Consider the following 86,359-nt stretch of genomic DNA (forward strand, 5'->3'; position numbering starts at 1 on the left):
CTAGTTTTTTGTACGACGTCTAGCGTCAAAAACACCCACGACTTAACAAGACACCTCTACTTTAACATAAAGAAAAAGCAGTGAGTACTCTCTCCCGTCGGAGATTTCACCACTACTAATTTTAGTACGTTTGATGATTTTTTAGCAAAATTCACACCACTTTTCACACCATTATTTATTTTAGGGTTCGGTAGGCGATTTTTCCAACGGCCATTGGAACGATGGTAGAGGTGTTGATGTAGTTTTTAGTTATGCAGTTGTATTTATGAAGTTTTACCATAGTGCTTCCTATTTTACCCATTATTTTTACGCTAATGTTTGTCATCATCAGTCATATAAGTAGTAAATTGTAGTCTGATGATTACTTTAAAAGTAGATAAATCATTTCTTTCTTTGCTGAATTCTAAATTATATGAAAGTCAGAGCACTGTTTAAATGTTGCTGTTACAAACCAAGGAAAAAGAGATACAAAAATAGCCTTTACAAACATATTGATTGTATGGGCTATTCTGTCAAAAATTACCAGCTAGGAAAAATGACTATATTCTAAAGACTAGATTTTTCGGGCTCTTTTTTTTAGTCTGTATGATCATCTTCGTCTAGTGAGATGTATTGGTCAAGAGAAGAATGAACAAGGGTTAAAAATTTTTCTTTGAAGATTTGTGGCGGAATTGGCTTTTCTTGGGTGAGCCACACTTCAATGTTGGCAATCACATAATGTACTAATAGAGAGATGATAAAGTCATCTGGCAAATCAACAAGGGATTGATTCGGTTTGATATTTTCAAGTGCCCATTTTGTGTAAATCTTTTTTAAATAATTGATCCAATAAGGGTCCGTTGAGCTAGAATACAGCATTTTTAGCCATTTTCGATTTTCATAAAGAATAGGGAAAATATTATCTGCAATGAAAAGAAAGGGGTCTTTATTTGTTAGTGTATTGTATTCTAAAAAAGCCTCATAAATAGGTTTATCAATGTTCTCATGAATTGATTCAATAATATCGTCAACATTATGGAAATGATGTTTATAAATTGCTTGGCGTGAAATGCCAGCTTTCTTGGCGAGGTCACTCATTGAGAGATTGACTTCATCAGGATTTTGCATTGCCAAGTCATAGAAAGCATCCAAAATCTTTTGTTGATTACCTTTTACCATATAAAACAACTCCTCTCTCTTTTTAGTATAATGAAAATGAAGAAAGAATTCAATTTAAAGCATAAAAATGGCTGTCAGAAAATTTGAGGTGCTTTCTATGTAATTAAACCAGTTCAATTTTTAATAGGGACTTGCTAATTTTTATGAAAAAATAAAATATCGGGCATCTGATGTCTTCTATTTATAAAAACAAACTTCCTCGAACATTAACTCCGAGGAAGTTTTGAGTTAGAAAAGAGAATTTTTATTCTTCTTTTTTCTTTAAGTGGAGCAAATAACCGCTGACAAGAATGAACATGCTAGCAATAACCAAGCTACTTTGATTTTCTTTGCTTCCTGTTTGTGGAAGTTGAGCTTTTCGAGTAGCGTTCATGATTTGAGGTTGAGGAGTGTAGCGTAGGGTTGTAGCTTGACCAGCCTGAGGTTTTTGATTGATGATTTCAACAACTTCAGTAGAAGGTTTTTGTTCTTTCTCAAGATCTTTCAGTTGAGCTAATTGACTGCCAAAGATAGCATTGGATACCCAACGGTAGAAATGAATCGTGTGAAGACGGTTTGTTGGGTTGCCAGCATAAATAAAGAGTGGTTGTTCTTTGTAGCTACCAGAAATAGCTACAATCTTATTGGCTAACTGTTCATTACCTGGCCACCAACCAGCGATATAATAATCACTGCCAGCAATCGAAGCTAATGTCTTGAAATTTGCAGGTACCTTAGCAATCCAGTTTCCAGAATTAGAATAGAAAAGATCATTCTTATTGTAACCACTAGTCAACGGATCTTTGTCATCAATGATAGCTTTCATCAGGCCTTCATAATCACCACCATTTTTGAGTTGTTCTGCGTCAAAGCCGTCAACCACACTGAGTTCTTCAAGGCGTTGCATAGCAGTTCCGCCTACTACAATAGTTGGCTTCAGACCAAGGAGGGACTTGTCAAAGTTGTCACTTTCTAAAACAATCACATCAGCTTCTTCAGGGGTATTGACAATGTCAAATCCTAAATTCTTCAAAGCAAGAGCGGTATGAGCAGGAGTATCCACACCAGCCCAATAGTATTGATGAGGCGGTGCATAAACTTTTAGAGCTTTTAAGGTTTGCCCTTGAGGAGTTTTATAAAGGGCATCTCCATAGATTGCATAGTTTTTCAGCAGGTTGGCAAAAGTAGGTGTATCCACGATGTAGCCATCGTCTGTCAAATAAACTTTCTTGCCGTCTCGGATTGCACGATTGACAGCGCGAACGGCACTTTCTGAAGTATTGGCAATGACATAATATGGTGCTTTGTGGTCAATTTCGCTAGTCCGAGTAGCGCGAAGAGTAGTTACTTCACCGAGTTTACCGTCAAAGAGTTTTTCTTTAAAGACTGCTACTGCTTTGAATCCCCTCATATCCGGGAAATTAACCAGCAATTCTGCATACATAGCAGCCCAAGCAGATTCGTTGGAGCCCTTGTAGAGGATATGGTTGGCATAGCCACGTTTAGCTTGTGCCATGTCAACAACCAAATCACCCTTCTTATAACCGCCAGTGTCTTCCTTCAATTCTTGAATGACAACGCCGTTTCTCTTGAAGTATTCAATCATATTGAAGGCTTGTTGAGAGTCGTTTGATTTGTCAAGTCCCATTGGAATCACATAATAATCTGGGAAGAATTTCTTTTGTCCATGTTTGATACGACCGACCACTTTACCATCTGGTCCAACTAATTCATTTTCAGCTTTTGGATCTTCTATTTTGTTCACACCGCGAAGGTAGAAGTTGAGGCGCATTTCCATGAGTTTATCAGGATTTTGGGACAGGTAAGAGATACCTCCAAGGACAGCGTAATAACCAGCTTTATAGGATTCTTGATTGCCCTCAGGGATTTCAACGGTATGTCCTAATATTCCGTGGTACATAGCATAGACACCAGTGTAGCCAGAGAAAGAGTCATCCCAGCCATCGCCCCAGTCTAACTTCGGAATGATGTAGTGATCATACTTGGAATTGGCAACACCAGCCCGGCCCATGTGGTGGGCGTTTTCCAACATATTTTTTGCCAAAAGGTCATATTCAAAGTTGGGATCATGCGGTGGAGTAGCTGGCTCAATCAGGAAGTCCTTGACAAAACCGTGGATGTCGTAAAGTGCAATTGGATTCCATTTGTTGATGAGTCCAGCAACAGTCCGGGTTTCTGGGTTGGCCTGATAGCTAGTATCGCGGTTTGGATCGATTCCGTTAGCTAGGGCACGGGTATTGGCAACATCTCCGTCAGGATTTTCAGTAAAGTCAAAGAGGAAAATGAATTTCTTGAGGAGTTCTTTGACGCTGAGTGTGACAGTCTTAGCATTTCCATTGGCATCGGTGGTTTGGAAAGAAATTTGATCTTTGGTCGCAAAAGTATTGAAGAGTCCAGTGATAATGTCGATAGCAGGTTGTTCATCGGCGTGGGTATTGTTGATAAGGACTGGCAGTTTATAGTCCAGTGTGCCATTTTTCAGAGCTGCTAACATTTCAGCTGGTTTGGTTAGCGCCATTTTATTGGTTGAGTTTAGGTAATCATCAATGCTTTTTTGATCAGAACTGATAATGCCTAACTTAATTTTCCGTCCTTGAGCGCTGGTACCAATGTCTTCAATTTGAACAAGCCGATCATTTTTAGCTTCTTGTCGACTTTTTTCGATAGCAGCTAACATTTCTTCGTGAGTATGGAAGTTTTCATATGGTCGGAAAACAAGTGTTTTTCGAATCGTCAGACCGGATTCTTCATCTGTTCCAACGAGCTCATGATTTCCGATGAATTGCCGATAGGTTCTTCGGATATTGTTTGGTGTCCGAAGACTTAAATCCTTTCCAAATAATTCATTGAATTTGAGAGAAAGTTTGAGGTCAGAGCCATTGGTTGTTTCCTCAATGGTGACAAAGGAATCTCCTGAAAAGTCTCCTTTTTCCATATTCCAAGTTTTCCATTCAGCGATTGGCTTATTATCTAATTTCCAAGTCACCTTGCCAGCAGCGGCTCCTTGTTCCTGTACAGTCTCAGTAATGGTAGCTTTTTCAGACATATGGACTGTACTATCAGCTAATTGAACCTTCTTTTCTTCTGTTCCAGCTGCTCGTGTTTCTGGTTTTGCAGGTGTTGCAGGAGTCACTGTTTCGGATTCGTTTGTAGTAGAAGTCGAACTGTCTATTGAAGGAGCACTTTCTGATTTCTGTGCTTCTTCTTGATTGGTTGTTGTGAGAAGCTGAGCTTCAGCTGATGAAGAATCTGGCGTTGCCGTTGCTTCTGTTGCGTTTGTTTCTGTACTTGACTTTTCGGCAGGGACTACCGTTTCTGTCTTGTTAGCAATAGGCTGTGTCTCTGTGCTATCTTGCGTATCGGCAGCAGCAGTTCCTTGCGTTAAAACTGCAACAAGAACGGCAGCCGACAAGCTGAGAACATTTGTGTACAACCGTTTCTTATATGAATTTTTCATAAGAAACCTCCTTTATGAAATTGAAGGCACCAAAAATAACGAAAATAGCTCTTAGTTATTCTCTGTTATTTTTCTCCCCTTATTATTTGAAGTATACAAAGATAGTATACCAGAAAGTGTAAACGGTTTCAATCAAAAGTGTAGACAAAAAATAGAAATGTATCAAAATAAATAGATATGTAATGAATTTTGGCAGGAATTGAATAGCAGAAAATCCCAAAGCACACACTAAAGACTATCAAAGAATAAACTTCACCTCGAAAGTCTGACAATGTTCTAATGAAGAAGGTTAGAGGTAAGACTTTTGCAACTGAAATATTCTTTGCCCTTGATAGCAAGGAAATCTTTCAAGATAAGTAGTTAAAGATTATACATTTTAAAAAGAATGAAGAAAAAGTAGATTGTCTTTGTATCGATTTCTGGGAGCGAGTAGGAAATTTGACGATGGGGAAATTGTCTTAAAAGTGGTATGATACCATATATATTAAAGATTTTAGGAAGGTGGGATATTATGAGAAATTCACTATGTGAAAAAATAATATGGTATGCTTTATTGCCTAGCATATTCAAATTTATAGAACAATCTTGGACGGATATTGATATAAAGAATAGTAAAAACCTTTCTAAAAGCAATTATAGAGATATGGTAAAACGCACGCCGAATATAGGCAGTTTTAGAAAAAATCCCTTTAGAATACCCCTTGCAGGTGGAATGCTGTGGTTGTCCATATATGGGGCAATGGCAGGAAAAATGAATCAAGAGCAGTTTGGGGAAATGGTGAATGCTGCAATAGAAGCTCCAATATTGAAGAAAACTTTTCAAAGACAAAAGGTATTTGATAGAAAAGCTCAAAAAAAGAAAATCGAAAAAACAAGATTGCGAATGCAGCCTGATAGTGAATTTAATTGGAACACGGAACTAATTTTAGGGAGAGATGAAAATGAATATACGGTGATATATCATCGGTGTGGTCTTTGCGCTTTAGGAAGACAGGAACATCATGAGGAATTGATATGATTTAAGATGATAAGTTTAGAATTGATGTCTCAAGAAAATAGTATTGATATATACTCTTTTGAAAAAGAAAATCAAAAGTATTTTGAGCAGAATTTACTTCCTAGACCAATTAACTATTTTGATTTAGAAAGTTTTAAAGAAATTGAACTTTTTATGCAAATTCTTCCTACTTATGCTACAATAAGACAAAGTACTGTGATTGGAGTAAAAAATGAAAGCAATTATTACGGTTGTTGGTAAGGATAGAACAGGGATTGTGGCAGGAGTTTCGAGCAAAATTGCAGAGCTTGGTTTGAATATTGATGATATATCACAGACTGTTTTAGATGAATTTTTCACTATGATGGCGGTTGTTTCTAGTGAAGAGAAGAAAGATTTTACAGAATTGCGCAATGAATTTGAAGCCTTTGGCAATACACTCAATGTCAAAATTAACATTCAAAGTGCAGCGATTTTTGACGCTATGTACAATATCTAATAGAGGTGAAAAATGGATATAAAGCAAGTTACTGAAACCATTTCCATGATTGAGGAGCAGAATTTTGATATTCGGACGATTACCATGGGGATTTCACTTCTCGACTGTATTGATACGTATATTGAGCGAGCAGCGGAAAAAATCTATCAAAAAATCACCACGAAAGCTCAAGATTTGGTGGCAGTTGGTGATGAAATAGCTGCGGAGCTGGGCATTCCCATTGTCAACAAACGTGTATCGGTGACCCCGATTTCCTTGATTGGCGCTGCGACAGATAGTGATGACTATGTGCTTCTAGCAAAAGCGCTGGATCGAGCAGCAAAAGAAATCGGTGTCGATTTTATCGGTGGTTTTTCTGCTCTGGTGCAAAAGGGTTATCAAAAAGGAGATGAAATCCTTATCCGTTCCATTCCGCGAGCTTTAGCGGAGACTGATAAGGTTTGCTCATCTATTAATATTGGGTCCACCAAGTCTGGGATTAACATGACGGCGGTTGCAGATATGGGACGTGTTATCAAAGAAACTGCAGAACTTTCTGACATGGGGGCAGCGAAACTGGTTGTCTTTGCTAATGCGGTCGAGGATAATCCTTTTATGGCTGGGGCCTTTCATGGCGTTGGCGAAGCTGATGTCGTCATCAATGTAGGTGTGTCAGGACCTGGTGTCGTCAAACGTGCCCTTGAAAAAGTTCGCGGCGAAAGTTTTGATGTAGTAGCGGAAACAGTCAAGAAAACAGCTTTTAAAATCACTCGGATCGGTCAGCTTGTCGGACAGATGGCTAGTGAGCGGCTGGGTGTTAAATTCGGGATTGTTGATTTGAGCTTGGCGCCAACACCTGCTGTTGGTGACTCTGTTGCCCGCGTTCTGGAAGAAATGGGCTTGGAAACAGTCGGTACGCATGGCACAACCGCCGCTCTGGCTTTGCTCAATGATCAAGTCAAAAAAGGTGGCGTCATGGCTTGCAATCAGGTTGGCGGTCTATCAGGTGCCTTTATTCCTGTATCAGAGGACGAAGGTATGATAGCAGCGGTTCAAAACGGTTCCCTCAATTTAGAAAAATTAGAGGCCATGACCGCAATTTGCTCGGTTGGATTGGATATGATTGCCATTCCAGCAGACACGCCTTCTGAAACCATTGCTGCCATGATTGCCGACGAAGCCGCTATCGGTGTTATCAATCAAAAGACAACAGCGGTACGAATTATTCCAAAAGGAAAAGAAGGCGACATGATTGAGTTTGGCGGTCTTTTAGGGACGGCACCAGTGATGAGAGTCAATAAAGCTTCATCAGCTGATTTTATCGCGCGTGGTGGACAAATTCCAGCACCGATTCATAGTTTTAAAAATTAAAATAAGGTCTGCATGACAGGCCTTTTCTTTTGAAAAGGAGATTGAAATGGCAAAAACGAAATTATACATTATTCGTCATGGAAAAACGATGTTTAATACAATTGGTCGGGCGCAAGGTTGGAGTGATACGCCGCTTACGGCTGAAGGGGAACGTGGCATCCATGAATTAGGAATTGGTTTGCGAGAATCAGGACTTACATTTACAAGAGCTTTTTCCAGCGATTCTGGGCGGACAATTCAGACCATGGGGATTGTCCTTGAAGAGCTCGGTTTAACAGGCAAAATTCCTTATACCTTTGACAAGCGAATCCGCGAATGGTGTTTTGGCAGTTTCGACGGTGCTTATGGTGGCGATCTGTTTCATGGCGTGATTCCACGAGTGCTGGATGTTGAAGACTATAAGAAACTAACCTTGCAGGAATTAGCAGACGGTCTAGTCGAAGTGGATACAGCTGGCTGGGCAGAACCTTGGGAAAAGCTGAGTGGACGTATTCTAGATGGTTTCACAGCTATTGCGCAAGAGGTAGAAGCTGCTGGTGGGGGCAATGCTCTTGTCGTCAGTCACAGCATGACAATCGGTGCCTTTACTTGTTTGATTGATCCGTCTATTATTTTAAATCCTGGCGTACAAAATGGCAGTGTAACGGTCGTGGAGTATGAAAATGGGAAATTCACCATTCAAGCGTTAGGAGACATGTCTTATCGCCAAGTAGGTGCTAAGATATTGGAAGGGCAGAAATAATCGCAAAAACGGGAATGTGAGAAAAGTTGATTTTCACGAATTGTGGCTTTCATCTTACTCCTGATTTTTCTTTTATCTCTCAAACGACTTTCTGCAAAAAAATGATACAATATAGTAAGAAAAACGGAGGTAAAATATGGCAAAAACAAGATTATACATTGTTCGCCATGGGAAGACCATGTTTAATACAATCGGTCGGGCACAAGGCTGGTCTGATACGCCTTTGACCGCTGCAGGAGAACGTGGCATTCGTGAGCTAGGAATTGGGCTTCGCGAGTCAGGACTTCCATTCAAAAAAGCTTTTTCTAGCGATAGCGGGCGTACAATTCAAACCATGGGGATTATTTTAGAAGAACTTGACTTGACAGGGCGCATTCCTTATCGCACAGATAAGCGAATTCGTGAATGGTGTTTTGGTAGTTTCGATGGAGCTTACGATGGTGAATTGTTTATGGGAGTGATGCCCCGTGTTTTCAATGTAGAGCATGTTCATCAATTGAGTTACCCTGAGCTGGCTGAAGGCCTGGTAGAAGTTGATACAGCTGGTTGGGCTGAGAGTTGGGAAAAATTGAGCAGCCGTATTTGGGAAGGATTTTCAGATATTGCCAAGGAAATCGAAGCTGCTGATGGAGGCAATGCACTGATTGTTAGCCACGGTATGACCATTGGAACATTTGTGTACCTCATTGACCAAACAAGACCACATGGTTTAGACAATGGTAGTGTGACCGTCATTGAATACGAGAATGGTCAATTTACAGTTGACTGCATTGGAGATATGTCTTATCGTGAGGTTGGCAAGAAAATACTGGATGAGATTGAGTAAGAGTAGTTTTTAGTAGTGCAATTCGTGTGAATTTGCTACGGTTTTATTTAACATTGAGGAAAGTTTAAGATTTATAACATCTTCTATAAGATATTTTGTAGGTCCTCAGACTGATTTTTAGCACTCTTTTTAAAAGAGTGCTAATTTTTTGAGTTTTTGTCTTGACTTTAAAAATGAACCGTGTATAATAGAATCATAAGTTAGCACTCAGGTGTTTAGAGTGCTAAAAAGAAAATCTCATATTCCAGCTGAAAGCTGAAAGGGGTGATGTTATGGTAACGGAACGTCAGAATGAGATTTTAAACTTGATTATTGACATCTTTACAAAGACCCATGAGCCAGTCGGATCCAAAGCCCTACAAGAATCAATCCAGTCTAGCAGCGCGACGATTCGTAATGATATGGCTGTTCTTGAAAAGCAGGGGCTTTTGGAAAAAGCGCACACATCAAGCGGACGCAAGCCAAGTGTTGCGGGTTTTCAATACTTTGTCAAACATTCCCTTTCCTTTGATCGTCTTGCTGAAAATGAACTCTATGAAGTAATCAAGGCATTTGACCGTGAATTCTTCAAACTAGAGGATGTTCTTCAACAGGCAGCAGACGTTCTTTCAATGCTAAGTGGATGTACGGTGGTAGCACTTGATGTAGAACCGAGTCAACAACGCTTGACAGCTTTTGACATTGTGATTCTCAGCCAGCATACAGCTTTAGCAGTCTTTACTTTGGATGAATCCAATACGATTACCAGCCAGTTCATGATTCCCCGTAATTTCTTGCGAGGTGATTTGATTCAGCTGAAAGAATTGATACAAGAGCGTTTCTTAGGACAGACAGTTCTGGATATTCACTATAAGATTCGGACAGAGATTCCACAAATTATTCAGCGTTATTTTACAACGACCGATAATGTTATGGATCTTTTCGAGCATATCTTTAGTGATATTTTCAAAGAAAATGTCATTGTATCTGGTAAGGTGAAGCTGCTAAATTTTTCAGATCTAAAGAGTTATCAATTCTTTGACCAACCGCAAAAAGTGGCTTTTGAAATTCGAGATAGTTTAGCTGAAGATCAAATGCAGACGGTGCGCGTGGCAGATAGCAGAGAAAGTAGTCTGGCGAATTTGACGCTCATCTCTAGCAAATTTCTCATTCCTTACCGGGGATTTGGCATGCTAGCGGTCATTGGACCAGTCAATTTAGATTATCAGCGAGTTGTCAGTCAACTCAATGTTGTCAATCGCGTTTTAACGATGAAGCTCACAGATTTTTATAGATATCTGAGTAGCAATCATTATGAAGTGCATTAAGGCGACAAAGCTGATAGCTATGATAGAAAAATAATCAAAAGATCATAAGGAGGTGCCTAGTGGCAGAAGAAAAACAGCAAGAAGAAGTAAAAAAAGAGGACGTTTCAGTAGAAGAAACGTCTGAAGAAACAACAGAGGTAGCTCCTGAGAAGTCTGAATTGGACTTGGCGAATGAGCGCGCAGACGAATTTGAAAACAAATATCTTCGTGCAGCTGCTGAAATGCAAAATATTCAGCGCCGAGCAAATGAAGAACGTCAACAATTGCAGAAATATCGTAGCCAAGACTTAGGGAAAGCAATCCTTCCTTCGCTGGACAACTTAGAACGTGCCTTGGCAGTCGAAGGATTGACTGATGATGTCCGAAAAGGGCTAGAAATGGTACAGGAAAGTTTGATTGCCGCTCTTAAAGATGAAGGAATTGAAGAGGTTCCGATAGACGGTGAGTTTGATCACAACTTCCATATGGCTATTCAGACGGTGCCGGCAGATGATGATCACCCAGCTGGAAGCATCGCACAAGTCTTCCAAAAGGGCTACAAACTCCATGAACGTCTCCTAAGACCAGCTATGGTAGTAGTAGCAGAATAAAAGATCTCGTCCGAAACGACGGTAAACTATGAAGAAAGAAAATATATTTTCGCTCTGCTAAACCGTGAGCGAAGCGAACAATTAGCGACACTCTTCACCGTGGTGCTCTCTGCGCAAACTTTAATAAAGAGATTGACTTAATCAAGCTCTGATGGCGCCGCCACTTAAGAAGAGTATCAAAAAAGAAATTCTAAAATAAAGAGGAAAAAATAATGAGTAAAATTATTGGTATTGACTTAGGTACAACAAATTCAGCAGTTGCAGTTCTTGAAGGAACTGAAAGCAAAATTATCGCAAATCCAGAAGGTAACCGTACAACACCTTCAGTGGTGTCTTTCAAAAATGGTGAAATCATCGTTGGTGACGCAGCAAAACGTCAAGCGGTGACAAACCCTGATACGATTATCTCCATTAAATCAAAAATGGGAACTTCTGAAAAAGTTTCAGCAAATGGGAAAGAGTATACTCCACAAGAAATCTCAGCTATGATTCTTCAATATTTGAAAGGCTATGCTGAAGATTACCTTGGTGAAAAAGTAACCAAAGCAGTTATCACAGTTCCTGCTTACTTCAACGATGCCCAACGTCAAGCAACTAAAGATGCTGGTAAAATTGCTGGTCTTGAAGTAGAACGGATTGTCAACGAACCAACAGCAGCAGCCCTTGCTTATGGTTTGGACAAGACAGATAAAGAAGAAAAAATCCTTGTATTTGACCTTGGTGGTGGTACATTTGACGTGTCAATCCTTGAATTAGGCGACGGTGTCTTTGATGTGCTAGCAACTGCAGGGGACAATAAACTCGGTGGTGATGACTTTGACCAAAAGATTATCGACTATATGGTAGCAGAGTTCAAGAAAGAAAACGGTATTGATTTGTCAACTGATAAGATGGCTCTTCAACGTTTGAAGGATGCAGCTGAAAAAGCTAAGAAAGACCTTTCAGGTGTGACTTCTACGCAAATCAGCTTGCCGTTTATCACAGCTGGTGACGCTGGACCTCTCCACTTGGAAATGACTCTGACTCGTGCAAAATTTGACGATTTAACGCATGACCTTGTGGATCGCACAAAAGAACCTGTTCGTCGTGCATTGTCTGACGCTGGTCTTAGCTTGTCAGAAATTGATGAAGTTATTCTTGTTGGTGGTTCAACCCGTATCCCTGCCGTTGTGGAAGCAGTAAAAGCTGAAACTGGTAAAGAGCCAAACAAATCTGTAAACCCTGACGAAGTGGTTGCTATGGGTGCTGCTATCCAAGGAGGTGTCATTACTGGTGATGTTAAAGACGTCGTTCTTCTTGACGTAACACCGTTGTCACTTGGTATTGAAACAATGGGTGGTGTCTTCACTAAACTGATTGACCGCAACACAACGATTCCAACATCTAAATCACAAGTCTTCTCAACTGCAGCAGACAACCAACCAGCTGTTGATATCCACGTTCTTCAAGGGGAACGCCCAATGGCAGCAGATAACAAGACTCTTGGACGTTTCCAATTGACAGATATCCCAGCTGCTCCTCGCGGAATCCCTCAAATCGAAGTAACATTTGACATTGATAAGAACGGTATCGTGTCTGTTAAGGCTAAAGACCTTGGTACGCAAAAAGAACAACACATCGTTATTCAATCGAACTCCGGTTTGACAGACGAAGAAATTGACCGCATGATGAAAGATGCAGAAGCAAACGCTGAAGCAGATAAAAAACGTAAAGAAGAAGTAGATCTTCGTAACGAAGTGGATCAAGCAATCTTTGCAACTGAAAAGACAATCAAAGAAACAGAAGGAAAAGGCTTCGACGCAGAGCGCGACGCTGCCCAAGCTGCCCTTGATGACCTTAAGAAAGCTCAAGAAGATAACAACTTGGATGACATGAAAGCAAAACTTGAAGCACTCAATGAAAAAGCGCAAGCCCTCGCTGTGAAACTTTACGAACAAGCGGCTGCAGCCCAACAAGCTCAAGCAGGAGCAGAAGGTGCAAGCCAAACAAGTACAGGCGACAACAAAGGTGATGATGTCGTAGACGGTGAGTTTACGGAGAAATAAGACGCCAAAGCAGCTCATCTGCTAACGCTTGCCGCTATAAGGCGGTCAAGCTAGGCGGCTTACTAGATCGAAAACAAAGAAAAAATCGTCTTTGCTTTCTCCCATCGTAACGATGAGACAGGAGTGCTTCAGGAAAATCCTGAAACCTCCTTTGTCACATCTTGGCAAGAACGATTGCGGATTATAATTTAGTGCTTGCTCAATCTTACTTGTAGCCGATTTGTAACAGATAAATTCAGGGGTTGATAAACCAACCTCTGTTTTTGGATAAAGAGGAACTGAACCCAACCTAAATATTGGTTTGTTTCGTAACAATAACAGAAAGGAACAAAGAGTGTTCATGGAATTGAACACGAGCGGAAAGCTCGGAAATTAGATAAACCTCTTAAGAAATCAGGATTTCTTGTCGGTTTCCTAAATTTCAGTCGCTTTCTGTTCGCTCTTAGTATCTTATATGAACAATACAGAATTTTATGACCGTTTAGGCGTTTCAAAAAACGCATCTCAGGATGAGATTAAGAAAGCCTATCGGAAATTATCAAAGAAATATCACCCAGACATCAATAAAGAACCGGGTGCTGAAGAGAAATACAAGGAAGTCCAAGAGGCCTATGAAACCTTGAGTGATGAGCAAAAACGGGCAGCCTATGACCAATATGGTGCTGCGGGAGCTAACGGAGGCTTCGGCGGTGGAGCTGGCGGTTTTGGTGGCTTTGACGGTTCTAGCTTTGGAGGTTTTGAAGATATTTTTTCTAGCTTCTTTGGTGGGGGTGGTGCAAGTCGCAATCCCAATGCACCTCGTCAAGGAGATGATCTTCAATATCGGGTCAACCTTAAGTTTGAAGAAGCGATTTTTGGTACGGACAAAGAAATTAAATACAATCGTGAGGCTACCTGCCATACTTGTCACGGTTCGGGCGCGAAACCAGGAACTAGCCCAATAACTTGTAGCCGTTGTCACGGATCTGGTGTCATCAATGTGGATACGCAAACCCCACTTGGAATGATGCGTCGTCAAGTCACTTGTGATGTCTGCCATGGGCGTGGACAAGAAATCAAAGACCCTTGCCAAACTTGTCACGGAACAGGGCATGAAAAGCAAGCTCATAGTGTTCATGTTAAAATTCCAGCAGGTGTTGAAACTGGTCAACAAGTTCGCTTATCTGGGCAAGGTGAAGCTGGTTTCAATGGTGGACCTTATGGTGATTTGTATGTCGTCGTTCAGGTGGAATCAAGTGACAAGTTTGAACGGGATGGCTCAACCATTTATTATAAGCTCAATCTCAATTTCGTTCAAGCAGCTTTAGGTGATAGCGTGGAAATACCAACCGTTCACGGTGATGTGGAATTAACCATTCCAGAAGGAACACAAACCGGCAAACGCTTCCGCCTGCGTGGAAAGGGAGCACCGAGCCTTCGTGGCGGCAGCATGGGAGACCAGTATGTCACAGTCAATGTTGTAACACCGACAGGACTTAATGACAAACAAAAAGCAGCGTTGAAAGAGTTCGCAGAAGCTGGTGATATGAAAGTCAATCCAAAGAAAAAGGGTTTCTTTGATAAAATGAAAGATGCCTTTGAGCAATAAGAAAAGAGCAGTTTGACGCTGCTCTTTTATATTATAAGGATAAAATTGTGTGTTTTTCATCTTTGGTGATGACGCGCTTGATACCAGTTGGTTGTGTGGAAACAAGTTTTGCTAGAAAATTTGGGTAGGCTTGATACTCATCCATTCGATCTAGTGGAATCCATTCAACTGTTTCACGAGGAGATAAGCTTGGGAACTGCTGGCCTTTTGACTTCATCAAGTAATAAAAGGAAATTTCATGGCAATTCAGACCAGCTAACTTGCCAGAATTTTGTTGGAAAAAATTTTCGTGAATGAACAGCAATCGATCGATTTCGTAGTCCTGTCCAGTTTCTTCCTTAATTTCTCGAAGAATCGCTTCTTCTGAAGTTTCTCCTAGCTGAACAGCTCCACCTAAAGGATAAAAATAATCCTCGTTTGGATTGGTCATAAAAGCAAGCGCGCCTTCTTCAATAATGACGGCAGCAGTTTTGTAACGAAATCGAGATTTCTTTTTGCAAAAAGTAATATCAGTCATTTATCTTTCCTCCGTATTCTAGTGTAGCATATTTTCAATGAAAACCTGTCCCCGGACAGTTGTGTTTTTAGTTTCTTGTTTTCCAATTTATTTCTTGTTACAATAAACACATGACACGATATAAAGCGATTATTTCTTACGACGGTCATGGCTTTGCTGGTTTTCAGCGGCAACCTCATGCTCGTAGCGTTCAAGAAGAGATTGAAAAGACTTTAACTAAAATCAATAGAGGAAAGCCTGTCATCGTTCATGGAGCTGGACGCACAGACAGTGGCGTTCATGCGCTAGGACAAGTTATTCATTTTGATTTGCCGCAAAAAAGAGATGAAGAAAAGCTGCGCTTTGCGCTAGATACGCAAACACCGGAAGATATTGATTTTATCAGTGTAGAAGAGGTGAATGATAATTTTCATTCTAGGTATTGCAAACACAGCAAGACCTATGAATTTATAGTGGATATCGGGCGTCCTAAAAATCCTATGATGCGCTATTATGCAACCCATTACCCTTATCCGCTTGATTTGAGTTTGATTGAAGAAGCTATTGAAAAGTTAGAAGGAACTCATGATTTTACGGGTTTTACAGCTTCAGGAACTAGTGTGGAAAATAAAGTTCGGACGATTACAAAAGCACGCTTAGACTTTGATGAGAAACGCAACTTTCTGATTTTTACTTTCTCTGGCAATGGCTTCTTGTATAAGCAAATTCGCAATATGGTCGGTACTTTATTGAAAATTGGAAATAAACGAATGCCAGTCGAGCAGATTGATAGAATTTTAACAGAAAAAGATCGTCATTTAGCAGGACCAACAGCAGCCTCGAACGGACTTTATCTAAAGGAGATACGATATGAAGAATAACTTTATTTTAGCTATATCAGGGAATGATATTTTTAGTGGCGGCGGACTGCATGCTGATTTAGCGACTTACACGGTCAACCGACTACATGGTTTTGTGTCAGTGACTTGCTTGACCGCCATGACGGAGCAAGGTTTTGAGATTATTCCTGTAGATACGACAGTCTTTTCTCAGCAGCTCAACTCTCTTAAGAATGTGCCTTTTTCAGCTATTAAATTGGGGCTTTTGCCCAATGTAGAAGTGGCAGATTTGGCTTTGGATTTTGTGAAAGCTCATGCAGAGACTCCTGTTGTGTTAGACCCTGTCTTAGTTTGCAAGGAAAGCCATGATGTGGAGGTTTCGGCACTTCGAGATGAGCTCATCAAGTTTTTCCCTTATACAAACATTATCACGCCTAATTTACCAGAAGCTGAACTCTTGGCTCAAAAAGAATTACGAACAATAGAGGATGTCAAAGAAGCGGCTAGACTTCTCCATTCTTTGGGTGCTAAATCCGTTGTTATCAAAGGAGGAAACCGCTTAGATTCTCAAAAAGCAATAGATGTTTATTATGACGGAGAGCAATTTAAAATTTTGGAATCGCCTGTTTTAGACAAAAATAATATCGGAGCGGGTTGCACCTTTGCTTCCAGCATTGCCGGTCAGCTATTATTAGGGAAGTCAACTTTTGAAGCGGTTCAAAATTCAAAAGAATTTGTTTACCGAGCTATCCAACATTCAGATCAATATGGAGTTGTTCAATATGAAAAAGAATCAGACGCATAAACTTGTCCTTTTATCTATGATTGCTGCTTTGACAGTTGTTTTGGGATATTATTTAAAAATTCCAACGCCAACGGGAATTTTAACTTTTCTTGATACAGGAATTTTCTTTGCCGCCTTTTATTTTGGCAGAAAAGAAGGAGCAATTGTTGGTGGTTTAGCCGGATTTCTTATTGATTTGATTTCGGGTTATCCGCAGTGGATGTTTTTTAGCATGATTTTTCATGGTCTACAAGGTTATTTTGCGGGTTTTAAAGGGAAAAGTCGTTATCTTGGTTTAGTATTGGCGACGCTTGTTATGGTAGGGGGGTATGCTGTTGCTTCCACGATCATGCATGGTTGGGGAGCAGCTTTTCCAGAAATATTTTCTAACTTCTGTCAAAATACTTTAGGAATGATTGTTGGGGTAATCTTGAATAAACTGTTGGTGGATGTTTTGAAAAAATAAAGTAAATAAGGGGTGTTGTGCCCTTTTTACTTTTAAGAATTTCAGTTTGTAAAAGCAATAAAAATCATTTATAATACAATTAAAACGAGGTGAAATCATGAATTTACAAAAACTTAGAGAACAAACACAAACAATTTTAGCAGATGTTTTAGAAAAATCAGTTCTTTCTGCTGGTGATATTTTTGTGATTGGACTTTCTTCCAGTGAGGTGATTGGAGGGCATATTGGAAAAAATTCCAGCCAAGAAGTGGGAGAAGTCATTGTCAAAACCATATTGGATATGTTATCCGAGCGTGGTCTTTACTTAGCTGTTCAAGGCTGCGAACATGTTAATCGAGCCTTGGTTGTGGAGCGAGAGTTGGCTCAAAAACGAAATCTAGAAATTGTCAATGTCTTGCCCACTCTGCATGCCGGTGGAAGCGGGCAGTTAGCTGCTTTTAAATATATGAACGATCCAGTTGAGGTGGAATTTATCACGGCTCAAGCGGGGCTAGATATCGGAGATACGGCGATTGGTATGCATGTTAAACACGTTCAAATCCCAGTTCGACCAATTTTGAGAGAACTCGGAGAAGCGCATGTGACTGCGCTCGCTAGCCGCCCTAAGCTAATCGGTGGAGCACGAGCTGCTTACCAAAAGGATAAAATTCGGAAAGCATAAAGAGCAAAATCAGCAAATGGACGGAAAAATCGTTAAATTTTTCATTAGAAAATTTGTGAAATAACGTGTATTTATGGTATAATTGATTGTATTCAATAAATTTTAAGGAGAAATGACAGAATGTCTGTATCATTTGAAAACAAAGAAACAAATCGCGGAGTTTTGACATTTACAATCAGTCAAGAACAAATCAAGCCAGAATTGGATCGCGTGTTTAACTCAGTTAAGAAAACTCTGAATGTACCAGGTTTCCGTAAAGGTCATCTTCCTCGCCCGGTGTTTAACCAAAAATTTGGGGAAGAAGCTCTTTACCAAGACACACTGAACGCCCTTCTCCCAGCTGCTTATGAAGCTGCAGTTAAAGAAGCAGAAATTGAAGTTGTTGCCCAACCACAATTTGACGTGGCTTCTATGGAAAAAGGTCAAGATTGGACCATTACCGCTGAAGTGGTTACAAAACCTGAAGTAAAATTAGGTGAATATAAAAATCTAGAAGTATCTGTTGATGTCTCTAAAGAAGTATCTGACGCAGATGTAGACGCAAGAATTGAACGTGAGCGCAACAATTTAGCAGAGCTTGTATTGAAAGAAGACAAGGCTGCTAATGGCGACACAGTTGTGATTGATTTTGTTGGAACAGTTGACGGCGTTGAATTTGACGGCGGTAAAGGAGATAACTTCTCACTTGAACTCGGAAGCGGTCAATTCATTCCAGGTTTTGAGGATCAATTGGTTGGACATGCTGCTGGCGAAACAGTAGAAGTAAACGTAACATTCCCAGAAGACTATCAAGCAACAGACCTTGCAGGTAAAGATGCTAAGTTTGTTACAACCATTCATGAAGTCAAAGAAAAAGAAGTTCCAGAACTAGATGATGAACTAGCGAAAGACATTGACGAAGATGTTGAAACACTTGACGAATTAAAAGAAAAATACCGCAAAGAATTAGCTGAATCAAAAGAAATTGCTTTTGATGACGCAGTTGAATCTGCAGCACTTGATCTTGCAGTAGAAAATGCAGAAATCGTTGAGTTGCCAGAAGAAATGGTTCACGAAGAAGTTCATCGCTCTGTGAATGAATTCCTTGGAAACATGCAACGTCAAGGTATTTCACCAGATATGTATTTCCAAATCACTGGTACAACGCAAGAAGACCTTCACAAGCAACATGAAGCTGATGCTGAAAAACGTACTAAAACCAACCTTGTGATTGAAGCTGTTGCGAAAGCAGAAGGATTTGAAGCAAGTGATGAAGACATTGAAGCAGAAATTGCTTCACTTGCCGCTGATTACAGCATGGAAGTAGAGCGCGTTCGTCAACTTCTTTCAGCAGATATGTTGAAACATGATATTGTGATTAAAAAAGCCGTTGAATTGATTACAAGTACTGCAAAAGTAAAATAATCGAACGATAACATAAGGCAAGTTCAGTCGGAAATTCGGCTGAATTGCCTTTTTGCTTCTTTTTTTATAAAAGCGGAAGTCATTTTGGTAAAAATGGTGATTTTCTTGAATAGAGGATAAAATTCTTTTGACGAAAGAAGATTTTTATCGTACAATAAAAAGTAGCGAAAAATTCAATAAATTAAATATTTGAGAGCCAACAGGGCAGAAGCCCTCAGACTTAAAAGGAGATTGACTTTGGAATTAGAAGTATTTGCTGGACAAGAAAAAAGTGAACTTTCTATGATTGAAGTAGCGCGTGCTATCTTAGAAACACGTGGTCGCAATCATGAAATGTATTTTAATGATCTTGTCAATGAAATTCAAAATTACCTTGAAAAATCAAATAGTGATATTCGTGAAGCCTTGCCGCTTTTTTATACAGAGCTAAATGTAGACGGCAGTTTCATTCCTCTTGGAGATAACAAATGGGGCTTGCGTTCATGGTATGCGATTGACGAGGTGGATGAAGAAATTATCACACTTGAAGAAGACGATGAAGAAACTCCGAAGAAACGGAAGAAGAAACGTGTGAACGCCTTTATGGACGGTGATGAAAATGCTATTGATTACAGTGATGATGATCCAGAGGATGAAGACTCATACGAAGCTGATCCTGCTCTAAGTTACGACGAGGACAATCCGGACGACGAGAAGAGTGAAGTTGAAGCGTATGATGCTGAAATCAATGAAATCGCACCTGATGATTTAGGTGAAGAAGTCGAACTCAATGAAGAGGACGAAGATTATTCTGACGATGAAGTAGATGGAGAAGATGAAGAATAGTCAAATTTAATGATGTATTCTTATTTTCTCATTTGACAAAAGTTTTATTCTGCGATATTATAATATCGGGCACTTCTTTTAAGAAGTCGAAGCTCCCTAGCTCTAGGGAGCTATTTTTGTTTTGCTATTCATGAACACGTCTTAAAAAGCAATGGACGTTGTATTTTAGATAAGGAGTATTTATGGCAACAAAATATATTTTTGTTACAGGTGGTGTAGTTAGTTCGATCGGTAAAGGGATTGTGGCAGCAAGTCTTGGTCGTCTCTTGAAAAACCGTGGCCTTAAGGTGACTATTCAAAAGTTTGACCCATATATCAATATTGACCCAGGAACGATGAGTCCTTACCAACACGGGGAAGTGTTTGTGACGGACGACGGTGCAGAGACAGACTTGGATCTGGGGCACTATGAACGCTTTATTGATATTAACCTAAATAAATATTCAAATGTCACAACAGGTAAGATTTATAGTGAAGTTCTTCGAAAAGAGCGTAAAGGTGAGTACCTTGGAGCAACAGTTCAAGTCATTCCACACATTACAGATGCTTTAAAAGAAAAAATTAAGCGTGCTGCAACGACAACAGATTCTGATGTGATTATCACAGAAGTGGGAGGAACTGTTGGAGATATTGAAAGCTTGCCATTCTTAGAAGCGCTTCGTCAAATGAAGGCAGATGTCGGTGCAGATAATGTAATGTATATTCACACGACCTTGCTTCCATATCTTAAGGCAGCTGGGGAAATGAAAACCAAGCCAACTCAACACTCTGTAAAAGAATTGCGTGGTCTGGGTATTCAACCGAATATGCTGGTCATTCGCACCGAAAAGCCAGCCGGTCAAAATATTAAGAATAAATTGGCACAGTTTTGTGATGTAGCACCAGAAGCAGTGATTGAGTCGCTAGATGTGGAACATTTGTATCAAATTCCGCTGAACTTGCAAGCACAAAACATGGATCAAATCGTTTGTGATCACTTGAAGTTGGACGTGCCAGAAGCAGATATGACAGAGTGGTCTGCTATGGTTGATAAAGTCATGAACTTGAAGAAACAAGTAAAAATTGCACTAGTTGGAAAATATGTGGAACTACCAGATGCGTACATCTCTGTTGTAGAAGCTCTCAAGCACTCTGGTTATGCCAACGATGCGGAAATCAAGCTGAATTGGGTCAATGCGAATGATGTCACAACTGAAAATGTCGCCGAATTACTGAAAGATGCAGACGGTATCATTGTGCCGGGTGGCTTTGGTCATCGTGGGACCGAAGGAAAGATTGCGACGATTCAATATGCTCGTGAAAATGATGTGCCAATGCTTGGAATTTGTCTTGGTATGCAGTTGACTTGTGTTGAATTTGCTCGCCATGTGCTGGGATTTGATGATGCTAATTCTTCAGAACTAAATCCAGATACGAAACATCCTGTTATAGATTTGATGCGGGATCAGATTGATGTAGAAGATATGGGAGGGACGCTTCGTTTAGGACTTTATCCGTCTAAGTTGAAACGCGGTTCCAAAGCGGCTGCAGCTTATGACAATCAAGAAGTTGTTCAGCGTCGTCACCGTCACCGTTACGAATTTAACAATGAATTCCGTCAACAATTTGAAGATGCTGGTTTTGTATTCTCAGGAGTTTCACCTGATAATCGTCTGGTGGAAATTGTTGAAATGCCAGAAAATAAATTCTTTGTGGCTTGTCAATACCACCCAGAATTATCTAGCCGTCCTAATCGTCCAGAAGGACTTTATACCGCTTTTGTCACAGCAGCAGTTGAAAATAGTGAGAAATAAGATTGGAAGCAATTCCAGTCTTTTTAGCATTTCTCATAGGAGAAAAATTTGTCAATATGGATGAAAGACAGCATTTTAAAACTAAAGTAAGAAATTTTCTCCTAAAAATGATACAATTTGAATAGTTGATGAGCTCAATAAATAATAAAACGGAGGTGGATCATGATGAAGTTTATACTGAATGAAAGTCTCGCAATGCTTGGGATTAAAAATGTGGTTATTGGCATCGCTAAAAATGTAGATCCACGTGCACCTTTACCTGCTTCATTTTTGAAAAAGCAAAAAGAGATGGAAAAGTGGGCATTGAATTGCGATATCGATGAGGTGTCTGATACTCCAGTCATTCAAGGCTACAAGGATTTATTGCAAAGTGTCGGACGTAGTGTCAAGAAGAATCCTCCTACCGTTTTGGCGCTTATTCGGAATATTCGACATCGTGGATCCATCCCGAATATTAATAGTATTATTGATATTTATAATGTTGAATCTTTACATTCTTTATTAGCCATTGGTGGGCATGATTTGGATAAAATAGCGGGGCAAATTGAATTTACGGTTAGTCAAAAAGAAGATGTTTTTCTACCGATTTTATCTACGGAAAAACACGTTTCACAGACTGATTATGTTTATCGTGATCAAAAAGGAATTTTAGCATGGCTAGATGTTCGTGACGGAGAAAACTATAAATTTGATGACGAGACAAAGAATGCTATTTTTATCATTCAAGGAAATGCTTATACATCTGTGGAAATGCGTTTAGAAGCACTGGAGCGCATTGAGAACGATTTGGCAGAATGTATGCCGAATCTGGATTTTGAAACGTATGTCATTCACCCAGAGGGGAAATAACCTAAAAAGCAATGTATCCATCAATAGGATACGAGAAGTGAGTCCGTTGTTTGAAAGCATTTGGAATACAATCACATTTTTTAGTAAAAGATTTGTTTGAAAATTCTTTACTTTTTATGAAGATATAGTATAATTAGAATATATCATACTTTTCGGAGGTAACTATGAAAAAAAGTAAAATCATCGCAGTTGCGGGGCTAGCTCTTTTAACGTCTGGTCTTTTAGCTGCTTGCTCGGGTTCGAAATCGAGCTCAGCTGAAACAAAATTTGGTTATGTGTATTCTAGTGATCCAGAAACTTTGGATTATGTAACATCAGGAAAAGCAACCACTAGCGATCTTGTGACAAATGGAGTTGACGGATTGTTAGAAAATGACAAATATGGAAATCTTGTACCATCAATGGCTAAGTCATGGACTGTATCAAAAGATGGTTTAACCTATACTTATAAACTTCGTAAGGGTGCCAAATGGTACACATCAGAAGGGGAAGAATACGCAGAAGTTAAAGCGCAAGACTTTGTAACTGGTTTGAAACATGCTGCCGATAAAAAATCTGAGGCGCTTTATTTGGTTCAAAACTCAATTAAAGGTTTAGATGCTTACGTGAATGGTCAAACAAAAGACTTTTCAACGGTAGGTGTGAAAGCAGTTGATGATTATACTGTTCAGTATACATTGAACAAGCCAGAACCATATTGGAATTCTAAGACAACCTCTGCCATTATGTGGCCAATCAATGCCGAATTTTTGAAATCTAAAGGAAATAAATTTGGCCAATCAACAGACCCTAACTCAATCCTTTATAATGGACCATTCTTGATGAAAGCTATCACAGCAAAATCTGCGGTAGAATATGTTAAAAACAAACATTATTGGGATAAAGATAAAGTAAAAGTTGATAGCATTAAACTTGCTTACTATGATGGTCAAGACCAAGACTCATTGGCTCGTAATTTCAAAGATGGGGCATACTCATACGCACGCCTCTTCCCAACAAGTTCAAACTTTGCAACTTTTGAAAAACAATTCAAGGACAATATCTATACAGCAGAAGCAGGCTCTGGAACGGCTGCTTTAGCCCTTAATATTGACCGTCAATCTTACAACCATACGGCTAAGAAAACAGATGAAGAAAAAAATTCAACGAAAAAGGCATTGTTGAACAAAGACTTCCGTCAAGCGCTGAACTTTGCGCTTGACCGCGACTCTTACGCTGCACAAGTCAATGGTAAAGAGGGCGCTGCTAAAGCAATCCGCAATATGTTTGTACCGTCTGACTTTGTCCAAGTTGGAGAAAAATCATTTAGCGATGTTGTAGAAGAAAAATTAGCTAGCTATGGTGATGACTGGAAGGGTGTCAAATTAGCAGATTCACAAAACGGTTTGTACAATCCAGACAAAGCAAAAGCGAAATTTGCAAAAGCAAAAGAAGCTTTGCAAGCTCAAGGTGTGAAATTCCCAATCCATTTAGATGTTCCTACTGTAGAAACTTCTAAGAACTATGTTGCTCGTATGCAATCTTTGAAACAGTCTGTTGAAAAAGTACTTGGTAAAGAAAATGTTGTCATGGACTTGAACATGATGTCAGAAGATGACTTTAACAACGTCACTTACTATGCTCCAAATGCAGCTGGAGAAGACTGGGATATCTCAGGCGCTGTTGGTTGGAATCCCGACTATCAAGATCCATCTACTTATCTTGACATTTTGAAATCAACAGCTTCTGATAATACGAAAACTTGGTTTGGATTTGACTCTGGTAGTGAAAATGCTGGTGCTAAAGCAGTTGGCTTGGATGAATATAATAAATTAGTCGATGAAGCAGGTGCAGAAACAACAGACATTGCAAAACGTTATGAAAAATATGCAGCAGCACAAGCTTGGTTAACAGACAGTTCACTTGTCTTACCAACAATGGCTTCAACAGGTGCCGGAACTTTTGTGTCACGCATTCAACCGTTCTCAGGTGCATTTGCGCAAACAGGTAGTAAAGGTAGCTCAACCTACTTCAAATACATTAAAGTCGGTAACGATACTGTCACTAAGAAAGACTATGAAGCAGCTAAGAAGAAATGGCAAAAAGAAAAAGCCGAGTCTAATAAAAAAGCTCAAGATGAATTAGCTGATCATGTAAAATAATACATTTATAAAAGCAGGTAAAACTCACTTAAAAGTGGGTTTCATCTGCTTTTTTCTATCTATAAAATTGTAAGATTAATATAATCCCTTTGATACTAGGTCTGAAAAATATGTCATAAAATTTAGAAAATTCTATTTACTTTTTACTTTTTGTGTGCTAGAATGTATAAAAATAATGATTTTGGGAGGAATATTCATGAAAAAAAGTAAAGTCATTACCCTTGCAGCGCTAGCCTTGCTTGCAACAGGAACTCTAGCAGCTTGTTCTAGCTCTAAAACAAGCTCTGGGAATAAAACATTCTCATATGTTTATGAGCAGGATCCAGATAATTTGAACTATTTGACAACTGGGAAAGCAGCTACTGCAAATCTTACCAGCAATGTTATTGACGGACTTTTGGAAAATGACCGTTATGGAAATCTAGTTCCTTCTATGGCGAAGGATTGGACCGTCTCTAAAGATGGCTTGACTTATACTTATACACTTCGTAAGGGTGTGAAATGGTACACATCAGAAGGCGAAGAGTATGCAGAGGTTAAGGCACAAGACTTTGTAACGGGCTTAAAATATGCTGCAGACAATAAATCTGATGCTATTTACTTGGTGCAAGATTCTGTTAAAGGCTTGGATGCTTACATGAAAGGTGAAAATAAAGATTTCTCTTCTGTCGGTATCAAAGCAGTCGATGATTACACGGTTCAATACACTCTTAATCGACCAGAAAGTTTTTGGAACTCAAAAACAACAATGGGTGTTCTAGCACCAGTTAATGCAGAATTTTTGAAATCAAAAGGCAATAAATTTGCACAAGCAACAGATCCATCTAGTCTTCTTTATAATGGACCATACTTGCTAAAATCTATCACAGCAAAATCATCTGTCGAATTTGCGAAAAATCCAAACTATTGGGATAAGAAAAATGTGCACATTGATAACATCAAGTTGTCTTACTATGATGGTCAAGACCAGGACAAACTTGCTAAAGGATTTAGCGATGGTTCATTTACTAATGCCAAAGTATTTCCAACAAGTCCAAGTTATGCTTCTGTCAGCAAGAAATACAAAGATAACATCGTTTATACTCCGCAAGATGCAACGACTTACCTAGTAGCTACAAACATTGACCGTCAATCTTACAAACATACTTCAAAGACAACAGATGCTCAAAAGACTTCTACTAAGAAAGCTTTGCTAAATAAAGACTTCCGTCAAGCCATTACATTTGCATTTGACCGCACAGCTTATGCATCACAAGTAAATGGTAAAGATGGTGCAACGAAGATGCTTCGTAACCTCTTTGTACCACCAACGTTTGTTCAAACAGATGACAAGAGCTTTGGAGAATTAGTCAAAGAAAAATTAGTCGGCTACGATGAAAGTTGGAAAGATGTCAACTTAAATGATGCGCAAGACGGACTTTACAATCCAACCAAAGCCAAGGAAAAATTAGCCAAAGCTAAAGCGGCGCTTCAAGCAGACGGCGTTCAATTCCCAATCCACATTGATATGCCAGTTGACCAAACAGCGACTAATAAAGTTCAACGCGTACAATCATTGAAGCAATCAATTGAAAAGAATCTTGGTAAAGAAAATGTTGTGATTGATATTCAACAAATGTCTAAAGACGACGTGAATAATATCACTTACTTTGCCGAATCTGCAGCGGCAGAAGATTGGGATCTTTCTGATAATGTTGGTTGGAGTCCAGACTTCCAAGACCCATCTACCTATCTTGATGTTATCAAACCTTCAAGCGGTGAAAGCACTAAGACTTATCTAGGATTTGATGCAGGCACGAATAACGCTGCTGCAGCACAAGTTGGTATGAACGAATATGAAAAATTACTGAATGAGGCTGAAAAAGAAACCACTAATACGAATGCACGTTATGAAAAATATGCTGCAGCACAAGCTTGGTTGACAGATAATGCTTTGGTTATTCCGACAACAACCTTGACTGGTCGTCCAATTCTTTCTCGCACAGTGCCATTTACTAATCCATTTGCTTGGTCAGGAAACAAAGGGAATAGTGAAATCATTCTATATAAATATCTTGAACTCCAAGATGAGCCTGTTACACAAGATCAGTACAAGAAAGCTATGACTAAATGGAATAAAGAGCGATCAAAATCTAATAAAAAAGCTCAAGAAGAACTTGCAGATCATGTTAAATAATTGAAAAAAATTAGAAAAAATTTAACAGAAAAACAAAAAAGGTTCATTTATGATAAAAATATTCTGACAATTGATTTTACAATTGACAAGAATTATGATATAATTTTAAACAATCAGTTTAAAAATTGAAGGTATTCTAAAATTGAAAATAGGTATTTGTCGTAGGTATGGCATTTCTCTAACTCTTCCTTCGGTCTTGGCTGACAGGTTATGTTTAATAACTTAACCATAGTTATTAAAGTGGAATATCTGATGTGACTCATGCTGAATCATTAAAATAAAAAAGAATTAGCAGATCATGTAAAATAAACTTCTCATCAGAACTTTCTCTAACAGGAGGGAAAGTTCTTTTGGGATTTTAAAGGAAACGGTAAATGAAGAAATATATTTTTATGCGTATCTTACGCTCTTTAGTATCTATTTTCATGGTAACAACGCTGACTTACACCATTATCTATACTATGGTGCCTAGGAAGTTGATTTTCAAACAGGACCCGAACTATAACAAAATAGCGACAACTCCTGATAAAAAAGCCAATTACGAAAATACGATTTTTGAGCGTATGGGTTACATTGACTACTATGATACGAAGGAATTGCAAGAAAAAGCTAGTAAAGAGAATTCCTCTGTAACAGTAGAACCTACTAATGAAAATAAAAAAATCTATGAAGCTTACATCAAAAAGCTGGGACGCGGTTGGAAATTGCAGCAATTTAAAGAAAGCAAGCAATTTTATGCAACTCGTGAAGTTCCAGTCTATGAACGCGTTCTTGGTTTCTATGGTAATTTGATTCAAATTGATCATACCGGTGCTGTGAAAGATGCTTCTAATCCGAACTTGAAGCGATATATTCGCATTGAAAACGATCCTGCTATTGGTTGGTCTGTTGTTGGTTCTGGAACGAAACATAAATATTTATTGTACTTCAATAGTCAGTTTCCATATATCCACCAAAATTTTGTGAGATTAAATCTGGGAATCTCCTATCCAACCTATGCCAATCTTCCTGTTTTACAGGTTATTTCACAAGGGCAAGGTCAAACAAAAACATCAGAAGTTCAATTCCCAACAGGAAAGAAAACTTCATCTGTTAATATTTATACGCGTACATATAAGTCTCCAAAACAAGCTGATGCACGCGATGTTGCTAATTACGGAAAAGATGACCCTTATACGGCAACAGAGAGCAATTATCAATATCCATCGATGATTGTGAGCTCTTCTATTGTTGGTTTGATTGGATTGGCTTTGTCTTACTTAATTGCCGTTCCACTTGGATCTTATATGGCTCGCTTTAAAAATACGTTATTTGATAGTATTTCAACCGGTGCATTGACTTTCTTGATGTCACTGCCAACTATTGCTTTAGTTTATATCATTCGGCTGATTGGTTCAGCGATTGGCTTGCCTGATTCATTCCCTATTTTGGGAGCAGGTGATTGGCGCTCTTATGTGCTGCCGGCAGTCATTCTTGGACTCTTGAGTGCGCCTTGGACAGCCGTTTGGATTCGTCGTTATATGATTGACTTGCAATCACAAGATTTTGTTCGTTTTGCACGTGCAAAAGGTCTTTCTGAAAAAGAAATTTCAAATAAACATATTTTCAAAAATGCCATGGTGCCACTTGTATCCAGCATTCCAAACTCAGTTATTGGGGTTATTACAGGTGCAACTTTGACTGAAACAGTCTTCGCTTTCCCTGGTATGGGTAAGATGTTGATTGACTCTGTTAAAGCTTCAAATAACTCTATGGTCGTTGGTCTTGTCTTTATCTTTACATGTCTTTCTATCTTCGCTCTTCTATTGGGTGATATTCTGATGACAGTACTTGACCCACGTATTAAATTAACATCAAAAGGAGGTAAATAATGGCTACAATTGATAAGACTAAGTTCCAATTTGTCAAACGCGATGATTTTGCCTCTGAAACGATTGATGCTCCAGCCTATTCTTACTGGAAATCAGTTATGCGTCAGTTCCTAAAAAAGAAATCAACAGTTATCATGTTGGGAATTTTGGTCGCTATTATTTTGATGAGTTTCATTTATCCGATTTTCTCAGATTTTGACTTTAACGATGTCAGCAAGGTGAATGATTTCGGTGCGCGTTATATTAAACCAAATGGTCAATATTGGTTTGGTACAGATAGCAACGGGAAATCCCTTTTTGACGGAGTATGGTTTGGAGCTCGTAACTCTATCCTCATTTCTGTCATTGCAACTGTGATTAACTTAGTTATTGGTATTGTGATTGGTGGTATCTGGGGAATTTCCAAAACCGTTGACCGTATCATGATGGAAGTGTACAATATCATTTCTAACATCCCATCTCTCTTGATTGTCATTGTCTTGACTTATTCAATTGGTGCTGGTTTCTGGAACTTGATTTTTGCTATGACCATCACAGGTTGGGTTGGGATTGCTTATACGATTCGTATCCAAATCATGCGTTATCGCGACTTGGAATATAACCTTGCCAGCCGAACTTTGGGTACGCCAACACTGAAAATCATTGTAAAAAATATCATGCCACAATTGGTTTCTGTTATTGTGACCACGGCTTCACAACTGCTGCCAAGTTTCATTTCTTATGAAGCATTTCTATCGTTCTTTGGTTTGGGGCTTCCTGTCACAGTACCAAGTTTGGGACGGTTAATTTCAGATTATTCACAAAACGTGACAACAAATGCGTATCTTTTCTGGATTCCATTGACAACCTTGATTTTGGTTTCCCTCTCATTATTCGTTGTCGGTCAAAACTTAGCGGATGCTAGTGATCCACGTACACATAGATAGGAGTAAATATGACACAAGAAAAAAATGTAATATTGACTGCTCGCGATATTGTCGTGGAATTTGACGTTCGTGATAAAGTCTTAACAGCCATTCGTGGTGTTTCGCTTGAACTCATCGAAGGTGAAGTTCTTGCTCTCGTTGGAGAGTCAGGGTCTGGTAAGTCTGTTTTGACAAAGACATTTACAGGAATGTTAGAGGAAAATGGTCGAGTTGCTCAAGGAACGATTGATTACCGCGGACAAGATTTGACAAAATTGAAGTCTAATAAAGATTGGGAACCTATACGCGGTGTTAAAATTGCGACAATCTTCCAAGATCCGATGACGAGTTTGGACCCTATTAACACAATTGGTAGCCAAATTACAGAAGTGATTATCAAGCATCAAAAGAAAACGCCAAAAGAAGCAAAAGAAATGGCTGTTGACTATATGAATAAGGTCGGCATTCCTGATGCTGAAAAGCGTTTTAATGAATACCCATTCCAATATTCAGGAGGAATGCGTCAACGGATTGTTATCGCTATTGCGCTTGCTTGTCGACCTGATATCCTTATCTGTGATGAACCAACGACAGCGCTTGACGTTACGATTCAGGCACAAATCATTGATTTGTTGAAATCTTTGCAACACGAGTATGAATTCACAACTATTTTTATCACCCACGACCTGGGAGTGGTAGCAAGTATTGCAGATAAGGTTGCGGTTATGTATGCTGGTGAAATCGTTGAATACGGAACAGTAGAAGAAGTCTTTTACGATCCACGTCATCCTTACACTTGGAGTTTGTTATCTAGTCTGCCTCAGTTGGCAGATGATAAGGGTGAGTTGTATTCAATTCCTGGAACGCCGCCATCTCTTTATTCACATTTACAAGGAGATGCATTTGCCTTGCGTTCAGATTATGCGATGGAAATTGATTTTGAGGAAAAACCGCCTCAAATCTATGTGTCAGATACGCATTGGGCAAAAACATGGTTGCTTCATGAAAATGCTCCAAAAGTGAATAAACCTGCTGTTATTGATGATTTGCACGAAAAAATTAGCTTAAAAATGGGCTTTGCCCATTTAGACGCCTAGGAGGAAGGAAATGCCTGAAAAATTAGTAGAAGTTAAAGATTTGGAAATTTCCTTCGGTGAGGGAAGCAAGAAATTTGTTGCTGTTAAAAATGCTAATTTCTTTATCAATAAAGGAGAAACGTTTTCACTTGTAGGAGAATCTGGTTCTGGTAAAACGACAATTGGTCGTGCGATTATTGGTTTAAATGATACGAGTCATGGAGAGATTTTCTTTGAAGGGAAAAAAATCAATGGCAAAAAATCAAAAGAAGAAGAGTCAGAAATCATTCGTAAAATTCAAATGATTTTCCAAGACCCTGCTGCTAGTTTGAATGAACGTGCGACAGTTGATTATATCATTTCGGAAGGCTTGTATAATTTCCACTTATTTAAAGATGAAGAAGAACGCAAGAAAAAAGTGAAAGATATTATTCATGAAGTTGGATTGTTATCAGAGCATTTAACGCGTTACCCGCATGAATTTTCTGGTGGTCAACGTCAGCGGATTGGGATTGCTCGTGCGCTTGTTATGGAACCAGATTTTGTCATTGCCGATGAGCCGATTTCAGCTTTGGACGTATCTGTGCGGGCGCAAGTTTTAAACCTACTGAAAAAATTCCAAAAAGAATTAGGTTTGACTTATCTCTTTATTGCTCACGATTTATCGGTTGTACGCTTCATTTCAGATCGTATTGCGGTTATTTATAAGGGTGTGATTGTCGAAGTAGCTGAAACAGAAGAACTCTTTAACAATCCAATTCATCCTTATACTCAGTCTTTATTATCAGCTGTGCCAATTCCAGACCCAATCTTGGAACGGAAGAAAGTGTTGAAAGTCTATGATGCTAATCAACATGATTATTCAACGGATAAGCCAGAAATGGTCGAAATTCGTCCTGGACACTTTGTGTGGGCTAATAAAGCAGAAGTTGAAAAATATAAAAAAGAATTATAACATCATTCTTTGACTTTGATAGAATCTTAAAAATCACTTTAGAAGTTATCTAGAGTGATTTTTAAATTCATGTTATCTTTTTCTGGATGTTTCCATTTTAAACTGTGCTATACTAGATATGATAGAAAAGAGGAGTAATAGGATGTATCAATTGATTGTATTTGATATGGATGGAACACTTTTGACTAGTAAAAAAACAATTGCAAAAAGCAGCGTTGAAGCAATTGAGAGAGCTCAAGATGCTGGTAAACAAGTTGTACTTTCAACAGGATGTTCTTTGTCAGAAGTGATTCCTTATTGAGATGATTTGCACGGGATTCGCTATGCTATTCTTGCAAGTAGTGCATTGATTTATGATTTGGAGGCCAAATGCGTTTTAGCCAAGCAAACCTTGCCTGCTTTAGCAGTGGATAAGGTGAAGGCGATAGCAGAAGCTCAAGATTTGATACTGGTTTGTATGATTGACGGACAAGGCTATCTTCAAAAATCACATTTTGAGAATATTGCTAACTACTATATGGAAATCTATACTGAACTTTATGATAAAACAGCTATCTTGGTGGATAATATTTACGATTTGTTAGTGAAGGAAAGAGAACATTTTGACAAAATCAATATTTATCACTTTACGGCAAGGGATCGAGATCAATCTTATGAAACTTTATTGTCTGAAAAAATAACAATGATAAAAGCATGATTCGCGAAGCAGGTTTTGGTGTTGCTATGGGAAATGCCAATGAGAATATCAAAAATTTAGCAGATATTGTTGTGGCAGACAACGACCACGGTGGCTGTGCGCAGGCTATTGATGATGTGCTTCTGGCAGAAAAATATAAAGACAACGAATAGACACTAAAACCCACTTAAGTATTGAGAAATCTTAAGTGGGTTTTCACTATCTTACAGAATTAAATACTCTTTCCTGAAGAGAGGTGCACGGGAAGAAAGTAGCCGGTTGTCACAACTTCTTCACCAGCAATTTTTCGGAGCAACAAATCTACCAGCAAACAAGCTATATCTTTCAATGGTTGCTGTATGGTGGCTAGTTGGGGATAGTAGTTTTCTACAAAATAAGTTCCGTCGTAGCCAATGACTTTTAGCTCCTCTGGAATTTTGATTTCCAATTCTTGAGCGACTTTCATGATTAAAATGGCTGTCAGATCATCTGAAGCAAAAATGGCATCAGGTTTTCTATGTTTTAAAATATTTTTGATTTCCATTTCTTTGCGAATAGGAGAGAAGTCACTTGATACATTGATAATTGGTGCATCAGGTAGAATGGAAGCAAAACCTGCATGGCGGAGACCTGTCGGGGAGTTTGAATTATCATTTCCGGTAATCATAATGATATTTTGGGCACCGGATTTGACCAAGGTTTCTGCAGCCAAGACACCACCAGCATAGTTGTCCGAAGATACAACAGGAATGGAAGGGGATAAGTTGCGGTCAAAAGAGATAATGGGAGCTGTTACACGGTCATAATCAGAGATGCCTAAGTTGTGGCTACCTGAGATAATGCCATCCACTTGATTGGCTTCTAGCATCTCCAGATACTCTTTTTCCTTACTTGAATTGTGCTCGCTATTGCAGATGATTGTCTTGTAGCCTCTTTTGAATAACTCATGCTCTAATTTGTCAATGAGTTCGGCATAAAAAATGTGACTGATATTTGGGAAAATCAATCCAATCAGTTTAGCGGATTTTCCTTGTAAGCTACGAGCGAGATTATTGGGCTTGTATCCCAATTCGCGCATGGCCTCATTGACTTTTGTAATCGTTTTTTCTGAGAGGTAGCCTTTTTTGTTAATTACACGAGATACAGTGGTTGGGCTGACTCCAGCAATTTTTGCAACATCAGTTAACTTCGCGACCATAATCTAATTCATAGTAAGTTCCAGTTGGATTTCCCTCGCTGATAAAAATACCGTTTTGGTTTTCATGAGGGAAAACGCGACCTGAAAATACTTTTTCTCCTTTGTTAATAAAAATTTCAAAAACTGACTTATCAATGAAGATAGTAGCAGTTGTAGCTTGGTTTTCAATCGTACAACTACGAACAGTACCAAATTCAAGAGCGTATTGCTCACCGGCTTGACTACGGTCAACTGTTACTTGACCATTTTTGATGTCAAAGCAAATGCGTAGCCCCTTATGCTCTTGATCTGCAAAAAGGACAATCTCAGCTTGTGAATCGGTTGTAAATTCTAGTTCTAATTCATAGCAGTTCTTTGTTTGCGCTTGGTTAGCAAACGTTTGGATATTATCTGTGCGTAAGGATGTGATAGCTGGGACAGGGTATTGATAGAGTTTACCGTCTTTTAGGGTTAATTCTTTGACCAAAGAGAATGTTCCTTGGTGGTCGAAACGGTCAGATGGATAAGCGATATCTGGCAAACCCAGCCAGCTGACAGCTAAGGCACGGCCATCTGGAGCATTGAAAGCTTGAGTGGCGTAGCATTCAAATCCATAATCTAAATTTTGCAGAGGACTAGGTTCAACAATTGCTACTTTCTTTGTGTCAAACGATTGACCTATTTTATACATATTTGGATAAATATTGTCATAAGGGACAATTTCTTTTGATAAACCTTGAGGACAGTAGAGCAAAACAGGCTTCTCATCAATAAAGACAAGATTTGGGCACTCCATCATGTAGGCGGTGTTATCATTTTCAAAGTGTAAATTACCGACTTCTTCCCAGTTTGTATAGTCATTGTCAACCGCTTTATAAAGCTTGATATAGCCTTTTTTGTCAAGGTTTTGTCCCCCAACAATGGCATAAAATTGTCCGTGGTAGTTAAAAATCTGAGGATCACGAAAATGATCTGTAGTATCCTTAGGTTGTTCAATCAATACTTTGTTTAGTTTTTGAATATGTCCGTCTTTGTCCAGCAAAGCACCGATTTGGTAAGGGTGACGAACCCAATTCTCATCACGGACATTCCCAGTATAGAATAGGAAAAGTTTGTCGTCAAACTGCATAGCAGAGCCAGAGTAAGCGCCGTGACTGTCTAATGGGGTGTCTGGCAGAACACGAACACCGGTTTCTGTGAAGTGTACGAGGTCATTACTTTCCAGTTGTACCCAGGACTTGAGCCCATGAGTTGCACCAAATGGAAAATTTTGATAGAAGGCAATCCATTTTCCGTCAAAATAGGAAAAACCATTTGGGTCATTCAGCAGTCCCGTATCAGGCTCTACGTGGTAGGTAGCACGCCAAGGTGATGTAGCGATTTTATTTTTTATCTGTTGGATTTCGTTTTCAGTCCATTGTTCATAGCGTTTGTAACGTTGTTCAGTAGTCCAAGCCAATCTTTTGTCCTCCGAGATAATTTTCTTACTTATATAGTAAACGTTTTCTCTTGAAAAATCAACTTTTTAATAGAAAAAAATTAAATTTCTGCAAAACGCTTGACATATTTTGAAATCATGTTAAAATAATAGTCGTAGGAGCGATTAAATCGCTTTCATAAATTTTAATTATTTTCAATAAGGAGATGCAAATGGAAAATAAGGACATTGCAAAAGCAGTCATTGAGGCCATTGGCGGACGTGACAATGTAAGTAGTGTTGCTCACTGTGCGACCCGTCTGCGTGTCATGGTCAAAGATGAAGCTAAGATTGATAAAGACAGAGTTGAGAATCTTGAAAAGGTTCAGGGAGCTTTCTTTAACTCAGGTCAATATCAAATTATCTTTGGTACTGGTACAGTGAATAAAATCTATGATGAAGTGGTAGCGCTTGGTTTGCCTACATCTTCAACTGGTGAGCAAAAAGCAGAAGCAGCTAAAAAGGGAAATTGGTTCCAACGTGCCGTTCGTACATTTGGTGACGTATTTGTGCCAATCCTGCCAGCAATCGTAGCAACAGGTCTCTTCATGGGGATTCGTGGTGCGATTAATAATGATACGATTCTTGGGTTATTTGGAACAACTTCAAAAGCCTTTGCTGCGTCAGACTTCTATACTTACACAGTTGTGTTGACAGATACAGCATTTGCCTTCTTCCCAGCTTTGATTTCTTGGTCAGCTTTCCGTGTATTCGGTGGGAATCCAGTGATCGGTATTGTACTTGGTTTGATGTTGGTAAATACCGCTCTTCCAAATGCTTGGGATGTAGCTTCTGGTGCTGCAAAGCCAATCATGTTCTTTGGTTTCATTCCAGTAGTTGGTTATCAAAACTCAGTATTGCCAGCCTTCTTCATTGGACTACTTGGTGCGAAACTTGAAAAATGGTTGCATAAGAAAATTCCAGATGTGCTTGATTTGCTTGTTGTACCATTCTTGACCTTCCTTGTGATGTCAGTTCTTGGGCTCTTTGTCATTGGTCCGATCTTCCACTCACTTGAAAATGTCATTCTTGCTGCAACAAAAGCTATTCTTGCTTTGCCGTTTGGTTTAGCTGGCCTCATCCTTGGTGGTGTACATCAGCTTATCGTGGTAACCGGTGTTCACCATATCTTCAACTTACTAGAAGCGCAATTGATTGCAAATGAAGGAAAAGATGCCTTTAATGCGATCATCACGGCTGCTATGACTGCCCAAGCGGGTGCAACTCTTGCAGTTGGTGTAAAAACAAAATCTAAAAAACTAAAAGCTCTTGCATTCCCAGCTGCTCTCTCTGCAGGTCTTGGAATTACTGAACCAGCTATTTTCGGGGTAAACTTACGTTATGGTAAACCATTTGTACTTGGTCTTGTTGCCGGTGCTGCTGGTGGTTGGTTAGCTTCTATTCTTGGACTTGCTGGTACTGGATTTGGTATTACTATTATCCCAGGTACACTTCTCTATCTGAATGGGCAAGTTCTTCAATATATCTTCATGGTACTTGTAACTACTGGTCTTGGATTTGGTTTGACTTACGCATTTGGTTACAAAGATGCTGAAGAAGAAGTGACTGAAGCAAAAGAAGTAGTAGAAGCTAATGAAGCAGCCGCACCAGTCCTTTCTGATGAAACAATTGTTTCTCCAATCGTTGGTCAAATGGTTGACTTGAAAGATGTCAATGACCCAGTATTCTCTAGCGGTGCTATGGGACAAGGAGTTGCGGTAAAACCTAGTGAAGGTGTTGTGTATGCTCCTGCGGATGCAGAAGTGACAATTGCATTTGCAACTGGTCACGCTTACGGCTTGAAAACGGCAAATGGTGCTGAAATCTTGATTCACGTAGGTATTGACACAGTTTCTATGAACGGTGACGGATTTGATCAAAAAGTTGCTCAAGGTGATAAGGTGAAAGCTGGCGATGTTCTTGGAACCTTTGACACTGCTAAAATCGCAGCTACTGGTCTGGATGACACAACTATGGTGATTGTTACCAACACAGCTGATTATGCTTCTGTTATTCCTGTTGCAGAAGGTGTAGTAGCGAAAGGCGATGCTGTGATTGAGCTGAAAGCCTAACCTTGTAATGTAATAAGAGGCTGAACAAAAAGTTCAGCTTCTTCACTTTTAGTTAACAAAACACATTAACACAGCGGTTGATTGTTTTCTTTGCTCGCTTCACGTCTCAAAGTTGTCAATCAACTGTGCGGGGTGGGAAACGAACTTTTTCCGGTTCTTTCCCACTCCCTTTTCTTTGAAAAAGAGAAGAAAAAGTAAGGTTTTTACTCAGAAGTCATATGAGGATATGCTATAATGAATAGAGAAGAAAACAAAATTAAAAGAGGTTTTGAAATGACAAAATTGTATGGAAGCCTAGAAGCTGGTGGTACAAAATTTGTGTGTGCAGTTGGGGATGAAAAATTTGAAGTAGTTGAGAAAACACAATTTCCAACGACCACACCGATTGAAACGTTGGATAAGACGATTGCATTTTTCTCTCGTTTTGAGAATTTAGCCGGTCTTGCAGTTGGTTCTTTTGGACCGATTGATATTGACCCTAATTCAAAAACGTATGGTTTTATCACGACGACACCTAAACCACATTGGGCAAATGTTGATATTGTAGGAGCTTTGCGGCGTGCTTTAAATGTGCCGATTTACTTTACGACAGATGTCAATAGCTCTGCTTATGGTGAAGTGGTGGCGCGAAATAATGCAGGCGGACGAATTGAAAATTTGGTCTATTATACTATTGGAACGGGAATCGGTGCTGGTGCCATTCAGCGTGGAGAATTCATCGGTGGAACGGGTCATCCAGAAATGGGGCATTACTATGTTGCAAAACATCCAATGGATGTAGAAAAAGAATTTAATGGAGTTTGTCCTTTCCATAACGGCTGTTTAGAAGGGCTGGCTGCTGGACCTAGTTTAGAGGCTCGGACAGGCATTCGAGGTGAAAATATTGAACTAAACAGCTCTGTTTGGGATATTCAAGCCTACTACATTGCGCAAGCAGCAATTCAAGCAACGGTGACATTCCGCCCTGATGTGATTGTCTTTGGTGGAGGTGTTATGGCGCAACAGCACATGTTGGACCGTGTTCGTGAAAAGTTCACAGTTTTGTTGAATGGTTATCTGCCTGTTCCAGATGTGCGTGATTACATTGTGACGCCAGCTGTTGCAGGAAATGGGTCAGCAACACTTGGAAACTTTGTCTTAGCTAAAAAAGTCAGCGAAAAAGCCAAAGGATAATTGAGTAATTGAGAGCAAGTGAGCGAATATGGAATGAGCTTGCTCTTTTTTTGATGAGGAAGAAATGATTAAACCAATTGTAAAAGATATGTTGTTTTTGCAGCAAAAAGCACAACTAGCAAGCAAAGAAGATGTCGGAATTGGACAAGATTTGTTTGATACCTTAAAAGCAAATCAAGATAAGTGTGTCGGAATGGCAGCCAATATGATTGGAGTTCAAAAACGCATCATTATATTGATGTACGATGTGATTCCTATTGTTATGTTCAATCCTATTTTGAAAAGAAAGTTATCTCCTTACCGAGCGGAAGAATCCTGTTTGTCACTTGCGGGTAGTCGTTTGACGACTCGTTATAAGGAAATTACAGTTGACTATTTGGATCAGCATTGGCAAAAGCAAACACTGACTTTGAAAGATTTTCCCGCACAAATCTGTCAGCATGAACTGGATCATTTGGAAGGGATTTTGATTTAATAATCTGACGACTCAGCTTTTATAGAGTTGAGTTTTAATTTTTTTAAAAATTAGTTCTCATAGAAACTTTTTCCTTGACATTCACTTAGAATATAGTAAAATAGTTCTCATGGAAACCAATTGGTTCTCTAGAGAACTATTTGAAAGGAAGTCAAAATGGAAAAACCATTATTGGAATTCAAGCGATTTGGGCGAAAAACGCATCTAATGATTCAAAAAATTGCCAAAGAGCGAGGAATTGAATTTATGGCGGGTCCGCAGGGGCAGGTATTGCATTTTGTGAACTACCGCGAAGACTGTGGCAAGATGACCTTTATTAAAGATATTGAGCAGGAGTTGGGCATTACTAAGTCCGTTGCCAGTAATTTAATGAAGCGGATGGTGAAAAATGGCTTGATTTATCTGGAAGTGAGTGAGACGGATAAACGCGCTAAGATTATTCGTTTGACGCCGGAATCACAAGAGCGCATGAATAAAATTCGTGATTTTTTTGATGAAATGGATCGTTGTCTGTTGGCAGGTATTTCAGAAGAAGATTTGGTTACCTTTTTTCAAGTAATGGGGAAATTTTACCAGAATATTGAAAAATTAGAAAAAGGAGAAGCGAATGTTTAAATTGTTTAAACGTTTAACTGCTAAAGAAGTAGGGATGATTGTCATCAGTATCTTGTTTACTTGTTTAACAGTTTATTTAGAATTAGAGGTTCCAACTTATATTTCAAAAATTACGGAACTCCTCCAAACGAAAGGAACAGTAGTTTCTGACTTGTGGAATCCAGGTTTGAAAATGATTGGATTGTCATTTGCTAGCTTTCTCAGTGCGGTGGTAGTTGGCTTTATAGCGGCTAGATTAGCAGCTAGCTTTACGACGAGTTTGCGGTCGGATATTTTCAATCGTGTACTGGATTATTCAGATGCCGAGATTAAGCGATTTTCTATTCCGAGTCTTTTGACGCGGACAACCAACGATCTTACGCAAATTCAACTTATGATTACCATGGGCTTGCAAGTTGTGACGCGTGGGCCAATCATGGCGATTTGGGCAATTACGAAAATCATTGGGAAATCAGAATACTGGCTCTGGGCGGTTATTGTGGCGGTTATTGTGAATATTATCATGACAACAGTTCTGATGACGCTTGCCTTTCCAAAGCAATCCGTTATTCAACGGTTGACTGATAAGTTAAATAGTATTACGCGTGAAAGTCTAACAGGTATTCGTGTTGTTCGGGCTTACAATGCTGAAGACTATCAAGATGACAAGTTTGCAGGAGCTAATGATGAAGTGACTCGTTTGAATCTCTTTGTTAGTCGTCTCATGGCGATTTTAAATCCAATTATGATGGGGATTTCGAGCGGCTTGACTTTGGCGATTTATTGGATTGGGGCTTACTTGATTCAAGACGCAGCTTTACCAGAGCGCTTGCCTATCTTTAGTGATATGGTCGTCTTTATGTCTTATGCCATGCAAGTGGTGATGGGATTCATGCTCATGGCGGCTCTTTTTATCATTCTACCTCGTACCTTGGTATCTGCTGGGCGGATCAATGAAGTACTTGAATTATATTCAACGATTGAGTCTCCAGAACACCCTAAAGAAGCTAAAGATATTAAAGGAGAAGTGGTATTTGACAATGTGTCTTTCCGCTATGCTAAAAACTCTGAGGCTGTCATTGAGCATGTCAGCTTTACAGCAAAAGCAGGTGAAACCGTAGCTTTCATTGGTTCAACCGGTTCTGGGAAATCTACTCTAATTAGCTTAATTCCTCGTTTTTATGATGTGACAGAAGGAAGAATTTTAGTAGACGGCGTAAACGTCAAAGATTATCAGCTAGAAGATTTGCATAATAAAGTTGGCTACATTCCACAAAAAGCTGTCCTCTTCTCTGGTGATATAAAGAGTAATTTGGACTTTGGACAAAGCAATGAAAGTCCATTGGATGATGAAAAAATGTGGTCTGCACTTGATTTGGCACAGGCTAAATCATTTGTTGAAGAAAAAGAAGACGGTTTGCAATCTGAAGTTGCACAAAGCGGTACGAATTTCTCTGGTGGGCAAAAGCAACGTTTGGCAATTGCGCGTGCGCTTGCTCGCAAGCCTGAAATTTTGATTTTTGATGATTCATTTTCAGCGCTGGACTATAAGACAGACCGCATTTTGCGGGAAGAATTAGCGAAAAAAGTGAAGAACACAACCAGATTGATTGTGGCTCAGCGGATTTCAACGATTATGGATGCTGATCAAATTTTGGTACTGGATAAAGGAAAAGTTGTTGGACAAGGCACTCACAAAGAGTTGCTAGCAACAAACGATGTTTACCAAGAAATTGCTTACTCACAATTATCAAAGGAGGAATTGGAAAATGGAAAATAAAAAATCATCTTTATTTAGCCAAGTGAAACCTTATCTCAAAGGTTTTCAGCTTCCATTGCTCATTGCATTTGTGGGAGCGGCAGTGTCTAGTATTATTACAGTTTATGGACCGGACAAATTAAAAGAAATTACCAACCTTATCACGGAGGGAATGCGAAGTCAGATTGATTTGAAAGCAATCTCCAACATTGCTCTTTTCCTAGCGATTTTGTATGCAGCAGGTGCTTTGTTAAATTACGTTCAATCTTTTATCATTTCATCTGTTATTCAGCATTTCTCCAAGCGTTTGCGGACTGCTATTGCTGAAAAAATCAATAAATTGCCTCTGCGCTATTTTGACAGCCATTCTCAAGGGGATACTCTTTCACGGGTCACCAATGACGTGGATACGGTCGGACAGTCTTTGAACCAAAGTTTAGGAGCAGTCATATCCTCAAGTTTACTTCTTATTGCTGTTCTCTTTATGATGTTTTACAACAATGTCGTTCTCTCCTTTGTAACGATTGGCTCAGTCTTGATTGGCTTTGTCTTTGTTGCTTTGATTATGGGAAAATCTCAACGATTTTTCCGAGCACAACAAGAAAATCTTGCCAGCGTTAATGGCTATGTGGAAGAAATGTACTCTGGGCATAATGTCATTGTCAGCTACAATGCCGCAGAGGAATCTAAAGCAGCCTTTCAAACGCTCAATACGAATCTTTACAACAGCATGTGGAAATCCCAATTTATTTCAGGGATTATGATGCCGCTTATGATGTTTGTAGGGAACTTCGGTTACGTTATGGTTGTTTTGGTTGGAGCGAGCATGGCCTTGAATGGCGATGTGACCATGGGAACCATTGTTGCCTTTATGGTGTATGTACGGACTTTCTCTCAACCGTTGTCACAAATTGCGCAAGGGATTACCACTCTTCAACAAGCTAGCGCTGCTATGGGACGCGTGTTTGAATTTTTAGCAGAGCCTGAAATGGAAAACGATGAGCACAAGGCGCAACAACTCACGACCTTAAAAGGCGATGTTGCCTTTGATAAGGTATACTTTGGTTATAATCCAGATCGAACGATTATTCATGATTTTTCTGCCAATGCAAAAGCAGGGCAAAAGATTGCCATTGTCGGTCCGACCGGTGCTGGGAAGACGACCATTGTCAATTTGCTGATGAAATTCTATGAGATTGAGAAAGGGCGGATTACGATTGATGGTATTGATACGAAGCAAATGAAACGCTCTGAGGTACATGATGCCTTCTCCATGGTTCTTCAAGACACTTGGTTATTTGAGGGAACGATTAAGGAAAATTTGATTTACAATCAGAAAAATATTTCTGACGAAGCAGTTGTGGCAGCTGCCAAAGCTGTTGGGGTTCATCACTTCATCAAGACTTTGCCAAAAGGATACGATACGGTGCTGGACGATACAGTAAGCCTTTCTGTTGGGCAAAAGCAATTGCTGACCATTGCGCGTGCCCTTCTTAAAGATGCTCCATTACTTATCTTGGACGAAGCGACTTCATCTGTTGATACACGGACGGAAGAGCTGATTCAAAAAGCGATGGATAAACTAATGGAAGGACGGACTTCCTTTGTCATTGCTCACCGTTTGTCAACGATTCGTAATGCTGACTTAATTTTGGTTATGCGAGATGGCAATATCATTGAACAAGGCAATCATGAACAATTGATGGAACAAAACGGCTTCTATGCTGATCTTTACAATAGTCAATTCGATGAAGAAGCAGAATATGCGTAAAGGAAATGACAAACTATAAATTGCAATAGGGACTCTTTCTAGTCAAAATTTGACCGGAAAGAGTTTTTTGTTATTAAATTCTTCAAAAAAGTATAATCTTTATATATAAAAGACTAGACATTTAACAAAAACTGTGCTATACTAATATCAATGATAGGTAATTCGTTAATAAAAAATTACCTAATATACAATATTTTAAGGAGAATTTTCATGGCAAAAGCGTTAATTATCTGTGCGGCAGGGATGTCTTCCTCTCTTATGGCAAAAAAGACAACTGAATACCTTCAAGGTCAAGGACAAGACATTACCGTTGAAGCAATTGGTGCAACAGAAGGAAATAAAGTGATTGAATCTGCAGCGTTTGATCTTTATTTAATTAGTCCTCAAACAAGAATGTATTTCAAACAATTTGCTGACCTCGGTGAAAGAGTTGGACGCCCAGTTGTTCAAATTCCGCCTCAAGCCTATGTGCCTATCCCAACAGGGGTCGCAGCCTTAGCCAAAGTGGTAACGGACAATCTATAAAGAGGGTTTTATGAATACAGAAGAATTACAAGTAGCAGCGTTTGAAATCATTCTTCATAGTGGAACGGCGCGTGCAACAGTACACGAAGCATTTGCAGCGATGCGTCTTGGTCACTACGATGAAGCCTCTCAAAAATTGGAAGCTGCGAATACAGAGTTGGTTGAAGCGCATCACGCGCAAACGAAATTGTTGCAAGATTATGCAAGTGGTGTTGAGATTAAGATCGAGATTATCATGGTTCATGCACAAGACCATTTGATGACAACGATGACATTACGTGAAGTGGCATTAGAAATGCTTGAATTATATAAAAAGCTAGAAGAAAAATAATTTATTGCTAAACCTCCTAAGAATAAACTTATAACATTTGTGCAAACTAGTCACATGTTATAGGTTTATTTTTTATTTTTAAGATAACTCAAACTCCCCAAGGGTTCCGATACCTTGGGGAGTTTTGCTAAATTCAATCTTCAAAACCGTTTTTGTCAGACAGTTCTTTAAAGAAATAACCCGATTTTTTAATCGTTCGTTTACCTTGTTGGTCTAGGTCAACGGCAATAAGTCCATAGCGATTTTTATAGGCATTGCACCAGGACCAATTGTCCATACAGGTCCAGAGATGATAACCAAGGCAGTTAGCTCCTTCGTTAATCGCTTGATGAAGGTAACGGAGATGATCTTTGATAAAGTAAATACGGTAATCGTCCTCGATTTGACCATTGGCATTGATATAGCGTTCCTCACCTTCAACGCCCATACCATTTTCTGAGATGTAGCAAGGAATATTACCGTAGTTATCACGAACGTTAATCATAATATCGTAAATCCCTTTTTCATAGATTTCCCAACCGCGATAAGGGTTCATTTTTTTATTCGGCATATCGTAGTAGTCAAAGAAATCATCTGGCATAGGATTCTGCGGATCTTTACCGGCAGGATTTTCTTTTGCTTTAACCCGACGTGGCTGGTAATAATTGACACCAAGCAAATCAATGGTGTTTTCTTTAATAGTCTGCAAATCCTTACTTGTGTGTTCTGGCACCATGTCTAATTCCTTAATAAGGGCAATCAAGTCAGCCGGATATTCGCCCTTGATAGCAGGATCTAAGAAAGAGCGGTTAAAGAAAGCATCCGCAATCTGAGCAGCTTTGACATCTTCGGGATTGTTTTCATCACGCGGATAGCTTGGAGTTAAGTTAAGGATGATCCCGATTTTTCCGTCTTGGTTTTCATGATAGGCTTTGACAGCTAAGCTACTGGCGAGCATTTCATAAAAAGCCACTTGAACAGCGTGTTTCATGTTGACTTCGTTAGGATAATGGAAGTTATAGAGGTAGCCACCTTCAACAGGGACAATCGGCTCGTTATGTGTAAACCAATATTTGACACGGTCTCCAAATAACTCAAAGCAGGTTTTTGCGAAATTTACATAAGCATCAACCGTTTCCCGATTGAACCAACCGCCTTTTTCTTGCAGTGCCATTGGCATGTCAAAATGGTACAAGTTGATAAATGGCTCAATACCATTTGCAATCAGTTCATCAATGAATGAGTTGTAAAAATCCACAGCTTTGGGATTAACAGCACCAACGCCTTCAGGGATTAGGCGACTCCATTGGATAGAAGTGCGGAAAGAATTATGCCCTGTTACTTTCATCAATTGCACATCTTCTTTGTAATACTGATAATTATAAGAAGCTTTATCTGGGCCAATATGATTGAAGAATTTTTCGGGCTCTTTATCGTACCAATAGTCCCATATATTTTCTCCCTTTCCGTCCCCCTCAAAACGCCCTTCTGTTTGCGGACCGCTGGAAGCAGTCCCCCAGAAAAATCCCTTTGGAAATGTTAGAAATGTCATATATTTTCTCCTTTAAAAAATTCTCTATAATATAATTCTATACTTTTTATAAAAAAAGTCAATCTTTTATTCAAAAAAGTATAGACATTTTATAAAAAATATAGTATAGTTAGAGTATCAAAAAAAGAAAAAGAGGGAAGATTGATGAACAAGTTTCTAGATCAAATCGGTGATAAGTTGTTGCCATTGGCAAACAAGCTCGCTTCCAATCGTTATTTGGCTGTTTTACGGGATGCTTTTATGCTCTCCTTTCCATTAACGATGTTTGGCTCAATCGTAGTAGTATTTAACAATTTGCCATTTTTTAATGATGCAACGAAAGCAACTTTATCTAATCTGTTTGGTAGCGGTCAAAGTGCAACAATGTCTATTATGACAGTGTTTGTAACGTTTGGTATTGGCTATTATTTATCAAAATCTTATGATGTAGAGGGAATCTTTGGAGGAGCCGTTTCCTTTTCTAGTTTTCTTCTCTTGACACCTTTTTATACCATGTCAGAAAAAGGTGAAAAAATTTCAGGCGTATTGAGTTTAGACCGTTTAGGGGCTAAAGGGATGTTCCTTGGCATGCTGGTTGCATTTTTGGCGGCGGAAATCTACTGCTGGGCAACGAAAAAAGGTTGGCAGATTAAAATGCCAGACAGCGCTCCGCCTGCAGTAGCCAAGTCGTTTGCGGCTTTGATTCCTGCCGTATTGACTCTTTCCATATTCTTGTTTGTCAATGCTGGTTTGACAGGATTTTTCAATGCAAATCTTCATGATATTATTTATAAGGTTATTCAAACGCCGCTAGTTGGCTTGGGAAGTAGTATCTGGGCAACTTTAGTGGCAATCTTCTTTGTTCAATTTTTATGGTTCTTTGGACTTCATGGACAAATTCTTGTTAATTCTGTCATGGATCCAATTTGGAATACATTGATGTTGGATAACTTAGAGGCTTATCAGGCTGGCAAGCATTTGCCACACATTATTTCCAAATCATTTATGGAAACATTTACTGTTGGTTTAGGTGGTTCTGGGATGACGCTAGCTGTAGTTATCATTATGGCTTTTATTCTGAAAAAGAAAATGTATAAGGACGTTGGACGACTTGCTCTTGGAGCGGGGTTATTCAATGTCAATGAACCAGTTATCTTTGGCTTGCCAATCGTTTTGAATGCGACTATTCTGATTCCATGGGTTTTAGCACCGATTGTTGTGACTGCGTTTAACTATGCTGTGATGGCAGTAGGAATTGTTCCAGCTCCAACAGGAGTGGCAGTTCCTTGGACAGTACCCGTATTCTTTAGTGGAATGCTGGCAACCAATTCCATTTTAGGTGGTGTCCTTCAGTTAGTGGATATGGTGATTGTTGGATTTATCTGGTATCCATTCCTTCGTATGCTGGACAAACAACCTGATTCTGTATTATAATGAGATGAAAGACAGATTTGCAGGAGCTATCTTATGCCTAAATACGAAGAAATCGCCAATATACTTCGAGATAGAATTGCAAGTGGAGTCTACCCAGTAGACTCCATGTTGCCTATTCAGTCCGAATTATCAAAAGAGTTCGGTGTTAGCCGAATGACCATCAAAAAAGCCGTTGAGATTTTAACTATTGAGGGATTGATTTTCTCCAAACAAGGAAATGGAACGAGAGTGTTAAATTCCTCTTTTTGGGATAAAGAAGATTCAAAATTTCGCTTGAATAACTACAATGGCTTGAGTCAAGATTTAAAAAATGATGAGCGAAAATTAACGAGCCAGATTATTCAATTTGCAGTTGAATTTCCAGAAGCTGATCTTGCAGAGCGCCTGCAAGTGGAAGTAACGGCACCGGTTTACAAAATCATACGTTTGCGTCTGTTGGATGAGCAACCTTATGTGTTGGAACACACGTATATGCCGTGTGACTTGGTACCAGGATTGAATGAGGAGATTTTGCTTCAGTCTATCTATGCTTATCTATGGGATGAGTTAAACTTAAAATTTGCTGGAAGTTATCGCCATATTACAGCTGAAAAGCCAGATGAATATGACCAGACCTATTTAGCTTGCCAAGAAACAGACCCGATTTTACAGGTGGAGCAAGTTGTTTATCTGGAAAATGGACGTCCAATTGAATATTCGAGAAGTCGCAATCGCTTTGACACGAGAGGATATTCTCTTTTAGATGTTAAAAATATTTAAGTCATTATTTGTACAATGAAAAGGAGGAAATGATGTCAGAACCATTATTTTTACAATCTGTTATGCAGGAAAAAATTTGGGGAGGAACGAGGCTACGAGATGAATTTGGCTATGAAATTCCCAGTGATAAAGTAGGCGAATATTGGGCGATTTCGGCTCACCCGCATGGCGTATCTACCATAAAAAACGGTCGTTTTGCTGGTACGGGCTTAGATCAGCTCTACGCAGAACACCGAGAGTTATTTGGTAACAGTGGCGAGCCTGTTTTTCCGCTTTTAACCAAAATTTTGGACGCTAATGATTGGTTGAGTGTTCAGGTTCATCCAGATGATCATTATGCTATGGAGCACGAAGGAGAATTAGGAAAAACGGAGTGCTGGTATGTGATTGCTGCAGAGGAAGGAGCAGAAATCATCTATGGACACAATGCCAAGTCACGAGAAGAATTACGCCAGCAGATTGAAAAGAAAGAATGGGACAAGCTCTTAACCAAAGTGCCAGTCAAGGCTGGAGATTTTTTCTATGTTCCAAGTGGTACTATACACGCGATTGGCTCAGGTATTTTGATTTTAGAAACGCAACAGTCTAGCGACACTACCTATCGTGTCTACGACTTTGACCGAAAAGATGCTAAAGGCAATCTGCGCGAGCTGCATTTGGAAAAGTCCATTGATGTGCTCAATATCGGTGCGCCAGCCAATAGCCGCCCAGTTACGCTGAAAGCAGATGATTTGACGTCAACGCTTTTAGTAGCTAGTGATTTCTTTGCTGTTTACAAATGGGAAGTATCAGGAAAAGTGGATATCGAGAAAACAGCTGCTTATTTACTAGTAAGTGTGCTAGCAGGGCGAGGTGTGCTGACCGTAGATGGAGAAACGTATCCAATCGCAAAAGGAGACCATTTTATCCTGCCAAGCGATGTGGAAGCATGGACTTTTGAGGGACAAGACCTTGAAATGATTGTTAGTCATCCGTAATAACTTTTATAGAACATCAGAGGTTGAGGAAAAGTCCTTGACCTCTTTTTATCATAAGGTAAAGCATTATGGCGTAGTTCTCTACTGTTCTACAGATTTTTAAAGGTATCTGTGAAACAATCCTATCTGTATAATCCTTATATTTTTGCAGGAATTGTCAGTTATATTAAGAAATGATGTCATTTTCAGAAAACGTTGATACTATTTCAGAAAAACGTTATAATAGCTGATATTGAAAATTTAGGAGAAAAAGATGTTTTCCAAGTTGAAGAATATTTTTATTGGTCGACCTTTAAAATCAAGCGATGAGGGAGATGAAGGGAATTTACTCACTAAGCTACAAGCCTTGGCTATGCTGTCAAGCGATGCTCTGTCTTCGATTGCCTATGGTCCTGAACAAGTTGTTTTGGTTTTGGTATCCGTATCTGCTGGTGCAATTTGGTGGTCTTTGCCAATCGGTATTGTGGTGCTGATTTTGCTGGCTAGTTTAACCATTTCATATCGTCAGGTGATTCATGCTTACCCACAAGGCGGTGGAGCTTATATGGTCACAACGGAAAATCTTTCCCCTAAAGCTGGTCTAGTTTCAGGTGGTAGTTTGCTAGTTGATTATATGTTGACAGTAGCGGTATCTGTTTCGTCTGGGGCGGATGCGATTACGTCAGCAATTCCTGCTTTGCATCCGTACAATTTGCACATTTCGATTATTTTAGTGTTGGTTTTAATGCTAATGAACTTACGCGGACTGCGAGAATCTGCGGTTTCTCTGATGATACCAGTCTACTTGTTTATTGCAAGTACTGTTTTCTTGATTGGCTTTGGTTTATTGCAATTATTACTGGGGAACTTATCCTACCATGCAACAGCTCCTATCGGAAAATCTATTTCAGGTGTCAGCTTAGTGCTCTTGCTACGCGCTTTCACGAGTGGTTCGGCTTCTCTGACAGGTGTGGAAGCTATTTCAAATTCTGTACCATTTTTCAAAACACCCAAAGCTGAAAATGCAGCGAAAACCTTGGCAATTATGGCAGCCATTTTAGGTTTCATGTTTGCTGGCATTACCTTTTTGAATTACTGGATTGGAATCGTTCCGGTAAAAGGTGTTACAACGCTCGCTCAAATGGCGCAAGCTATTTTGGGAAATTCACCTGTTGGACGACTTCTATTTTATATTTTCCAATTATCAACAGCTCTCATCCTTGCTGTAGCGGCTAATACAGGCTTTTCGGCCTTTCCCATGTTATCCTACAATATGGCAAAAAATAAATATATGCCACACATGTATATGGAAAAAGGAGCACGCCTTGGTTATTCAAATGGGATTCTGACTTTAGCTATCGGTGCTATTCTTCTTTTGCTAATTTTTAATGGGAATACTGAACGGCTCATTCCACTTTATACCATTGGTGTATTTGTGCCTTTTGCTCTTTCTCAAACGGGAATGGTCGTGCATTGGCGCAAGCAGTATGGAAAACATTTCTTGAAATATTCAGTAGCAAATATTTTAGGCGCTGCTATTTGTTACACCATTGTAGCGATTTTGCTACTTTTTCGTTTGCGAGATATTTGGCCATTCTTTCCGATTATCATCGTTTTATTATGGATTTTCTTGAGTATTAAAAATCATTACAATAAAGTGGCGAAACAGCTGCGTTTGAATGAAGAAATTGAACGCGTAGACTATGCAGGAAATCTGGTTTTGGTGCTTGTTGGAAATGTCACGCGTGTTAGTGTCGGTGCGATGAATTATGCGCGTAGCATTGGTGATGAGGTGATTGCCATGCATGTATCTACCAAAGAAACACAAGAAAAAGATGAAGAAGTAGCCAGTGAATTTAAACAATATTTTCCGGATATTCAATTTGTAAATGTGGAAACAAGCTACCGTAATATCATCAGACCAACCGTACAGTATGTGACAAAAATCGCTCGTGGTGCGCAGAAGAAAGGTTATACCGTAACAGTGCTAGTACCACAATTCATTCCAAATCATAGTTGGCAAAACATGCTACACAATCAAATGAGCTTGAAATTGAAATATTTCCTCAGATGGCATGAAAATGTCGTTGTAGCCAGTTATTCTTATCACTTAAAAGAGTAAGAACATAAAACGGCAGTTTTGAATGGAACCGCCGTTTTATTCCTTTTATTTTCTTGAAAGATATAGTGAAAAATGCTATAATGAAAAGAACATTTTAAAATAAGAATTATAACAAGTAAGGAAAAAAATGTCGAATATTTTAAGAAGAATTATCGAAAATGATAAAGGTGAATTAAGAAGATTAGAAAAAATGGCAAAGAAAGTCATGGCGTATGAAGATGAAATGGCTGCTTTGTCAGATGAAGCTTTGAAAGCAAAGACGGATGAATTTAAGCAACGGTATCAAAATGGCGAGTCATTAGATGACTTGCTTTATGAAGCTTTTGCGGTTGTTCGTGAAGGTGCAAAGCGTGTGTTAGGACTTTTCCCTTACCCAGTACAGATTATGGGTGGGATTGTCTTACACCATGGAGATGTGCCAGAAATGCGTACAGGGGAGGGAAAAACCCTGACAGCGACCATGCCAGTTTATCTGAACGCCTTGTCTGGAGAAGGGGTTCACGTTGTCACAGTAAATGAATATCTGACAGAGCGTGACGCAACGGAAATGGGGGAACTGTACTCTTGGTTGGGGCTTTCTGTCGGTATCAATCTTGCTGCCAAGTCATCCGCAGAGAAAAAAGAAGCCTATGAATGTGATATCACGTATTCAACCAATGCAGAGATTGGTTTTGACTATTTGCGTGACAACATGGTAGTGCGCGCTGAAAACATGGTGCAACGCCCGCTCAACTACGCTTTGGTTGACGAAGTAGACTCCATTTTGATTGACGAAGCTCGTACGCCTTTGATTGTGTCAGGACCAACTTCGTCTGATACGAACCAACTTTATCACATGGCGGATAGCTTTGTGAAGTCTCTTAATAAAGATGACTACATCATTGATGTGCAGTCTAAAACCATTGGACTTTCTGACTCTGGGATTGATAAAGCAGAAAGCTACTTCAAGTTAGAAAACTTGTATGATATTGAAAATGTAGCACTGACTCACTTTATTGACAATGCCCTTCGTGCAAACTATATCATGCTGTTAGATATTGACTATGTGGTGAGTGAAGAGCAAGAAATTTTGATTGTGGATCAATTTACAGGTCGGACAATGGAAGGTCGCCGCTATTCTGATGGACTCCACCAAGCAATTGAAGCTAAAGAAGGTGTACCAATTCAAGATGAAACGAAGACCTCAGCTTCTATCACTTACCAAAATCTATTCCGTATGTATAAGAAATTGTCGGGGATGACGGGAACGGCCAAGACAGAAGAAGAAGAATTCCGCGAAACTTATAACATTCGAGTTATTCCGATTCCTACCAACCGTCCGGTGGCTCGTATTGATCACCCAGACCTTCTTTATCCAAGTATTGAATCAAAATTTAAAGCAGTTGTCCAAGATGTGAAAGCTCGTCATGAAAAAGGACAACCTGTACTTGTTGGGACAGTTGCTGTTGAAACGAGTGATTATATTTCTAAAAAATTAGTCGAAGCTGGAGTTCCTCATGAAGTATTGAATGCGAAAAATCACTATAAAGAAGCGCAAATCATTATGAATGCTGGTCAGCGAGGTGCTGTAACGATTGCAACCAATATGGCCGGTCGTGGTACAGATATTAAGCTTGGTGAAGGTGTTCGTGAGCTTGGTGGACTTTGTGTTATTGGTACAGAGCGCCATGAAAGCCGTCGTATTGATAATCAACTTCGTGGTCGTTCAGGTCGTCAAGGAGATCCTGGTGAATCACAATTCTACCTATCACTTGAAGATGAACTTATGCGTCGCTTTGGATCGGAACGGATTAAAGCTGTTTTGGATCGCATGAACCTTAGCGAAGAAGAGTCTGTCATCAAATCTCGTATGCTGACGCGCCAAGTAGAAGGAGCTCAAAAGCGTGTTGAAGGGAACAACTATGATACACGTAAACAAGTCCTTCAATATGATGATGTTATGCGTGAGCAACGTGAAATTATCTATGCGCAGCGCTATGATGTCATTACGGCTGATCGTGATTTGGCACCGGAAATTCATGCCATGATGAAGCGAACAATCAACCGTTTTGTGGATGGCAACAGTCGTGCAGAACAAGATGAAAAATTAGAATCAATTGTTAATTTTGCAAAATACAATCTTGTTCCAGAAGAATCTATTGAAATCGCAGATTTAGAAGGCTTGTCTGATGAAGATATCAAGGCTGATTTATACAAACGTGCCTTGGAGGTTTACGATAGTCAAGTGGCGAAACTTCGCGATGAAGAGTCCGTCAGAGAATTCCAAAAAGTTCTGATTTTACGCGTTGTAGATAGCAAATGGACTGATCATATCGATGCTTTGGATCAACTTCGGAACGCAGTTGGACTTCGTGGTTATGCTCAAAATAACCCAGTTGTTGAATACCAAGCTGAAAGTTTCCGTATGTTTAATGACATGATTGGTTCGATCGAATTTGATGTGACGCGTTTGATGATGAAGGCTCAAATTCACGAGCAAGAACGTCCACGTACGGAGCATCATATCAGCACAACAGCGACACGCAATATTTCAGCACAACACTCTGGCTTACCTAGCGATATTGATTTGACAAAAGTGAAGCGCAATGACTTGTGTCCATGTGGTTCTGGTAAGAAATTTAAAAATTGTCATGGACGCCACAGATAAGTAGTGTAAAGAGGGGAAGATTATGACATTTAAGGCAACTAGCGAGCCAATTGATGTAGCAAAGGTTCGCAATTTATCAAAGTTGGAAGGAGAGGCTTTAGCTGAAAAAGAGGCACGAGATCGCGAGTTAAATGCCATTATTCGTGGAGAGGATGACCGCATTCTGTTGGTTATTGGTCCATGTTCTTCTGATAATGAGGCTGCTGTTCTGGAATACGCAAAACGTTTATCTGCCCTCCAAGAAGAGGTGAAAGACCGTATTTTCATGGTCATGCGTGTTTATACGGCAAAACCTCGTACTAATGGCGATGGTTATAAAGGATTGATTCATCAACCGAATGCTAAGGCTGCTCCAAGCTTAATCAACGGGATTAAGGCTGTTCGGAATTTGCATTATCGTGTCATTACGGAGACAGGAATGACGACAGCCGATGAAATGCTCTATCCAGAAAATCTTCCGTTGGTAGATGATTTGATTTCATATATGGCTGTTGGGGCGCGTTCTGTGGAAGATCAGCAACACCGTTTTGTAGCGAGTGGAGCTGATGTTGCGACTGGCTTGAAAAATCCTACGTCTGGCAATCTTAATGTCATGTTTAATGGGATTTACGCAGCGCAAAACAAGCAAAGTTTCTTGTTTGCTGGTAAGGAAGTAGAAACTTCAGGGAATCCTCTGGCACATGCTATTCTGCGTGGTGGACTTGATGAGTATGGAAAAAACATTCCAAATTATTACTATGATAATTTGCTAGACACGATTGACCAATATGAAAAAATGGGCTTGGAAAATCCTTTTATCATCATTGATACCAATCATGATAATTCTGGTAAACAGTATTTAGAGCAGGTGCGGATTGTCCGTCAAACCCTAATCAACCGTGATTGGAATGAGAAAATCAAAAAAGTTGTACGTGGCTTTATGATCGAGTCTTACTTAGAAGATGGTCGTCAAAATGAGCCTGAAGTGTTTGGAAAATCCATTACAGACCCTTGTTTGGGTTGGGATAATACAGTCAGACTGGTCAAGGAAATTTATACTACCCTATCTAAAAATGAAAAATAAAAAAGATGGGGAGTGGATTTGTAAAATCTGATAGTATTAGCGCATTAAGTTTTATTTTAGAAAGTAACTGAGTCTGGCACACGTTTGTCCCAGCCTCTTTTTAAAAAGATGATTAAAGGACATGGTATTGATATAGAGGAAATTTCTTCTATTCAAAAAGTTTACGAAAAAAATGCTCGCTTTGCCCAAAAGGTTTTGACAGCCGCAGAATTTGACCGATTTGAAAAGCTGACGGGCAAGCGAAAAATGGAATATTTGGCGGGACGTTGGTCTGCTAAAGAGGCTTTTTCTAAAGCGTGGGGGACTGGTATTGGTTGTGTCACTTTTCAGGATTTAGAAATTTTAAACGATGAAAAGGGAGCACCTGTTTTTACCAAATCGCCTTTTTCTGGCAAGGTCTGGGTGTCGCTCAGCCATGCAGGTAATATTGTCACAGCTAGTGTTATTTTGGAGGAACATCATGAAAACGAGTAATCATCGACCTACTAAGGCCGTTGTTGATTTAGCTGCTATCAGCTTTAATATTAAGCAAATTGCTGCCCACATTCCAAACGATGTGGAAAAGTGGGCTGTGGTGAAGGCAGATGCTTATGGTCACGGTGCGGTTGCTGTCACACGCTATATTGAGTCAATTGTAGATGGCTTTTGTGTTTCCAATATTGATGAAGCTGTAGAGTTGCGTGATGCTGGCATTACGAAAAAGATTTTGGTATTAGGAGTGTCAGATGTTCATGCCATTTCATTGGCAATTGAGCGCAAAGTGACCTGTACGGTTGCTAGTTTAGAATGGATTGATTTGCTCTTGAAGTCAAATATAGATGTAGCTGGCTTGGTTGTTCACATAAAAATTGATTCTGGGATGGGACGGATTGGTTTTCGAGATAGTCAAGACGCTCAAGAAGCCATTCATCGTTTGGAAAAAGCAGGTGCTCAGGTAGAAGGCATCTTCACCCATTTTGCAACAGCTGATGAAGCAGATACGCATAAGTTTGAAGCACAGTTGGCACGTTTTAAAGAAATTTTAGAGCAATTAGAAACCGTTCCACCGATTGTTCACGCTAGTAATTCTGCAACGACTCTTTGGCATGCAGAGACTGTGATGAAAGCGGTGCGTCTGGGTGATATTATCTATGGTCTCAATCCTAGCGGTCGTACCTTGCAGCTTCCTTATGAAATGAAGCCGGCTCTTTCTCTGGTGTCGGAATTAGTTCATGTCAAGCAGCTGGAAGCAGGGGCAGATGTGGGATATGGAGCTACTTATACAAGTGAAAATTCGCAGTATATTGGAACGATCCCGTTAGGATATGCAGACGGTTGGACGCGAGATATGCAAGGTTTTAGTGTTTTGATTGACGGGCAACCTTGTCCTATTGTTGGGCGTGTGTCTATGGATCAGATTACCGTTCGTTTACCTAAAGCTTATCCTATTGGTACGCCAGTTGTTCTTATCGGAGAAAGCAGTAAAAAATCTATTTCGGCAACAGATGTAGCAGAAAAACGAGGAACAATCAACTACGAGGTGGTTTGCTTGATTAGTGATCGTGTGCCTAGAGTTTATAAAAATTGATTGAAACTAAAAAGCAGTTGGAAAAATCTAGAAAGCTATTTTCAGCATGGTTGTTCCAATCTGCTTTTACAAACTCTTGAAAAACAGAACTGAAAGAGGAATTATGAATTTACACCAACCTTTAACGGTTCTGCCGGGTGTAGGACCGAAATCTGCTGAAAAATTTACTAAGCTGGGAATTGAAAGCCTGCAGGATTTGCTGCTCTATTTTCCCTTTCGCTATGAAGATTTTAAAAGTAAGAATGTGTTAGAACTGGAAGATGGTGAAAAGGCAGTTGTTTCAGGGGTGGTGACTACACCAGCAAATGTGCAGTATTATGGCTATAAACGTAATCGCCTGCGTTTTACCATAAAGCAGGACGAAGTGGTGCTTGCAGTCAACTTCTTTAATCAACCTTATTTAGCAGACAAGGTGGAGGTTGGCTCAACCATTGCTATTTTCGGAAAATGGGATAAGGCAAAGGCTAGTTTGACCGGGATGAAAATTCTAGCACAAGTGGAAGATGATTTGCAGCCTGTTTATCGGGTGGCTCAAGGGATTAGTCAAGCTAGTTTGGTGAAGGTCATTAAGACAGCCTTTGATCAGAGGTTGGAATTGTTCTTGGAGGAAAATTTGCCCCAAGTATTGTTAGAACGCTATCAGTTGCTAGGACGGAATCAGGCTGTACGAGCAATGCATTTTCCAAAAGACTTAACAGAGTACAAACAAGCCTTGCGTCGGGTCAAGTTTGAAGAGCTTTTTTACTTTCAAATGCAATTGCAGGTTCTTAAATGTGAAACAAAAGATGTTAGTCAGGGCTTAATTATTCCTTGGCAGGCAGACTTGCTAGAAAAGAAAAAAGCTACTCTACCTTTTGAGCTGACGGCTGCTCAAGAGCGCAGTCTAAACGAGATTTTACAGGATATGAAATCGCCAGCTCACATGAACAGGCTCTTGCAGGGAGATGTCGGAAGCGGAAAGACGGTGGTTGCAGGTTTAGCTATGTATGCTACTTATACAGCTCGTTTGCAATCTGCTCTCATGGTACCGACTGAAATCTTGGCAGAGCAGCACTTTGATAGCTTGAGCCAACTTTTTCCTGAACTGCGGATAATTCTGTTGACAGGAGGAATGAAGCCAGCAGAACGCAGACAGGCACTAGAAGCTATTGAGGTTGGTCAGGTGGATATGATTGTCGGCACTCATGCTTTGATTCAAGAAAGTGTGATATATCATCAGCTCGGTCTGGTGATTATTGATGAACAGCACCGCTTTGGAGTGGGGCAGAGGCGAATTTTGCGAGAAAAAGGAAATAATCCTGATGTCCTCATGATGACTGCAACGCCCATTCCTAGAACGCTTGCTATCACTGCTTTTGGCGATATGGATGTGTCCATTATTGATCAAATGCCAGCAGGACGTAAGCCAATCATCACCCGTTGGGTCAAGCATGAGCAGCTGGAAGTAGTTCTGGATTGGTTGATAAAAGAGCTGCAACGAGGTGCTCAAGTCTATGTCATCTCTCCTTTGATTGAGGAGTCAGAAGCGCTGGATCTGAAAAATGCGATTGCTTTGGAAGAGGAACTAAAGGCTTATTTCGGTGACAAAGCTCATGTAGCACTACTACATGGTAAAATGAAGAGCGATGAAAAAGATGCCATTATGCAGGATTTTAAGGAAGGGAAAACGGACATTCTGGTTTCCACGACTGTTATTGAAGTCGGTGTCAATGTGCCCAATGCTACGGTCATGCTAATCATGGATGCGGATCGATTTGGGCTCAGTCAGCTTCATCAGTTACGTGGTCGAGTAGGTCGTGGGAATAAGCAGTCTTATGCGGTTCTCGTGGCTAATCCCAAGACGGAATCTGGCAAGAAACGCATGAAAATCATGACGGAAACAACTGACGGTTTTATCTTAGCTGAGGAAGATTTGAAAATGCGTGGTTCTGGTGAAATCTTTGGCACTCGTCAGTCTGGTTTGCCGGAATTTCAGGTGGCGGATATTGTAGAGGATTATCCGATTTTAGAAGAGGCCAGAAAGGTCGCTAGTCAAATTGTGTCCATGCCTGATTGGCGAACGAATGCAGACTGGTATATTGTAGCACTTCATTTGGAACAACAGGATTATTTGGATTGATTTTAGTCTATCATTATGTATAAAACAAAAAGACTTCACCATTTTCATTTGGATGAAGTTTTTTAAATTAAGTTTTCTGAAAGAAATCTATAAGTCTGCTTTAAGTTTTTCGGGCTATACTAAATTCATCAAAAAGAAAGAGGTAAGTCCAATGACAGTAAACATTAAAGTACATTATAACAAAACATTCAAAAAAACAGGAAAGGAATTAGAAATATATGGTAGATAACTAAAAAACAAGCGAGTTAAAAAACTTTTTTTCATAAATCTCCTAAGAAGCTTCGAATTAATCGAGGCTTTTTATTTATATAAGAATCTAGCCTTCTATGTAGTTTTTTAATGCCTGCCCTTGAAGTCCAGCATTCAGGGCAATTAGCAGCTTGATACGAGCTTTAGGTGCATTGAGTTCTTTGACAAACATAATGCCTGATTCGTGTAACTTCACGCCACCCCCTTCATAAGCATAAACTGGCTCTGCAATGCCGTTAAAGCAACGTGATACAAGTGCAATTGGCAGTCCAGAATTCGCAAGTTGGCTGAGCTTTTGGGCAACTTCTTGTGGCAGATTTCCAGCACCAAAGGCTTCAACGATGAGACCGTCTATCTTTTCCAAGTCTAGCATATCAAGCAGTTCAGTTTTCATTCCAGCATAGGCTAGGATAATGGGAACTAACCCAGAAATTTTATCTAAATGAAAACGAACGCGTGGTTCAGCTGTTTTGAAATAGAGGATTTCTTGCTTCATAATCAGTCCGAGTGGTCCATGAGTTGGCGTTTGAAAAGTGCTGACATTGGTCGTATGCGTTTTTGTCACGTATTTGGCAGCATGGACTTCATCATTCATAACCACCAGAACGCCTTTTCCGCGTGCTTTGTCATCACTTGCTACACGAAGTGCAGATAAGTAATTGTAAACTCCGTCACTTCCTAGTTCATTGGAGCTTCGCATGGCACCGGTCAAGACGACAGGAATATCTGGAAGTTCCATGGTATCCAAAAAATAAGCTGTTTCTTCCAGAGTGTCCGTTCCATGAGTAATTACAACCCCGTCAAAATGCTTCCCGTCTGTCTTGATTTTTTGATACAATTGCAGCATGTGCTGTGGTGTTATGTGAGGGCTAGGAATATTGAAAACATCAAGAGCCGTCACTTGAATACCTTCTAGAGGAACTGTGACATGGTTCATGGGATTGTGTTCAGTTGTGATGACTTTTCCAGTAGTGTCCGCCTGCATGGAAATAGTACCGCCAGTATGTAAAACTAAAATTCTTTTGGTCATAAGTGAGCTTCTCCTGAATCTATGCTATAATTATTGTATCATAAAAGAAAGAGATGAGAAATGAATGGAAATTAAAGCAGTCTTTTTTGATATTGATGGGACGTTAGTAAATGATAGTCGGACAGTCTTGAAATCCACAGAACAAGCGATTCATAGTTTAAAACAGCAAGGTATTTTAGTTGGTTTAGCGACAGGTCGGGGTCCATTTTTTGTTCAATCTTTTATGGAGCAGTTGGATTTGGACTTTGCAGTAACCTATAATGGACAATATATTTTTTCAAAAGATAAAGTCATTTCTGCGAAGCCAATTGATAAAACCAGTTTGCGTCACTTGATTCAGTATGCTCGCCAGCATAAAATAGAAATTTCATTTGGGACAAAATCAGGAGTGGTTGGCTCCAAAATCATGAGCTTTGGCATGAGCAAGTTTTCTCAATGGACCAGTCACTTTGTTCCGAAGAAGATGACACACTTGGTCAATAAAAGTTTCAACAATGTGATTAGTAAGGCACTTCCTCAACAACAGGATGATTTATTGAAATCTATTCAAGAGCCGATTTATCAAGTACTGATGCTGGCAACACCAAAAGAAACACAAGCTATCGAAGTAGATTTTCCAGATTTAAAGTTTACTCGTAGCAGTCCTTTCGCAGCTGATATCGTCAATCAAGGAATGTCAAAGTTAGAAGGAATTAAGCTGGTTGGAAAAGAATACGGTTTTGACATCAATCAAGTCATGGCTTTTGGTGATTCTGATAATGACGTTGAGATGTTAGCGGGCGTTGGCATGTCTATTGCCATGGGAAATGGAACCAGCCGAGTGAAAGAAGTCGCGAAACACACTACTAGCAGTAATAGTCAGGACGGAATTCATAAGGCTTTGGAGCATTTTGGTATTTTGGCAAGTGAAAAAGTCTTTGTCAGTAGCGACCACCACTTTAATAAGGTCAAAGAATTTCATGGGATAATGGATGAATGCACGCAGGAAGAGCCCATCCTGTGGACAACAGAAGGTGCTCGTCATCGTGCAGGTTTCAAGGTAGAAGAATTAGTAGAATTTTTACGGGCAGCCAGTCCGTCAGAAGAAATTTTCAATCAGTCTGTTCAATCTTTGCACGAAGCTGTGAACAAAGCTGCTGAAAAAGTCAAAAAGAAGAGCAAAGCAGAGATGTCCTTAGTTGGGCAAGTAGATGCACTGATTGATATGTTGTATTTTACTTATGGTAGTTTTGTTTTAATGGGAGTAGATCCTGAGCGTTTATTTGAAATTGTACACCAAGCGAATATGGGGAAACTCTTCCCAGATGGTAAAGCGCACTTTGACCCAGTTACTCATAAAATTTTAAAACCAGATGATTGGGAAAAAAATTATGCACCGGAACCTGCTATCAAAAAAGAGCTTGAACGTCAAATTCAAGCTTATCAACGAAATTGTGAAAAAAATGAAGAATAAAAAAGAGGAGAGACTGGTTTATGCCAATCTCTCTTTATCTTTGTATTATAATGTTTTTTCCTTATCACGAACAACAAGTAAGTCAACTTTTGCATGACGCAAGATGTATTCAGATGAGGAACCAACCAGTAACCGTTCAAAGGCATTGAGCCCAGTAGCACCGACCATGATGAGATCAACTTTTTGTTCTTCTGGAATATCTGTTGCAAGAAGGGTTTTCGGATTTCCCATTTCAACAACTGTGACAACATTTCCCACACCAGCTTCTTTGGCTTTTTCAGCATATTGATCCATGAGTTTTTTTGCGTCTTCTTGTAATTCTTCATAGACTTCTGCATCAAATGTAGAAACGCTTTGCAAGGCACGTGTATCAATTACATGGGCAATCGTTAGGCGTGAATTATTTCTAAGCGCAACATTTACACCCTTTTCAAAGGCAAGCTCAGCTTCGTGAGAACCGTCAACAGCGACCATAATGTTTTGATATCTTTGTAGCATAGGAATACCTCCATTCTTTCTTTAGTTATATTGTAACCCTTTACATGAAAAAAGTAAAGCATTTTCATGCAGACTTTACAAGAAGTTTTTTAGATTTTTTAGAAAAATTGCGTTATAATAAATTGACTCTTTTGAAATGAGGAAAAATTCGATGAAAGAATTTAATAAATCAACAAAATTAGAACATGTGGCTTATGATATTCGTGGTCCCGTCTTAGAAGAAGCAATGCGGATGCGTGCAAATGGTGAGAAAATCCTTCGGTTGAACACAGGAAACCCTGCCGAGTTTGGTTTTACGGCACCAGATGAAGTGATTCATGACTTGATTATGAATGCACGTGATAGCGAGGGGTATTCTGACTCGAAAGGGATTTTTTCTGCTCGGAAAGCCATTATGCAATATTGCCAGTTAAAGAATATTCCAAATGTTGATATTGACGATGTCTACCTTGGAAATGGAGTCAGCGAGCTGATTGTCATGTCTATGCAAGGTTTGCTAGATAATGGTGATGAGGTGCTGGTACCTATGCCGGATTATCCTCTCTGGACTGCTGCTGTGAGTTTAGCAGGAGGAAATGCAGTTCATTATCTTTGTGATGAAGCGGCAGATTGGTATCCAGATATTAATGACATCAAATCAAAAATTACCTCTAATACAAAGGCTATTGTCGTTATCAACCCAAACAATCCGACAGGAGCTTTGTATCCTAAAGAGGTGTTGGAAGAACTTGTTGAAGTTGCGCGGCAAAACAACTTGATTATTTTTGCAGATGAGATTTATGACCGTTTAGTGATGGACGGTGAGAAACATACGGCTATCGCCAGTTTGGCTCCTGACCTCTTTTGTGTCAGCATGAACGGCTTGTCTAAATCACACCGTATCGCGGGTTTTCGTGTCGGGTGGATGGTGTTATCTGGTCCTAAATATCACGTGAAAGATTATATTGAAGGGCTAAACATGCTATCCAATATGCGTTTGTGTTCAAACGTCTTATCTCAGCATGTGGTACAAACGTCGCTTGGTGGTTATCAATCAGTCGATGAATTGCTGCTTCCTGGCGGACGGATTTATGAGCAACGGAATTTTATTTACAAGGCTATCAATGAAATTCCAGGCTTGTCGGCAACAAAACCTAAAGCTGGTCTTTATATTTTTCCTAAAATTGATAGGGAAATGTATCGAGTAGATGACGATGAGCAATTCGTGCTTGATTTCTTAAAGCAAGAAAAGATTTTGCTGGTGCACGGACGAGGCTTTAACTGGAAAGATCCAGATCATTTCCGGATTGTTTATCTGCCTCGTGTAGATGAGTTAGCACAAATCCAAGAGAAGATGACTCGTTTCTTAAGGCAATATCGTAGATGATGAAGAGCAGCCGAAAGGTTGCTTTTTTGCTACTTAAATAAAAGAGTACTAAACTTAGCAAGACTAATTGCACACAATTGTATCTCAATAAACAATTTTCAGATAATTGTTGAAGATTAAAGCGCTTTATGGTATAATCAATAAGATTATATGCGAGGTAAATTATGGCAAACTTATTAGCGAAAACACGAAAAATTACATCTATTTTGCGTCGTTCAGATGAGCGATTACAGGATGAATTACCTTACAATGCAATTACCCAGCAGTTAGCTGAAATTATGGATTGCAATGCCTGCATTGTAAACAGTAAAGGGCGTCTTTTGGGGTATTTCATGCGCTACAAGACGAATAATGACCGAGTGGAAGCATTTTATCAAACGAAAATCTTCCCAGAAGAGTATGTTCGCACAGCGAATTTAATGTATGATACAGAAGCCAATCTTCCTGTCAATCATGATTTGTCAATTTTTCCAGTCGAAACCAAAGATGAATTTCCAGATGGCTTGACGACAATTTCACCTATCCATGTTTCAGGGATTCGCTTAGGAACTTTGATTGTTTGGCGCAATGATAAAGAATTTGATGATGATGATTTGATTTTGGTTGAAATTGCAAGTACAGTGGTTGGTATTCAGTTGCTCAACTTCCAACGAGAAGAAGATGAAAAAAATATTCGTCGCAGAACAGCTGTAACCATGGCTGTAAATACTTTGTCTTATTCAGAATTACGAGCTGTTTCAGCTATTTTAGGTGAATTAAACGGTAATGAAGGTCAATTGACAGCATCGGTCATTGCGGATCGTATTGGCATTACTCGCTCGGTGATTGTCAATGCTCTGCGTAAACTAGAGAGTGCAGGCATTATTGAAAGTCGCTCTCTAGGAATGAAAGGGACCTATCTTAAAGTCCTTATTCCCGATGTCTTTGAAGAGATTAAAAAGAGAGATTACTGATGACAAAAGCATTGATTTCGATTGATTATACGGTGGACTTTGTAGCAGATAATGGGAAATTGACGGCAGGTGCACCAGCTCAGGCGATTTCTAAAACTATCGCACAGGTAACAAAGGTTGCTTTTGATCGAGGCGATTATATCTTTTTTGCCATTGATGCCCATGATGAAGGGGATATTTTTCACCCAGAGAGTAAACTCTTTCCACCACATAACATCAAAGGCACTAGTGGACGTAACCTTTATGGACCGTTGGCGGATTTTTATCAGGAGCATAAAGCAGATTCTCGCGTCTTTTGGATGGATAAACGGCATTATTCAGCTTTTTCGGGAACAGATTTGGATATTCGTCTGCGAGAAAGAAAAGTTGACACGGTGATTTTGACTGGTGTTCTGACGGATATTTGCGTTCTCCACACAGCTATTGATGCCTATAATTTAGGGTATCAAATTGAGGTGGTAGAGTCTGCTGTAGCTTCTCTTTCGGAGGAAAATCATAAATTTGCACTAAACCACTTGCAAAATGTTTTAGGTTCGACTATAATAGATAACAATTTAAAAGTAAAAAAGCAGTAGAGTAGGCTTGTTGACTTGAACAGAGAGTGCTGAAAGCTGAGAGCAGCACCAAGGAAGCAAAATCCGAAGAACATACTGTCAATGATATAATGGTTTTTTCTATGCTATTTATGGTAAAGGATGATATTGTCTAAAACTATTATATCATTGCAAGAAATTTGTGTGAATCAAAGCGCAAACGTCTGCTCACGTTACGAGCTAGAGGTTGCAATGCAACGAATAACAGTGGTACCACGGCTTTCGTCTGTTTTACAGGCGGAAGCCGTTTTTATATAGCTCTTAATGTTTTAGCGTTTAGAGCTATGATTATAGATTTACGTAGTAAAGTCAATGTTCCTTATAATTCTTAGTACTTAGAGGAGCGGTTGCAATTTTGTTAGTTGGACAAAAGCTGTAAACAAAAAATGCTTCCTACTTTTAGTATCTAGAGCTACGGGCGTAGATTTCTATAAGTAATTTGCGGCAAGTTGACGATTTAACTGAAATGAATTTAGAAAGAGGTAGAGAATATGAAAGAAGTTTTTATTGGAAACTATGGTTTGGAACAAGTTGGTCAGAAAATGATAGCGACTGGGTGGGTTGCAAATATCCGAAATCATGGGAAATTGGCTTTTATAGAGCTACGAGACAGAGAAGGACTGCTTCAAGTTTTTGTCGCAGGTGATAGCCCGGCTTTTACTGAAATTGAACATCTACATAAAGAAGATGTGATTGCTGTTACAGGAGAAGTTGTCGAGCGAGAAGCCCGCTTTGTCAACAAAGCTATCAAGTCTGGACAGGTGGAGCTGCGAGCAGAGGCAATTCAAATCCTTGCAAGTAGTAAGCCTCTTCCTTTTGAACTCGATCAGCACGCCCATACAGGAGAAGAGTTGCGGCAGAAGTACCGCTATCTGGATTTGCGTCGGAGTAAGATGACAGAGAACCTCAAACTGCGTCACCAAGTAACCAGCACAATTCGTGACTACTTAAACGGTAAGGATTTTCTGGAAGTGGAGACACCTTATTTGACGAAATCTACACCAGAAGGAGCCAGAGATTTTTTGGTTCCTAGTCGAGTTTTTAAAAATCAATTTTATGCCTTGCCACAAAGTCCCCAAATGCTGAAGCAACTCCTAATGGGAGCTGGTCTGGAGCGTTATTATCAAGTTGTTCGCTGCTTTCGAGATGAGGATTTACGGGGAGACCGTCAGCCTGAATTTACTCAGGTCGATATGGAAATGAGTTTTGCTAGTGAAAAAGACATTCGCATGCTTGTAGAAGAGATGCTCAAAGCGGTTGTCAAGAAAACTCATGGTTTGGAACTGACAGAGGCTTTTCCGACTATCAGTTATGAAGAAGCCATGAACCGCTTTGGTACGGATAAGCCGGATACGCGTTTTGGTTTGGAACTGAAAAATCTGACCGCTCTCTGTCAGGATAATCCCTCTCTTTTGCTCAAACAGGCTTTTGCTCGTCATGAAGAATTATGGGGTATCTGTGTTCCTGATGCTGCGGATTCTTTCACGAAGAAGCAACTCAGTCATTTCTATCAGGAAATGAAAGAATTTGGAGCTAGTAGGTTTGCTAGTCTTAAAGTGGAAGCAGGTGAACTTCAAGGGGATTTGGCTTCGACTTTTGAAGCAGAAGCAGCTGCCTTCCTAGACCGATTTGAAGCGCAAGACGGTGATTTGCTTTTACTGGTCATTGCCAAGAAAAGACAAGCTCAGGAAGCCTTGGGGCACTTGCGATTGGAGATTGCCAAACAATTAGATTTAATCGATCAGAGTCAACTGAACTTCCTTTGGGTATTAGATTGGCCTTTGCTAGAGTGGAATGAGGAGCAAGAACGCTATCAAGCTATGCACCACCCGTTCACCCAAGGAATTTTTGAAAATGAGGAAGAAGATTTAGCTTCAATCAAAAGTCATGCCTATGATATTGTCCTTAATGGTTATGAAATTGGGGGCGGTAGCCTGCGGATTCATGATCGAAAGAGTCAAGAAGCTATGTTTGAACTCTTGGGCATGGAAAAAGAAGATTACGAGCGGGACTTTGGATTTTTCTTAGAAGCGCTTGATTATGGTTTCCCGCCGCATGGTGGTCTAGCACTGGGCTTGGATCGACTGGTCATGATTTTAGCTGGTGAAGAAAATATCCGTCAGGTCATTGCCTTTCCTAAAAATGGAGCTGGTTTTGATCCGATGCTAGAAAGTCCCAGCCAAGTAGATGCGAGTCAAGTGAAAGAACTTCATTTGGAATTGAAGAACTAAGCCTATTTGTGATAAAATAAGAAGATGACTGTTTTTCGGTTATGCTGAAAAATAAAAGAAGAGAAAGGAAACAGAGATGAAAATTACTCAAGAGGAAGTAACGCATGTTGCCAACCTGTCAAAACTCGCTTTTTCACCTGAAGAAACAGCAGAATTTGCGACAACTTTGTCAAAAATTGTGGACATGGTGGAGTTGTTAAACGAAGTTGATACAACTGGTGTGCCTTTTACATCAAATGTTGCAGAAAATGTCAACTATATGCGTGAAGATGTAGCAATTGCAGGTTGGAATCGAGAAGAACTTTTCCAAAATGTGCCTGAAAAAGAGCGAGGCTATATCAAAGTGCCTGCTATTCTAGATGACGGAGGAGACGCCTAATGACTTTGAATCAAAAAACAATTGAAGAATTGCATGATCTCCTTGTCAAAAAGGAACTTTCCGCAGTTGAGCTGACGAAAGCTACTCTGGAAGATATTAAGAGTCGAGAAAGTGCAGTTGATAGCTTTATTACGATTAGTGAAGAAGAAGCATTGGCGCAAGCAGCAGCAGTAGACGCGAAGGGAATTGACGCAGATAATCTTATGAGCGGGATTCCACTAGCTGTTAAGGACAATATTTCTACTAAGGGGATTTTAACGACAGCTGCATCAAAAATTCTTTACAATTATAAGCCAATTTTTGATGCAACCAGTGTAGAAAAACTCCATGAGAAAGATATGATTGTCATTGGTAAGACCAATATGGACGAATTTGCCATGGGTGGCTCCAGTGAAAATTCTTATTTTAAGACTACGAAAAATGCCTGGGACGCTACAAAAGTTCCCGGTGGTTCATCTGGTGGTTCAGCGACAGCAGTTGCTTCTGGTCAGGTTCGCTTGTCTTTAGGTTCTGATACCGGTGGCTCTATCCGTCAGCCAGCTTCCTTTAACGGAGTGGTCGGACTGAAGCCAACTTATGGACGAGTTTCTCGCTTTGGGCTCATTGCTTTTGGTAGCTCGTTGGATCAAATCGGACCTTTTGCTCAGACGGTCAAAGAAAACGCTCAGCTTTTGGGCGTAATTGCAGGCAATGATAAAAAAGACTCAACCTCTTCTCAACGAACTGTTCCTGATTTCACTAGCAAGATTGGTCAAGATATTAAAGGATTGAAAATTGCTCTTCCAAAAGAATATATGGGTGAAGGGATTGATGAAAAAGTCAAGGAACGCATTTTGGCAGCTGCTAAACATTTGGAAAGTCTGGGAGCGATTGTTGAAGAAGTCAGCCTGCCGCACAGCAAATATGGGGTAGCGGTTTACTATATCATCGCTTCCTCTGAAGCCAGCTCTAACTTGCAACGTTTCGATGGGATTCGTTATGGCTATCGGGCAGATGAGATTGAGAACTTAGAAGATGTCTATGTCAAGTCTCGTAGCCAAGGTTTTGGTGAGGAAGTGAAGCGCCGGATTATGTTGGGAACATTTAGTCTGTCTTCTGGTTATTACGATGCTTATTTCAAGAAAGCAGGTCAAGTTCGGACGCTCATTATGCAAGATTTTGCCAAGGTATTTGAAAAGTATGATTTGATTTTAGGACCAACTGCACCGACGGTTGCTTACGACTTAGGAACTCAAAGTCATGATCCAGTAGCTATGTATTTGGCTGATCTTTTGACAATTCCGGTCAATTTGGCAGGGCTTCCTGGTATTTCTATTCCAGCAGGCTTTGCGGACGGACTTCCGGTTGGTCTGCAATTGATTGGAAATCATTTTGATGAAGAAACGATTTATCAAGTGGCAGCTGCTTTTGAAGCAACGACAGACTACCACAAGCAAAAACCAGTCATTTTTGGAGGTGAAAAATAATGAACTTTGAAACGATTATTGGGCTGGAAGTCCACGTTGAATTAAAAACAAATTCAAAAATTTTCTCACCAGCACCGGCTCATTTCGGAGAAGATCCAAATACCAACACCAATATCATTGACTGGTCTTTCCCAGGTGTCTTGCCGGTGATGAACAAGGGAGTTATTGATTACGGTATTAAGGCTGCTCTGGCGCTCAATATGGACATTCATCAAAAGATGCACTTTGACCGCAAGAATTATTTCTATCCAGACAATCCGAAAGCTTACCAAATCTCTCAATTTGACGAGCCAATTGGCTACAATGGCTGGATTGAGATTGAACTAGAAGACGGCACGACTAAGAAAATTCGCATTGAGCGGGCCCACTTGGAAGAAGACGCCGGAAAGAATACCCACGGCAGCGATGGCTACTCTTATGTTGACCTTAACCGCCAAGGCGTGCCGCTGATTGAGATTGTTTCAGAAGCGGATATGCGAAGTCCAGAAGAAGCCTATGCTTATCTGACAGCTCTCAAGGAAATTATCCAGTATACTGGCATTTCTGATGTCAAAATGGAAGAAGGGTCCATGCGCGTGGATGCCAATATTTCTATCCGTCCTTATGGTCAAGAAGAATTTGGAACCAAGACTGAGCTGAAAAACCTTAACTCTTTCAACTTTGTTCGCAAAGGTCTGGCCTTTGAGGAAAAACGTCAGGCTGAGATTTTGCGTAGCGGCGGTCAAATTCGTCAAGAAACTCGCCGGTATGACGAAGCAACGGGTGAAACCCTACTTATGCGGGTCAAGGAAGGCTCGGCTGACTATCGTTACTTCCCAGAGCCTGACCTACCAAACTTTGAGATTGATGATAGTTGGATTGAGTCAGTGCGCTCAGATTTACCAGCCTTTCCAAAAGAACGTCGGGCTAAGTACAAGGCAGACTTTGGATTGTCAGACTATGATGCCAAGCAATTGACAGCAACGAAGAACATCTCTGACTTCTTTGAAGCTGCAGTGACAGCAGGTGGAGACGCGAAATCTGTGTCAAACTGGCTCCAAGGTGAGGTTGCTCAATACCTCAATGCTGAAGGTAAAACGATTGAAGAAATCGGCTTAACACCAGTCAACTTGACTGAAATGTTGAGTTTGGTGGCAGACGGTACGATTTCCTCTAAAATCGCTAAAAAAGTCTTTGTTCATTTGGCGAAGAATGGTGGTTCAGCCAAGGAATACGTTGAAAAAGCTGGCTTAGTGCAGATTTCTGACCCAGCACAACTTCTTCCAATCATCCAAGAGGTTTTTGCCAATAATGAAAAAGCAATCAACGACTACAAGGGTGGTAACAAGAATGCAGCCAAGTCCCTGATCGGTCAGCTCATGAAAGCTACCAGAGGTCAAGCCAATCCACAAGTAGCTCAAAAACTTCTTAATGAAGAATTGGCAAAGTTGTAAAATCTAAAAAAAATCAGTCGTTTCGGCTGATTTTTTGTGCTATAATCATAGAATGGAAAAGCTTGGGGGTAAGATATGTCAAAAATAGCAAAAGGCACCATTTTAACCTTAGTCGCAGGAATTGCATGGGGATTGTCTGGGACGAGCGGACAATACTTGATGACGCATGGATTTCCTGTTTTAGTTTTAACGAATATTCGACTTTTAATTGCAGGACTTCTGTTGGTATTGTATATGTTGCTAACTAATCGTAGAAAATTGGTTGAAATGCTAAAAGATCAAAAAGCGATGATGTCTTTGATGCTGTTTGCTTTATTAGGATTGTTGCTCAATCAATTTGCTTATTTAAAGTCTATTTATGAAAGCAATGCAGGAACAGCAACCGTTTTACAATATGTCTGTCCGGTGGGAATCCTTGCCTACACTTGTCTCAAAGACCGTGTTGCACCTACCGTGACAGAAGTGTTATCTATGATGTTAGCGGTTGGTGGAACCTTTTTGATTGCCACTCACGGACAGCTCAATCAGTTGTCTGTCACGCCTGCAGGACTGTTTTGGGGACTGTTTGCCGCATTCACTTACGCTTTGTATATTCTTATTCCGATTCAGCTGATAAAGGCGTGGGGTAGCATTCCGGTGATTGGAGTGGGCATGATGCTAGCAGGCATTGTCTTAACGCCATTTAGCGGTGTTTTGCGTTTTCATTGGCAGTTGTCAATGGAAGTATATCTGGCTTTAGCGGGGATTATCCTAGTAGGGACAATTATCGCCTATACGCTATTTCTCAAAGGAACCAGTTTAGTCGGGCCTGTGAAATCTAGCCTTCTAGCGGCTGTTGAGCCTATATCGGCTGTATTTTTCGCCTTTCTCATTATGCACGAGCAATTTTATCTCGTAGATTTTGCTGGTATGTTTATGATTTTATCAGCAGTCGCTTTGATTTCTATAAAAGATTTGATATTGGAAAAAAGAAAAGGGATCTTATAAAAAGACAGAGCTGTTTATTTCACTCTGCCTTTTATTTTGAAAAAAATTGCCAAAAGAAATCAATAATATACGTCAAACCGTAAGTATAAATGACCAGTGTGATTGGTTTGCATAATACAATAATCATCATGTATTTTTTAAAAGACATCTTCGTCAGGGCTGCTAGCATGCAGAGGAAGTCTGCTGGGCTGATAGGCCAAATCATCATAAAGATGAAAAAACGTTCAAAACGATTGTCCTCATCCAGCCAACCAATGTATTTGTTATAAGTACGCTTGCTAACGATAGATTGGACAAAAGCTGGTCCGTAGGTACGCGCCAGATAAAAAATAATAGCACAGCCGATGACGATACCGACATAATTATAAATGGTACCAATGATATGACCATAAATGAAGACACCAGCAACCGAAGTCAAAGCTCCAGGAATAATAGGAACAACTGTTTGTAGGATTTGCAGGAAAATAAAGAGTGGCGGTCCCCAAATGCCAGCTTGCTTAATAAAGGCTGACAGGGTTTCTTTGGATTGTAAAATGCCAGCATAATAGGCCCAGATACAGAAAATCACCGTCCCAACTGCTCCGATAATAGAAGACCAGTTGATAAATTTTTGTAAAAAAGGGGAAACGGCAGTCATTTTCTTACTCGTATTTGCCATAAGTTCCTCCGTGTTAAATTCTCTATTCTTACTATAACATTTTTAAACATTTTTTGGCAAATTGTACATAAAATCGATGAAAAAATCTAGGGTGCGAAAACTTTTTTTTTATGTTAAAATAGGTAGAAGTATAATGTTTGGAGAGAAATGTGGCAATTGAAAACTACATGCCTGATTTTGCGATTGAGGCAGTTTATGATTTGACAGTTGAAAGTTTAAAAAAACACGGTATCAAGGCTGTTTTGGTGGATTTAGATAATACTCTTATCGCATGGAACAATCCCGACGGAACGCCGGAAATGAAGCAGTGGCTCCATGATGTGCGCGATGCAGGGATTCGGATTATTGTGGTGTCCAATAACACTAAAAAACGAGTCAAACGAGCAGTTGAAAAGTTTGAAATTGACTATGTCTGTTGGTCTATGAAACCATTCACTTGGGGGATTGATCGGGCGCTGAAAGAATTTCATTTTGAGAAAAATGAAGTGGTCATGGTGGGAGATCAGCTCATGACTGATATTCGAGCTGCTCATAGAGCAGGAATTCGTTCGATTTTGGTCAAGCCACTGGTCGAGCATGATTCGTTAAAGACCCAGATTAATCGAGCTCGTGAGCGTCGTGTGTTGAAAAAAATCACCGAAAAATACGAACCGATTGAGTATAAAAAAGGAATTTAAACATGGAAGACATTCTCTGTATTGGGTGCGGAGCGCCGATTCAGACAAAATATAAGGATAGGCTTGGCTACACCCCTCAGTCGGCTTTGGAAAAGGGAATGGAGACAGGTGAGCTGTATTGTCAGCGCTGTTTCCGTCTGCGTCACTACAACGAAATTACCGATGTGCAATTGACAGACGATGATTTTCTCAGACTTCTCCACGAAGTCGGCGACAGCAATGCTCTCGTAGTCAATGTAGTAGATATTTTTGATTTTAATGGTTCGGTGATTCCGGGTTTGCCACGCTTTGTGGCTGGTAACGATGTGCTGTTGGTCGGGAATAAAAAAGATATTCTCCCTAAGTCGGTTAAGACGAGCAAGGTTGCCCAATGGCTGACGGAGCGGGCTCACGAGGAAGGACTGCGCCCTGTTGATGTAGTTTTGACTTCAGCTCAAAACAAGCAAGCGATTAAAGAATTGATTGAAAAGATTGAGCAATATCGGAAAGGCCGAGATGTTTATGTGGTCGGCGTGACCAATGTTGGTAAGTCCACACTTATCAATGCCATTATTCAGGAAATTACTGGGGATAAGGAAATCATTACGACTTCGCGTTTTCCAGGGACCACACTGGATAAGATTGAGATTCCGCTGGCTGACGGCAGTCATATCTACGACACACCAGGGATTATCCACCGCCACCAAATGGCTCATTATCTGTCTGCTAAAAATCTTAAATATGTCAGTCCTAAAAAGGAAATCAAACCCAAAACTTACCAACTCAATCCTGAACAAACCCTCTTTTTAGGGGGCTTGGGGCGCTTTGATTTTGTGTCAGGTGATAAACAAGGCTTTACGGCTTATTTTGACAATGAACTCAAATTGCATCGCACCAAGCTTGTAGGAGCGGGAGAATTTTATGAAAAGCATGTTGGCTCTTTGCTAGCACCGCCCTCTAAAAAAGAAGTGGCAGATTTTCCTCAGCTCGTCAAACATGAGTTGAAAATTGAAGCCAAAACAGATGTAGTCTTTTCAGGCTTGGGCTGGATTCGCGTGACAGGGCCAGCAAAGATTGTAGCCTGGGCACCAGAGGGAGTTGCAGTAGTGACCCGAAAAGCCATTATCTAAGGAATTCTAGTAAGAAACCGTCACAGTTAAACCAATTTTTAGAAAGGAATTGAACACGAGCTAAAACTTTGAAAAATAGAAAAATTCTCTTAGAAAATCATTGATTCTTCGTCGAATTTCCTAGTTTTCTGTCGGTTTTGTCGTTCTTTGTATCTTATTATGTCATTAACATCTAAACAGCGAGCTTTTTTAAATAGTCAGGCTCATATCCTCAAACCAATCATTCAAATTGGCAAAAACGGTCTCAACGACCAGATTAAAACGAGTGTCCGTCAAGCTCTAGATGCTAGAGAATTGATTAAAGTAACTCTTCTACAAAATACAGATGAGAACATCCATGAAGTAGCAGAAATTCTCGAAGAGGAAATTGGTGTGGATACTGTTCAAAAAATTGGTCGTACTTTGATTCTCTACAAGCAGTCTAGCAAAAAGGAAAACCGCAAAATTTCAGTAAAGGTAAAAGAAATTTAGAGGAAGCAGCCTATGGCAATTGAATTACTGACTCCCTTCACCAAGGTGAAGTTGGAACCAGAAGTAAAAGCAAAAAAAAGAAAGCAGGTGGGGATTTTAGGTGGAAACTTTAATCCAGTTCATAATGCCCATTTGGTTGTGGCGGATCAAGTTCGTCAACAATTATGTTTAGATCAGGTCTTGCTGATGCCTGAGTATGAGCCACCACATGTTGATAAAAAATCAACGATTGATGAGAAGCACCGACTGAAAATGCTGGAGTTGGCAATTGAAGGCATTGAAGGTCTGGGAATTGAAACCATTGAGCTGGAGAGAAAAGGGATTAGTTACACCTATGATACGATGAAATTTTTGACGGAAAAACATCCAGATACAGATTATTATTTCATCATCGGAGCGGATATGGTAGATTACCTTTCCAAGTGGCATCGGATTGACGAATTAGTCGATTTGGTTCAATTTGTTGGGGTTCAGCGCCCCCGCTATAAAGCAGGAACATCTTATCCAGTTATCTGGGTAGATGTGCCGTTGATGGATATTTCTTCGAGTATGGTTCGAGCTTTTCTGGCTCAAGGTCGGACGCCGAATTTTCTCCTACCCAAGCCAGTTTTAGACTATATTGAGAAAGAAGGGCTTTACAATGGGATATGAAACTTATGTGGGAATTTCTCGTGAGCAACTTTTAGTCAAAATGCAGCAGCTTTTACCAGAGAAACGTTTTAAACATTGTCTGGGAGTGGAACAAGCAGCGATTGACTTGGCAGAGCGCTTCGGTGTAGATGTAGAAAAAGCTGGTTTGGCAGGTCTGCTCCATGATTATGCAAAAAAGCTCTCTGACGAAGAATTTCTGGCACTGATTGATAAGTATGCTCTGGATCCAGCATTGAAAGATTGGGGAAATAATGTCTGGCATGGCATGGTCGGCATTTATAAAATTCAGGAAGATTTAGGATTGATAGATCCAGAAATTCTACGAGCTATTGAGGTTCATACCGTAGGTTCTGCTCAGATGTCCGACTTAGACAAGGTGGTTTATGTAGCAGACTATATTGAGCCTAATCGGAACTTTCCAGGAGTGGAGCAAGCACGTGAAATTGCTAAAAAATCGTTAAATAAGGCGGTTGCCTACGAAACTGTTCATACCGTAGAACACCTAGCTCACCAAGCCTTTCCTATCTTCCCACAAACCATTGAGACTTATAATGCGTATGTTGGCTTTATGAAAGATGACAAATGAAAACGGCTCTGTTAGTGATTGATATTCAAACAGCCTTGATAGAGGCTAAACCGTATGCTGTTGATAACTGCTTATCTGTCTGGCAAAAAGCAATCGCCACTTGTCGTGAGAAAAACATTGAAGTGATTTATGTCCGCCACAATGACGACGAACTACTAACAGGAAGTCATGGCTGGGAAATTTACGGAGCTATTGCTCCAGAAGTTGGCGAAAAAATCTTTGATAAACATTATAATAGTGCTTTTAAAGAAACTCGTTTACAGACTTATCTGGATAGCCAAGCTATTGAGCGGCTGATTATCATTGGCATGGCAACGAATTATTGCATTGATATGACTGTTAAGGTGGCGTTTGAGTTTGGTTATGATTTGGCAGTTGTTAAAAATGGCACGACTACCTTTGCTGAAAGAGAAATTACAGCAGAACAATTAATACAGCATTATGAAAATACTTGGAACGGACGTTTTGCCCAAGTGGCTGATTTAGAAGAAATTTTAAAAGAGGATTAAATGGATAAAAAAGAACTATTAGAAATTGTTGTAAAAGCAGCGGATGAAAAACGAGCAGAAGACATTACTGTGCTAGATTTGCAAGAATTGACGACGATGACAGACTATTTTGTCATTGCCAGCTCTATGAACAGCCGTCAACTAGAAGCTATTGCTGATAATATTCGTGAAAAAGTTACAGAAGCAGGGCAATCAGCTAGCCATGTAGAAGGAGACTCTGCTGGAGGCTGGGTGCTTTTGGATCTAGGCGGGGTGGTTGTTCATATTTTTTCTGAGGAAATGCGGAATCACTACAACCTTGAAAAACTCTGGCATGAAGCCGTTGGTGTGGATGTGACACCATTGCTTGAGAAACAAGCCTTGTAGATAAAAAACGATGAGGGTTGAGGACATTGTCCCAACCTCTTTCAATGAGAAGAAAGGAAGAGTACCTTTTTGGTACTTCTAGATAAGATGACAACTTATGAAACCTTCGCATCAGTCTATGATGCTATTATGGATGATAGTCTTTATGATAAATGGACCGATTTTTCGCTCCGCCATTTTCCAAAAAATAAGAAAAAGCTCTTAGAATTAGCTTGTGGAACTGGGATTCAATCCGTACGCTTTGCCAAAGCTGGCTTTGATGTGACGGGATTGGATTTGAGTGATGAGATGCTTGAAATCGCTCGTAAACGTGCCAAAGAAGCAGGTGAAGCTATTGAATTCAGACAGGGCAACATGCTTGATTTGTCGCAAGCTGGTAAATATGATTTGGTGACTTGCTACTCTGATTCAATTTGCTACATGGCCGATGAAATTGAAGTCGGTGATGTCTTTCAGCAAGTTTACAACTGCTTGAACGAAGGCGGAGTATTCATCTTTGACGTGCACTCAACTTACCAGACAGACACAGTCTTTCCTGGCTATTCTTACCATGAAAACGCTGAAGAATTTGCCATGGTCTGGGATACATACGCCGATGAGGCGCCACATTCAGTCGTGCATGAATTGACCTTTTTCTTGCAAGACGAAGACGGGCGCTTCACACGTTACGACGAAGTCCACGAAGAACGCACTTACGAAGTCTTAACTTACGATATCCTCTTGGAACAAGCAGGCTTCAAATCATTCAAACTTTACGCCGACTTTGAGGACATAAAGCCACGCAAAAAATCAAACCGCTGGTTCTTTGTGGTGGAGAAATGAGAAAATCGTTATATCCCCACGTATTATATGTATAAAGGAATGATTTAATGTTTCAATTATTAATTATTGTAGGAATCGTAGTTATAGAATTTTGTGTATTGAAGAATATTTTATCCGTGAATGTAAAAGATTATCAGGGATTTAGTACGAGATTTTTTTCTCCAAGCAACAATAGTATCAGTACAGGCAGTGTTATTTTCTGGATATTGGCTTCTCCTATTTTTTCGTCTCTAGCATATATATTTACTTTATTTGTAAATTCTACACTGGAGTGTAATTATATCCAATTTGATATGCTTTGGCTTATAAGTGTACTGTTTTGGTTATGGTTTTCTCTATTAGTGTTTGTATTAGGGAGACGAAAACTGGTAAATTGGCTTTTTGTTAGTTTTATAGCTGGAAGTTCAATTCTGTTTAATTGGTATTTATCTTCAATATCTTTTACTGGAGATGTAAAAGATATACTGCCGAATGCTAATAATACGACATTTCAGCTTTACTTGATATTGGGAATATTTTTAGTTTCAACAATACAAATTATTTATGAGCGAGATGATTACGATTTAAGACGTACTAGATTCATTTTAGAGAAGTTGGATTTGTACCTTTCTAAGTTTAAAGTTTTATTTGAATTAGAAGGTGAAGAACTTTACTTGGCTCTTGCAATTCTGATAGTGGAAGATTTTGAACGCCCAAAATTTATTAGATATATAGAGAATATTATAAAATCTTCTACCCGAAATATTGCGCAAAATGATTCTAGAAATGATAATCATAGCGTTTCTTTACTTGTGAAAGAAATTCATGATTTATATATTATAGGAGAAGATGATTACCCTTACCAGAGAATAAGGAATTTCGCCTTAAAATACAATAATTCTTCGAGATATGCTGATGATGTCTGGAAAATATATGACGAAGTGTCTAAACTTGATGAAAATATAAAATTGTTGAAAAAAACAAACCACAATGTTAGTGAAGAGCTAATTTAAAATAGGAGCGCCACATGACTATCACCGGTATCATTGCAGAATTCAACCCCTTCCACAATGGTCATAAATACTTGCTAGAGCAGGTTAAAGGTCTGAAGATTGTTGCCATGTCGGGAAACTTTGTTCAACGTGGTGAACCTGCGATTGTGGATAAGTGGACTCGGACCCGAATGGCTCTGGAAAACGGGGCGGATTTGGTGATTGAATTGCCATTTTTGGTGGCTGTTCAGTCAGCTGACTACTTCGCACAAGGAGCAGTAGATATTTTAGAGCGCCTTAGTGTGAATAAGTTGACCTTTGGCACGGAAGAGGTCTTAGATTATCAATACTTTTCACAGATTTATGGGGACAATCGACAGAAAATGGTGGACTACATACAAGATTTGCCAGATGATTTGTCTTATCCACAGAAAACGCAGAAAATGTGGGAAAAGTTTGCTGGTGTGAAATTCACAGGCAATACACCCAATCACATTTTAGGACTTTCTTATGCCAAAGCTTGTGCTGGAAAGGCTATTGAGATTCTTCCAATCAAGCGTCAAGGAGCTGGCTATCATTCGCAAGAAGAAAATTTAAAATACGCCTCTGCTACGGCTCTTAGAGAGCGTCTTAATTGTCCAGATTTTTTGGAGAAATTTACCCCGGCTCATGAACTGCTGATTCAGTCTCCCAAAGTGACCTGGTCAGCACTCTATCCTTTGCTGCGTTACCAGATTATCAGTCATCCCGATTTGACGAGTTTTTATCAGGTTAATCAAGAACTTGCGGTGCGCTTGCAGGAAGCAGTGAAAACCAGTTATAGCGTAGAGGAGTTGGTCGAACAAGTCGCAACCAAGCGATATACGAAAGCACGAATCAGACGGATTCTGACTTATATTTTGGTCGGTGCAAGAAATGATCGGTTGCCTAGCGGTATTCATATCTTGGGCTTTACTCAAGCAGGTCGAGAACATCTTAAAAAGATGAAAGGGAAAACAGACTTCATCAGTCGCATCGGTCAAGAACCATGGGATTCCTTAACCCAGCGAGCTGATTGTATTTATCAGCTAGGGAACGCCCAACTAGAGGAGCAGAATTTTGGGAAAATCCCGATAATAGTAGATTGATGCAAAAATTATTTTGTAGAGCTGGTTATTGTCAATAATTTGCTAGTGAAATTCAACCTGACTTGTGATATAATAAAAAAGATTGAAAAAGTGAAAATCTAAAGGAGAACATCCAATGGGACGTAAATGGGCCAATATTGTGGCGAAAAAAACTGCCAAGGACGGTGCAAACTCAAAAGTTTATGCTAAATTTGGTGTTGAAATCTATGTAGCAGCTAAAAAAGGAGAGCCAGATCCAGAATCGAACTCAGCTTTGAAATTTGTTATTGAACGTGCGAAGCAAGCGCAAGTGCCAAAGCATGTTATTGACAAAGCGTTAGATAAGGCAAAAGGAAATACAGACGAAACCTTTACTGAAGGACGTTATGAGGGCTTTGGTCCAAATGGTTCAATGCTTATTGTGGATACACTAACTTCAAATGTCAATCGTACCGCAGCCAATGTTCGTTCTGCCTTTGGTAAAAATGGTGGAAACATGGGAGCGAGTGGCTCAGTGTCTTATATGTTTGATAATAAAGGTGTGATTGTGTTTGCAGGAGACGATGCAGATAGCATCTTTGAACAATTGTTAGAAGCAGATGTAGACGTAGATGATGTAGAAGCAGAAGACGGAAGCATTACAGTTTATACCGCACCGACAGATTTGCACAAGGCCTTGACTGCTCTCCGCGAATCTGGTGTAGAAGAATTCCAAGTTACCGAATTGGAAATGATTCCACAATCTGATGTGGTATTATCAGGCGAAGATTTAGAAACATTTGAAAAGTTGTATGCTGTTTTAGAAGACGACGAAGATGTCCAAAAGATTTATACAAATGTAGAAGGATTTTAATAGTGAAGAAAGAGGTGGTGGGACAGAAGTAAATATTTTTGATTTTTACTTCTGTCCCACCACCGTAGGGTTGCTTAGATACTCTTCTGAGCTTAAAAAGCAAATGAAGAGTCCGACAGCTACTGCGTCAAGAGTTTTTTACTAATACAGATTGAGACTGAGATAATTTTGTCCCAGTCTCTTTTTTGTTACTTACTAATCTCTCAGTGTTTTTTAAGAAATTTAGTTATAAGACCGTAAGTATGTTGAGCTAGTATCTTCTTTACTTTGATAGAGTAGACATGAAGTTTGGTAGAAAAGGTGGGCTAGCTAATAATATGTAGTTGAAGAGTGAGGTTGGTTTCCAAGACTGGTTGTTGTAGCTCAGCTTATTCTAAAAATTCAAATAAGGAGCGTAAAAAGCAGACAAACCAGTGATAAACTATAAGTTGAGAGAAGTAAACTATTAGTCGATTGAGTTTGTAAGAAAAGGTGCTACAATATAATTAGCAAATGGAGGGAGGAAAAATCTGATTTCGTTTAGCTCTACTTGATAAAGAAAATCTATCACTTTGATAAAAATCAAATAATAGTCAAGAAGGAAAATATTTGATATGATAAGATTTATCTTAATGAAAGAGGTTATTATAGGAATATGAAAAAAGTGTTAAAATATTCTTCTTTAACAGCCCTTGGGCTTTTGACAATAGGAGCTTTAGTAGCGTGCTCCAATTCAAAATCAACGACTTCATCTGGAAAAACAGAAATTAAAGTCGCAACGAATGCTTCACCCAAGCCGTTTAACTATGAAGAAAATGGTAAGCTAACAGGTTATGAAATCGAAGTCGTTCGTGCGATCTTCAAAGATTTTGACAAATACAAGGTAAAATTTGAAACAACAGAGTGGTCAGGTATTTTCGCAGGTCTGGATAGTGATCGCTACCAAATGGCGGTCAACAATATCAGCTATACAAAAGAACGTGCAGGAAAGTATTTGTATGCAGCTCCAACTGCTAAAAATCCAAACGTTTTAGTGGTGAAAAAATCTGATAAAAGCATTCAATCGCTGGATGATATTGGTGGGAAAACAACAGAAGTTGTACAAGGGACAACGACTGCAGCACAATTAGAAAAATACAACCAAGAACATTCTGGCAATCCAACGAAAATTAGCTATACAAAAGCAGATTTTCAACAGATTATGAGTCATTTAAACGATGGTAAGTTTGATTATAAGATTTTTGATAAAATTGGTGTAGAAACAGTTATTAAAAATCAAAAACTGGACAACTTGAAAGTGATTGATTTACCAAGTGACCAACAACCTTATGTTTATCCACTTTTAGCAAAAGGACAAGATGAGTTGAAAACATTTGTTAATAGGCGCATTCAAGAGTTGTATAAAGACGGAACTCTGGAAAAACTATCCCAAAAATTCTTTGGCGGTAGTTACTTGCCAGTAGAAGCAGATGTGAAATAAGAGAATGTAAAGCTAGCTAGTTTCAAAGTTTCAGCTGGTTTTCTTACACAAAACAGTTATAGTTTATAACTATACCCTTTGTTATGAAATAACAATTTGTCAATCAGGTAAATATGTGCGATACTATTTTCATAAGATTTTTAAAGGAGACAGAAAATGAAATTTAAAAAATGGTTTGGAATAACAGCTCTAGCAGCTGTAGCAGTGATTGGCTTAGCAGCTTGTGGTTCAGGAAATAAAAGTGATGACGCCAAAACGATTAAAGTTGGTGTGATGACAAAGAGTGACTCAGAAGAAAAACGCTGGGACAAGATTCAAGAATTGTTGAAAAAAGATAATATCAAGTTGAAATTTACAGAATTTACGGACTACTCGCAACCAAATAAAGCGGTCGCTGATGGTGAAGTGGATATCAATGCTTTCCAACATTACTATTTCTTGAACAACTGGAACAAGGAAAACAAGCAAGACTTAGTTGCAACTGCTGAAACTTATATTTCACCAATTCGCCTCTACTCTGGTACCAAAAATGGAAAAAATAAATATACGAAAGTAGATCAAATTCCAAATGGTGCAGAAATTGCAGTTCCAAATGATGCGACAAATGAAAGTCGAGCGCTTAATTTATTGCAATCTGCAGGATTGATTAAATTAGACAAGTCTGGAAATGAATTGGCAACTGTGGCAAATATCAAAGAAAATCTGAAAAAATTGAAAATTACAGAATTGGATGCTAGTCAAACAGCTCGCTCATTGACTTCAGTAGATGCAGCCGTTGTAAACAATACATTTGTAACAGAAGCAAAATTGGACTATAAAAAAGCCTTGTTCATTGAACCGAAAGATAAAAATTCAAAACAATGGTTTAACATCATTGCAGCTAAAAAAGATTGGGAAAAATCTCCAAAAGCAGATGCCATTAAGAAACTCATTAAAGCTTATCATTCAGATGAAGTGAAAAAAGTGGTTGAAGAAACATCAGACGGTTTAGACCAACCGGTTTGGTAATCTTTATTTCATTAGCTGTATTTCAGTCTAAAAACTCAGTTGGAATTACCGACTGAGTTTTGTCGCCATTCTATAAGGAGAAAATATGACATTTTCAAGTGAAGAAGAGCAAATTAAAAAATTTGAACAAGATATAGTAACACAAGAATATATCGCCATTTTACGAACTTTGATTGCTAAAAAATCAATCTTCGCTCAACAAGTCGGTTTACAAGAAGTGGCTGCTTATCTAAAAGAAATCTTTACAAAAGCTGGTGCGGAGGTGGAATTAGATGACAACTATACAGCGCCATTTGTGATAGCGAAGTTTAAAAGTTCAAACCCTACAGCTAAGACAATTATTTTTTATAATCACTACGACACGGTTCCGGCAGATAGCGATCAGATTTGGACAGATGACCCATTTACCTTATCTATTCGAGACGGTGGCATGTATGGTCGCGGAGTAGATGATGACAAAGGACATATTATCGCGCGTTTGACGGCTATGCAAAAATATTTACAAAAGCATAAAACGTTACCTGTCAATGTCATTTTTATGATGGAAGGAGCAGAAGAGTCTGCTTCTGTTGATTTAGAAAAATACCTAGCCAAACACAAGGTGTTTCTGCAAGGGGCAGATCTTCTCGTTTGGGAACAAGGAATTAAAAATTCTTTGGGTCAACTAGAAATTTCTGGTGGGAACAAGGGAATTGTGACCTTTGATATGAAGGTCAAAAGTGCGGAAGTGGATATTCATTCTAGCTTTGGTGGTGTGATTGATTCGGCTTCTTGGTACTTGTTGAACGCCCTTGCTAGCTTGAGAGATAAGGATGGATGTATTCAGGTAGAAGGGCTTTATGATCAAGTAATCACACCTAATCAACGAGAGTTAGCTTTAGTGGAACAATACGCTCAGCGCAGTCCAGAAGAAGTAGAAACTATTTATGGTTTGGAATTACCTTTATTACAAGAAGAGAAAAAATCTTTTTTAAATCGAATTTTCTTTGAACCCTCTTTGAATATTGAAGGAATTACTTCTGGTTACCAAGGTCAAGGAGTGAAGACGATTCTTCCGTCAGAAGCTTCGGCAAAAGTAGAGGTTCGTTTAGTGCCAGGACTGGAGCCACGTAGGGTGTTAGAGCTGATTCGCAAACAACTCGACAAAAATGGTTTTGATAAGGTAGAATTAGTTTATACTTTGGGAGAAATGAGCTATCGTAGTGATATGAGTGCGTCGCCGATTTTAAATGTCATTGAACTAGCTAAGAAATTCTATCAAAAAGGAGTTTCTGTCTTACCAACTACAGCAGGTACAGGACCGATGCACACGGTATTTGAAGCACTTGAGGTACCAATGGTCGCCTTTGGACTTGGAAATGCGAATAGTCGAGACCATGGCGGTGACGAAAATGTCCGCATTGCAGATTATTACACCCATATTGAATTAGTAGAGGAGCTGATTGCAAGTTATGAGTAAAGAAATGATTCAGTTAGATCACATTGATGTAACCTTTCAACAAAAGAAACGTCAGATTCAAGCAGTTAAAGATGTGACGATTCATATTCAAGAAAGAGATATCTATGGAATTGTCGGTTATTCTGGGGCTGGGAAATCAACCTTGGTTCGTGTCATTAACCTACTGCAAGTTCCAACGAGCGGGAAAATTATTGTAGATGATGATGTTCTTTTTGACAATAAAGTAACCTTGACAGCAGAACAGCTGCGCCGCAAACGTCAAGACATCGGCATGATTTTTCAACATTTTAATCTGATGAGTCAATTGACGGCAGAAGAAAATGTCGCTTTTGCGTTGAAACATTCTGGTCTATCAAAAGAAGAAAAGAAAGAAAAAGTGCGTACCCTGTTGGAGTTGGTCGGTTTAGCCGATCGCGCTGAAAATTATCCTTCTCAGCTTTCCGGAGGGCAAAAACAGCGGGTTGCCATTGCGCGTGCTTTAGCAAATGACCCTAAAATCTTGATTTCTGATGAATCAACCTCAGCTCTAGATCCAAAAACAACTAAACAAATTTTAGCTCTTTTACAAGATTTAAATCAAAAGCTGGGATTAACAATTGTTTTGATTACTCATGAGATGCAAATTGTCAAAGACATCGCTAATCGTGTCGCAGTTATGCAGGACGGTCAACTGATTGAAGAAGGTTCTGTTTTGGATATTTTCTCTAATCCTCAGCAAGACTTAACCAAAGACTTCATCGCGACTGCAACAGGAATTGATGAAGCTATGGGCAAGATTGAGCAACAAGAAATTGTCAAACATTTGGCGAAAAATAGTCTCTTGGTGCAAATGAAGTACGCAGGAACCTCTACAGATGAACCCTTGCTGAATGAAATTTACAAACATCATCAAGTTACTGCCAATATACTCTATGGAAATATTGAAATTTTAGGTGGAACACCTGTCGGAGAACTGGTCGTTGTTTTATCTGGTGAAAAGGAAAATCTAGCAGCGGCTAAAACAGCTATTCGTGAAGCTGGTGTTCAATTGACAGTATTGAAGGGAGAAGCATAGATGGAAAACTTTATTCAAACATACTTGCCGAATGTTTATCGAATGGGTTGGAGCGGTCAAGCTGGCTGGGGAACAGCTATTTACTTGACGTTATATATGACAGTTATTTCTTTTATTATTGGTGGATTATTGGGGTTAATTGCAGGGCTTTTTCTTGTTTTGACTGCTCCAGGTGGTGTCTTGGAAAATAAAATAGTTTTTTGGATTTTAGACAAAATCACGTCTATCTTCCGCGCCATCCCATTTATTATTTTGTTAGCTGTTCTTTCACCTTTTTCACACTTGATTGTGGGGACTAGTATTGGACCAAACGCAGCTATTGTACCACTTTCTTTTGCCGTATTTGCTTTCTTTGCTCGCCAAGTTCAAGTTGTTCTTGCCGAATTGGACGGCGGTGTTATCGAAGCTGCTCAGGCAAGCGGAGCGACTTTCGGTGACCTAGTTGGTGTCTATCTACGTGAAGGTTTGCCAGATTTGATTCGTGTGACAACAGTCACTCTTATTTCTCTCGTTGGCGAGACTGCAATGGCTGGTGCTGTCGGTGCTGGAGGAATCGGGAATGTTGCGATTGCTTATGGCTTCAATCGCTATAATAACGATGTAACAATTTTAGCAACGGTTATTATCATTGTACTTATCTTTGCCATTCAGTTTGCTGGTGATTTTTTGACTAGAAAATTAAGCCATAAATAGGATAGCTGAGATGATTGTTAGAGATAAACAATACCCGTGGTGCTAGTTAAGTTCAAAATAGCTCAAATTATAAGCCAATAGGATTTGTTCAATCCTCAACTGTAGTCCAGCTACTCCTCTGGCGAAGGTGTATTCCATATCAAAGAGAGCACATAACTCAGAAAAGCGCGTTTCAATGGTTCGTCTCATAGCCAATAATCTCCAGTTGTTATGCTGGCTCGCGCTTCCCATATTCTGACGTAAGGGAGTCCATAAATGATACCCTCTCTATTTCAACCGATCTTTAAGAGCCTGACTGAGATACCCTAAATCTGCTAAAATCACAGATTGTTGGCAGCCTTCCAATAAATCCTCCACCACACTTTGATATCATGAACAGAAGCTGACGTGACAATATAGTTCAGAATATAACCAGATAAGGTAACGAGCATGTGAACTTTGAAACCATAGAACCATAAGTGTTTTGACGCATTGTAGCCAATGTCTGCCACTCCTTCGAAAATACTTGCTCTATGGTTGCGAACAGACTGACAAAGTGGTAGGGAAAACTGTCTACGATGGCAATCGTATCGGAGGAGATTTGGTCATTCATCGCCTGTCGAATGAGTTGTAGCAACCAAATCAACTGCCTTGAACGACGATTGAAGCGACTTCTTTCTAGCAGTCGGCCACAGGGAAATAGTTGACAGATTCGGTGAAAATGACGTTGCGATTTGATTCTTAGTTCAGCTTGCAAGAGCAGTAAGACTAATAGAGATTCATCCGAAACTTTTGACAAGCTGACATTATGACGATGTTTCAATGAATCAGGGCAATAATCCCGATAAAGCTGATGACAAATTTTTGATAATTGCTTCATATTCCATTGTAAATAATGGGATTTAGCGGTATACTGTAAGTGGCTCATTTGGACAACCTCCTGTTTGTTTCGTCACTTACAGTATAATCCAAATGGGCTTTTTATGGTATTTTGAGGTTAACTAGCACCACGGGTAAACAATAAATATATAGAAAAGTGATATAAAAGTTCTATGATAATAGGTCATAGAATTTTTAGTTTATACATATTTTCTCTTTCGTATGACCAGTACAAGTATTTAGCAGTTTACAGGAGATAAGAAAGAGGAGGCAGGAAAAATTGGAAGAAAAAGTTTAAGAAAATAAAAAAAGATGAAAAAAGGTATTGACAAGAGTCAAAGGAGATGATATACTAAGATAGTTGTCGCTTGAGGGGCGACAAAGACCTTTGAAAACTGAACAAG

At 39.6% G+C, this 86,359-nt stretch carries 74 protein-coding genes and 3 pseudogenes; 67 read left to right on the forward strand and 10 right to left on the reverse strand.

Features of this window, described 5'->3' with window-relative positions:
• Positions 1–576: 576 nt before the first annotated feature.
• Together ACOMA9_RS07220 and ACOMA9_RS07225 are read right to left on the reverse strand one after the other, a co-directional pair.
• Positions 577–1,158, reverse strand: a complete 582-nt coding sequence (locus ACOMA9_RS07220; RefSeq protein WP_106083167.1) for a TetR/AcrR family transcriptional regulator — start codon at positions 1,156–1,158, stop codon at positions 577–579.
• Between the two features lie 244 nt (positions 1,159–1,402).
• Entirely contained in the window at positions 1,403–4,615 is a 3,213-nt protein-coding gene (locus tag ACOMA9_RS07225) for an LPXTG-anchored zinc carboxypeptidase (protein WP_330945232.1), read from the reverse strand.
• Between the two features lie 511 nt (positions 4,616–5,126).
• Here ACOMA9_RS07225 and ACOMA9_RS07230 point away from each other — a divergent pair.
• The 10 genes and pseudogenes from ACOMA9_RS07230 to dnaJ all read left to right on the forward strand — a co-directional run bounded on the left by ACOMA9_RS07230 (position 5,127) and on the right by dnaJ (position 14,559).
• Positions 5,127–5,633 carry an L-2-amino-thiazoline-4-carboxylic acid hydrolase gene (locus ACOMA9_RS07230; RefSeq protein ID WP_247905909.1) on the forward strand — a complete coding sequence of 169 codons (507 nt, stop codon included), beginning with the start codon at positions 5,127–5,129 and terminating at the stop codon, positions 5,631–5,633.
• Between the two features lie 6 nt (positions 5,634–5,639).
• Positions 5,640–5,777 (forward strand): annotated as a pseudogene (locus ACOMA9_RS07235) (GNAT family N-acetyltransferase); the annotation flags it as partial.
• Between the two features lie 67 nt (positions 5,778–5,844).
• Positions 5,845–6,111 (forward strand): ACT domain-containing protein, encoded by a 267-nt coding sequence (locus tag ACOMA9_RS07240; protein ID WP_003026213.1) that lies wholly within the window; start codon positions 5,845–5,847, stop codon positions 6,109–6,111.
• Positions 6,112–6,123: 12 nt separating this feature from the next.
• Positions 6,124–7,461, forward strand: coding sequence for a PFL family protein (locus tag ACOMA9_RS07245; protein ID WP_330945231.1), 1,338 nt, complete (start codon positions 6,124–6,126; stop codon positions 7,459–7,461).
• A 46-nt stretch (positions 7,462–7,507) separates the two neighbouring features.
• Positions 7,508–8,203, forward strand: coding sequence for a histidine phosphatase family protein (locus tag ACOMA9_RS07250; RefSeq protein ID WP_004224131.1), 696 nt, complete (start codon positions 7,508–7,510; stop codon positions 8,201–8,203).
• 136 nt (positions 8,204–8,339) lie between these two features.
• On the forward strand, positions 8,340–9,029 hold the full coding sequence (locus ACOMA9_RS07255; protein ID WP_151380019.1) for a histidine phosphatase family protein: 690 nt from the start codon (positions 8,340–8,342) through the stop codon (positions 9,027–9,029).
• Between the two features lie 272 nt (positions 9,030–9,301).
• Positions 9,302–10,336 (forward strand): heat-inducible transcriptional repressor HrcA, encoded by a 1,035-nt coding sequence (gene hrcA, locus ACOMA9_RS07260; RefSeq protein WP_004224128.1) that lies wholly within the window; start codon positions 9,302–9,304, stop codon positions 10,334–10,336.
• Between the two features lie 59 nt (positions 10,337–10,395).
• Positions 10,396–10,926, forward strand: a complete 531-nt coding sequence (gene grpE / locus ACOMA9_RS07265) for a nucleotide exchange factor GrpE (RefSeq protein WP_004224126.1) — start codon at positions 10,396–10,398, stop codon at positions 10,924–10,926.
• A 212-nt stretch (positions 10,927–11,138) separates the two neighbouring features.
• A complete protein-coding gene (gene dnaK, locus ACOMA9_RS07270) occupies positions 11,139–12,971 on the forward strand; it encodes a molecular chaperone DnaK (protein ID WP_330945228.1) in 1,833 nt (610 codons plus the stop codon).
• Positions 12,972–13,425: 454 nt separating this feature from the next.
• Entirely contained in the window at positions 13,426–14,559 is a 1,134-nt protein-coding gene (gene dnaJ / locus ACOMA9_RS07275) for a molecular chaperone DnaJ (RefSeq protein WP_003039670.1), read from the forward strand.
• Between the two features lie 31 nt (positions 14,560–14,590).
• Here dnaJ and ACOMA9_RS07280 read toward each other — a convergent pair whose 3' ends face one another.
• Positions 14,591–15,076: an NUDIX hydrolase gene (locus ACOMA9_RS07280; protein ID WP_049534469.1), complete on the reverse strand. Its 486-nt coding sequence runs from the start codon at positions 15,074–15,076 to the stop codon at positions 14,591–14,593.
• Between the two features lie 110 nt (positions 15,077–15,186).
• Here ACOMA9_RS07280 and truA point away from each other — a divergent pair, with 110 nt between their 5' ends.
• The 15 genes and pseudogenes from truA to ACOMA9_RS07355 all read left to right on the forward strand — a co-directional run bounded on the left by truA (position 15,187) and on the right by ACOMA9_RS07355 (position 32,649).
• Positions 15,187–15,936 (forward strand): tRNA pseudouridine(38-40) synthase TruA, encoded by a 750-nt coding sequence (gene truA, locus ACOMA9_RS07285; RefSeq protein ID WP_049534468.1) that lies wholly within the window; start codon positions 15,187–15,189, stop codon positions 15,934–15,936.
• Positions 15,926–16,699, forward strand: a complete 774-nt coding sequence (locus tag ACOMA9_RS07290) for a bifunctional hydroxymethylpyrimidine kinase/phosphomethylpyrimidine kinase (protein WP_330945227.1) — start codon at positions 15,926–15,928, stop codon at positions 16,697–16,699. The genes truA and ACOMA9_RS07290 overlap by 11 nt, the downstream gene beginning before the upstream one ends.
• Complete coding sequence (locus tag ACOMA9_RS07295) at positions 16,677–17,144, forward strand: ECF transporter S component (RefSeq protein ID WP_037619444.1); 468 nt, start codon at positions 16,677–16,679, stop codon at positions 17,142–17,144. The genes ACOMA9_RS07290 and ACOMA9_RS07295 overlap by 23 nt, the downstream gene beginning before the upstream one ends.
• Before the next feature lie 97 nt (positions 17,145–17,241).
• The gene (locus ACOMA9_RS07300; RefSeq protein WP_049534455.1) at positions 17,242–17,805 is read left to right on the forward strand and encodes a TIGR01440 family protein; all 564 of its coding nucleotides are present in this window, start codon (positions 17,242–17,244) and stop codon (positions 17,803–17,805) included.
• Between the two features lie 120 nt (positions 17,806–17,925).
• Positions 17,926–19,209 carry a trigger factor gene (tig, locus tag ACOMA9_RS07305; RefSeq protein WP_049534453.1) on the forward strand — a complete coding sequence of 428 codons (1,284 nt, stop codon included), beginning with the start codon at positions 17,926–17,928 and terminating at the stop codon, positions 19,207–19,209.
• A 237-nt stretch (positions 19,210–19,446) separates the two neighbouring features.
• Complete coding sequence (gene rpoE / locus ACOMA9_RS07310; RefSeq protein ID WP_003031757.1) at positions 19,447–20,034, forward strand: DNA-directed RNA polymerase subunit delta; 588 nt, start codon at positions 19,447–19,449, stop codon at positions 20,032–20,034.
• A gap of 182 nt (positions 20,035–20,216) precedes the next feature.
• Positions 20,217–21,827: a CTP synthase gene (locus ACOMA9_RS07315; RefSeq protein ID WP_059221467.1), complete on the forward strand. Its 1,611-nt coding sequence runs from the start codon at positions 20,217–20,219 to the stop codon at positions 21,825–21,827.
• 162 nt (positions 21,828–21,989) lie between these two features.
• Entirely contained in the window at positions 21,990–22,676 is a 687-nt protein-coding gene (locus ACOMA9_RS07320) for a B3/B4 domain-containing protein (RefSeq protein WP_247937061.1), read from the forward strand.
• A gap of 164 nt (positions 22,677–22,840) precedes the next feature.
• Positions 22,841–24,817 (forward strand): peptide ABC transporter substrate-binding protein, encoded by a 1,977-nt coding sequence (locus tag ACOMA9_RS07325; RefSeq protein WP_330945225.1) that lies wholly within the window; start codon positions 22,841–22,843, stop codon positions 24,815–24,817.
• A 196-nt stretch (positions 24,818–25,013) separates the two neighbouring features.
• Positions 25,014–26,993 (forward strand): peptide ABC transporter substrate-binding protein, encoded by a 1,980-nt coding sequence (locus tag ACOMA9_RS07330; RefSeq protein ID WP_330945224.1) that lies wholly within the window; start codon positions 25,014–25,016, stop codon positions 26,991–26,993.
• 374 nt (positions 26,994–27,367) lie between these two features.
• Positions 27,368–28,864: an ABC transporter permease gene (locus tag ACOMA9_RS07335; protein WP_003039606.1), complete on the forward strand. Its 1,497-nt coding sequence runs from the start codon at positions 27,368–27,370 to the stop codon at positions 28,862–28,864.
• Positions 28,864–29,790 (forward strand): oligopeptide ABC transporter permease OppC, encoded by a 927-nt coding sequence (gene oppC / locus ACOMA9_RS07340; protein ID WP_003026180.1) that lies wholly within the window; start codon positions 28,864–28,866, stop codon positions 29,788–29,790. The genes ACOMA9_RS07335 and oppC overlap by 1 nt, the downstream gene beginning before the upstream one ends.
• Before the next feature lie 8 nt (positions 29,791–29,798).
• Positions 29,799–30,866, forward strand: a complete 1,068-nt coding sequence (locus ACOMA9_RS07345) for an ABC transporter ATP-binding protein (RefSeq protein ID WP_330945223.1) — start codon at positions 29,799–29,801, stop codon at positions 30,864–30,866.
• Positions 30,867–30,876: 10 nt separating this feature from the next.
• Positions 30,877–31,800 (forward strand): ATP-binding cassette domain-containing protein, encoded by a 924-nt coding sequence (locus ACOMA9_RS07350; RefSeq protein WP_003026175.1) that lies wholly within the window; start codon positions 30,877–30,879, stop codon positions 31,798–31,800.
• A gap of 142 nt (positions 31,801–31,942) precedes the next feature.
• A pseudogene (locus ACOMA9_RS07355) lies at positions 31,943–32,649 on the forward strand (HAD hydrolase family protein).
• A 59-nt stretch (positions 32,650–32,708) separates the two neighbouring features.
• Here the strand turns inward: ACOMA9_RS07355 and ACOMA9_RS07360 are convergent.
• Entirely contained in the window at positions 32,709–33,674 is a 966-nt protein-coding gene (locus ACOMA9_RS07360; protein ID WP_117644842.1) for a LacI family DNA-binding transcriptional regulator, read from the reverse strand.
• Positions 33,655–35,112, reverse strand: coding sequence for a sucrose-6-phosphate hydrolase (locus tag ACOMA9_RS07365; RefSeq protein WP_421425072.1), 1,458 nt, complete (start codon positions 35,110–35,112; stop codon positions 33,655–33,657). The genes ACOMA9_RS07360 and ACOMA9_RS07365 overlap by 20 nt, the downstream gene beginning before the upstream one ends.
• Before the next feature lie 191 nt (positions 35,113–35,303).
• On the opposite strand from ACOMA9_RS07365, the gene ACOMA9_RS07370 reads away from it, so the two are divergent.
• The 8 genes from ACOMA9_RS07370 to ACOMA9_RS07405 all read left to right on the forward strand — a co-directional run bounded on the left by ACOMA9_RS07370 (position 35,304) and on the right by ACOMA9_RS07405 (position 43,830).
• Positions 35,304–37,202 carry a sucrose-specific PTS transporter subunit IIBC gene (locus ACOMA9_RS07370; protein WP_059221460.1) on the forward strand — a complete coding sequence of 633 codons (1,899 nt, stop codon included), beginning with the start codon at positions 35,304–35,306 and terminating at the stop codon, positions 37,200–37,202.
• A 273-nt stretch (positions 37,203–37,475) separates the two neighbouring features.
• Entirely contained in the window at positions 37,476–38,375 is a 900-nt protein-coding gene (scrK, locus tag ACOMA9_RS07375; protein WP_049534497.1) for a fructokinase ScrK, read from the forward strand.
• Between the two features lie 64 nt (positions 38,376–38,439).
• Positions 38,440–38,850, forward strand: coding sequence for a peptide deformylase (locus tag ACOMA9_RS07380; RefSeq protein ID WP_247905922.1), 411 nt, complete (start codon positions 38,440–38,442; stop codon positions 38,848–38,850).
• 156 nt (positions 38,851–39,006) lie between these two features.
• Positions 39,007–39,465 (forward strand): MarR family winged helix-turn-helix transcriptional regulator, encoded by a 459-nt coding sequence (locus ACOMA9_RS07385; RefSeq protein WP_270207775.1) that lies wholly within the window; start codon positions 39,007–39,009, stop codon positions 39,463–39,465.
• Positions 39,458–41,224, forward strand: a complete 1,767-nt coding sequence (locus ACOMA9_RS07390) for an ABC transporter ATP-binding protein (RefSeq protein WP_330945220.1) — start codon at positions 39,458–39,460, stop codon at positions 41,222–41,224. Before ACOMA9_RS07385 ends, ACOMA9_RS07390 begins: the two co-directional genes overlap by 8 nt.
• Positions 41,214–42,974, forward strand: coding sequence for an ABC transporter ATP-binding protein (locus ACOMA9_RS07395; RefSeq protein ID WP_330945219.1), 1,761 nt, complete (start codon positions 41,214–41,216; stop codon positions 42,972–42,974). The genes ACOMA9_RS07390 and ACOMA9_RS07395 overlap by 11 nt, the downstream gene beginning before the upstream one ends.
• 210 nt (positions 42,975–43,184) lie before the next feature.
• A complete protein-coding gene (locus tag ACOMA9_RS07400; RefSeq protein ID WP_022525145.1) occupies positions 43,185–43,499 on the forward strand; it encodes a PTS cellobiose transporter subunit IIB in 315 nt (104 codons plus the stop codon).
• A 10-nt stretch (positions 43,500–43,509) separates the two neighbouring features.
• Positions 43,510–43,830, forward strand: a complete 321-nt coding sequence (locus ACOMA9_RS07405) for a PTS cellobiose transporter subunit IIA (RefSeq protein ID WP_021002019.1) — start codon at positions 43,510–43,512, stop codon at positions 43,828–43,830.
• A 133-nt stretch (positions 43,831–43,963) separates the two neighbouring features.
• Here the strand turns inward: ACOMA9_RS07405 and ACOMA9_RS07410 are convergent, their stop codons facing one another.
• Positions 43,964–45,361, reverse strand: coding sequence for a glycoside hydrolase family 1 protein (locus ACOMA9_RS07410; protein WP_330945218.1), 1,398 nt, complete (start codon positions 45,359–45,361; stop codon positions 43,964–43,966).
• 144 nt (positions 45,362–45,505) lie between these two features.
• Between ACOMA9_RS07410 and celB the strand changes: the two genes are divergently transcribed.
• The 9 genes from celB (at position 45,506) to recG (ending at position 58,007) form a co-directional block, all read left to right on the forward strand.
• Positions 45,506–46,774 (forward strand): PTS cellobiose transporter subunit IIC, encoded by a 1,269-nt coding sequence (celB, locus tag ACOMA9_RS07415; RefSeq protein ID WP_421425077.1) that lies wholly within the window; start codon positions 45,506–45,508, stop codon positions 46,772–46,774.
• Positions 46,775–46,807: 33 nt separating this feature from the next.
• Positions 46,808–47,533, forward strand: coding sequence for a GntR family transcriptional regulator (locus ACOMA9_RS07420; RefSeq protein WP_049514142.1), 726 nt, complete (start codon positions 46,808–46,810; stop codon positions 47,531–47,533).
• A 32-nt stretch (positions 47,534–47,565) separates the two neighbouring features.
• Entirely contained in the window at positions 47,566–48,510 is a 945-nt protein-coding gene (gene manA, locus ACOMA9_RS07425; protein WP_330945216.1) for a mannose-6-phosphate isomerase, class I, read from the forward strand.
• Between the two features lie 253 nt (positions 48,511–48,763).
• Positions 48,764–50,611 carry an APC family permease gene (locus tag ACOMA9_RS07430; RefSeq protein ID WP_022525143.1) on the forward strand — a complete coding sequence of 616 codons (1,848 nt, stop codon included), beginning with the start codon at positions 48,764–48,766 and terminating at the stop codon, positions 50,609–50,611.
• A 127-nt stretch (positions 50,612–50,738) separates the two neighbouring features.
• On the forward strand, positions 50,739–53,258 hold the full coding sequence (gene secA / locus ACOMA9_RS07435; RefSeq protein ID WP_330945215.1) for a preprotein translocase subunit SecA: 2,520 nt from the start codon (positions 50,739–50,741) through the stop codon (positions 53,256–53,258).
• Positions 53,259–53,280: 22 nt separating this feature from the next.
• Positions 53,281–54,321 (forward strand): 3-deoxy-7-phosphoheptulonate synthase, encoded by a 1,041-nt coding sequence (locus ACOMA9_RS07440; protein WP_059221453.1) that lies wholly within the window; start codon positions 53,281–53,283, stop codon positions 54,319–54,321.
• Between the two features lie 108 nt (positions 54,322–54,429).
• Positions 54,430–54,795: a holo-ACP synthase gene (gene acpS / locus ACOMA9_RS07445; protein ID WP_003039726.1), complete on the forward strand. Its 366-nt coding sequence runs from the start codon at positions 54,430–54,432 to the stop codon at positions 54,793–54,795.
• Positions 54,782–55,888: an alanine racemase gene (alr, locus tag ACOMA9_RS07450; protein WP_247906704.1), complete on the forward strand. Its 1,107-nt coding sequence runs from the start codon at positions 54,782–54,784 to the stop codon at positions 55,886–55,888. The genes acpS and alr overlap by 14 nt, the downstream gene beginning before the upstream one ends.
• A 103-nt stretch (positions 55,889–55,991) precedes the next feature.
• Complete coding sequence (recG, locus tag ACOMA9_RS07455; protein ID WP_330945214.1) at positions 55,992–58,007, forward strand: ATP-dependent DNA helicase RecG; 2,016 nt, start codon at positions 55,992–55,994, stop codon at positions 58,005–58,007.
• Positions 58,008–58,323: 316 nt separating this feature from the next.
• On the opposite strand, the gene ACOMA9_RS07460 is transcribed toward recG, so the two are convergent.
• Positions 58,324–59,286 (reverse strand): asparaginase, encoded by a 963-nt coding sequence (locus tag ACOMA9_RS07460; protein WP_330945213.1) that lies wholly within the window; start codon positions 59,284–59,286, stop codon positions 58,324–58,326.
• A gap of 64 nt (positions 59,287–59,350) precedes the next feature.
• Between ACOMA9_RS07460 and ACOMA9_RS07465 the strand changes: the two genes are divergently transcribed.
• Complete coding sequence (locus ACOMA9_RS07465) at positions 59,351–60,739, forward strand: Cof-type HAD-IIB family hydrolase (protein ID WP_003027382.1); 1,389 nt, start codon at positions 59,351–59,353, stop codon at positions 60,737–60,739.
• A gap of 45 nt (positions 60,740–60,784) precedes the next feature.
• On the opposite strand, the gene ACOMA9_RS07470 is transcribed toward ACOMA9_RS07465, so the two are convergent.
• Complete coding sequence (locus ACOMA9_RS07470; RefSeq protein ID WP_003028799.1) at positions 60,785–61,237, reverse strand: universal stress protein; 453 nt, start codon at positions 61,235–61,237, stop codon at positions 60,785–60,787.
• A gap of 151 nt (positions 61,238–61,388) precedes the next feature.
• On the opposite strand from ACOMA9_RS07470, the gene ACOMA9_RS07475 reads away from it, so the two are divergent.
• The 8 genes from ACOMA9_RS07475 to ACOMA9_RS07510 all read left to right on the forward strand — a co-directional run bounded on the left by ACOMA9_RS07475 (position 61,389) and on the right by ACOMA9_RS07510 (position 70,645).
• On the forward strand, positions 61,389–62,603 hold the full coding sequence (locus tag ACOMA9_RS07475; protein ID WP_049507361.1) for a pyridoxal phosphate-dependent aminotransferase: 1,215 nt from the start codon (positions 61,389–61,391) through the stop codon (positions 62,601–62,603).
• A 164-nt stretch (positions 62,604–62,767) separates the two neighbouring features.
• The gene (gene codY, locus ACOMA9_RS07480; RefSeq protein ID WP_003028802.1) at positions 62,768–63,556 is read left to right on the forward strand and encodes a GTP-sensing pleiotropic transcriptional regulator CodY; all 789 of its coding nucleotides are present in this window, start codon (positions 62,768–62,770) and stop codon (positions 63,554–63,556) included.
• On the forward strand, positions 63,556–64,131 hold the full coding sequence (locus ACOMA9_RS07485; RefSeq protein ID WP_070670591.1) for a cysteine hydrolase family protein: 576 nt from the start codon (positions 63,556–63,558) through the stop codon (positions 64,129–64,131). The genes codY and ACOMA9_RS07485 overlap by 1 nt, the downstream gene beginning before the upstream one ends.
• 509 nt (positions 64,132–64,640) lie before the next feature.
• Positions 64,641–66,380 carry an aspartate--tRNA ligase gene (gene aspS / locus ACOMA9_RS07490; RefSeq protein ID WP_151380378.1) on the forward strand — a complete coding sequence of 580 codons (1,740 nt, stop codon included), beginning with the start codon at positions 64,641–64,643 and terminating at the stop codon, positions 66,378–66,380.
• A 76-nt stretch (positions 66,381–66,456) separates the two neighbouring features.
• On the forward strand, positions 66,457–66,759 hold the full coding sequence (gene gatC / locus ACOMA9_RS07495; RefSeq protein WP_247906701.1) for an Asp-tRNA(Asn)/Glu-tRNA(Gln) amidotransferase subunit GatC: 303 nt from the start codon (positions 66,457–66,459) through the stop codon (positions 66,757–66,759).
• Positions 66,759–68,225, forward strand: coding sequence for an Asp-tRNA(Asn)/Glu-tRNA(Gln) amidotransferase subunit GatA (gene gatA / locus ACOMA9_RS07500; RefSeq protein WP_195323323.1), 1,467 nt, complete (start codon positions 66,759–66,761; stop codon positions 68,223–68,225). Before gatC ends, gatA begins: the two co-directional genes overlap by 1 nt.
• Entirely contained in the window at positions 68,225–69,658 is a 1,434-nt protein-coding gene (gene gatB / locus ACOMA9_RS07505) for an Asp-tRNA(Asn)/Glu-tRNA(Gln) amidotransferase subunit GatB (protein WP_330945212.1), read from the forward strand. The genes gatA and gatB overlap by 1 nt, the downstream gene beginning before the upstream one ends.
• Positions 69,659–69,733: 75 nt before the next feature.
• A complete protein-coding gene (locus ACOMA9_RS07510) occupies positions 69,734–70,645 on the forward strand; it encodes a DMT family transporter (protein ID WP_151380380.1) in 912 nt (303 codons plus the stop codon).
• A 31-nt stretch (positions 70,646–70,676) separates the two neighbouring features.
• On the opposite strand, the gene ACOMA9_RS07515 is transcribed toward ACOMA9_RS07510, so the two are convergent.
• On the reverse strand, positions 70,677–71,303 hold the full coding sequence (locus ACOMA9_RS07515; RefSeq protein WP_330945211.1) for a TVP38/TMEM64 family protein: 627 nt from the start codon (positions 71,301–71,303) through the stop codon (positions 70,677–70,679).
• A 149-nt stretch (positions 71,304–71,452) separates the two neighbouring features.
• On the opposite strand from ACOMA9_RS07515, the gene ACOMA9_RS07520 reads away from it, so the two are divergent.
• The 16 genes from ACOMA9_RS07520 (at position 71,453) to ACOMA9_RS07595 (ending at position 85,097) form a co-directional block, all read left to right on the forward strand.
• Complete coding sequence (locus ACOMA9_RS07520; protein ID WP_003031000.1) at positions 71,453–71,980, forward strand: YqeG family HAD IIIA-type phosphatase; 528 nt, start codon at positions 71,453–71,455, stop codon at positions 71,978–71,980.
• Positions 71,981–71,982: 2 nt separating this feature from the next.
• Positions 71,983–73,089, forward strand: a complete 1,107-nt coding sequence (yqeH, locus tag ACOMA9_RS07525; RefSeq protein WP_330945210.1) for a ribosome biogenesis GTPase YqeH — start codon at positions 71,983–71,985, stop codon at positions 73,087–73,089.
• Between the two features lie 159 nt (positions 73,090–73,248).
• On the forward strand, positions 73,249–73,560 hold the full coding sequence (gene yhbY, locus ACOMA9_RS07530) for a ribosome assembly RNA-binding protein YhbY (protein ID WP_151380382.1): 312 nt from the start codon (positions 73,249–73,251) through the stop codon (positions 73,558–73,560).
• 12 nt (positions 73,561–73,572) lie between these two features.
• Positions 73,573–74,211, forward strand: a complete 639-nt coding sequence (locus ACOMA9_RS07535) for a nicotinate-nucleotide adenylyltransferase (protein WP_421425087.1) — start codon at positions 73,573–73,575, stop codon at positions 74,209–74,211.
• A complete protein-coding gene (gene yqeK / locus ACOMA9_RS07540) occupies positions 74,201–74,797 on the forward strand; it encodes a bis(5'-nucleosyl)-tetraphosphatase (symmetrical) YqeK (protein WP_330945209.1) in 597 nt (198 codons plus the stop codon). The genes ACOMA9_RS07535 and yqeK overlap by 11 nt, the downstream gene beginning before the upstream one ends.
• Entirely contained in the window at positions 74,794–75,306 is a 513-nt protein-coding gene (locus tag ACOMA9_RS07545) for a cysteine hydrolase family protein (RefSeq protein ID WP_330945208.1), read from the forward strand. The genes yqeK and ACOMA9_RS07545 overlap by 4 nt, the downstream gene beginning before the upstream one ends.
• Positions 75,307–75,672 carry a ribosome silencing factor gene (gene rsfS, locus ACOMA9_RS07550; protein ID WP_106083041.1) on the forward strand — a complete coding sequence of 122 codons (366 nt, stop codon included), beginning with the start codon at positions 75,307–75,309 and terminating at the stop codon, positions 75,670–75,672.
• A gap of 87 nt (positions 75,673–75,759) precedes the next feature.
• Positions 75,760–76,494, forward strand: a complete 735-nt coding sequence (locus ACOMA9_RS07555; RefSeq protein WP_247905945.1) for a class I SAM-dependent DNA methyltransferase — start codon at positions 75,760–75,762, stop codon at positions 76,492–76,494.
• A gap of 47 nt (positions 76,495–76,541) precedes the next feature.
• Positions 76,542–77,486 carry a hypothetical protein gene (locus ACOMA9_RS07560; protein WP_003039509.1) on the forward strand — a complete coding sequence of 315 codons (945 nt, stop codon included), beginning with the start codon at positions 76,542–76,544 and terminating at the stop codon, positions 77,484–77,486.
• A 14-nt stretch (positions 77,487–77,500) separates the two neighbouring features.
• The gene (locus ACOMA9_RS07565) at positions 77,501–78,592 is read left to right on the forward strand and encodes a nucleotidyltransferase (protein ID WP_247905940.1); all 1,092 of its coding nucleotides are present in this window, start codon (positions 77,501–77,503) and stop codon (positions 78,590–78,592) included.
• A 115-nt stretch (positions 78,593–78,707) separates the two neighbouring features.
• Positions 78,708–79,424 (forward strand): YebC/PmpR family DNA-binding transcriptional regulator, encoded by a 717-nt coding sequence (locus ACOMA9_RS07570; protein WP_330945207.1) that lies wholly within the window; start codon positions 78,708–78,710, stop codon positions 79,422–79,424.
• A 634-nt stretch (positions 79,425–80,058) separates the two neighbouring features.
• Positions 80,059–80,883, forward strand: coding sequence for an amino acid ABC transporter substrate-binding protein (locus ACOMA9_RS07575; protein ID WP_330945206.1), 825 nt, complete (start codon positions 80,059–80,061; stop codon positions 80,881–80,883).
• 156 nt (positions 80,884–81,039) lie between these two features.
• Positions 81,040–81,891 carry a MetQ/NlpA family ABC transporter substrate-binding protein gene (locus ACOMA9_RS07580; protein ID WP_330945205.1) on the forward strand — a complete coding sequence of 284 codons (852 nt, stop codon included), beginning with the start codon at positions 81,040–81,042 and terminating at the stop codon, positions 81,889–81,891.
• Positions 81,892–81,976: 85 nt separating this feature from the next.
• Positions 81,977–83,350, forward strand: a complete 1,374-nt coding sequence (locus tag ACOMA9_RS07585) for a M20/M25/M40 family metallo-hydrolase (RefSeq protein WP_247905943.1) — start codon at positions 81,977–81,979, stop codon at positions 83,348–83,350.
• A complete protein-coding gene (locus tag ACOMA9_RS07590; protein WP_247905944.1) occupies positions 83,343–84,404 on the forward strand; it encodes a methionine ABC transporter ATP-binding protein in 1,062 nt (353 codons plus the stop codon). Before ACOMA9_RS07585 ends, ACOMA9_RS07590 begins: the two co-directional genes overlap by 8 nt.
• Complete coding sequence (locus ACOMA9_RS07595; protein ID WP_003035462.1) at positions 84,405–85,097, forward strand: methionine ABC transporter permease; 693 nt, start codon at positions 84,405–84,407, stop codon at positions 85,095–85,097.
• A 42-nt stretch (positions 85,098–85,139) separates the two neighbouring features.
• Here the strand turns inward: ACOMA9_RS07595 and ACOMA9_RS07600 are convergent.
• Positions 85,140–86,004, reverse strand: a pseudogene (locus tag ACOMA9_RS07600) (IS982 family transposase).
• Positions 86,005–86,359: the final 355 nt, after the last annotated feature.

The organism is Streptococcus atopicus (genome assembly GCF_049166725.1).
Classification (GTDB): domain Bacteria; phylum Bacillota; class Bacilli; order Lactobacillales; family Streptococcaceae; genus Streptococcus; species Streptococcus hominis.

Excerpts from the sequence above, each read along its gene's own strand:
- ACOMA9_RS07220 (WP_106083167.1), bottom strand. The coding sequence starts at position 1,158 with ATGGTAAAAGGTAATCAACAAAAGATTTTGGATGCTTTCTATGACTTG.
- ACOMA9_RS07225 (WP_330945232.1), bottom strand. The coding sequence starts at position 4,615 with ATGAAAAATTCATATAAGAAACGGTTGTACACAAATGTTCTCAGCTTG.
- ACOMA9_RS07230 (WP_247905909.1), top strand. The coding sequence starts at position 5,127 with ATGAGAAATTCACTATGTGAAAAAATAATATGGTATGCTTTATTGCCT.
- ACOMA9_RS07240 (WP_003026213.1), top strand. The coding sequence starts at position 5,845 with ATGAAAGCAATTATTACGGTTGTTGGTAAGGATAGAACAGGGATTGTG.
- ACOMA9_RS07245 (WP_330945231.1), top strand. The coding sequence starts at position 6,124 with ATGGATATAAAGCAAGTTACTGAAACCATTTCCATGATTGAGGAGCAG.
- ACOMA9_RS07250 (WP_004224131.1), top strand. The coding sequence starts at position 7,508 with ATGGCAAAAACGAAATTATACATTATTCGTCATGGAAAAACGATGTTT.
- ACOMA9_RS07255 (WP_151380019.1), top strand. The coding sequence starts at position 8,340 with ATGGCAAAAACAAGATTATACATTGTTCGCCATGGGAAGACCATGTTT.
- hrcA (WP_004224128.1), top strand. The coding sequence starts at position 9,302 with ATGGTAACGGAACGTCAGAATGAGATTTTAAACTTGATTATTGACATC.
- dnaK (WP_330945228.1), top strand. The coding sequence starts at position 11,139 with ATGAGTAAAATTATTGGTATTGACTTAGGTACAACAAATTCAGCAGTT.
- dnaJ (WP_003039670.1), top strand. The coding sequence starts at position 13,426 with ATGAACAATACAGAATTTTATGACCGTTTAGGCGTTTCAAAAAACGCA.
- ACOMA9_RS07280 (WP_049534469.1), bottom strand. The coding sequence starts at position 15,076 with ATGACTGATATTACTTTTTGCAAAAAGAAATCTCGATTTCGTTACAAA.
- truA (WP_049534468.1), top strand. The coding sequence starts at position 15,187 with ATGACACGATATAAAGCGATTATTTCTTACGACGGTCATGGCTTTGCT.
- ACOMA9_RS07290 (WP_330945227.1), top strand. The coding sequence starts at position 15,926 with ATGAAGAATAACTTTATTTTAGCTATATCAGGGAATGATATTTTTAGT.
- ACOMA9_RS07295 (WP_037619444.1), top strand. The coding sequence starts at position 16,677 with ATGAAAAAGAATCAGACGCATAAACTTGTCCTTTTATCTATGATTGCT.
- ACOMA9_RS07300 (WP_049534455.1), top strand. The coding sequence starts at position 17,242 with ATGAATTTACAAAAACTTAGAGAACAAACACAAACAATTTTAGCAGAT.
- tig (WP_049534453.1), top strand. The coding sequence starts at position 17,926 with ATGTCTGTATCATTTGAAAACAAAGAAACAAATCGCGGAGTTTTGACA.
- ACOMA9_RS07315 (WP_059221467.1), top strand. The coding sequence starts at position 20,217 with ATGGCAACAAAATATATTTTTGTTACAGGTGGTGTAGTTAGTTCGATC.
- ACOMA9_RS07320 (WP_247937061.1), top strand. The coding sequence starts at position 21,990 with ATGATGAAGTTTATACTGAATGAAAGTCTCGCAATGCTTGGGATTAAA.
- ACOMA9_RS07325 (WP_330945225.1), top strand. The coding sequence starts at position 22,841 with ATGAAAAAAAGTAAAATCATCGCAGTTGCGGGGCTAGCTCTTTTAACG.
- ACOMA9_RS07330 (WP_330945224.1), top strand. The coding sequence starts at position 25,014 with ATGAAAAAAAGTAAAGTCATTACCCTTGCAGCGCTAGCCTTGCTTGCA.
- ACOMA9_RS07335 (WP_003039606.1), top strand. The coding sequence starts at position 27,368 with ATGAAGAAATATATTTTTATGCGTATCTTACGCTCTTTAGTATCTATT.
- oppC (WP_003026180.1), top strand. The coding sequence starts at position 28,864 with ATGGCTACAATTGATAAGACTAAGTTCCAATTTGTCAAACGCGATGAT.
- ACOMA9_RS07345 (WP_330945223.1), top strand. The coding sequence starts at position 29,799 with ATGACACAAGAAAAAAATGTAATATTGACTGCTCGCGATATTGTCGTG.
- ACOMA9_RS07350 (WP_003026175.1), top strand. The coding sequence starts at position 30,877 with ATGCCTGAAAAATTAGTAGAAGTTAAAGATTTGGAAATTTCCTTCGGT.
- ACOMA9_RS07360 (WP_117644842.1), bottom strand. The coding sequence starts at position 33,674 with ATGGTCGCGAAGTTAACTGATGTTGCAAAAATTGCTGGAGTCAGCCCA.
- ACOMA9_RS07370 (WP_059221460.1), top strand. The coding sequence starts at position 35,304 with ATGGAAAATAAGGACATTGCAAAAGCAGTCATTGAGGCCATTGGCGGA.
- scrK (WP_049534497.1), top strand. The coding sequence starts at position 37,476 with ATGACAAAATTGTATGGAAGCCTAGAAGCTGGTGGTACAAAATTTGTG.
- ACOMA9_RS07380 (WP_247905922.1), top strand. The coding sequence starts at position 38,440 with ATGATTAAACCAATTGTAAAAGATATGTTGTTTTTGCAGCAAAAAGCA.
- ACOMA9_RS07385 (WP_270207775.1), top strand. The coding sequence starts at position 39,007 with ATGGAAAAACCATTATTGGAATTCAAGCGATTTGGGCGAAAAACGCAT.
- ACOMA9_RS07390 (WP_330945220.1), top strand. The coding sequence starts at position 39,458 with ATGTTTAAATTGTTTAAACGTTTAACTGCTAAAGAAGTAGGGATGATT.
- ACOMA9_RS07395 (WP_330945219.1), top strand. The coding sequence starts at position 41,214 with ATGGAAAATAAAAAATCATCTTTATTTAGCCAAGTGAAACCTTATCTC.
- ACOMA9_RS07400 (WP_022525145.1), top strand. The coding sequence starts at position 43,185 with ATGGCAAAAGCGTTAATTATCTGTGCGGCAGGGATGTCTTCCTCTCTT.
- ACOMA9_RS07405 (WP_021002019.1), top strand. The coding sequence starts at position 43,510 with ATGAATACAGAAGAATTACAAGTAGCAGCGTTTGAAATCATTCTTCAT.
- ACOMA9_RS07410 (WP_330945218.1), bottom strand. The coding sequence starts at position 45,361 with ATGACATTTCTAACATTTCCAAAGGGATTTTTCTGGGGGACTGCTTCC.
- celB (WP_421425077.1), top strand. The coding sequence starts at position 45,506 with ATGAACAAGTTTCTAGATCAAATCGGTGATAAGTTGTTGCCATTGGCA.
- ACOMA9_RS07420 (WP_049514142.1), top strand. The coding sequence starts at position 46,808 with ATGCCTAAATACGAAGAAATCGCCAATATACTTCGAGATAGAATTGCA.
- manA (WP_330945216.1), top strand. The coding sequence starts at position 47,566 with ATGTCAGAACCATTATTTTTACAATCTGTTATGCAGGAAAAAATTTGG.
- ACOMA9_RS07430 (WP_022525143.1), top strand. The coding sequence starts at position 48,764 with ATGTTTTCCAAGTTGAAGAATATTTTTATTGGTCGACCTTTAAAATCA.
- secA (WP_330945215.1), top strand. The coding sequence starts at position 50,739 with ATGTCGAATATTTTAAGAAGAATTATCGAAAATGATAAAGGTGAATTA.
- ACOMA9_RS07440 (WP_059221453.1), top strand. The coding sequence starts at position 53,281 with ATGACATTTAAGGCAACTAGCGAGCCAATTGATGTAGCAAAGGTTCGC.
- acpS (WP_003039726.1), top strand. The coding sequence starts at position 54,430 with ATGATTAAAGGACATGGTATTGATATAGAGGAAATTTCTTCTATTCAA.
- alr (WP_247906704.1), top strand. The coding sequence starts at position 54,782 with ATGAAAACGAGTAATCATCGACCTACTAAGGCCGTTGTTGATTTAGCT.
- recG (WP_330945214.1), top strand. The coding sequence starts at position 55,992 with ATGAATTTACACCAACCTTTAACGGTTCTGCCGGGTGTAGGACCGAAA.
- ACOMA9_RS07460 (WP_330945213.1), bottom strand. The coding sequence starts at position 59,286 with ATGACCAAAAGAATTTTAGTTTTACATACTGGCGGTACTATTTCCATG.
- ACOMA9_RS07465 (WP_003027382.1), top strand. The coding sequence starts at position 59,351 with ATGGAAATTAAAGCAGTCTTTTTTGATATTGATGGGACGTTAGTAAAT.
- ACOMA9_RS07470 (WP_003028799.1), bottom strand. The coding sequence starts at position 61,237 with ATGCTACAAAGATATCAAAACATTATGGTCGCTGTTGACGGTTCTCAC.
- ACOMA9_RS07475 (WP_049507361.1), top strand. The coding sequence starts at position 61,389 with ATGAAAGAATTTAATAAATCAACAAAATTAGAACATGTGGCTTATGAT.
- codY (WP_003028802.1), top strand. The coding sequence starts at position 62,768 with ATGGCAAACTTATTAGCGAAAACACGAAAAATTACATCTATTTTGCGT.
- ACOMA9_RS07485 (WP_070670591.1), top strand. The coding sequence starts at position 63,556 with ATGACAAAAGCATTGATTTCGATTGATTATACGGTGGACTTTGTAGCA.
- aspS (WP_151380378.1), top strand. The coding sequence starts at position 64,641 with ATGAAAGAAGTTTTTATTGGAAACTATGGTTTGGAACAAGTTGGTCAG.
- gatC (WP_247906701.1), top strand. The coding sequence starts at position 66,457 with ATGAAAATTACTCAAGAGGAAGTAACGCATGTTGCCAACCTGTCAAAA.
- gatA (WP_195323323.1), top strand. The coding sequence starts at position 66,759 with ATGACTTTGAATCAAAAAACAATTGAAGAATTGCATGATCTCCTTGTC.
- gatB (WP_330945212.1), top strand. The coding sequence starts at position 68,225 with ATGAACTTTGAAACGATTATTGGGCTGGAAGTCCACGTTGAATTAAAA.
- ACOMA9_RS07510 (WP_151380380.1), top strand. The coding sequence starts at position 69,734 with ATGTCAAAAATAGCAAAAGGCACCATTTTAACCTTAGTCGCAGGAATT.
- ACOMA9_RS07515 (WP_330945211.1), bottom strand. The coding sequence starts at position 71,303 with ATGGCAAATACGAGTAAGAAAATGACTGCCGTTTCCCCTTTTTTACAA.
- yqeH (WP_330945210.1), top strand. The coding sequence starts at position 71,983 with ATGGAAGACATTCTCTGTATTGGGTGCGGAGCGCCGATTCAGACAAAA.
- yhbY (WP_151380382.1), top strand. The coding sequence starts at position 73,249 with ATGTCATTAACATCTAAACAGCGAGCTTTTTTAAATAGTCAGGCTCAT.
- ACOMA9_RS07535 (WP_421425087.1), top strand. The coding sequence starts at position 73,573 with ATGGCAATTGAATTACTGACTCCCTTCACCAAGGTGAAGTTGGAACCA.
- yqeK (WP_330945209.1), top strand. The coding sequence starts at position 74,201 with ATGGGATATGAAACTTATGTGGGAATTTCTCGTGAGCAACTTTTAGTC.
- ACOMA9_RS07545 (WP_330945208.1), top strand. The coding sequence starts at position 74,794 with ATGAAAACGGCTCTGTTAGTGATTGATATTCAAACAGCCTTGATAGAG.
- rsfS (WP_106083041.1), top strand. The coding sequence starts at position 75,307 with ATGGATAAAAAAGAACTATTAGAAATTGTTGTAAAAGCAGCGGATGAA.
- ACOMA9_RS07555 (WP_247905945.1), top strand. The coding sequence starts at position 75,760 with ATGACAACTTATGAAACCTTCGCATCAGTCTATGATGCTATTATGGAT.
- ACOMA9_RS07560 (WP_003039509.1), top strand. The coding sequence starts at position 76,542 with ATGTTTCAATTATTAATTATTGTAGGAATCGTAGTTATAGAATTTTGT.
- ACOMA9_RS07565 (WP_247905940.1), top strand. The coding sequence starts at position 77,501 with ATGACTATCACCGGTATCATTGCAGAATTCAACCCCTTCCACAATGGT.
- ACOMA9_RS07570 (WP_330945207.1), top strand. The coding sequence starts at position 78,708 with ATGGGACGTAAATGGGCCAATATTGTGGCGAAAAAAACTGCCAAGGAC.
- ACOMA9_RS07575 (WP_330945206.1), top strand. The coding sequence starts at position 80,059 with ATGAAAAAAGTGTTAAAATATTCTTCTTTAACAGCCCTTGGGCTTTTG.
- ACOMA9_RS07580 (WP_330945205.1), top strand. The coding sequence starts at position 81,040 with ATGAAATTTAAAAAATGGTTTGGAATAACAGCTCTAGCAGCTGTAGCA.
- ACOMA9_RS07585 (WP_247905943.1), top strand. The coding sequence starts at position 81,977 with ATGACATTTTCAAGTGAAGAAGAGCAAATTAAAAAATTTGAACAAGAT.
- ACOMA9_RS07590 (WP_247905944.1), top strand. The coding sequence starts at position 83,343 with ATGAGTAAAGAAATGATTCAGTTAGATCACATTGATGTAACCTTTCAA.
- ACOMA9_RS07595 (WP_003035462.1), top strand. The coding sequence starts at position 84,405 with ATGGAAAACTTTATTCAAACATACTTGCCGAATGTTTATCGAATGGGT.